Source organism: Dyella sp. C9 (assembly GCF_003332825.1).
In the GTDB taxonomy this organism is placed as follows: Bacteria; Pseudomonadota; Gammaproteobacteria; order Xanthomonadales; family Rhodanobacteraceae; genus Dyella.
On sequence record NZ_QIRF01000017.1, the window covers coordinates 1 to 93,430 of the forward strand.

At 66.1% G+C, this 93,430-nt stretch carries 96 protein-coding genes and 1 tRNA gene; 59 read left to right on the forward strand and 38 right to left on the reverse strand.

All coding sequences use genetic code 11. From position 1 onward, the window contains the following. Positions 1-6: 6 nt before the first annotated feature. On the forward strand, positions 7-1,335 hold the full coding sequence (locus DVU99_RS16245) for an aspartyl/asparaginyl beta-hydroxylase domain-containing protein (protein ID WP_114241279.1): 1,329 nt from the start codon (positions 7-9) through the stop codon (positions 1,333-1,335). Positions 1,336-1,349: 14 nt separating this feature from the next. On the opposite strand, the gene DVU99_RS16250 is transcribed toward DVU99_RS16245, so the two are convergent. After that, entirely contained in the window at positions 1,350-2,270 is a 921-nt protein-coding gene (locus DVU99_RS16250) for a sulfotransferase (RefSeq protein WP_114241280.1), read from the reverse strand. 197 nt (positions 2,271-2,467) lie between these two features. Between DVU99_RS16250 and DVU99_RS16255 the strand changes: the two genes are divergently transcribed. Further along, the gene (locus DVU99_RS16255) at positions 2,468-3,430 is read left to right on the forward strand and encodes a quinone oxidoreductase (RefSeq protein ID WP_114241281.1); all 963 of its coding nucleotides are present in this window, start codon (positions 2,468-2,470) and stop codon (positions 3,428-3,430) included. A 21-nt stretch (positions 3,431-3,451) separates the two neighbouring features. Here the strand turns inward: DVU99_RS16255 and DVU99_RS16260 are convergent, their stop codons facing one another. From DVU99_RS16260 to DVU99_RS16270, 3 genes are read right to left on the reverse strand one after another with little or no spacing between them, the layout of a single operon-like run. Further along, a complete protein-coding gene (locus tag DVU99_RS16260; protein WP_114241282.1) occupies positions 3,452-4,366 on the reverse strand; it encodes an ion channel in 915 nt (304 codons plus the stop codon). Between the two features lie 56 nt (positions 4,367-4,422). Further along, positions 4,423-4,929, reverse strand: coding sequence for a YgjP-like metallopeptidase domain-containing protein (locus DVU99_RS16265; RefSeq protein WP_114241283.1), 507 nt, complete (start codon positions 4,927-4,929; stop codon positions 4,423-4,425). Continuing rightward, complete coding sequence (locus tag DVU99_RS16270) at positions 4,926-5,198, reverse strand: hypothetical protein (protein ID WP_114241284.1); 273 nt, start codon at positions 5,196-5,198, stop codon at positions 4,926-4,928. The genes DVU99_RS16265 and DVU99_RS16270 overlap by 4 nt, the downstream gene beginning before the upstream one ends. 75 nt (positions 5,199-5,273) lie before the next feature. Between DVU99_RS16270 and DVU99_RS16275 the strand changes: the two genes are divergently transcribed. The 3 genes from DVU99_RS16275 to DVU99_RS16285 all read left to right on the forward strand — a co-directional run bounded on the left by DVU99_RS16275 (position 5,274) and on the right by DVU99_RS16285 (position 6,434). Beyond that, positions 5,274-5,723 carry a PIN domain-containing protein gene (locus DVU99_RS16275; protein ID WP_343126334.1) on the forward strand — a complete coding sequence of 150 codons (450 nt, stop codon included), beginning with the start codon at positions 5,274-5,276 and terminating at the stop codon, positions 5,721-5,723. 74 nt (positions 5,724-5,797) lie between these two features. Further along, positions 5,798-6,217 (forward strand): hypothetical protein, encoded by a 420-nt coding sequence (locus tag DVU99_RS16280; protein WP_114241286.1) that lies wholly within the window; start codon positions 5,798-5,800, stop codon positions 6,215-6,217. 28 nt (positions 6,218-6,245) lie between these two features. Then, positions 6,246-6,434, forward strand: coding sequence for a CPXCG motif-containing cysteine-rich protein (locus DVU99_RS16285; protein ID WP_114241287.1), 189 nt, complete (start codon positions 6,246-6,248; stop codon positions 6,432-6,434). Positions 6,435-6,445: 11 nt separating this feature from the next. Here the strand turns inward: DVU99_RS16285 and pncA are convergent, their stop codons facing one another. After that, on the reverse strand, positions 6,446-7,141 hold the full coding sequence (gene pncA, locus DVU99_RS16290; RefSeq protein ID WP_114241288.1) for a bifunctional nicotinamidase/pyrazinamidase: 696 nt from the start codon (positions 7,139-7,141) through the stop codon (positions 6,446-6,448). A gap of 205 nt (positions 7,142-7,346) precedes the next feature. Between pncA and DVU99_RS16295 the strand changes: the two genes are divergently transcribed. Together DVU99_RS16295 and DVU99_RS16300 are read left to right on the forward strand one after the other, a co-directional pair. After that, positions 7,347-7,718, forward strand: coding sequence for a hypothetical protein (locus DVU99_RS16295; RefSeq protein WP_114241289.1), 372 nt, complete (start codon positions 7,347-7,349; stop codon positions 7,716-7,718). Positions 7,719-7,791: 73 nt separating this feature from the next. Further along, entirely contained in the window at positions 7,792-8,991 is a 1,200-nt protein-coding gene (locus DVU99_RS16300) for an MFS transporter (protein ID WP_114241290.1), read from the forward strand. 86 nt (positions 8,992-9,077) lie between these two features. On the opposite strand, the gene cls is transcribed toward DVU99_RS16300, so the two are convergent. Further along, positions 9,078-10,481, reverse strand: coding sequence for a cardiolipin synthase (gene cls / locus DVU99_RS16305; protein ID WP_114241291.1), 1,404 nt, complete (start codon positions 10,479-10,481; stop codon positions 9,078-9,080). 73 nt (positions 10,482-10,554) lie between these two features. After that, entirely contained in the window at positions 10,555-11,484 is a 930-nt protein-coding gene (locus tag DVU99_RS16310; RefSeq protein ID WP_114241292.1) for a LysR family transcriptional regulator, read from the reverse strand. Between the two features lie 97 nt (positions 11,485-11,581). Here DVU99_RS16310 and DVU99_RS16315 point away from each other — a divergent pair, with 97 nt between their 5' ends. Next, positions 11,582-12,802, forward strand: a complete 1,221-nt coding sequence (locus DVU99_RS16315) for an MFS transporter (protein ID WP_114241293.1) — start codon at positions 11,582-11,584, stop codon at positions 12,800-12,802. Positions 12,803-12,925: 123 nt separating this feature from the next. Then, positions 12,926-13,939 carry a zinc-binding alcohol dehydrogenase family protein gene (locus DVU99_RS16320; RefSeq protein WP_114241294.1) on the forward strand — a complete coding sequence of 338 codons (1,014 nt, stop codon included), beginning with the start codon at positions 12,926-12,928 and terminating at the stop codon, positions 13,937-13,939. Positions 13,940-14,065: 126 nt separating this feature from the next. Here DVU99_RS16320 and DVU99_RS16325 read toward each other — a convergent pair whose 3' ends face one another. Continuing rightward, positions 14,066-15,433 (reverse strand): FAD/NAD(P)-binding protein, encoded by a 1,368-nt coding sequence (locus DVU99_RS16325; RefSeq protein WP_114241295.1) that lies wholly within the window; start codon positions 15,431-15,433, stop codon positions 14,066-14,068. Positions 15,434-15,470: 37 nt separating this feature from the next. Next, on the reverse strand, positions 15,471-16,049 hold the full coding sequence (locus tag DVU99_RS16330) for a cysteine dioxygenase family protein (protein ID WP_114241296.1): 579 nt from the start codon (positions 16,047-16,049) through the stop codon (positions 15,471-15,473). A gap of 217 nt (positions 16,050-16,266) precedes the next feature. Here DVU99_RS16330 and DVU99_RS16335 point away from each other — a divergent pair, with 217 nt between their 5' ends. After that, a complete protein-coding gene (locus DVU99_RS16335) occupies positions 16,267-16,557 on the forward strand; it encodes a hypothetical protein (RefSeq protein WP_114241297.1) in 291 nt (96 codons plus the stop codon). A gap of 71 nt (positions 16,558-16,628) precedes the next feature. On the opposite strand, the gene DVU99_RS16340 is transcribed toward DVU99_RS16335, so the two are convergent. Then, a complete protein-coding gene (locus DVU99_RS16340) occupies positions 16,629-17,294 on the reverse strand; it encodes an energy transducer TonB (RefSeq protein ID WP_114241298.1) in 666 nt (221 codons plus the stop codon). A gap of 174 nt (positions 17,295-17,468) precedes the next feature. Further along, entirely contained in the window at positions 17,469-18,296 is an 828-nt protein-coding gene (locus DVU99_RS16345) for a universal stress protein (protein ID WP_114241299.1), read from the reverse strand. A gap of 320 nt (positions 18,297-18,616) precedes the next feature. Between DVU99_RS16345 and DVU99_RS16350 the strand changes: the two genes are divergently transcribed. Both DVU99_RS16350 and DVU99_RS16355 read left to right on the forward strand, forming a co-directional pair. Further along, a complete protein-coding gene (locus tag DVU99_RS16350) occupies positions 18,617-19,033 on the forward strand; it encodes a hypothetical protein (protein ID WP_114241367.1) in 417 nt (138 codons plus the stop codon). A 112-nt stretch (positions 19,034-19,145) separates the two neighbouring features. Further along, positions 19,146-19,814: a hemolysin III family protein gene (locus DVU99_RS16355; protein WP_114241300.1), complete on the forward strand. Its 669-nt coding sequence runs from the start codon at positions 19,146-19,148 to the stop codon at positions 19,812-19,814. Positions 19,815-19,886: 72 nt separating this feature from the next. Here DVU99_RS16355 and DVU99_RS16360 read toward each other — a convergent pair whose 3' ends face one another. Both DVU99_RS16360 and DVU99_RS16365 read right to left on the reverse strand, forming a co-directional pair. After that, complete coding sequence (locus tag DVU99_RS16360) at positions 19,887-21,653, reverse strand: DUF885 domain-containing protein (RefSeq protein ID WP_114241301.1); 1,767 nt, start codon at positions 21,651-21,653, stop codon at positions 19,887-19,889. 79 nt (positions 21,654-21,732) lie between these two features. Continuing rightward, positions 21,733-22,215 carry a DUF456 domain-containing protein gene (locus tag DVU99_RS16365; RefSeq protein WP_114241302.1) on the reverse strand — a complete coding sequence of 161 codons (483 nt, stop codon included), beginning with the start codon at positions 22,213-22,215 and terminating at the stop codon, positions 21,733-21,735. Positions 22,216-22,382: 167 nt separating this feature from the next. Here DVU99_RS16365 and DVU99_RS16370 point away from each other — a divergent pair, with 167 nt between their 5' ends. Beyond that, the gene (locus DVU99_RS16370) at positions 22,383-22,982 is read left to right on the forward strand and encodes an RIO1 family regulatory kinase/ATPase (protein WP_114241368.1); all 600 of its coding nucleotides are present in this window, start codon (positions 22,383-22,385) and stop codon (positions 22,980-22,982) included. A 90-nt stretch (positions 22,983-23,072) separates the two neighbouring features. Here DVU99_RS16370 and DVU99_RS16375 read toward each other — a convergent pair whose 3' ends face one another. After that, positions 23,073-23,987, reverse strand: coding sequence for a LysR family transcriptional regulator (locus tag DVU99_RS16375; RefSeq protein WP_343126335.1), 915 nt, complete (start codon positions 23,985-23,987; stop codon positions 23,073-23,075). Between the two features lie 114 nt (positions 23,988-24,101). Between DVU99_RS16375 and DVU99_RS16380 the strand changes: the two genes are divergently transcribed. Continuing rightward, positions 24,102-24,704, forward strand: a complete 603-nt coding sequence (locus DVU99_RS16380) for a short chain dehydrogenase (RefSeq protein WP_114241303.1) — start codon at positions 24,102-24,104, stop codon at positions 24,702-24,704. A gap of 102 nt (positions 24,705-24,806) precedes the next feature. Here the strand turns inward: DVU99_RS16380 and DVU99_RS16385 are convergent, their stop codons facing one another. Beyond that, the gene (locus DVU99_RS16385; protein ID WP_114241304.1) at positions 24,807-25,583 is read right to left on the reverse strand and encodes a ferredoxin--NADP reductase; all 777 of its coding nucleotides are present in this window, start codon (positions 25,581-25,583) and stop codon (positions 24,807-24,809) included. Between the two features lie 262 nt (positions 25,584-25,845). Between DVU99_RS16385 and DVU99_RS16390 the strand changes: the two genes are divergently transcribed. The 5 genes from DVU99_RS16390 (at position 25,846) to DVU99_RS16410 (ending at position 29,993) form a co-directional block, all read left to right on the forward strand. Then, on the forward strand, positions 25,846-26,478 hold the full coding sequence (locus tag DVU99_RS16390) for a TMEM175 family protein (RefSeq protein WP_198670357.1): 633 nt from the start codon (positions 25,846-25,848) through the stop codon (positions 26,476-26,478). 21 nt (positions 26,479-26,499) lie between these two features. Beyond that, complete coding sequence (gene dusA, locus DVU99_RS16395; RefSeq protein WP_114241306.1) at positions 26,500-27,504, forward strand: tRNA dihydrouridine(20/20a) synthase DusA; 1,005 nt, start codon at positions 26,500-26,502, stop codon at positions 27,502-27,504. Between the two features lie 95 nt (positions 27,505-27,599). Next, positions 27,600-27,917: a PepSY domain-containing protein gene (locus tag DVU99_RS16400; protein ID WP_114241307.1), complete on the forward strand. Its 318-nt coding sequence runs from the start codon at positions 27,600-27,602 to the stop codon at positions 27,915-27,917. Next, a complete protein-coding gene (locus DVU99_RS16405) occupies positions 27,917-28,609 on the forward strand; it encodes a response regulator transcription factor (protein WP_114241308.1) in 693 nt (230 codons plus the stop codon). Before DVU99_RS16400 ends, DVU99_RS16405 begins: the two co-directional genes overlap by 1 nt. Further along, on the forward strand, positions 28,575-29,993 hold the full coding sequence (locus DVU99_RS16410; RefSeq protein ID WP_114241370.1) for an ATP-binding protein: 1,419 nt from the start codon (positions 28,575-28,577) through the stop codon (positions 29,991-29,993). Before DVU99_RS16405 ends, DVU99_RS16410 begins: the two co-directional genes overlap by 35 nt. 201 nt (positions 29,994-30,194) lie before the next feature. Here DVU99_RS16410 and DVU99_RS16415 read toward each other — a convergent pair whose 3' ends face one another. Both DVU99_RS16415 and DVU99_RS16420 read right to left on the reverse strand, forming a co-directional pair. After that, on the reverse strand, positions 30,195-30,962 hold the full coding sequence (locus tag DVU99_RS16415) for a zinc-dependent peptidase (protein ID WP_114241309.1): 768 nt from the start codon (positions 30,960-30,962) through the stop codon (positions 30,195-30,197). Between the two features lie 11 nt (positions 30,963-30,973). After that, a complete protein-coding gene (locus tag DVU99_RS16420; protein WP_157971465.1) occupies positions 30,974-31,276 on the reverse strand; it encodes a hypothetical protein in 303 nt (100 codons plus the stop codon). Positions 31,277-31,540: 264 nt separating this feature from the next. Here DVU99_RS16420 and DVU99_RS16425 point away from each other — a divergent pair, with 264 nt between their 5' ends. From DVU99_RS16425 to DVU99_RS16440, 4 genes are all read left to right on the forward strand, one after another. Beyond that, positions 31,541-32,512, forward strand: a complete 972-nt coding sequence (locus DVU99_RS16425) for a biotin--[acetyl-CoA-carboxylase] ligase (protein ID WP_114241311.1) — start codon at positions 31,541-31,543, stop codon at positions 32,510-32,512. Then, positions 32,509-33,267, forward strand: a complete 759-nt coding sequence (locus DVU99_RS16430) for a type III pantothenate kinase (RefSeq protein WP_114241312.1) — start codon at positions 32,509-32,511, stop codon at positions 33,265-33,267. The genes DVU99_RS16425 and DVU99_RS16430 overlap by 4 nt, the downstream gene beginning before the upstream one ends. A 36-nt stretch (positions 33,268-33,303) precedes the next feature. Beyond that, positions 33,304-34,053: an SPOR domain-containing protein gene (locus DVU99_RS16435; protein WP_114241313.1), complete on the forward strand. Its 750-nt coding sequence runs from the start codon at positions 33,304-33,306 to the stop codon at positions 34,051-34,053. Positions 34,054-34,105: 52 nt separating this feature from the next. After that, a tRNA-Thr gene (locus DVU99_RS16440) sits at positions 34,106-34,181 on the forward strand. A 134-nt stretch (positions 34,182-34,315) separates the two neighbouring features. Here DVU99_RS16440 and DVU99_RS16445 read toward each other — a convergent pair. Beyond that, positions 34,316-34,804, reverse strand: coding sequence for a hypothetical protein (locus DVU99_RS16445; RefSeq protein WP_114241314.1), 489 nt, complete (start codon positions 34,802-34,804; stop codon positions 34,316-34,318). A 445-nt stretch (positions 34,805-35,249) separates the two neighbouring features. On the opposite strand from DVU99_RS16445, the gene DVU99_RS16450 reads away from it, so the two are divergent. The 5 genes from DVU99_RS16450 to DVU99_RS16470 are packed head-to-tail and all read left to right on the forward strand — an operon-like array spanning position 35,250 to position 38,996. Next, positions 35,250-35,660, forward strand: a complete 411-nt coding sequence (locus DVU99_RS16450; protein WP_114241315.1) for a rhodanese-like domain-containing protein — start codon at positions 35,250-35,252, stop codon at positions 35,658-35,660. 9 nt (positions 35,661-35,669) lie between these two features. Beyond that, on the forward strand, positions 35,670-36,584 hold the full coding sequence (gene rocF, locus DVU99_RS16455) for an arginase (RefSeq protein WP_114241316.1): 915 nt from the start codon (positions 35,670-35,672) through the stop codon (positions 36,582-36,584). A gap of 36 nt (positions 36,585-36,620) precedes the next feature. Further along, positions 36,621-37,985 carry a tryptophan--tRNA ligase gene (locus DVU99_RS16460; RefSeq protein WP_114241317.1) on the forward strand — a complete coding sequence of 455 codons (1,365 nt, stop codon included), beginning with the start codon at positions 36,621-36,623 and terminating at the stop codon, positions 37,983-37,985. Between the two features lie 28 nt (positions 37,986-38,013). Continuing rightward, positions 38,014-38,340 carry a hypothetical protein gene (locus DVU99_RS16465; RefSeq protein ID WP_114241318.1) on the forward strand — a complete coding sequence of 109 codons (327 nt, stop codon included), beginning with the start codon at positions 38,014-38,016 and terminating at the stop codon, positions 38,338-38,340. Between the two features lie 14 nt (positions 38,341-38,354). Next, positions 38,355-38,996 (forward strand): DUF6348 family protein, encoded by a 642-nt coding sequence (locus DVU99_RS16470; protein ID WP_114241319.1) that lies wholly within the window; start codon positions 38,355-38,357, stop codon positions 38,994-38,996. Here the strand turns inward: DVU99_RS16470 and DVU99_RS16475 are convergent. Together DVU99_RS16475 and DVU99_RS16480 are read right to left on the reverse strand one after the other, a co-directional pair. Next, a complete protein-coding gene (locus DVU99_RS16475; protein ID WP_114241320.1) occupies positions 38,990-40,714 on the reverse strand; it encodes a SulP family inorganic anion transporter in 1,725 nt (574 codons plus the stop codon). The genes DVU99_RS16470 and DVU99_RS16475 overlap by 7 nt on opposite strands. A 45-nt stretch (positions 40,715-40,759) precedes the next feature. After that, the gene (locus DVU99_RS16480) at positions 40,760-41,143 is read right to left on the reverse strand and encodes a VOC family protein (RefSeq protein WP_114241321.1); all 384 of its coding nucleotides are present in this window, start codon (positions 41,141-41,143) and stop codon (positions 40,760-40,762) included. Positions 41,144-41,323: 180 nt separating this feature from the next. Between DVU99_RS16480 and DVU99_RS16485 the strand changes: the two genes are divergently transcribed. Then, positions 41,324-41,728, forward strand: coding sequence for a globin (locus DVU99_RS16485; protein ID WP_114241322.1), 405 nt, complete (start codon positions 41,324-41,326; stop codon positions 41,726-41,728). Positions 41,729-41,791: 63 nt separating this feature from the next. Here the strand turns inward: DVU99_RS16485 and DVU99_RS16490 are convergent, their stop codons facing one another. The 3 genes from DVU99_RS16490 to pdhA form a co-directional block, all read right to left on the reverse strand. Further along, on the reverse strand, positions 41,792-43,174 hold the full coding sequence (locus tag DVU99_RS16490; RefSeq protein WP_114241323.1) for a dihydrolipoamide acetyltransferase family protein: 1,383 nt from the start codon (positions 43,172-43,174) through the stop codon (positions 41,792-41,794). 119 nt (positions 43,175-43,293) lie between these two features. Then, positions 43,294-44,274: an alpha-ketoacid dehydrogenase subunit beta gene (locus tag DVU99_RS16495; protein ID WP_114241324.1), complete on the reverse strand. Its 981-nt coding sequence runs from the start codon at positions 44,272-44,274 to the stop codon at positions 43,294-43,296. A gap of 3 nt (positions 44,275-44,277) precedes the next feature. After that, the gene (pdhA, locus tag DVU99_RS16500) at positions 44,278-45,363 is read right to left on the reverse strand and encodes a pyruvate dehydrogenase (acetyl-transferring) E1 component subunit alpha (RefSeq protein WP_114241325.1); all 1,086 of its coding nucleotides are present in this window, start codon (positions 45,361-45,363) and stop codon (positions 44,278-44,280) included. A gap of 207 nt (positions 45,364-45,570) precedes the next feature. Between pdhA and DVU99_RS16505 the strand changes: the two genes are divergently transcribed. The 3 genes from DVU99_RS16505 to DVU99_RS16515 all read left to right on the forward strand — a co-directional run bounded on the left by DVU99_RS16505 (position 45,571) and on the right by DVU99_RS16515 (position 49,864). Continuing rightward, positions 45,571-46,425, forward strand: a complete 855-nt coding sequence (locus DVU99_RS16505; protein WP_198670360.1) for a tryptophan 2,3-dioxygenase — start codon at positions 45,571-45,573, stop codon at positions 46,423-46,425. Positions 46,426-46,629: 204 nt separating this feature from the next. Further along, positions 46,630-48,138 (forward strand): peptide MFS transporter, encoded by a 1,509-nt coding sequence (locus DVU99_RS16510; protein WP_114241327.1) that lies wholly within the window; start codon positions 46,630-46,632, stop codon positions 48,136-48,138. 217 nt (positions 48,139-48,355) lie between these two features. Next, a complete protein-coding gene (locus tag DVU99_RS16515) occupies positions 48,356-49,864 on the forward strand; it encodes a peptide MFS transporter (protein WP_114241328.1) in 1,509 nt (502 codons plus the stop codon). A gap of 99 nt (positions 49,865-49,963) precedes the next feature. Here DVU99_RS16515 and DVU99_RS16520 read toward each other — a convergent pair whose 3' ends face one another. After that, positions 49,964-50,422 carry a MarR family winged helix-turn-helix transcriptional regulator gene (locus DVU99_RS16520; protein WP_232823634.1) on the reverse strand — a complete coding sequence of 153 codons (459 nt, stop codon included), beginning with the start codon at positions 50,420-50,422 and terminating at the stop codon, positions 49,964-49,966. A gap of 112 nt (positions 50,423-50,534) precedes the next feature. Here DVU99_RS16520 and hppD point away from each other — a divergent pair, with 112 nt between their 5' ends. From hppD to DVU99_RS16540, 4 genes are all read left to right on the forward strand, one after another. After that, positions 50,535-51,632: a 4-hydroxyphenylpyruvate dioxygenase gene (gene hppD, locus DVU99_RS16525; RefSeq protein ID WP_114241330.1), complete on the forward strand. Its 1,098-nt coding sequence runs from the start codon at positions 50,535-50,537 to the stop codon at positions 51,630-51,632. A 58-nt stretch (positions 51,633-51,690) separates the two neighbouring features. After that, positions 51,691-52,101: an endonuclease domain-containing protein gene (locus tag DVU99_RS16530; protein WP_114241331.1), complete on the forward strand. Its 411-nt coding sequence runs from the start codon at positions 51,691-51,693 to the stop codon at positions 52,099-52,101. Next, on the forward strand, positions 52,098-53,399 hold the full coding sequence (gene hmgA, locus DVU99_RS16535) for a homogentisate 1,2-dioxygenase (protein ID WP_114241332.1): 1,302 nt from the start codon (positions 52,098-52,100) through the stop codon (positions 53,397-53,399). Before DVU99_RS16530 ends, hmgA begins: the two co-directional genes overlap by 4 nt. Before the next feature lie 66 nt (positions 53,400-53,465). After that, entirely contained in the window at positions 53,466-54,452 is a 987-nt protein-coding gene (locus DVU99_RS16540; protein ID WP_114241333.1) for a fumarylacetoacetate hydrolase family protein, read from the forward strand. Here the strand turns inward: DVU99_RS16540 and DVU99_RS20250 are convergent. Next, a complete protein-coding gene (locus tag DVU99_RS20250; protein WP_255412921.1) occupies positions 54,442-54,576 on the reverse strand; it encodes a hypothetical protein in 135 nt (44 codons plus the stop codon). The two genes, DVU99_RS16540 and DVU99_RS20250, sit on opposite strands and share 11 nt — an antisense overlap. Between DVU99_RS20250 and hemN the strand changes: the two genes are divergently transcribed. The 4 genes from hemN to DVU99_RS16560 all read left to right on the forward strand — a co-directional run bounded on the left by hemN (position 54,575) and on the right by DVU99_RS16560 (position 58,639). Beyond that, entirely contained in the window at positions 54,575-55,975 is a 1,401-nt protein-coding gene (hemN, locus tag DVU99_RS16545; protein WP_114241334.1) for an oxygen-independent coproporphyrinogen III oxidase, read from the forward strand. The two genes, DVU99_RS20250 and hemN, sit on opposite strands and share 2 nt — an antisense overlap. 475 nt (positions 55,976-56,450) lie before the next feature. Further along, positions 56,451-56,966 (forward strand): 3-hydroxyacyl-[acyl-carrier-protein] dehydratase FabA, encoded by a 516-nt coding sequence (gene fabA / locus DVU99_RS16550; protein WP_114241335.1) that lies wholly within the window; start codon positions 56,451-56,453, stop codon positions 56,964-56,966. After that, complete coding sequence (gene fabB, locus DVU99_RS16555; protein ID WP_114241336.1) at positions 56,966-58,174, forward strand: beta-ketoacyl-ACP synthase I; 1,209 nt, start codon at positions 56,966-56,968, stop codon at positions 58,172-58,174. The genes fabA and fabB overlap by 1 nt, the downstream gene beginning before the upstream one ends. A gap of 156 nt (positions 58,175-58,330) precedes the next feature. Next, positions 58,331-58,639, forward strand: coding sequence for a hypothetical protein (locus tag DVU99_RS16560; RefSeq protein WP_114241337.1), 309 nt, complete (start codon positions 58,331-58,333; stop codon positions 58,637-58,639). Between the two features lie 37 nt (positions 58,640-58,676). On the opposite strand, the gene DVU99_RS16565 is transcribed toward DVU99_RS16560, so the two are convergent. After that, on the reverse strand, positions 58,677-59,441 hold the full coding sequence (locus DVU99_RS16565) for a prephenate dehydrogenase (RefSeq protein ID WP_114241338.1): 765 nt from the start codon (positions 59,439-59,441) through the stop codon (positions 58,677-58,679). Between the two features lie 32 nt (positions 59,442-59,473). Continuing rightward, on the reverse strand, positions 59,474-61,432 hold the full coding sequence (locus tag DVU99_RS16570; RefSeq protein WP_114241339.1) for a pyridoxal-dependent decarboxylase: 1,959 nt from the start codon (positions 61,430-61,432) through the stop codon (positions 59,474-59,476). 147 nt (positions 61,433-61,579) lie between these two features. On the opposite strand from DVU99_RS16570, the gene tpx reads away from it, so the two are divergent. Further along, positions 61,580-62,080 (forward strand): thiol peroxidase, encoded by a 501-nt coding sequence (gene tpx, locus DVU99_RS16575; RefSeq protein WP_114241340.1) that lies wholly within the window; start codon positions 61,580-61,582, stop codon positions 62,078-62,080. Between the two features lie 178 nt (positions 62,081-62,258). On the opposite strand, the gene azu is transcribed toward tpx, so the two are convergent. Both azu and gap read right to left on the reverse strand, forming a co-directional pair. Beyond that, complete coding sequence (gene azu, locus DVU99_RS16580) at positions 62,259-62,705, reverse strand: azurin (protein ID WP_114241371.1); 447 nt, start codon at positions 62,703-62,705, stop codon at positions 62,259-62,261. A gap of 164 nt (positions 62,706-62,869) precedes the next feature. Beyond that, positions 62,870-63,883, reverse strand: a complete 1,014-nt coding sequence (gene gap / locus DVU99_RS16585) for a type I glyceraldehyde-3-phosphate dehydrogenase (RefSeq protein ID WP_114241341.1) — start codon at positions 63,881-63,883, stop codon at positions 62,870-62,872. 191 nt (positions 63,884-64,074) lie between these two features. Here gap and DVU99_RS16590 point away from each other — a divergent pair, with 191 nt between their 5' ends. The 5 genes from DVU99_RS16590 to DVU99_RS16610 all read left to right on the forward strand — a co-directional run bounded on the left by DVU99_RS16590 (position 64,075) and on the right by DVU99_RS16610 (position 69,068). Next, the gene (locus DVU99_RS16590) at positions 64,075-64,545 is read left to right on the forward strand and encodes an OsmC family protein (RefSeq protein ID WP_114241342.1); all 471 of its coding nucleotides are present in this window, start codon (positions 64,075-64,077) and stop codon (positions 64,543-64,545) included. A gap of 62 nt (positions 64,546-64,607) precedes the next feature. Beyond that, positions 64,608-65,417 carry a S1/P1 nuclease gene (locus DVU99_RS16595; RefSeq protein ID WP_114241343.1) on the forward strand — a complete coding sequence of 270 codons (810 nt, stop codon included), beginning with the start codon at positions 64,608-64,610 and terminating at the stop codon, positions 65,415-65,417. Positions 65,418-65,890: 473 nt separating this feature from the next. Further along, positions 65,891-67,363 (forward strand): pyruvate kinase, encoded by a 1,473-nt coding sequence (pyk, locus tag DVU99_RS16600; RefSeq protein ID WP_114241344.1) that lies wholly within the window; start codon positions 65,891-65,893, stop codon positions 67,361-67,363. Between the two features lie 82 nt (positions 67,364-67,445). Beyond that, entirely contained in the window at positions 67,446-67,895 is a 450-nt protein-coding gene (locus DVU99_RS16605; protein ID WP_114241345.1) for an energy transducer TonB, read from the forward strand. A gap of 165 nt (positions 67,896-68,060) precedes the next feature. Next, positions 68,061-69,068 carry a class I fructose-bisphosphate aldolase gene (locus tag DVU99_RS16610; protein WP_114241346.1) on the forward strand — a complete coding sequence of 336 codons (1,008 nt, stop codon included), beginning with the start codon at positions 68,061-68,063 and terminating at the stop codon, positions 69,066-69,068. A 78-nt stretch (positions 69,069-69,146) separates the two neighbouring features. Here DVU99_RS16610 and DVU99_RS16615 read toward each other — a convergent pair whose 3' ends face one another. After that, positions 69,147-69,761, reverse strand: coding sequence for an outer membrane beta-barrel protein (locus DVU99_RS16615; protein WP_114241347.1), 615 nt, complete (start codon positions 69,759-69,761; stop codon positions 69,147-69,149). A 262-nt stretch (positions 69,762-70,023) separates the two neighbouring features. Here DVU99_RS16615 and tkt point away from each other — a divergent pair, with 262 nt between their 5' ends. Beyond that, positions 70,024-72,027: a transketolase gene (gene tkt / locus DVU99_RS16620; RefSeq protein WP_114241348.1), complete on the forward strand. Its 2,004-nt coding sequence runs from the start codon at positions 70,024-70,026 to the stop codon at positions 72,025-72,027. 200 nt (positions 72,028-72,227) lie between these two features. On the opposite strand, the gene DVU99_RS16625 is transcribed toward tkt, so the two are convergent. Together DVU99_RS16625 and DVU99_RS16630 are read right to left on the reverse strand one after the other, a co-directional pair. Next, positions 72,228-72,860: an HAD hydrolase-like protein gene (locus DVU99_RS16625; RefSeq protein WP_114241349.1), complete on the reverse strand. Its 633-nt coding sequence runs from the start codon at positions 72,858-72,860 to the stop codon at positions 72,228-72,230. Next, positions 72,861-74,039: a phosphoglycerate kinase gene (locus tag DVU99_RS16630; RefSeq protein WP_114241350.1), complete on the reverse strand. Its 1,179-nt coding sequence runs from the start codon at positions 74,037-74,039 to the stop codon at positions 72,861-72,863. A gap of 135 nt (positions 74,040-74,174) precedes the next feature. Here DVU99_RS16630 and maiA point away from each other — a divergent pair, with 135 nt between their 5' ends. Together maiA and DVU99_RS16640 are read left to right on the forward strand one after the other, a co-directional pair. After that, on the forward strand, positions 74,175-74,840 hold the full coding sequence (gene maiA, locus DVU99_RS16635) for a maleylacetoacetate isomerase (RefSeq protein WP_114241351.1): 666 nt from the start codon (positions 74,175-74,177) through the stop codon (positions 74,838-74,840). Then, on the forward strand, positions 74,840-75,229 hold the full coding sequence (locus DVU99_RS16640; RefSeq protein ID WP_114241352.1) for a 2OG-Fe(II) oxygenase: 390 nt from the start codon (positions 74,840-74,842) through the stop codon (positions 75,227-75,229). The genes maiA and DVU99_RS16640 overlap by 1 nt, the downstream gene beginning before the upstream one ends. 9 nt (positions 75,230-75,238) lie before the next feature. On the opposite strand, the gene DVU99_RS16645 is transcribed toward DVU99_RS16640, so the two are convergent. Continuing rightward, a complete protein-coding gene (locus DVU99_RS16645; protein WP_198670362.1) occupies positions 75,239-76,327 on the reverse strand; it encodes a PilT/PilU family type 4a pilus ATPase in 1,089 nt (362 codons plus the stop codon). Positions 76,328-76,437: 110 nt separating this feature from the next. Here DVU99_RS16645 and DVU99_RS16650 point away from each other — a divergent pair, with 110 nt between their 5' ends. From DVU99_RS16650 to glmS, 5 genes are all read left to right on the forward strand, one after another. After that, on the forward strand, positions 76,438-77,028 hold the full coding sequence (locus DVU99_RS16650) for a DUF4398 domain-containing protein (protein WP_114241354.1): 591 nt from the start codon (positions 76,438-76,440) through the stop codon (positions 77,026-77,028). After that, positions 77,025-77,654: a hypothetical protein gene (locus DVU99_RS16655; protein WP_114241355.1), complete on the forward strand. Its 630-nt coding sequence runs from the start codon at positions 77,025-77,027 to the stop codon at positions 77,652-77,654. The genes DVU99_RS16650 and DVU99_RS16655 overlap by 4 nt, the downstream gene beginning before the upstream one ends. 416 nt (positions 77,655-78,070) lie before the next feature. Further along, positions 78,071-78,298, forward strand: a complete 228-nt coding sequence (locus DVU99_RS16660; RefSeq protein WP_074548679.1) for a YdcH family protein — start codon at positions 78,071-78,073, stop codon at positions 78,296-78,298. A gap of 162 nt (positions 78,299-78,460) precedes the next feature. Then, positions 78,461-79,831: a pyridoxal-phosphate dependent enzyme gene (locus tag DVU99_RS16665; protein WP_114241356.1), complete on the forward strand. Its 1,371-nt coding sequence runs from the start codon at positions 78,461-78,463 to the stop codon at positions 79,829-79,831. A gap of 137 nt (positions 79,832-79,968) precedes the next feature. Next, entirely contained in the window at positions 79,969-81,798 is a 1,830-nt protein-coding gene (gene glmS, locus DVU99_RS16670; protein ID WP_114241357.1) for a glutamine--fructose-6-phosphate transaminase (isomerizing), read from the forward strand. A 92-nt stretch (positions 81,799-81,890) separates the two neighbouring features. Here the strand turns inward: glmS and DVU99_RS16675 are convergent, their stop codons facing one another. Genes DVU99_RS16675 through rfbB form a run of 5 tightly spaced genes read right to left on the reverse strand, consistent with a single transcriptional unit; the run spans position 81,891 to position 86,743 of the window. Next, positions 81,891-83,303, reverse strand: coding sequence for a mannose-1-phosphate guanylyltransferase/mannose-6-phosphate isomerase (locus DVU99_RS16675; protein ID WP_114241358.1), 1,413 nt, complete (start codon positions 83,301-83,303; stop codon positions 81,891-81,893). Next, entirely contained in the window at positions 83,297-84,238 is a 942-nt protein-coding gene (gene rfbD, locus DVU99_RS16680) for a dTDP-4-dehydrorhamnose reductase (RefSeq protein WP_114241359.1), read from the reverse strand. The genes DVU99_RS16675 and rfbD overlap by 7 nt, the downstream gene beginning before the upstream one ends. Further along, entirely contained in the window at positions 84,235-84,792 is a 558-nt protein-coding gene (gene rfbC / locus DVU99_RS16685; protein ID WP_114241360.1) for a dTDP-4-dehydrorhamnose 3,5-epimerase, read from the reverse strand. Before rfbC ends, rfbD begins: the two co-directional genes overlap by 4 nt. Continuing rightward, entirely contained in the window at positions 84,789-85,676 is an 888-nt protein-coding gene (rfbA, locus tag DVU99_RS16690) for a glucose-1-phosphate thymidylyltransferase RfbA (RefSeq protein ID WP_114241361.1), read from the reverse strand. Before rfbA ends, rfbC begins: the two co-directional genes overlap by 4 nt. Then, positions 85,673-86,743 carry a dTDP-glucose 4,6-dehydratase gene (rfbB, locus tag DVU99_RS16695; protein WP_114241362.1) on the reverse strand — a complete coding sequence of 357 codons (1,071 nt, stop codon included), beginning with the start codon at positions 86,741-86,743 and terminating at the stop codon, positions 85,673-85,675. The genes rfbA and rfbB overlap by 4 nt, the downstream gene beginning before the upstream one ends. Positions 86,744-86,942: 199 nt before the next feature. Here rfbB and DVU99_RS16700 point away from each other — a divergent pair, with 199 nt between their 5' ends. The 5 genes from DVU99_RS16700 to DVU99_RS16720 all read left to right on the forward strand — a co-directional run. After that, a complete protein-coding gene (locus tag DVU99_RS16700; protein WP_114241363.1) occupies positions 86,943-88,109 on the forward strand; it encodes a PLP-dependent aspartate aminotransferase family protein in 1,167 nt (388 codons plus the stop codon). A gap of 70 nt (positions 88,110-88,179) precedes the next feature. After that, a complete protein-coding gene (locus tag DVU99_RS16705) occupies positions 88,180-88,974 on the forward strand; it encodes an ABC transporter permease (RefSeq protein WP_114241364.1) in 795 nt (264 codons plus the stop codon). Then, positions 88,971-90,269, forward strand: a complete 1,299-nt coding sequence (locus DVU99_RS16710) for an ABC transporter ATP-binding protein (protein ID WP_114241365.1) — start codon at positions 88,971-88,973, stop codon at positions 90,267-90,269. The genes DVU99_RS16705 and DVU99_RS16710 overlap by 4 nt, the downstream gene beginning before the upstream one ends. Continuing rightward, positions 90,269-92,446: a methyltransferase domain-containing protein gene (locus tag DVU99_RS16715; RefSeq protein WP_114241366.1), complete on the forward strand. Its 2,178-nt coding sequence runs from the start codon at positions 90,269-90,271 to the stop codon at positions 92,444-92,446. The genes DVU99_RS16710 and DVU99_RS16715 overlap by 1 nt, the downstream gene beginning before the upstream one ends. Before the next feature lie 2 nt (positions 92,447-92,448). Continuing rightward, the coding region (locus DVU99_RS16720; protein WP_198670358.1) for a glycosyltransferase family 1 protein at positions 92,449-93,430 on the forward strand (982 nt) is incomplete at its 3' end.

Consider the following 93,430-nt stretch of genomic DNA (forward strand, 5'->3'; position numbering starts at 1 on the left):
CGTCAGATGTGTATACGAGACCGGGGGGGGGGGGAGGCAGCCGCCTTGCGCGAGCAGGCGCTGAGTGGGTTTCGCAGTGGCGACCTTGTGCTGGCAGAGCAGTCGTTTGCCCGCCTTTTGGAGCTCGATCCCGGGGACGTGGAGGCACTGCAGTTCCTGGCCAGCCGGCATATGCTGCGCGGCGACACGTTGCGGGCGGTCGCGATGCTGCTTGCGGCCGAGCAGTCGCGGCCGGGCCACCCGGATATCCTGCACCAGCTGGGCGCGGCGCAGATGGCGGCGGGTAACCTGCAAGGAGCGATGCTCAGTCTCCGGCAGGCACTTGAGCGCTCGCCGCAGATGTTCGTGGCGCGCCTGCGCCTGGGCATCGCGCTGGAACAGCTGGGAGACACCCAGGCGGCGCTGCTTGCCTATTTCGGCGCAGTCAATGCGGCCCAGTCGCAGGGGCGCTGGATGAACGATGCCACCACGGCACCCGGGCTCCGCGACGCCGTGAAGCATGCCATCCACTTTATCGATGCCGGTCGCCGTCGCACGTTCGACGCCGTACTGCAGCCCTTGCGCGAGCGCTACGGTCGCGACGGCCTGGCGCGGGTGGAGCAGTGCTTGTCGATCTACCTCGGCGAGCTGCCGGCCAATCTTCCCGATCCGCGCCAGAAGCCGAAATTCCTCTATTTCCCGGGCGTCCCCAGCCAGCCTTACTACCCGACCGAGCGCTTTCCCTGGCAGGCCGAGCTGGAAGCGGCCACTGCCGTGGTGCGCGAGGAATTGCTGTCGGTGCTGGCCGAGAACCAGCCGTTGCTGCCATTCCTGGGTGAGCAATCGGCCGATGACCTGAAGGGGCACCTGCGTTCCTCGGGCACGGAGGCGGCGGCGTGGGACGCTTATTTCTTCTACCGCCACGGTGAGCGGTTCGACGAGCATTGCACGCGCTGCCCGCGTACTTCGGCGCTGCTCGACACGCTCCCGCTGGTCCGCATCCGCGACCACGCACCGGAAACCTTGTTCTCGGTGCTGCGCCCGGGCACGCACATCCTGCCGCATCGTGGCGTGACCAATACGCGGCTGGTGACCCATCTGCCGCTGATCGTTCCGCCGGACTGTGCGATCAACGTGGGTGGAGAGATCCATGAATGGCAGGAAGGTCGTTGCGTCAGCTTTGACGACACTTTCGAGCATGAGGCGTGGAACCGCAGCGGCGACACGCGCGTGGTGATGATCCTGGATAGCTGGAACCCCGATCTCACCGAGCTGGAGCGCGCGGCCGTGACGGACCTGGTCGAGGCCATCGGCGACTTCAACCGCGCCAGCGAGGTGCCGGTTCCGACCGGCTGAGGCGCGTCAGCGCCTTAGCGGACGCCTGCCGTGCGAGCGTCGTAGGCCAGGTGCAGGCGCGGGGCGGTACGGGTCTGGTCGACCGTGGACTGTGCCCGCAGTTCTTCATACGAAGCCAGGTGGGATTGCAGCCAGCGCTGCATCTTGGGGCCGAACAGGCCGTCCACCTTGGGGTCTGCCTCACGCACCTGGCCATGGATGGCCGACAGCTTCCACGGCTCGTGGTTGAGGTTGGCGATGGTCTGCTGGCAGGCGTTGTCCATGGGCGCGTCGGCCGGCAGGTCGAGGAATGCGCACAGGCGTCCCCATTCGAGCTCAGGCTGGTGCACCAGATCCTCCAGGAACAGGAGGTGGTGGTTGGCCCGGCCCACGTGCTGGGCATGGATCGCCATCGCACGGTTCCAGCGCCGCGCCCAGTGCACCACGCCGCCGCCAAAGGCGGCGTCGTTGCCGAAGCGCAGGTAGACGTCGGTCAGCGAGGCCAGCACATCCGCCCCGCGGCGCACCACGTGGACGAAGTGGGCATTCGGTGCCAGCGCCTCGATTTCAGGGATGTAGAGCAGGTGGTTGGGGGTCTTCTCCAGCCACATGCTGCGGCCGGCAGCGGCGGCGGAACGATCCATCAGGGCGATGAAGCGCCGCGCCAGCGTACTCACCTGCAAGGGTACCCGCGCCGAGGGCGTGCGGCCGGTGAGCTGGCGATGCAGGGCGGCGAAGGTTTCGCGGGCGTGTCGGCGGCTGAAGCCCAGGCGCTGACGCCAGCGGCGCCGGGCCGGCTCGGCCAGCGCATCGCCCCAGCGCCACTCCAGATCCCCGTACAGGTGTTCGAAGATGGCTGTTTCCGGAAGGGTGTAGATAGCCGGATGCCTTGCCAGCAAGGCCTGCACGATGGTGGTGCCGGAACGGGGGCAGCCCACGATAAAGGTTCGCCGCATGGCAGGTCTCCAGAACATTGAACGTCTACGACACGTCCAGTGGAGGTCAACAACGCGTGATCGCGCCTTGGGTTGACGTGAAAGTACAGGTTCGCGCAAGGAAGGCGATGGGACTCCGTCACAATTCCGCTCTTGCACCCGCCCCCGGGCTCCCGCCTAAGCTGGCGCACTCATCGTTACCTGTCCCCCGAGGCTCCATGCACGCCCTCAGCTTTGACCACTTCGGCCCTGCCAGCGTGTTGCGCTGGACGGAGCGTCCCGACCCGGTGCCGGGGCCCGGCCAGGTGCGGGTACGCATGCACAGCGTGGGCCTGAACTTCGCCGATGTATACCGGCGCAACGGCACCTACCATCTGCGTGGCGATGCGCCCTGGGTGCTGGGCTACGAAGGCGCTGGCGTGGTGGAGACCGCGGTGCCGGGCGACCGCCTGTTCCCGGTGGGAACCCGGGTGGGGTTCGCCGACATGCCCCACGCCAACGCCGAACTGGTGGTGGTCGACCACGAGCGGCTGATCCCGCTGCCGGACGACATCGGCTTCGATACCGCGGCCGCCGTCCTGCTGCAGGGCCTCACCGCGCAGTACCTGGTCACCGACAGCTTCTCGGTGCGCCCGGACGATGTCGCGGTCGTGCATGCCGCGGCGGGCGGCGTCGGCATGCTGCTCGTGCAGATGCTCAAGGCCCTCGGGGCGGTGGTGCTGGGCGTGGCCTCCAGCGAGGGCAAGCGCGACGCGGTCATCGCCGCCGGGGCTGACGTGGCGGTCGGCTACGACGCCTGGGTCGAGGCGGCCCGCGCGCTCAGTGGCGGCCACGGCGCCGACGTGGTCTACGACTCGGTGGGGCGGACCCTGGCCGACAGCCTGGCCGCGGCGCGTATTGGCGGCACTGTGGTGTTCTACGGCATGGCGGCCGGCGACCCGGACCCGGTCGATCCGCGCCTGCTGATGGACCGCTCGCTCACCCTTACCGGAGGCGACCTGTGGAACGTGCTGACCGGCGCGGAGGTACGGCGCGAGCGCGCCGCGGCGCTGTTCGAGCAGATCCGTCGCGGCGTGCTGGCTCCGCGCATCGCCGCCAGCTATCCGCTGCGCGACGGCGCGCAGGCCCATGCTTTCCTGGAAAGCCGTGCGGCCGTGGGCAAGGTGTTGCTCACCCTGTAGGGCAGGCCGGCGCCGGCGGGCTCAGAAGCGCCCGCTCTCGTCGTCTTCGCTGATCGGCAGCACCTGGTGGAACACGCTGTAGTCGATGTGGCTGACGCCTAGTTCGTCGTCGTGCACCAGGTCCACATAGCGGTGGTTCCAGCGCCAATCGCGATAGCTCCACCGGTGGCGCGCCAGCATCGACTGGGCGGTGGTCTCGTCGATGCCCACGATGGTGAGCATCAGGGTGGCCTCGGCGGAGGCGAGCAGTTCCTCAGTCAGCCCGTACAGGGGGCTGGCCTCGTCGATCTCGTGCATCAGGCTCCAGCTCAGCGTGAACACCGGGTGGCGGTCGCGCACCAGCTTGAGGTCATGGATGCGGCGCAGGCGGAAGCCCTCGGGCGAGGATTCGCGCAGCAGCAGGTGCATCTGCGCCGAGGCTTCGGCAATCACATTCTGCCGCGCGTTCGCCGCGCGCACCATCAGGGTGGGCTTGCCGTGGATGCTGCGGATCACCGGATGGTCGGCAAAGATCATCCGGGCGCGCGGACGCGAGAAGCGGGCGAACACCAGGCCGGTCACCAGGGCGATGCTCAGCATGCCGGTGAAGATCTCCACCGTGGCCACGACATGCCCGTACACCGTCTGCGGATGCATGTCGCCGTAGCCGACGGTGGCCAGTGTCTCCACGCTGAAGAAGAAGGCGCCGCCGAAGTTGGCGGGGTACTGGTTGGCGATGGGGTGGTCGCCCAGCTGGTAGAGCAGGCCGAACGCGGTGTTCAGCAGCACGAAGATGGCGGCGGCCAGTGCGAAGAACGAAGGCCAGCGGATGGTCAGCGCGAAGTGGTAGATGTCCTCCCACATGCGCTGGGTGAGGCCTTCACTGATGAAAGGCCGGCCGCCGATGAAGACCGTGCGGGGGCGCTGGCGGAACAGCTGCTTCAGCTTGGGAGGCATCGTGCAGGGGATGTTGGCGTGAGAGGCTGGGCCATTCTATCGCGCCAGCCACGGCCTCAGCCGTTGCGGGCGGCCAGCACGTCGCGCCAGGTGAGGTGCAGGCGCAGGTCGAACTCCTGCTGGTGGTAATCCGGCTGCATGTATTCGCACAACTGGTAGAAGCTCTTGTTGTGCTCGGTTTCCTTCAGGTGGGCCAGCTCGTGCACCACGATCATGCGCAGGAACTCCGGCGCGGTCTCGCGGAACAGCGCGGCGATGCGGATCTCCTTGCGCGCCTTGAGCCGGCTGCCGTGCACATGGGAGATCGCGCTGTGCAGGCCCAGCGCACGGCCGATCACGTCCAGCTTGCTGTCGTACCACACGCGATCGATGCCGGGTGCATTGCGCAGGTGCTCCTGGCGCAGGGCGTTGGTGTACGCATACAGCGCCTTGTCGCTCTGGACCTCATGGCGGCCTGGGTGGCGTTGCTGCAGATAGTCGCCCAGCTCGTCGCGTTCGATCATCCGCTGCACCTTGTCCAGCAGTGCCGGTGGATAACCTCCGAGGTACTTCAGTGCCGTCATGCGGCGGGCGGTTCGTCGTCGAAACCGGTGTAGTCGTCGGGGAACACCGGTGTGCCGTCGCCTTCCAGGCTGAGGATGGCCGCCAGCGCCTTGTCGGCGGCCTGCTCGGCCTGCTCCTGCTCGCGGAAGCTGCGGTTCTCGGCCACCGCGTAGTACACCGGGTAGCCGTTGTGGTCGCGAGGGGTCACCACGATGCAGGCCGTGTAGCGCGAACCTTCGGCCACCGCGGTGGAGCGGGCGGCGTAATCGTCGAAGAGGCGTTCGGTCATGGCATAGGTCCGCAAGGCTGGGACCGACATTCTAGCCGCGGGCCGTCGCGCCGCGGCTGTGCCACCATGCGCGCCATGCCTGACCGACTGCCGCGCCTCGTCCTCGATACCAATGTTGCACTCGACCTCTTCGTATTCCGCGACCCCGCCGTCGAACCACTGCGCCTCGCGCTGCAGCAGGGCCTGGTGGAGGCGATAGTGGATGATGCCTGCCGCAACGAATGGCTTGCCGTTCTGGGCTATCCGGAGCTGGGCCTGGACGAAGCGGGTCGCGCCGGGGCGGCGCTGGCGTTCGACCGGGACATCCATCACCTCGACGCCACGCAGCTGACCCTGCCGCCAGGCGTGAAGCTGCCACGCTGCGCCGATCCGGACGACCAGAAATTCCTCGAGCTGGCCTTGGCCTCGGGCGCCGACTGGCTGCTCAGCAAGGACAAGGCCGTGCTGCAGCTGGCGCGGCGCACGGCGCGTGAAGGCTGGTTCCAGATCCTGGCGCCGCTGGCCTGGTCGCCGCCGTCTTCGTGAAGCCGCGCTTCACGCCGGATTGATCGGCCACTGGCGATGCTCAACGGGTGATTTCCCCGGCACGGAGTGCAGCGATGAAGGTGAACTGTTACGCCACGGGGATCATCGTGCTGGCTGGTCTGGCCCTCGCTGGTTGCGGCGTCGAAGGCAACCACGACACGGTGATCCGGGACGCGGTCTCCAACCGCGTGTTCCTTTACCAGAAGCCCGGGCAGGGTGACGCCACCGTGCAGGTGGTGCGCGCCAATGGCTACTTTGGCGGGGGCTGCTCCAGCCAGATCATGATCGACGACAAGTTCGCCGCGCAGCTGGAGACTGGCGAGCAGGTGTCGTTCAACCTGCCCAGCGGTAGCCACGTGCTGTCCCTGCAGAACTCCGGCGCCTGCCACAAGCCCGATGAGAACGCCCGCGTGGACGCCTCGCTGTCCCCCGGCCAGACCATGCTGGTGGAAGTGGACAAGTGGGGCGCGTCGATCTCGGCGCCCAAGCGCTGACCCGCGCAGGCCACGCCGTACCGCCGTCATGCTGGAGCCCGTGCTGATCCATTGCCCGTATTGCGGCGAGCCGATCGAGATCCTGGTCGACGGTTCGGTGGACAGCCAGCGCTATATCGAAGATTGCCAGGTGTGTTGCCGGCCCATGAATGTCGCCGTCTCAGTGGAGGAGGACGGCGCAGTGCACGTCACCGTCAGCTCCGAGAACGAAGGCTGACGGCGCGGCATTCAGAGGCGCTGGTGCAGGGCATGGTTTGCGGGCGCCGCCCACGGGGCCGGGCCGAGTTCGCTGGAGTCGAGCACCTCGACGCCGAGCTGGTCGTAGCGGATGCGCGTGGGGATATCGCTTTCGGGCGTGACCGGGCGGGTGAGATCCCACAGCACATGCGTGCGATAGCCCAGATCCACGGCGTCCTGCGCCGTCCACAGCACGCAGACGTCCCGCGCCAAGCCGGCCAGGTAGACCTCGCCCACGCCGCGCTCGCGCAGCCATTCGGCCAGGCCGGTCCCGGGGCGACGGCCATGCGGGCCATGGTTCTCGCGAAAGCCGCTGTAGGAGTCCACCAGCGGGTCGTCGCCCTTGCGGATGATCTTGTCGACCAGGGACCAGTCGATGTCCGGATGCAGGGCCGCACCCGCCGTGCCCTGCACGCAATGTGCCGGCCACAGGGTCTGCGCATGGCCGTACAGCGGAATGCGCTCGAACGGCTGGCGGCCAGGGTGCGACCGGGCAAAGGAGACATGGTCCGCCGGATGCCAGTCCTGCGTGGCGACCACGTGCTGGAACTGTTGCTGCGCCAGCAGCCTGCGGATGCCCGGGATGATGGCATCGCCTTCGTGGCAGGCGAGCGCGCCGCCCGGCATGAAGTCCGGCTGTACATCGACAAGAATGAGGGCGGCGCGTCGGCTGATCGGGTGGCTCATGGCGCGTCTGGACTCGTAAAAGGTTGCGTCCCGGAAGTCTAGTCGGCTCGCTGCTGACGGCGGAGTGATGAGTTCGACGGGTGCCGTGTCCGTGACGTGCATGGTTCAGGCTGGGTTATTTCCTGCGCAAAGCTTGCAGCCATGCCCGTAACCGGCCCTTCCGTAGGCATAATGCACCCAAACACCAACAACGGTGGACAGGGGCATGCCTTACGACCAGTCGTGGATGGGTTTTGGCCTGGTGGGTGCGCTGGAGGCCGGCGTCATCTCGCTCGTGGTGGGCCTGGTGGTGTTCATCGTGCTGCACCTGTGGGGGCGCACCCAGGGCTGGAGCCTTGGCCTGGAGGTGAGCTGGGCCGCGATCGTGTCGCTGCTGCTGGCCGGCGGCAACGACCTGTGGAACCTGTTCTACTTCAACTACGGCCGCCTGCAGTCGCTGCAGCTGCTGCGCGCGCGGTTGGCCGAGGTGCACGACCCCGACAGCATCGGCTTGCGCGTGCTGTTCGACTTCGTCGGCGTCGGCATTGGCATCTACCTGGGCTGGCTGCTGTTCGCGCGGCGGCGCCGTTCCCCATGAAGCGTGCGCGCCGATGGCCTGGCCCGGCGGCGCGCATTGCGGCAGTACGCTTTCCCTCTCCCCAGAAGTCCCCATGAATACCCAAGTTGAAACAGGTGCCAGCGGGATCTCGCTGACCCTGCGCATCGTCCAGGTGGTGTGCTTCACCTTCCTGGCCTATCTGGTGATCGGCATGCAGCTGGCGGTGTTGCCGCCTTTCGTGCATGACGATCTGGGTTTTGGCGCAGTGCTGGCCGGCCTGGTGATCAGCACGCAGTACGTGGCTACGCTGCTCAGCCGTGGCTTTGCCGGTCGCACCTCCGACACCGCCGGTCCCAAGCGCTCGGCGGTGATCGGCATGCTGGCCTGCGGCGCCAGTGGCTTGCTGAGGGTGGTCGCGGCCCTGCTGCGCGAATGGCCGCTGGGCTCGCTCGGCGTGATGCTGCTGGCCCGCCTGGCGCTGGGCGTGGGTGAAAGCTGCGTGGCCACCGGCTGCATCATGTGGGGCATCGGCCGGGTCGGCAGCGATCACACCGCCAAGGTGATCTCCTGGAACGGCATCGCCACCTATGGCGCGCTGGCGGTGGGGGCGCCGATGGGCGTGCTGCTGGTGTCGGCGGGTGGCTTCGTGACGATCGGTGTGGCCGGCATGGCCCTGATGGTGCTGGCGCTGCTGCTGGCCTGGAAGCGTTCAGCGGTGCGCGGGGAGGCTGGCGAGCGCATGCCCATGCACCACGTGTTCGGCCGCGTGGCGCCGTACGGCATGGGCCTGGCGCTGGGCTCGGTGGGTTTCGGCGTGATCGCCACCTTCATCACCCTGTACTACGCCAGCCAGGGCTGGGCCGGTGCCGCGCCCACGCTGAGCGTGTTCGGCGTGTGCTTCGTGGGCATACGCCTGGTGCTGGGCTGGACCATCGCCTCGTTTGGCGGCTATCGCGTGGCACTGGCCTCGCTGCTGGTGGAGTGCGCGGGCCTGCTGGTGCTGGCCAACGCGGGGCACGCCGGTATGGCGATGCTGGGCGCGGCGCTGAGCGGCGTGGGTTTCTCGCTGATCTTCCCCGCGCTGGGCGTGGTGGCGGTAGAGCGGGTCAGCGCTGCCAACCGCGGCGCGGCCCTGGCCGCCTATTCGGTGTTCATCGATGTCGCGCTGGGCGTCACCGGCCCACTGGGCGGCTGGATCGCCTCGGGCGGCCGTTATGGCCCGATGTTCGTGGTGGCCTCGGCGATGTCCCTGGCTGCTGCATTGCTGACGGGTGGGCTCTATATCGTCTACGGCCGCTCGCGCGGGTTGTAGGAGCGCACCCTGTGCGCGAAAGGCCCGCGTGGCGGTACGTACAGGCTCCGGGGTCGCGCACAGGGTGCGCTCCCGCCGGGTGGAGGCTACAGCACCGGATCGAACAGGCGCGCCACGTGCATGGCCAGGCGCCTCAGATACGGCGCCCTCAGGTATTCCGCCTCGGTGACCTCGTGCGCGTGCGCGAAGTCCTCGTGCAGCATCGTTTCCACCTGCGCGGCGAAAAGTCGATCGACGGTGAGCGCGCCGATCTCGAAATTGAGGCGGAACGAACGGTTGTCCAGGTTCATGCTGCCCACCGAGGCGGTGTCCTCGTCCACCAGCATCACCTTCTGGTGCAGGAAGCCGGGCTGGTAGCGGAATACGCGAATGCCGGCACGCACGGCGTCATGCGCATACAGGCCGGAGGCGAGGAACACCGCGTGATGGTCCGGGCGTGAAGGAATCAGCACGCGTACGTCCACGCCGCGGAACACTGCCAGGCGCAAGGCCGACATCACCGCCTGGTCGGGCACGAAGTAGGGCGTGGTGATCCACAGGCGATGGCGTGCAGCGTGGATGGCTGCCACGAAGAACAGCGAGCAGGTCTCCTGGCGATCCGCCGGCCCGGTGGCCGCGATCAGCGTGTGCGCCGTGCCAACCCCGGGGCCCGGCGGCAGCAGCGGCGGCAGCGCGCCGGTGACCCAGTGCCAGTCCTCGGCGAAACTGCGCTGCAGGTCGGCCACGGCGGGTCCCTCGATCTCCAGGTGCGTATCGCGCCATGGCGACAGCGGCGGCTTCATGCCGAGGTACTCGTCGCCCACGTTGAGCCCGCCGACGAAGCCGTGCTTGCCGTCCACCACGACGATCTTGCGGTGGTTGCGGAAATTGAGCTGGAAGCGGTTGCTGCGGCGCTGGGTGGCGAACGGGTGGATGTGCACGCCACCCTCGCGCAGCGCTTCCACGTAATGGTGCGGCAGCGCGTGGCTGCCGATGCCGTCGTAGAGCACGCACACCTCGACGCCGGCTCGCGCGCGTTCGAGCAGCGCCTGCTGCACGCGCCGGCCCAGCACGTCGTCGTGGATGATGAAGAACTGCAGCAGCACGCACTGCCTGGCTTCGCCGATCGCATGGAGGATGGCGTTGAAGGTGGCCTCGCCGTTGATCAGCAGGTGCAGGCGCTGGCCGTCGCGGAACGGTGCACCCAGCATGTGCGCGATCTCGCCATAGCGATCGCTGGATTCGGCTGACGGCGGTCCAGCGGCCAGTTGCACATCGGCCAGCGCCTGCATCTGCTCGCGGCGCAGGCGGTGCAGGTCGACGTAACCATGAAAGCGGCTGCGCCCCAGGTACAGGTAGGGCACCAGGGTGATGTAGGGCAGCAGCACCAGGCCAAGCGCCCAGGCGAAGGCACCCTGTGGCGTGCGCGTATGCATCACCGCATGCATCGCCGCCATCACGCCGGCGATGTGCAGCAGCAGCAATACCACGCCGACGATGGTGGTCAGCATGCCGGGTGCTCGCTCTTGGGGTACGCGGTCAGGTGGCCGTGCATCGACGTGATCGTCCTCGGTTGGCGGGCACTCAGGTCATCGCGTTGCGCACGGTGTCCAGCACGTTGCGCTCGCGCAGCTGCAGCTCCTGCTGCAGATGATCCACGAACAGGCGGATGCGTGCAGGCAGGTAGCAGCGGCTGGGATAGATCGCATAGATGTGGGCGTCGGGCAGGATCACGTCGCCCAGCAGCGGTACCAGCCGGCCGGCGCGCACGTCCTCGGCGATATCCCAGGCCGACTTGAAGGCCAGGCCATGGCCGGCCACCGCCAGGGCGCGCATCAGGTCGCCGTTGTCACAGGTGATGGCCGGCTGCACGCGCAGGGCGCGCGGGCCGTCCGGCGTCTGCGCGATCCACGGCAGGATGCCGTGCCCCGGGCGGTGCAGCATCAGGCAGCGATGCTGCTGCAGGTCCTCGGTGCTGCGGGGATGGCCATGCCGGGCCAGGTAGGCTGGCGAGGCGCACAGCACGCGGAAGCTGTTGGTGAGCAGCCGCGAGACCAGTCGCGAGTCGGCCATTTGGCCGCCGCGAACCGCTACGTCCACGCCGTGCTCGAACAGGTCCAGCATGGCGTCGGAATTGGTCAGCCGCAGCGTGAGCTCGGGATGGCGGCCGGCGAAGTCGGCGGCGATCGGGCCGATGTACTGCCGGCCCATGTCCACCGAGGCCGACACGTGCAGCTGGCCGCGCACTTCCAGCTGGCGCAGGCCGACCGCCGAGTTGGCATCGTCGACGTCGGCGATGATGGCCTGGCAGCGCTCGAAATAGATGGTGCCTTCCTCGGTGAGCGACAGGCGCCTGGAACTGCGTTGCAGCAGCCGCACACCCAGGGCCTGCTCCAGCCGGTTCAGGCGCTTGCTGGCGGCGGCCGGCGACAGGCCGAGCTCCCGCCCGGCGGCCGATAGGCTGCCCTCGGTGACCGCACGGACGAACAGCCGCATGTCTTCGAAATCGACCATCTTCAACTTTTTGGAAAAGATGCCTGTCTAGTTTGCTCAATTCACGTGGGGTGCGACAAGGCGCAAAGTGTCGGCCGTTTCTTCACGGACCCCACCGATGAACTCCTCCGACTCCTCCTCCAAGCCCGGCGCCGCCTCCTCGCGGCTGGCGCTGCTGGCGCTCTCCGTGGCGGCCTTCGCCATTGGTACCACTGAATTCGTGATCATGGGCCTGCTGCCCGAAGTGGCCACTGACCTGCACGTGAGCATCCCTGCTGCCGGCATGCTGGTGTCCGGTTACGCGCTGGGTGTGGCCGCCGGAGCGCCCGTACTGGCCGCGCTGACCGCCCGCATGGAGCGCCGTAATGCCTTGTTGTTGCTGTTGGGACTGTTCATCCTCGGCAACGCGCTGTGCGCGATCGCCCCCAACTATGGGGTGCTGATGGTGGCACGCGTGGTGGCGGCGTTCTGCCATGGCTCGTTCTTCGGCATCGGCGCCGTGGTGGCCTCGCACGTGGTGCCGCGCGGGCAGGGCGCCCGTGCCATCGCCCTGATGTTCACCGGCCTGACCCTGGCCAACGTGCTGGGCGTGCCGTTCGGTACCTTCCTGGGCCAGTGGGCCGGCTGGCGCTCCACCTTCGCCGCGGTGACCGGGCTGGGCGTGCTGGCCGCCGTGGCGGTCTGGCGCCTGGTGCCGGCCCTGCCGGACCTGCCGTCGCCGCACATGCGCCGCGAGCTGGGCGTGCTGCGTCAGCCGCAGGTGCTGCTGGCACTGCTGATGACCGTACTGGGCTTCGGTGGCGTGTTCACCGTGTTCACCTACATCGCGCCGATCCTGCAGCAGGTGTCCGGGGTGAGCGTGGGCGCCACGGGCTGGGTGCTGATCCTGTTCGGCGTGGGCACCACCATCGGCAACATGCTGGGTGGCCGCTTGGCCGACTGGCGCCTGATGCCGTCGCTGGCCGGCGTGCTGGCGGTGCTCACCGTAGTGATGTTGGCCTTTGCCTGGACCATGCACAGCGCCATGGCCGCGATCGTCACCGTGTTCGTGTGGGGCGTGTTCGCCTTCGCCACCGTGCCGCCGCTGCAGATGCGCGTGGTGCAGCAGGCCACCGAAGGTCCGCATCTCGCCTCGACCCTCAACATCGCCGCGTTCAACCTGGGCAATGCGATGGGCGCCTTCATCGGCGGTTCGATGATCGGCATGGGCCTGGGCCTGCCGTCGGTAAGCATCGCCGGCGCCGCCGTCACGCTGCTCGGCCTGCTGGTGACCCTGGCCAGCGTGGCGCTGGAGCGCCGCCGCAGCGGTACGCCCGCGGCATGCGCGGTGAGTGCCTGAGCCCTGAGCTGTTTCGATGTCATGGCAAGTCGCGCGGGATGAGGCTCGCCTGCGCGACTTTTCGATGACTTCCGCCGGCGCAGAATTCGTTTTCCGTATCTTGCCTTCCCCCTGGAGACTTTCATGAAAGCCATCGCCTATCGCCGCAGCCTGCCCATCGCCGACACACAAAGCCTGATCGACGTGGAACTGGCCGAACCGGTACCGCAGGGACGCGACCTGCTGGTGAGGGTCGAGGCGATCTCGGTCAATCCGGTGGATACCAAGATCCGCCAGCGCGTCGACCCCCAGGGCAGCGACAAGGTGCTGGGGTGGGATGCGGCCGGTACGGTGGTGGCGGTCGGTGCGGACGTCAGCTTGTTCAAGCCGGGCGACGCCGTGTACTACGCCGGCGCCATCGACCGTTCGGGCAGCAACGCGCAGCTGCAGCTGGTGGACGAGCGCATCGTGGGACGCAAGCCGTCCACGCTGGATTTCGCGCAGGCGGCGGCCATGCCGCTGACCAGCATCACCGCGTGGGAGTTGCTGTTCGATCGTCTCGGCGTGCCGCGCGGCACCGGCGGACGCAGCGGCGTGGTGCTGGTCGTGGGCGGTGCCGGCGGCGTGGGCTCGATGGCGATCCAGCTGGCGCGCCATCTCACCAACTACACCGTGGTGGCCACCGCATCGCGCGGTGAAAGCCGCGACTGGGCCTTGGCCATGGGCGCGCACCACGTGGTGGATCACCGTGGCGATCTGGTCGCGGCGGTGAAGGCGGTCGCGCCGCAAGGCGTGGATGCGGTGCTCAGCCTCACCCATACCGAGCAGCACTACCCCGCGCTGGTGGAGCTGCTCAAGCCGCAGGGCAAGCTGGGCCTGATCGACGATCCGGCCACGCCGCTGGACATCACGTTGATGAAGTCCAAGAGCCTGTCGCTGCACTGGGAGTTCATGTACACGCGTTCGCTGCACCACACGGAGGACATGCAGGCGCAGCACCGGTTGCTCGACGAAGTGGCGGACCTGGTGGATGCCGGCGTGTTGCGCACCACCTTGCGCGAGAACCTCGGCGCGATCAACGCCGCCAACCTGCGTCGCGCGCATGCGCAGCTGGAGAGCGCGAGCACGATCGGCAAGCTGGTGCTCAGCGGCTTCTGATGACGAAACGCCCGGCGCCAGTGTCGCCGGGCGGCTTTCATGCGCGATGCGTAACCGGGACCGCTGCGCCGCAGGGAGACCGAGGCCGGTCCAATCGTGCGGCGACAGTCGCCTGGCTGGTGGCGCTTACTCTTCCAGCAACCGGTCGGCCAGCTGCCGCGCCTGCTGGCGGATCTCCGGCATCGCCGTCGATTCCCACAGCACGCCGCGCAGCAAGGTGCCGATGGCGTAGAAGTGCGGCCAGGTGGCGTCGCCGCGCTGCAGGCGGCCTTCCGTCGTGGCGGTGAAGCCCAGTCCCAGCGGATCGGGAGCCAGGTGACCGTTGGTGGTGAGTTGGCGCACCAACGGGTGACGGGTGCGACGCACGTCGGTGTTGAGGCCGACGGTCTGGATCACCAGGTCGGCATCCATCGTTTCGATGCTGCCATCGTCGGTGGAGCGCACCTGCAGGTGCAGTCCATGATCGGTGACGTCCACCGCTTGCAGGCGGCCGCGACGACGATGCAGCTTGCCTCCGGCTTCCAGTGCCTGCATCGCCGTCATCACCTGGGGCGGCATGCGGTGACGCACGCGCTCCCACGCCCAGCGTGCATGGCGCAGGAAGCGCGAGCGCTCTTCCTGCGGCAGCGCAGCCCACAGCGAAGGCGTATGCGGGCGCAAGCTGTCGACCACCGTGCGCCAGTCGTTGCTCTGCGCAATGGCCTCGCGCAGCAGGCGGATCCAGCGACGGATCTCCGGTGCCTCGCGCATGGCCTCGATCAGGTCGCTGCTGTCGTCGGCGGGTGCGGAGGCCGCTTCCAGGTGCGCCTCGGGCAGCAGGCCGTGGCGTGAGAGCGCTTCGAAGCGGGCGTTCGGCCACAGCATCGAAAGCTCCAGCAGCACGTCCACCGCGGTGAGGCCCAGCCCGATCAGCACGACCTTGAGCGGGCGCTCATCGGGCTTGGCCGCGGCCAGGAAGCTCCACGGCTCGGTGACATAGCGTCCGCTTTCCAGCGCGGCATCGCTGACGCCGCCCAGCGGCTGTGGCGGCAACGAACCGATCGCCAGCACGGCGGCATCGACGCGGCTGCTTTCCTCGCCGTGGATCACCGTGACGCCGTCGTTCTCGGGCACCAGCGCATCTACCAGCAGCGGACGAACGCGCACGTCGTGGCCGGCCTCGCGTGCCCGTTCGAGCGCGCGCTCCACTTCCGATTCCAGATAGTCGCCGTAGAGGCGACGCGGCAGGAAATCGGTGCCGGCAATCGTGTGGTCGCCCCGCTGGGCGAAATCGAGAAAGCCGCGGGGCTTGCCCGCGAACATGCTCATGGAGGCGGCGCGTACGTTGAGCAGATGCCGGTCAGAGCGCGTGCCATAGGCGACACCGCGTGCCGGCGTGTCACCACCGGTATACCAGTCAAGATGCAACGGCTGCGGCAGCTGCCGTTCCAGCAGCTCGCTCAGCAGCGCTGCTGCAGCAGCGCCACCACCGATGATGGCGACCCGTCGATACATGCCACTCCCTTAAACAAAACCAATGGTAAGGCGTGGCTCAGGCGTACAAGCGGCCGGCGAAGGCACTGCGTTGTGGCCTGGCGAGCCACTGGCCGGCGGTTCCGGCTTCTTCATATGTGAAGTACTGTGCCAGATCGCCACCATAGACGTGAAGCGTCAGTGCCGTCTCGTGCCGCGAAAGATTGCGGCAGCGGTGGGCGTAACGGTCATCGGCGTCGAACCAGCTGGTATCCCCGGGGCCCAGCCAGTCGCGTCCGGTGCGGCGCAGGATATTGCCCTCTGCGTCGCGATCCCAGGATTCGACCTCCAGTGCACCGTGCAGCGACATTTCCAAGCCCCACAGGCCGGAGTGGTCGTGGACGGGGGTCATGTAGTTGGCCGGCCAGGCGAGCACCAGCACGCTGATGGCCGGCCGTCCACGCTGCGCGACGAGCCAGCGCTCGAAGCCGCGGTTGCGGGTGCGCAGGTCGGCGAGATCCTCGCTCAGCGCCTGCCGATGCTGGTGCACCCTGCAGCTGAGCTCCCGGGCCATCACCGCCAGATCCGGATGCTCGCCCACGCCGAAGTCAAACGCGATGTCGCGCAGTGCCTTCAGGTGCTGCATGTGTTTGGCCATGCGACGTTACTCGACAGGAACCGGGGGCGCAGTGGACCACGCGTCTCGTTAAAGTCCCGTAACCCGCTTGCGCGGGTGCAGCATGACTTTCGAAACATGTGCGGGCGCAGGCAAAAGCGCACGATGTTTTCACGGGCGGCCTTGAAATACGTGCCGGCCGCCTGCATGAGGACCGTGCGCAACGGTCGCTGGCGGTAAAGCCAGAAGGAGGAACGTCATGATCGCAATGAGCGTGCTCTTGATGTTGGTGATGGGGCTTTGGCTTGCCGCAGCCACCATAGGCCTGGTGTTCAAGCTCGCCTTCGCGCTGGTCGGCGGGCTGTTCAGTGTGGTCGGCGCCGTGTTGGGCTTCGTCTTCAGCGGACTGGCGCTGATGATCATCGCGCCGATCGTGGCGCTGGCCCTGTTGCCACTGTGCCTGCCAGTGATCCTGCTGGTGGCGGTGGTGTGGGCGATCACGCGCTCCGCTCGCCGCAACGCGCCGCCTGCAGCGGCGACCGCCCGCTGAGTTTCCTTTTGCCGTGGAACGGCCCGGCCTGACACTGGATGCAGGCCGGGCCTTCCCTCTTCAGCGCTGGCTCACAGCTGGTTCAAGTTGAAACTCACCGGCACGCGTGCCCATGCGCGCACCGGCTTGCCGCTGACGGTCGCAGGCTGGAATTTCCAGCCGTGCAGCACCTGCTCGCGGGCACTGCGGTCGAGCACGGCGTAGCCGCTACTCTGTTCGACAGTGACATCCTGTGGCGTGCCTTGTTCGTCGACGAGGACACGCAGGACCACCGTTCCTTCCATGCGTGCGTGCAAGGCCTGCACCGGGTATTTCAGCGGAACGGCGCGGTAGGCAAGCGTGGCCTCCACCGGCGCGGTCGGCGTGGCGACGTCCGGCGCAGGTGTCGCCTGCGTGGGTGCCGCGGGTGGTGCCGCCATACGGCCTTCGTCGGTGGGCGTGGCCACCGGTGGCGCCACCGGCTGCGGCTGCACATGTGGATGCGGCGCCGCCTTGGGTTGCACCAGTGGCTTGAGTTCGATCGCGGGTGGTGCGGGTGCTTCCTCCTGGGGCGTTAGCCAGCGGACCTGGGTCTGGACGATGTGCTGCGCCTGCTCGATCCATTGCGGCGCCATCGGACGCATCACGGCCACGAGGGCGATCAGGTTGATGGCAATGGCACCGCTGAGGGCGGCGATGCGCGCCGCATCGGGGTGGGCGTGGGCATGACGGGGTACGGCCAGGCTTGCGGACGACATGGGCGACCTCCTGACGTATCGATGTTGGGTTGTCGCACCGCACGCCGCATGGGGATGCGTTGGGAATCGTGCCGGTGCGACTTCAGCCTAGGTCCATCGAAAACGCTTGCACAAGTAGCCGTATGGAAGGCTATGCTGCGCGGAGTGCCACCCGCATCCGCGGAACGGTTATTTTCAGTGCGCCACCAGCATCGGCACATCGCCATGCATGAACAGGTGGCGGGTGGTGCCACCGAGCACCATCTGTGCAAGGCGTGAGCGACTCCAGGCCCCCATGACCAGCAGGTCGGCACCCAGGCGGTGGGCTGCATCGAGTACGGCCGGACCGGCCGCGTGGCTGGGGCCGGTATCGAGGGTTTGCACGCTGGCCTCGATGCCGTGGCGCTGCAGCCATTCGGTGAGCCCTGGCGGCGGCAGTACCGGCAGCAGGTCGGCATTCATTTCGCTGCCGTCGAGCACGTGCACCTGATCGGCTTTCCGCAGCAGGGGGGCGGCAGCGGCCAGCGCCAGCGCCGACTCGCGGCTGCCGTTCCAGGCCACGAGCACGCGGCTGCCAAGGCTGGCGACCGGGGCCACATCGGGTACCACCAGCACCGGGCGGCCGCTGGCGAACACGCAGCGTGATACCGAGCCAAAGCCTACGGGTGCATCGCTGCGCGATTGGCTGCGTTCCATCACCAGCATGTCGTAGCCCGAGGCGGCCAGGCTGACCGTCTGCACGGTGTCGCCCTGGCTGACCCGCCACGTGCCCTGCAGACCGTGGTGGGCGAGGGACTCGCGCCAGATGCCCTCGTGCGCCTGCGCCTCGGCCACGCGCCGTTGGGTTTCCTCCAGTTGTACCGGCACGGCCTCGGGCAGGCTGAAGGCGGTGGCGGGGAGATCGGCCACATAGAGGGCATCGAGCCTTGCCCCTAGTCGTTGCGCCAGCGCAAAGGCGGCTCGTGGTGCGGCGTCGTCGAGTTCGAGGTGGTCCAGATGCAACAGCAGGTCGATGGTTGACATCGTGCGGCTCTCCCGGGTCCTGGTCCACGCCCAGCTTAGAGCCTGCCGGCGATGGAGGTGTAGCCCGCGATGTCGCACGGCGTGGTGGCCACGGGACAAAAAAAGCCCCGCACAGGGTGGCGGGGCGGCAAGGCCGGGCGTCGGGGGAGAGAGAGGGGACGCCCGGTTGTGACATTCTCCGCGGAAGGGGCTTGCTCGGGCGTACAGCGCGGGTGAAGGGTGTATTCACGCCTCAGATGGCGCTGGCTTGCCAGAATCGCGGGTCCGCCCCAGGGTGGCAGGTTCAACAGGAGAAGGACTGCATGGCAGTGAGCAAGAGCATGGTGGCGTTCGCGCTGGTGCTGGCCGGATGGACGGCCGCGACGCCGTCGCGTGCGGCCGACCTCGAATGCAAGATGACGTTCCGCCTGGCCGGCTGGTCGGTGTTCTACCAGACCGCCACCGGCAGTGGCACCGTCCGTTGCAGCAACGGGCAGAGCATGAATGTGCACCTGCGCGTGAAGGGTGGCGGGATCACCTTCGGCAAGAGCCAGATCGACGACGGCGTGGGCAAGTTCTCCGGCGTGTCCAGCATCAGCGAGATCAAGGGCCATTACGCCGATGGTGGCGTGCACGCGGGTGCGTCGAAGTCCGCGGGCGCGCGCGTGATGACCAAGGGCAACGTATCCCTGGCGCTCAGTGGCACTGGCAAGGGCTGGGACCTGGGCGTGGCGTTCGGGGCTTTCATCATCGAATAAGTGCACGCGCTCGGGCGTTTCATACGCCCGGCGAGCTTGCAATCGATGGCAGGCCGGCTAAGGTGGCGGGGCCCGTACGCTTCGGTACGTTTGTTTCGTCGAGGAAGTCCCCATGTCTGCCACCTCTGCCGCGGCCTTGCCCCGCTATGCCTTTGGCGATGAACTCGCCGCCTGCGTGATCCATGGCATCGGCATCCTGCTCAGCATTGCCGGCCTGGCCACGCTGGTGAGTTACGCCTCGCTGCATGGCGATACGCGGGCCGTCGTGGCCAGTGCCGTGTTCGGCAGCACGCTGATCCTGTGCTACACCGCATCGACCCTGTATCACTCGATTCCCGGCGCAGCGGCCAAGCGCGTGCTGCGCACGTTCGACCATATCGCGATCTTCCTGCTGATTGCCGGTACCTATACGCCATTCACCCTGGTCGCGTTGTCCGGTGCGTGGGGCTGGGGCCTGTTCGGCACCATCTGGACGCTCGCCATCATGGGCAGCGCGCTGGAGCTCGGCTTGTTGAAGAGGTACCGCAAGCTTGCCGTGCTGATGTACGTGGGCATGGGCTGGGTGGGCGTGGTCGCATTCAAGCCGCTGAGCGAGCACCTGCAGGCCGGTGGCATGACGCTGCTGCTGGCCGGCGGCGCGGCCTATACGCTGGGCGTGCCGTTCTACCTGTGGCGCAAGCTGCCGTATCACCATGCGGTGTGGCACTTCTTTGTGCTGGGGGGCAGTGTGCTGCACTTCCTGGCCGTGCTGCTCTACGTGCTGCCCGACGGCCCGGGCTGATCCGCATCGGCGCCATGAAAAAAGGCCACGCCCCAGGGCGTGGCCTTTTTTTTCGTGCGCGTGTCGCGCGGTTTATTTCTTCTGCTGCGAGGGAACGAACTGCGTGCGCACTGCTTCGGCCAGCTGCTCCGGCGGGAGCAGGCCCTGGCCGATCACGAAGTCGTTGAAGGCCTGGCGGTTGAAGTCCTTGCCCAGTGCCAGCTCGGCGTTCAGGCGCGTCTGCTGCAGGCGCATGTAGCCGTAGAAATACGCGGTGGCCTGGCCCGGGCTGTTGAAGGTGTAGCGATCCAGTTCCTGCTGCGTCATTGCCTCGGACAGGCCGACGTCGTAGCGCAGCACATCGTGCGCACGCTCCTTGCTGATCAGTCCCAGGTTGAGCATCGGATCGAGATAGGCACGGGCTGCGCGCATCAGGCGAGCCTGCAGCGCGGCGAACTGGCCGGCCGGCGGTTCGTACGGCAGCATTTCCGATTCGGCGTACAAGGCCCAGCCTTCCACATTGACACTGTTGAAGGCGAACAGGCTGCGCGCCAGCGACACGCCGCGTTCCACCATCGCCGCGAACTGCAACTCGTGGCCCGGGCGGCCCTCGTGCGCGGTCAGCGTCCAGGCGGCGGCCTTATAGGTGAAGTCATCGTACGAGTCGGACTTGCTGCCCGTGGGGTTGCCCATGGTCAGCACGAAGGTGCCCTGTTCGCCGTGGTTGTTGATGAACGGCGGGGGATCCATGTGCGGTGCAGGCACGGCGGCGGTCTCGGCTTCCGAGGCCAGGCGCATCTGCATCTTGCGCTGGGGCAGGGTGATGATGTGCTCGCGGCGGATGATGTCTTCGATCTTGCCGATGATTTCGTGGTACCAGGGCACCACGTCGTCCTTGCCGAGCTGCTGTTGCTTCAGCGACTTCAGCACGTCGCGGTAATCGGTGGAGGAGAAGCCCTCCTCCTTGGCCACCACCGGCGCGATCATCTGCATCATCGAGCGCAATTCGACGAACTCCAGCTGCGCCTCCTTGATCAGCTGCTCGGGTGGAATGTCGATGCCCACCTGCTTGAGGTTGTACGCGTACAACGGTTCGGGCAGGCGGAAGTCATCGCGCTGGCGCGGCACGATGGTGCTGCGCACCCAGCCGTCGTAATCCTTGAGCTGGGCATCCAGCGCATCGAGCGCGGCCTTGCCTTCGGCGTCGTCGAGCTTGTACTTGGCAAACAGCTGGCGGATGCCCTGGGCATAGCGCTGCGTGTTGGAGAGCTTCTGCTCGACCTCGTTCTTGTACGGGCCGATCAGGTTCTTGTCACCGATCCTGGCCTGCGTCTGTGCCTTGGCCAGGTCGATGATCGGCGTACATCCCGGGGCCTTGCCGACATAGCACTCCAGGCGCTTGAGCGCGGACGGCCGACGCTTGGGATCCACGTCATCCTTCAAGAGCACGAACTCGCCCTGGAAGATGATCTGCCCCACGTCCTGATACGGCAGCATGTACTTGTCGTTGAGGTCGATGCCTTCGACCTGCTGGTCGATGGCCTTGATCATGATCTGCAGGTCCTCGCGGACGTTGATGTCCTTCTCCGCGGCCAGCAGCTTCTCCAGCTTGCCCTTGGCCTCGACCAGGGCGGCGCGCTGGCGCACGTCGACATCAGGCTTGAGGTCGACCACCTTGTCGTCATAGCCCGGCACGCCGATCTGCGAGGCAAACTCGGGATTGAAACGGGCCAGCACGTCGAGCAGAACCTTGGCGTCGGTATTGCTGCGATCCACCCAGCTGGCGGGCTTGGTGTCGGCCTGGGCGGATCCGGCGGCCACCAGCGAGACCGCCAGGGCGAGGGCGAGGCGTTTGATCATGTCGGTTTCCCGGAGATGAGGTCGCACGAGCCTAGGGCCGGCCGGGTCGGGGGCGCCATGTGCCGAAGGTCGCGGGGGGCTAGCCGACCAGCCAGGCAAAGGCGAACAGCCCGATCATCATGAAGGACAGCACCAGTTTCACCAGCGTGCCCACCAGCAAGCCCACCCAGGTGGCCGCGCCTACATGGGCCGAGCGCAACACGCTGGTGCCCGAGGCCAGCTCGCCCAGCAGCGCGCCGACGAAGGGCCCGAGCAACAGGCCCGGGATGCCGAGGAACATGCCGACCAGGGTGCCGAGTGCGGCGCCGGTCAGTGCCAGCGGGCTGGCACCCACGCGCTTTGCACCCAGTGTGCCCGCCACGAAATCCACCAGGATGCCGACCGTGCCCAGCGCGCCGATCACCACCAGCCACCACACGCCGAGGTGGCGGTACTGATCCACCGCGGCAGCCAGCCAGATGCCGCCGAAGATCATCGGTATGCCCGGCAGTGCCGGCAGGATGTTGCCGACGAGGCCGGCCACGATCAGCACGGCGGCGAGCAGGTACAGCGCGATATCCATCACAGGTATCCGGGTGGGCTCGCCAGGGGCGCAGGAAGGCGGAGGATCGGCCACAATAGGGCGCCTTGTGGCACGCCGGCGAGTGTACGCCGGCCCCGCCAGCCGGAAGCCCCGTGAACCCGACCCGCGACATCCTGCTCAAGGCCGATGAACTCGGCCGCATCGAAATGACCGAACGCCAGGGCGTGCGTGTGATCCGCCGCGACATCGGTGCGGCCCGCTGGTGGGCCCGCGCGTTCGCGCGTCGTGCCGCGGCACGCGAGGCGCGCGCGCTGGCCCGCCTCGACGGCCTCGATGGCGTTCCGGCGCTGCTGGGTTGGGATGGCCGGGAGTTGTTGCGCGGTTACATCGCCGGCGCGCCGATGCAACAGGCGCAACCACGCGACCCTGCCTATTACCGCGATGCGCTGCGTTTGCTGGCCGCGCTGCACCGGCGTGGCATCGTGCACAACGACCTGGCCAAGGAACCGAATTGGCTGGTGCGCACCGACGGCCGTCCCGCCCTGGTGGATTTCCAGATCGCCTGGACGCGTGGCCGACGCGGTGCGCTGTTCCGCCTGCTTGCGCGCGAAGACCTGCGCCACCTGCTCAAGCACAAGCGCACCTATTGCCCGCAGGCACTCAGTGCCCGCCAGCGCGCCATCCTGGATACGCCCGCAGCGCATTCGCGGTTGTGGCGTGCCACCGGCAAGCGGCTGTACAAGCTCATCGCGCGCCGCGTGTTCGGCTATTGGGACAACGAAGGCCAGGGCCGCATCCGCGACTGAAGCTGCGGCTTCCCGCAGGAGCGCACCCTGTGCGCGATTGCTCGACGTCGCTGAAACGCATGGCAGGGCGGTCGCGCGCAGGGTGCGCTCCTACAGGGCTTCGTCCTGGCTGGCATCCGCGCCGAAGCGTTCCAGCAGGAACTCGATCATGCTGCGCAGCTTCGCGGTGGGCCTGCGGTCCGGCGCGTAGAGCAGGTGCATCGGCGTAGCAGGCGGCGTCCATTCGGGCAGCACCTGCAGCAGGCGTCCCGCGGCCAGGTCATCGGCCAGCAACACCTCCGGCTGCAACACGATGCCGGCGTCATGCAGCGCTGCCACGCGCAATGCGTCGCCGTGATCGACCGACAGGCGCCCATGTACCGGCACGTCGCACACCTCGCCGGTGGGTCCGGTGAGCCGCCACTGGTCGCGGCGGCGCCAGTTCGACAGCCCCAGGCAGACATGCCCCGACAGTTGGTCGGGATGCGTGGGTGTGCCATGGCGGGCCAGGTAGGCGGGCGAGGCGGCCAGCAGCATGCGGTAGGGCAGCAGGGGGCGGGCGACCAGTTGCGGGTCGTCGATGGCGCCGATGCGGATGGCCAGCTCGTAGCCTTCGCCCACCAGGTCGATCACGCGGTTGTCCAGGGTCAGCTCCACGCTTACCTCGGGATAGCGCGCCAGGTAGTCGGTGAGTGCCGGGGTGAGCCGCCGGCTGCCGAAGCTCATGGGCGCGGTGAGGCGCAGTTGCCCGCGCGGCGTGGCCTGCAGCTCCGATGCACTGGCTTCGGCCAATTCCACATCGGCCAACACCTGCTTGCAGCGCTCGTAGTACAGCCGCCCCACCTCGGTGAGCTGCTGGCGCCGGGTGGTGCGATGGAGCAGGCGCGCGCCCAGCCGCTGCTCGATCGCCCGGATGTGCTTGCCGGCCATGGTGGGCGACACCCCGCTGGCTTCGGCCGCGGCGCTGAAGCTGCCGCTCTCCACCACGCGCACGAACATCGCCATGCTGGCCAGGGTGTCCATCATTAACAACCTGCGGTTTGCAATGGGTCAAATCATTGCATGTTTATTGCCTTGTGGGTCACGAGCACACTGGTCCGCGCAGGGCTCATCCCGGGCCGGACCGACGAGGAAACCATCATGCGATTGCTGTTAGTAGGTGCGAGCGGGACGGTGGGGCAGGCCGTGGCGAACGCGCTGGCGCCACACCACGAACTCATTCGCGCCGGCCGCCACTCAGGCGACCTTCGGGTGGACCTGACCGACTACGCCAGTGTGGAGCGCATGTATGACGAGGCGGGGCCGCTGGACGGCGTGATCACCACCACCGGCAGCGTGCATTTCGGCGAACTGGCGCAGACCACGCCGGCCCAGTTCAACCTGGGCCTGCAGGACAAGCTGATGGGGCAGGTGAACGTGGTGCTGGCGGGCATCGCGCGCCTGCGCGACGGTGGCTCGTTCACGCTGACCAGCGGCATCACGGCGGCGGAGCCGATCCGGCTGGGCGTGAACGCCACCACGGTCAATGCCGCGATCGAGGGCTTCGTGCGTTCCGCCGCGACGGAATTGCCGCGTGGCCTGCGCATCAATGCCATCAGTGCGACCTTGCTCACCGAGGCGCTGGACGCCTACGGACCGTATTTCCCGGGCTTCGAGGCGGTGCCGGGATCGCGCGTGGGCCTGGCCTACCGCCGCAGCGTGGAAGGCGTGGGCACGGGGCGCGTGTACACCGTGTGGCAATAACACCTTCTGCAGGAGCGCACTCTGTGCGCGACCAGCGCGCCCGGCACTTCAACAATATGGGGCGTTCGCGCGCAGGGTGCGTTCCTGCAAGGTAGAAGCCGCTTATTTCTCGACGAAGGCCCGCTCGATCACGTAGTCGCCCGGTTCGCGCGTGCGCGGCGAGACCTGGAAGCCACGCTCGTCGAGCAGGGTGCAGGTGTCGTCGAGCATGTGCGGGCTGCCGCACAGCATGACGCGGTCGGCGGCCGGATCCAGTGGCGGCAAGCCGAGCGTGCGGCACATCGAGCCGTCGACGATGGCATCGGTGAGGCGGCCCTGGTTGCGGAACGGCTCACGCGTCACCGTCGGGTAGTAGAGCAGCTTCTCGCGTACCAGCTCGCCCAGGTATTCGTGCTGCGGCAGCTCGTTCTCGAGGTACTCGCGGTAGGCCAGGTCGTTGACGTTGCGCACGCCGTGGGCGATCACGATCTTCTCGTAGCGCTCGTAGGTTTCCGGGTCGCGCACCAGGCTCATGAAGGGCGCCAGGCCCGTGCCGGTGCCCAGCAGGTACAGGTGCTTGCCAGGCTTGAGGTCGTTGAGCACCAGCGTGCCGGTGGGCTTGCGGCTGACGATCAGCGGGTCACCGGGCTTGAGGTGTTGCAGGCGCGAGGTCAGCGGGCCGTCCGGCACCTTGATGCTGAAGAACTCCAGGTGTTCCTCGTAGTTGGCACTGGCGATCGAATAGGCACGCATCAACGGGCGGCCATCCACCTCCAGGCCGATCATCACGAACTGGCCGCTGTCGAAGCGGAAGCCAGGATCACGCGTGGTGCGGAAGCTGAAAAGACTCTCGTTCCAGTGGTGCACGTCGATCACGTGCTCCGTCGCCAATGCCACCATTGCCGGTTACCGTCGCTCAAAGGGATGAAGCTGCAGGCAGGGCGCCAGCGCGGGGCCGGTGCCGGACTCGTGTGGGGAAGGCGATCAGTCGCTGCGCCTGACGAGTGCTGCCCTGGGGTGCAGCGAAGTGGGCATTATGCCATGGCCACCCTCCCTCGAAGGCGGCAGGGCTACGCAGGACGCAAATTGTTGCGGCATCATGCCGCACGCAGCCGGGGCGCGGGGGCGCCGGTCGGTGCGTACTCAACGGAGGGGAACACGCATGACGCAGGACGTGGAGCGGCCACTGACCGAGGCGCAGCAGGGGCATCGGCACCTGGAGCGGCTGGTGATGCTGTCCGATGGCGTCTTCGCCATCGCCATCACCCTTTCGGCCATCGAGATAAAGCCGGAGACAGGCGGGGAGGGTTCGCTGTGGCAAGCCTGGTCGCTGCCGCTGCTGGTGTACTTCCTCAGTTTCTTCCTGATCGGCCTGATCTGGCTGGTGCACCGGCGCATCATGGCCTGGCTCAGCCACATCGATGGCCCCGGTACCCTCATCAACATGGTGCTGCTGAGCCTGGTGGCGCTGGTGCCGGTGGTGGTGCGCTTTGCGCTCACCTATCCGCAGCGCGAGGGCGCCTTCCTGGTCTATGCGCTGGGGTTCTCCGTGCTGTACCTGGGGCTGGCCGTGCTGTGGGGCTACCTGGCCTTCGTGGCCAGGCTGGCCGTGCACGCCTCGCGCAGTGCCGCGCTGCAGCTGCTGGCCAAGCTGTGCTTTGCCGTGGCGGTGTTCCTGGGCGTGGCCATGTTCCAGCTGGGCTGGATGGTCGGCGCTGTGCTCTGCGTACTCCTGGCGCTGCCCCTGCGCTGGCTGGCCTGGCGTCACGGGCGCGAGGCGGCCACGGGATCCTGAGCCAGCCGTTACAATAGGCGCATGTCAGCCCCCGCCGTACCCTCTCGCCAGCCGATCGACAAGAACGACTGGCGCCTCACCGTCGCGCCCATGATGGACTGGACGGACCGCCACTGCCGGTATTTCCACCGGCTGTTGTCGCCGCATGCCCGCCTGTACACCGAGATGGTGACCAGCGCGGCGCTGGTGCGCGGCAAGCAGCTGCGCCTGCTCGAGCACAGCCAGCAGGAGCATCCGGTGGCCTTGCAGCTGGGCGGCAGCGAGCCGAACGAGCTGGCCATTGCTGCGCGCTACGGCGCCGAGGCCGGCTACGACGAGATCAACCTCAACGTGGGTTGTCCCTCCGACCGCGTTCAGTCGGGGCGCTTCGGCGCGTGCCTGATGCGCGAGCCAGCCCTGGTCGGCGATTGCGTGAAGGCCATGCGCGACGCGGTGGACGTGCCGGTGACCGTGAAGTGCCGCATCGGCGTGGACGACCAGGACGACTATGCCGATCTGCAGCACTTCACCGAAACCATGATCGCCGCCGGCGTCGAGGTGCTGGTGGTGCATGCGCGCAAGGCCTGGCTGCAGGGCCTCAGCCCCAAGGAAAACCGCGAAATACCGCCGCTGGACTACGAGCGCGTGTACCGCCTCAAGCGCGAGTTCCCCCAGCTGGTGGTGGTCATCAATGGCGGCATCACCACGGTGGACGAGGTGCAGGCGCACCTGGCCCAGGTGGACGGCGTGATGCTGGGACGCGCGGCTTACCACGACCCCTATGTGCTGGCCCAGCTCGAAGCCGCGCTGTACGGTGAGCCGATGCCCACCCGCGAGGACGTCCTGCAGCGCATGCGCCCCTACATCGAGGCCGAGCTGGCGCGGGGCACGGCGCTCAAGCACATCAGCCGCCACCTGCTTGGGCTTTACCAGGGCGAGCCGGGTGCGCGCGGCTTCCGCCGACGCCTCAGCGAGGGCGCCCATTTGCCCGGGGCCGGCTGGACACTGCTTGAACAGGCCATCGCCCAGCCGCGTGTCGCCGCGTGACGGCGCCCGTTTATCCGGTCAATATTCAGCCCCGATTCCATAGTCTGAACGGCACTAGGTTCCGTTCCCGCGGGTATCGGGTTTTGCTTAACGAAATGAAAACAATCCTGCGCTCCACTGCACTGCTGATTTTGCTGCTGGCCGGTCCGGCTGCCTTGGCGGCACAGTCCGCCGAGCCCGCGGTGTCGCTGGAGCAGGCGGTAACCCAGGTGCAGAAGGAGACTGGTGGCAAGGTGTTGTCGGCCAGTACCGTGCGGCGTGGCCGCAGCTCCTTCGAGCACCGCGTGAAGGTGCTGACGCCTACCGGACACGTCCGCGTGGTGACCGTGACCACGGAGGCCGGCAAGCCGGCTTCCTACGATTCGACCAAGAACCCGTCCAGTGACGGCGAGATCAACAAGGAGAAACACTGATGCGCATCCTTTTGGTTGAGGACGAGGCGCCGCTGCGCGAGACGCTGGCCGCCCGCCTGAAGCGCGATGGTTTTGCCGTCGATGCGGCGCAGGATGGCGAGGAAGGCATCTACCTGGGACGCGAGGTGCCGTTCGATCTGGCCATCATCGACCTGGGCCTGCCCAAGATGTCCGGTATGGACCTGATCAAGGCCCTGCGTGAAGCCGGCCAGCGCTACCCGATCCTGATCCTCACCGCCCGTGGCGGCTGGCAGGACAAGGTCGAGGGCCTCAAGCACGGCGCCGACGACTACCTGGTCAAGCCCTTCCACGTCGAAGAGCTGCTGGCGCGCATCAACGCGCTGGTGCGCCGTGCCAGCGGCTGGTCGAAGCCGGTGCTGGCCTGCGGCCCGATCAAGCTGGACACCACCGCGCAGACGGTAACCGTGGAAGGCAAGCCGGTCGACCTGACCAGCTACGAATACAAGGTGCTCGAATACCTGATGCTGCACGCGGGTGAGCTGGTCTCCAAGGCCGACCTCACCGAGCACATCTACCAGCAGGATTTCGATCGCGACTCCAACGTGCTGGAGGTCTTCATCGGCCGTCTGCGCAGGAAGCTGGACCCGGAAGGCAACCTCAAGCCCATCGAGACGGTACGTGGACGCGGATACCGCTTTGCCATCCCTCGCAGCGAAGCCGACGACGAGTGATTCGCCGCCCCCGCGCCGCCCGTTCTCACTGGCGGCGCGCGCGGCGCTCGCCACGGGTTTCGTGCTGGCGGCCTTCCTGGGCGTGGTGGGACTCACGCTCACGCGCACGGCCGCCGACAGCACGCTGAAGGGGCTGCAGGATCGCCTGCAGAATTTCGTCGTGGCCTATCTTGCCGGCACCGAAGTCGGTCGCTCCGGCAAGGTGCTGCTGCCCGACACGCCGCCCGACCCGAGCTTCTCGCGCCCGGGTTCGGGCCTGTACGCCGTAGCCATCGGCGACAACGGCTTCAAGTGGGAATCGCCCTCGGCGATCGGTCGCGATTTCAGTTTCCTGCATCCGCTGGCACCGGGCGAAGGCGAGTTCATCGGCCCCGTGGATACGCGCATGGGCCGCCTGTACTACTACAGCTACGGCGTGGCGCTGGACACGGCCGAAAAGAAATCGGTGCATCTCACCTTCATGGTGGCGCAGACCGAGGACCAGCTCGAAGGGCGCAACGCGGTGTTCCGGCGCAGCCTGATCTTATGGCTGTCCTCGCTGGGCGTGATGCTGATCCTGCTGCAGCTGTTGCTGCTGCGCTGGAGCCTCACGCCGCTGCGCAAGGTGGCCAACGAGATGTCGCGCGTGGAAGGCGGCGAGCGCGAGCACCTGGGTGACCAGTATCCCGCCGAGCTGACCGGCCTGACCGAGCGCATCAACGCCTTCATCGACAGCGAGCGCGAGCAGCGCGTGCGCACGCGCAACACGCTGGCCGACCTTGCGCACAGCCTGAAGACGCCGCTGGCGGTGATCCGTTCCGGCCTGGAAAGCGTGAGCCGCGAATCGGACTTGCGTGACCAGGTGCTGGAGCAGGTGCGCAAGATGGACGAACTGGTGGCCTACCAGCTGGCGCGTGCCGCCACCTCCGGACGGCAGACCTTCGCTGCCACCGCGGTGCCGATTGCAGGCCATGCCGAAGACCTGGTGCAGAGCCTGGAGAAGGTCTACGCCGCCAAGAACGTGTTGTGCGAATTCGACATCGACGACAACGCTGCGTTCTACGGCGAGCAGGGCGACCTGCTCGAGCTGATGGGCAACCTGCTGGAAAACGCCTTCAAGTGGGCACGCCATCGCGTGCTGCTGGTGGTGAAGATGCGTCCCGTTGCCGGGCGCCAGCGCCCCGGCCTGTGGCTGAGCGTGGAGGACGACGGCCCCGGCATCGACGAGGACAAGATCGAGACCGTGCTGCAGCGTGGCGTGCGTGGCGACGAGCGCGTGCAGGGCCATGGCATCGGCCTGTCGATCGTGCAGGACATCGTCCGCGCCTACGGCGGCGAGTTGCAGGTCGACCGCTCGCCGGAATTCAACGGCGCCCGCTTCAGCGTGAAACTGCCCCCGAGCTGAGGGTGCGCTTCCCACGTAGGAGCGCACCCTGTGCGCGACCGGATCGGAGCGGGGGCGAGGGATGAGTAGCGGGGAGTGCCAGTCCGCTCACCTGGAGCCAGCGTGCAGGCCGCGGCGGAGGCGTGGGTTTGCGCCTTTGCTGCGCGTCCCTCGCTCCGCTTCGTAGGTTTTCGCACACAAGGTGCGCCCTGCAGGGGAGGCTCAGGCCGGCGCGGGCGATGGCCCGTAATAGGCCTGCAGCAGGTCGGCTACCGCGGCGTCTGCGCGGCGCAGCACCGATGGCTGCGACCAGTGCAGCTCGCTGACCACTGCAAAGAATTCGTCGGCGCTTTCCGCCGCATAAGGATCGATCAGCGTGGTGCGCCCGCGCGCCACGTCGTTGGAGAGATGATCGAACGCCCGCTGGAACGCGACGATCCACTGGCGCCGCGAAATATGCGCCGGCAGCGGCGGCACGCCGTCGGGCGGGCCATTGAGCATGTCCAGCTTGTGCGCGATCTCGTGCACGACCACGTTGAAGCCATCCCACGGCTGCTCCAGGTCGAGCTGCACATCGGCCAGGGACAGCACCAGCGGGCCGTGCTCCCAGGCTTCGCCGATCAGGACATCCTCGCCCTCGCTCACCACGCCGCTGCGCTCGTCGTGATGGCTGCGGCGCACCTTGAACTCACCCGGATACACCAGCACGTCGCGCCAGCCGTGCAACGCCTTGGGGCCTTGCTGCAACACCGGCAGGCAGGCCTGCAGCGCAATCTGCGCGCGCAGCGTGTCGGTGAGTTCGGCGCCGGCCAGGGCGTGGATGCGCTTGCGCGCCATGAACACGCCGGCCAGCCGCCGCAGCTCCTGTTGCCGCGGAATATCCAGCCGCTTCGCCAGCACGCAGCCAGCCAGGGCGCTACGCCACAGGGCTTCGTCCAACGGAGGAGGAGTGAGGTAGGCGCGGGCGCGCCGCCACCAGGACGTCGGCACGGCCGAAGCGGTTACTGGATCGAGCCTGGCAGCAACGATTGCCAACCGAGGTTGGGATGGCGGTTGCGCTGCGGCGTAACCGGATTCGTGCCGGGGCAGTTGTCACTGCTGGACGATGCGGCAGGACCGGATGGGCTGGTGTTCTCGCGGGAGATGCCCAGGGCGTCGCCGCCGCTGCTGGCACCGCCGCCTGAGCTGTCGCGACTGCCGGAGCTGCCGTCGAAGGCATGCTGCAGGCTGCCCAGATCCTGGCCGTCCGCGTCCATGGCCGACGCAGCACCGACGCTGCCGACCCACAGAACACAGCCAATCAAGACCTTCCCGACATGCATGGCGGCTCAACCCCTTGATCCGCAACCGAAGGGCTCGATGCTGGCAGAAACCGGCGATCCGCACCAGTGCCCCGTGAAAGCTTGCGTAGCGCCGCGAGTCCCAGAAGTCATGGGACACCGGGAGCCCCGCGGACTGCGGGAGGTTGTCGCGGCAGGCTAGAATCGCCGGATGTCGCCCGCCCTTTCCCCTACAGCGTCCCTGCTTGCCCGCCCGCAAGGCGTTCCGGTTGGATCGGGCGCGTGCTGATGCAGGCGCAAGAACTGCTCACCGTACTGGCGCCGGGCGAGGTGGTTTCCGGCGCCTCGCTCGCCGAGCGCGCGGGTGTGACCCGGGCCGCCATCTGGAAGCAAGTGCAGTCGCTGCGCGCCCGCGGCGTGCCGGTGGAGTCGCGCGGCACCGCCGGTTATCGCCTGCCGTGGCCGATCCAGCTGCTGCAGCTGCCCGCCTTGCGCGCGGCGCTGCCGGCCGCCACGCGCAAGCGCCTGGGAGCGCTCGAGCTGCACTGGGAGCTGGATTCCACCTCCAGCGAGATCCAGCGGCGCTGCGTTGATCTGCCCGACCTCAGCATGATCCTGGCCGAGACCCAGACCGCCGGTCGTGGCCGCCGTGGGCGCAACTGGCTGTCGCCCCCAGGCCTCAACGTCTACCTGTCCTGTCTCAAGCGCTTTGAACACGGTTTTGCCGCGCTGTCCGGGTTGTCGCTGGCGGTGGGCGTGATGGTGATGCGTGCGGTGGAGACGCTGGGCCTGCAGGGCGCCGGGCTGAAGTGGCCCAACGACGTGCTCAGTGAGGGCGGCAAGCTGGCGGGTATCCTGGTCGAGCTCAATGGCGAGTACCAGGGCCCGTGCGCTGCGATCATCGGCGTGGGCATCAATGTGCGGCTCACTCCGGCCTTGCACGAACAGGCCGGGCAGCCGATCAACGACCTGGCCAGCCTGGCGGGAGGCGACGCTCCGGAGCGCAACCGCGTGGCCGCTGCGCTGATTACGGCGCTGGCCGAGGGCCTGGTGGAGTTCGAACAGCACGGCTTTGCCTCGTTTCTCAGCGAATACGCCCATTACGACCTGTTGCGGGACCGGGCGCTGCGTATACAGGGTGCACTGGGCGAAATGGACGGTGTGGGTGCGGGTGTGGATGCACGCGGCGCGCTGCTGCTGCACACCCACGATGGCCTGCGCGTGCTCGACAGTGCCGATGTCACGGTGCGCCCCGCATGAGACTGCTGCTGGACCTGGGTAATACGCGCCTGAAATGGGCGCTGCGCGATGGCGATCGCTGGTACGCGCAGGGCGCGGTGAGCTGGCAGGACGACGTGGCGCTGGCGCTTCACCAGGCCTGGCGTGATGTGCCCGTGCCGCACGATGCCTTTGGGGCCTCGGTGGTGAATGGCGATCGCGAGGCGCTGATCGCCGCCGTGGTGGTGGCCAGCTTTGCCCGCGAGCCGCACTGGCTGCGCACGCCTGCGGAAGCCTGTGGCGTGCGCAACGCCTATGGTGAACCTGGACGGCTCGGCGTGGATCGCTTCCTGGCCATGGTGGCCGCGCACGCCGAAGGCCTGGCACCCTGCGTGCTGGCAGGTGCAGGCACCGCGCTGACGCTGGATGCACTGGATGCCGACGGCCAGCATCTGGGCGGCTTGATCGCCCCCGGCCCGCAGCTGATGCAGCAGGCCCTGCTGGGCGCCACCACGCGCGTGCAGGTCGAGCGCCCCGGTGTGGTGCTCGATGCCGCCGACAACACGCCCGATGCCGTGGCGTCGGGTTGCTGGCAGGCGGCGGCGGCATTGATCGAGCGGTTCGTCGCGCGCATGGCACCCTCGCTGGGCGGTGCGCCCACGCTGGTGCTGGGTGGCGGCGATGCCGAAGCCCTGCTTCCCCTGTTGGCCATGCCGGCCCGGCTCAGCGCGGACAGCGTGCTGCGCGGCCTTGCCGTGTGGTCGGATGCACATTTCCCCCTCGCGCCGGCTCTCTAGAATGCCGGTTCCTGTCGTTTGCTTGACGGATCGACGATGTTCCTGCGCCTGCTCTTCGTACTGCTGATCGCCCTCAATATCGCGGTAGGCGCCTGGCTGCTGCTGGGACAGGACGACGTGCACGGCCGCAGCGCGGCCGATCCTGGCGTGCCCGAACTGCACCTGCTGAGCGAACGCCCGGCGCCGCCTGCGCCTGCGGCCAGTGCACCGGCACCGGTGGCGCCGTCATCCACGCCCGCCACGGCCCCGGCTGTTTCGGCGCCGTCGCCGAGCGCGCCGGCCACCGTGGCACAGGTACCTGCATCGCCACCGCCGCCCTCGCCGCCGCGCCAGGTCACCTATACCTGCATGGCGCTGGGCCCGTTCGCCACCCAGGCCGACATGCGCAGCATGCGCAGTGCGCTGGGCAGCCAGGCCGCGCGCATGCGTCAGCGCCAGGAGCAGACCACCCAGACCTCGGGCTGGTGGGTCTACCTCCCCGGTGGCGGCAGCCGTGACAAGGCGCTGGAATTGGGCCGCCGCCTCACCGCCGCGAACGTGGGCGAATACTTCATCGTCAGCTCCGGCGACAACTCCAACACCATCTCGCTGGGCCTGTTCAAGGACCCGGCCAATGCGCGCCGCCGCCGCGACCAGGTGGTGGCCGCCGGCTTCCCCGCGCAGATGACCGAGCGCACCGAGAGCGTGCCCGAGTACTGGCTGGACGTGGTGATGGCCGACAACGGCCGCAACGACTGGCGCAACCGCCTGCACGGGGTGGGCTCGCACAGCACCGGCTGCTTCTGAACCCCGCGCTTTGGCGCGGGCGGGGCAGGGCCTGTTAGACTCCGTCTCCTTCGCCGGTATAGCTCAGTTGGTAGAGCAACTGATTTGTAATCAGTAGGTCGCGGGTTCGACTCCTGCTGCCGGCACCAGATCGACGAAAAGGCTCGCGTGGCACGCATCCACGCGAGCCTTTTTGCTTGGGGCGTTCGCGGGCGGGATCCCGCCCCCCACGTGCTGCGTGTCGTTGCAACCGGGTCTTCGCGCGAAGTTTCCTGCCGATGCCTCAGGCCACCGCCCGCACGCGAAACGCCCTGGTCGTGCGAATGGCGATGACGACGAAGACGGCCAGCACGATCAGCTGCACTGCTCCAAAGGCGGGTTTTTGTATGTCCTGCGACAGCGATGCGAGTGCAGGCAGTTTGGCGAAGACCTGCGCGACCAGCACGAACACCAGGAAGTATTCGCTGATCACCATGCCCAGCGGGTATTGGGCGGTCCAGAAGCCGGAGCGTCCGATGGATCGCCGCGCGGCCAGCGTCCATGCGAGCACGATGAGCGCGATGGTGCCCACGGCGATGGCGGGCGTGGGGCCGTGGAAGGGGAACAGGAAGCCGGTGGCGCTGGTCAGGATGGCGGTGACGAGGAAGGTGGTTATCGCGACCGAGCGGGTGCGTCCAGACATCAGGTCGCGAATGACCACCAGTCCCGCGACGATGGCGATGAGGCTGAGCAGGGTATGGAAGGCCGTGAACCAACCAAGTGCGGTGTGCATGGCTGTGCTCCGATGGGGCTTTCACTGGAATGGGCGCCGGTGTCCCGCAATGCCTCCCTTCATGAGCCGGGTGGCGAGCTTGGAGCCTTGCCGACGCTGGCCACTATGCGACCGTCATCGACGTCCCAACAAGCCTCGAACGGGTACATCCCGATCCTCCTGAAAATCGTTGCCAGGGCCGCTAACACATCGCCGCCGCCTTCGTGGCCCGTCCGGCGAAAGTCGGTTCGTGGCGCAGGCCTCCGTAAGCATCGTTGTCGGGCTGACTAAGCTTCTCCGCCGGGTAGAATGGGCAGCCCCAGTGCTGAACCTGCCGTGCAAGCAGGTGCCGGCTGAAGGTGACCTTTGCCGGCGATCACGCGTTGATCGATGATAAATTTCAAATTTTTCATGGTGTTGCGGCTTGCCTTGCACTCCTGCCGTGGCGCCATCGAGGACTTCCCGCATGCGCAATGGGGTGCTGGCCGCCGTACTTCTGTTGGTGGGGGCCAATGCGGCAATCGCCGGCGACGCGCCGCTGGCCGCGACGCAGCTGGTGCAGGAGCAACAGGCCGGCCATGCGCCGCTGCTGCTCGACGTGCGCCACGCCGACGAATTCCGCGATGGCCACATCGCGGGCGCGCTCAATATTCCGGTCGAGCAGCTGGCCAGCCGCGCCGGCGTGCTGGGCGTGCCGCGTGACCGGGAAATCGTGGTGTACTGCGTGTCGGGCCGTCGCGCCACGCGCGCGCAGGACATCCTGCAGGCGCTGGGCTACGGCCATGTGCGCCAGCTCGAAGGCAGCCTCAACGCCTGGCGAGACCAGCAGCTGCCGCTGGTGCGCGAGGCCGCTGCCGTAACAAGCCCACTTCACTGACGGGTCTCCATGGTCAACAAGTCACTTTCCCTGATTGGCGTTCCCACCGATATCGGCGCGGGCCATCGCGGCGCCTCGATGGGGCCGGAAGCACTGCGCGTGGCCAACCTGGCCGCCAGGCTGGCCCGGCGCGGTCTGGACGTGGTCGATCGCGGCAACCTGCAAGGTCCGCTCAACCCCTGGCAGCCGCCGCAGGATGGCTATCGTCACCTGCCCGAAGTGGTGGCGTGGAACGAGGCCGTGCACGCGGCCGTGTACGCGGAGCTGGCCGACGGCCGCCTGCCGATCATGCTGGGTGGCGACCACTGCCTGGCAATCGGCTCGATCAGCGCGGTGGCGCGCCACTGCCGCGAGCAGGGCAAGCAGCTGCGCGTGCTGTGGCTCGACGCACACGCCGACTTCAACACCGCGCAGGTGACGCCGTCGGGCAACATCCATGGCATGCCGGTGGCCTGCCTGTGCGGCAACGGACCGAAGGCGCTGGTGGAGCTGGGTGGCCACGTGCCCGCGACCACGCCCGACGTGTTCAGGCAGATCGGCATCCGCTCGGTCGATGAAGACGAGAAGCGCCTCGTGCGCGAAGCCAGGGTCAGCATCTTCGACATGCGCCACATCGACGAAGTGGGCATGAAGCGCACCATGGAAGAAGCGCTGGCCGGCGTGGATGACAACACCCACCTGCACGTCAGTTTCGATGTGGATTTCCTCGACCCGACCATTGCGCCGGGCGTGGGCACCACCGTGCGCGGCGGCCCGAACTATCGCGAGGCGCAGCTGTGCATGGAGATGATTGCCGACACCGGCCGCGTCGGTTCGCTCGACATCGTCGAACTGAATCCCGCTTTCGACAAGAAGAACCAGACCGCGCGTCTGGCCGTGGATCTGGTCGAATCGCTGTTCGGCAAGTCCACCCTGATCCGCTGAAAAACCCACCTTCAACAACACCAAGAACGAGAGACCATGAAGACCCGCGTACTCACCGGCATCACCACCACTGGCACCCCGCACCTGGGTAACTACGTCGGCGCGATCCGTCCGGCGGTGGCGGCGAGCTGGCGTGATGATGTCGACGCGTTCTACTTCATGGCCGACTACCACGCGCTGATCAAGAGTGACGACCCGGCGCGCATCGAGCGCTCGCGTCTGGAGATCGCTGCCACCTGGCTGGCCGCGGGGCTGGATCCGCAGAAGGTCACCTTCTATCGCCAGTCGGATATCCCCGAGATCCCCGAGCTCACCTGGTTCCTCACCTGCGTCACCGCCAAGGGCCTGCTCAACCGCGCGCACGCCTACAAGGCGTCGGTGGACAAGAACGTGGAGGCGGGTGAAGACGCGGATGCCGGCGTCACCGCCGGCCTGTACATGTATCCGGTGCTGATGGCGGCGGACATCCTCGCGTTCAACGCGAACAAGGTGCCGGTGGGCCGCGACCAGATCCAGCACATCGAGATGGCGCGCGACATCGCGCAGCGTTTCAACCACATCTACGGCCACGAGTTCTTCGTGTTGCCGGAGGTGGCGATCGAGGAGCAGGTGGCGACGCTGCCGGGCCTGGATGGTCGCAAGATGTCCAAGAGCTACGACAACACCATTCCCCTGTTCGCCGGTGGCCAGAAACACCTGCGCGAATCGATCATGCGTATCGTCACCGACTCGCGCCTGCCCGGGGAGGCGAAGGATCCGGACAGCTCCTCCCTGTTCACCATCTTCCGTGCGTTCGCCAGCGAGGCGGAGTCCACCGCGTTCCGCCAGGCGCTGGTCGACGGCCTGGGCTGGGGCGAGGCAAAGCAGATCCTGTTCGAGCGCATCGAGGTCGACGTGGCGCCGATGCGCGAGAGCTACGACGCGCTGATCGCCCGCCCGGCGGTGATCGAGGAGATCCTCCACGAGGGCGCCAAGAAGGCGCGCGCGATCGCCGCTCCCAAGGTCGCCCAGTTGCGCGATGCGATTGGCCTGCGTTCGGGTGTCTCCGCCGCGCCGCAGGCCGGTGCAGCCAAACCGGCGGCAAAGTCCTCGGGCAAGTCGCCGCGCTTCGCCAGCTTCCGCGACGGCGACGGCAGCTTCCGCTTCCGCCTGTTCTCGGCCGAAGGCGAGGAGCTGCTGCTGTCCAAGTCGTTCGCCGATCCCAAGGCGGCCGGTTCGCTGCAGAAGCGCATCAAGGAACTGGGCACGGCGGCGGTGCTGCAGGTGCAGCCGCAGTCGCTGGTGCTCGAACTGGATGGCGAGCACGTGGCTTCCACGCCCACCTACGCGGGCGAGCAGGCACGTGACGAGGCGCTGGCAAGGCTGCGTGGCGCGCTCGACCAGCTCGCCGCCCAGGAATGAAAACCGTATCGGCCCGGAGTGAGGGAACATGCGTTACCTGGCCATTTTGATGCTCGCGCCGTGGCTGCTGATCCTGGGCTGGGCCTACTGGGCCTATCCCAAGAGCCTGCCGCGCACAGGTTCGCGCCGCGCCTTCGATGCGGCAGCCCTGCTGCTGGCGGCGTTCGCAGCCGTGCAATGCGCGAGTGCCGCCTTTGACACCGCCAGCGTACCGGCGGTGGGACAGTATGGGCCGGCCAGCGGCGCCATCTGGCAGCAGGTGCTGCCGGCGCTCTACGGCTATGGCGCCTGCGTGCTGGTACTGGCGCTGGCCTTGATCGTGCGCCACCTCGTGTGGCGCCCCCACGCGCGCTGACAGGAACAAGAACCATGCAAGACGCCGCGTTGCAGAATTATCTCCTGCGCCTGTTCGAGCGCCATGATGTCGAGCTCGAACCCGATGAAGACTGGTTGATGACCGACGGCGATTTCCCCGCCGTGAGGGCCAGCTGGTACGAGGGCACCGGTGGCGAACCGGGCCGTCTCGACGTCGATATCGTGCTTAGCGAAGAGCGCCATATCGAGGAGAGCTTCGCCGGCACGGGCACCGGCGAGGCGGCCTGCCGCAACGCGCTGGAGGCCTTCGAGCGCAGCGTGTTCCACGTGCTGCTGGCGGCCTGCTGGTACGTCACCGACGATCGCCGCATGCGCCTGGAGAGCTGGGACCTGGGTGTGCGCACCTGGGACGTGTTCGTCGGCCCCACCGTGGCCACGCGCGAGGGCGTGGACGCGCCGGCCGAGCTGCTATCCACCTTGCGTGACACGCTGCAGGCACAGTCGCTCAGCGCCGAACTGCACTGGGTACGGCTGTTCTATCGCCGCGACGACGAGGGCCAGGTCAGCGCCGAGGTACTGCTCGACAACGCGCCGTGGGAAGCGGGCGATCGCATGCTGGCCTCGCTGCCGTGGCCGGCGTCGGACGGTGCCTATGGCGTGCGCGGCTTCGTGGCACTGGACATCCGCGACTACTGAGGTGCGGCCGCCGGACGCGCCGCCTGCTGGCGCGGCTCGTCGCCATATTGCTGCCGGTAGGCCCTGAGCGCCGCCTGGCGCGAGACGAAATACAGGATGCCGGTGCGCTCCGGTGGCAGGCCCGCGCGCGTCATGCGCTTGACCATCTGCGCCGTGCGGCCCGCGATTGCCAGCTGGATGCCGCGGGCTTGCAGCTCGCGGCGCAATTCGTCGATGGCAAGGAAGCCGGTGATGTCGTTCTTGGTCATCGAGATGGCATCGATCACCACCCAGTGCGGATGCTGCAGGCGAACCAGGCGCAGGATGCGGCGGCGGAAATAGTCGGCGTTGAAAAACGTGAGCGGCGACTCGAAGCGATAGATCAGCATGCCGGGAATGGCATGCGCCTCGGGGTAGTGCGCCAGCTCGTAGAAACCCTCCTGGCCGTCGATCAGGCCGAACTCCTGCTCGGCCGGGCGCGCCACCTGGGACAGGAAATACAGCAGCGCCATGGTCACGGCGAGCAGGATGCCCGACATCACGCCGAACAGGACCACGCCAGTCACGGTGGTCCACGCGATGGCATGTTCGCTTCGACTGAAGCGGCGCAGCTCGCGCAGGCCGCCGAGGTCGATCAGGCTGATCGCCGCCGCCACCAGGATGGCGCTCAACGCGGCGATCGGCAGCAGGGCCAGCACCGGGCCGAAGAACATCATCACGAGCAGGATCGCCAGCGCCGCGACGATGGACACCAGGCGGGTCTTGCCGCCGGCGTCGTCATTGACGGCGGTGCGGGAACTGGAGCCGCTCACCGCGAAGCCCTGGCACGCGGCGCTGGCCAGGTGCGACACGCCCAGGGCGAAGAACTCCTGGTTGCCGTTGACGTGGTAATTGTTCTTCGCGGCGAAGCTGCGGCTGGTGAGCATGCCGCTGCTGAAGGTGATCAGCGCCAATGCGGCGGAGGCGGGCACCAGCGTGCCCAGCAATTCGTGGGGAAGCGCCGGCATCACCCAGGTGGGAAGCCCGGTGGGCAGGGCGCCGACCACGGCCACGCCACGTGTCGTCAACCGCAGCAGCCAGGTGGCGAGGATGGCGCCGCCCAAGGCCACCAGTGACGCCGGCAGGCGCGGCCATAACGCCTTGATCAGGAAGAACGCCAAGAACGTGCCCGCAGAGAGCAGGGCCGTTGGCACGTGGGTGTGGGGCGCCTGGTGGATCAGCGAGCGCACCTGGCTGATGGTGTCGCTGCCATCCAGGGTAACGCCCAGCACCTTGCCCGACTGGCTGACCAGAATGGTCACCGCCACGCCGTTGAGCAGCCCGACCAGGATCGGGCGCGACAGGAAGTCGGCGAGGAAGCCGAGGCGAAAGCGGCTCGCGGCAATGCAAAGCACGCCGGTAAGCAGGGTGAGCGTCATCGCATAGGCCTGGTACTCGTCGCTGCCGGGCAAGGCCAGCGGCATCAGCGTGGCGCCGAGCATGGCGCAGGTCGCCGCGTCGGGTCCGACGATGAGTTGCCGCGAAGAGCCGAACAACGCGTACACGATCATCGGCAGCACCGTGCTGTACAGGCCGATGATGGGGCTGAAGCCGGCCAGCTGCGCATAGGCAATGCTGATCGGTAGCGCCACCGCCGCCACCGACAGGCCGGCCTGCACATCGGTGCGCAGCCATTCGCGCCGGTAGTGCAGCAGTTCGGCCGCACCGGGCATTACGCGCTGCAGCAGCGGACGGGACATGGAGTCAGCGCAGCGGCAGCGAAGGGGGCGTGTGCGTGCGCATCGTCACTCCCAACGATTGAGGTGAGGACCGAATTTCTCGCGTTGCGGGCGAATCACGCAGAAGCGATGTCCACTCGGCGCCTGCATCACCCACCAGCGATCGCGGACATGGGCCACGCGGGTGGCACCCAGTTTCTCCAGCCGCTCGACTTCGGCCTCGAGGTTGTCCGTTTCGATATCCAGGTGCACGCGGCTGTCGTGATCCACACGCTGCAGCAGGATGATGGGCTCGTCGTCCTCGGTAGCCAGTTCGGCATAGCGTCCATCGCCATCCTGGTCGAGCGTGACGATCGACTTGCCTAGCGCGTGGCTCCAGAACATGGCCGCCTCGGCGAGGTTCGCGGCGCGGCAGTCGATGACGATGGTGCAAAGGCGGCTGTGATGCATGATGGCTTCCTGGCGAGTCCATGGAAGCGGGTATAGCGGCGCCCCGGTCGAGGAGCCGTCAAGGCTGGTGCACGGGCCTGCCCGATCTTGTTGCGACCATGTGCCTCTGCGGGCGCCGCCGGTACGCATGCTAGTTTCGCAGTGACTCATGGGCAGCGTTCGTCCATGCAGGGAGTACGTATGGGCGACACGTTTGACGATCTGCAGACCAGCTACGGCCGCTGTCTGCGGCAGGGCAGCTTCATTGCCCGCTTCTATGAAATCTTCATGGCCAGCCATCCCGACATACCCGGCATGTTCCGCCACACTGATTTCAGCACCCAGTTTCTCGCGTTGCGTCGTGGCATCAGCGTGGCGATCGCCCATGCAAGCGGCAGCACGCTGACACGACGCACGATGCTGGAGATGGCCAAGGTGCATGGACGGCACGGCCGAGCGCCAGTCTCGCCCGAGCTCTACCCGTACTGGTGCGACAGCTTGCTGAGAGCCATCGCCGAACACGATCCGGAGTACAACTTCGCGCTGGAGCAGCGATGGCGCAAGGCCTTGGACCGCACCACGAACTATTTCATCGAGCACTACTGACGCAGAAACAGGGCAAAAAAAAGCCCCGGCATGACCGGGGCTTTTTCATGGCAACGCCGCAGCTCAGTTCGGCAGCGACAGGTCATCCAGCAGCGCCTTGAGGAAGCGCGCGGCTTCGCCGCCGGTGGCGGCGCGATGGTCGAAGGTCAGCGAGATCGGCATGCGGCGATGCACTTCGATGCCGCCCATGACTGCCACCACGTCGTGGCTCAGCTTGCCCGCGCCGATGATGGCGACGCATGGCGGTACGACGACCGGCGTGGCGTAGCGACCGGCGAACATGCCGAAGTTCGACAGGCTGATGGTGTAGCCCGAGAGCTCCGAAGCGGGAATCGAGCGATCTTCCACCGAGGTACGCAGGCGCTTGATCGCGGCGCGGATGCCGGCGCCATCGAGCACGTCGGCGTTGCGCAGGGCCGGCACGAACAGGCCTTCCTCGGTGTCCACGGCAATGCCGATGTCCACGTGCGGATGCAGGGTGCGGGTGAGGTTCTTGCCGTCGAACCAGGCGTTGAGCGCCGGGACCGCCTTGCAGGCCGCGACGATGGCGCGGATCAGGCGGGCGGTGATGTCCTGCTTGCCGATCCAGGCGTGCAGGTCGGCGTCATCGACCAGGGTGGTCGGCACGACGTTGGCGTGGGCCTCGGCCATCACGCGGGCCATGTTGCGGCGAACGCCCTTGAGCTGTTCCGGCTGGCCGCTGGCCTGCACGCTCGGCGGTGCGGTGCGCACGGCCTTGCCGGCCAGCGACACGGGCGTGCGGCCCGGTGCCGGACCGGGTTCCGGCAGTTCCGGTGCCAGGTGGCGACCGGCCGCGGCCGGCACGCTGCGGGCCGGGGCGGCACCCAGCGCGGCGGTGCCGTTGGCGGCAGCATTCTTCACGTCGGCCAGGGTGACCACGCCGTCGGCGCCGGTGGGCTTCACGCGGGTGAGGTCGACCTTGAGCTTCTTGGCGAGCGCGCGCACCGCCGGCACGGCCTTCACGCCGCCGACGCTGCTGGCCTGCTCCACGTGCACGGTGTTGCCGCTGATCATGGCGCCGACCACAGTGCCTTCGTCTTCGCGATCGGAGGTGCCGTTGTCGATCTCGCCACCTTCATCGGAGGCCACGACCTTGTGGTCCGGGGCCGGGCTGCCGGCGCCCTTCTTGGGGCCGTGGTGATGGCCGGTGGATTCGGCCTCGGCGCGCTGCTTGGCGTTCGGATCGGGCTCGAACTCAGCCAGGGCTGCGCCGGTCTCGATGATGTCGCCGGCGGCGCCATGCAGCTTGGTGACCTTGCCGGTGTACGGCGAGGGCACGTCGACCACGGCCTTGGCGGTTTCCATCGACACCAGCGGGGCGTCGAGCTTGATGGTGTCGCCTTCCTTCACGTGCCACTCGACGATGGTCGCGTCGGGCAGGCCCTCGCCGAGGTCGGGCAGGTAGAACGTCTTGATGTCAGCCATGAGTTTTATTCCGTGGTCAGGCGGAGAATTTCATTTTCGTCATCCCTGCGAAGGCAGGGATCCAGTGCCTTTGAAAGTCGCTGGGTCCCTGCCTTCGCAGGGACGACGATCAAAAGAGTTTAGCTGTTCGCCAGCGTGCGCTTGGCGGCTTCCACCACGCGCTCGGTGCTCGGCAGGTACTTCATTTCCAGGCGGAACAGCGGGATGTGCGTGTCGTAGCCGGTGACGCGCTCGACCGGCGCCAGCAGGTCGTACATGCATTCCTCGGCCAGGCGTGCGGCGATTTCGGCACCGAAGCCGGCGGTCTTGGGCGCCTCGTGCACGATCACGCAGCGGCCGGTCTTCTGCACCGACTCGGCGATGGTGTCGAAGTCCAGCGGGGTCAGCGTGGCCACGTCGATCACTTCGGCGCTGATGCCTTCGGCAGCCAGCTCATCGGCGGCTTCCAGCGCTTCCTTCACCTGGGCGCCCCAGGTGACGATGGTGACGTCGGTGCCGTCGCGCAGCACGAAGCACACGTCCAGCGGCAGCGCCTCGCCGTCATCGGGCACTTCTTCCTTGTACTGGCGGTAGATGCGCTTGGGCTCGAAGAACATCACCGGATCCGGATCGCGGATGGCGGCGAGCAGCAGGCCGTAGGCGCGCGCCGGCGACGACGGCATCACCACGCGCAGGCCCGGGATGTTGGTGAACAGGTGCTCGTTCGCTTCCGAGTGGTGCTCCGGCGCGCGGATGCCGCCGCCCCACGGGGCGCGCCACACGGCCGGCACGGTGATGCGGCCGCGGGTACGGTTGCGCAGGCGGGCGGCGTGGCAGGCAATCTGCTCCATCATCGGGTAGATGAAGCCTTCGAACTGCGCCTCGGCCACCGGCTTCATGCCCTGGGCGGCAAGGCCCACGGTGACGCCGGCAATGGTGGTTTCGTCCAGCGGCGTGTCGAGCACGCGCAGCTCGCCGAACTTTTCCTGCAGGCCCTGGGTGGCGCGGAACACGCCGCCGTTGACGCCGACGTCCTCGCCCAGCACCACGACGCTTTCGTCGTGGGCCATTTCATAGGCGAGCGCCTGGGTGACGGCTTCGATGAGAGTGATCTGTGCCATGGCTTAGTGGGCCTTCTTGTCGAGCGAAATGGCGAGATCGCGCTGCTTGGCGAGATCGGCAGGGACTTCGGCGAAGGTGTAGTCGAACATCGCCGTGACCGGCTGGGTCTTGGTCTCGAGGTAGGCATTCACCTCGTTATCCATCCACTCGTCACACTCGTTCTTCCAGGCTTCTTCCTTGGCGTCGTCCCACACGCCCTTGGCCACCAGCCAGTTGCGCAGGCGCTTCATCGGCTCCTTCGCCCAGGCGTCCTTCACTTCCTGCTCGCCGCGGTAGCGACGCGCATCGTCGGCGGTGGTGTGGTCGGAGAGGCGATAGGTCACCGCCTCGATCACCGAGCCGCCCTGGCCGTTGCGCGCACGTTCCAGCGCGTCCTCCATGGCCTTGCGCACGGCGATGATGTCGTTGCCGTCCACCTGAATGGAGAACAGGCCCGCGGCGATGCCCTTCTGGGCCAGCGTCGGCGCGCCGGACTGGATCTTGCGCGGCACCGAAATAGCCCACTGGTTGTTGACGATCACCGCCACCATCGGCAGGTTCTGCGCGCCGGTGATGTTGATGGCGCCGTAGAAGTCGCCCTTGGACGAACCACCGTCACCGATGGTGCACACGGCCACGCGCTTCTCGTTGCGGATCTTGAACGCCAGCGCGGAACCGGCCGCATGCAGGCACTGCGTGGCGATCGGCACCGACCAGGCGAAGTCGTGGCGCGCCGGCTCCTTCTGGTAGTCGTTGCCGCGCTCGTCGCCGCCCCAGTACATGTACACCTCGCGCGGCTGCACGCCGCGATAGAGCTGTGCACCGTATTCGCGGTAGCTGGGCGCCAGCACGTCTTCCGGCTTCATGGCGCTGCCGATGCCCACGTGCGCGGCCTCGTGACCCAGGCAGCTGGCGTAGGTGCCCAGCTTGCCGGTGCGCTGCAAGGCGACCGACTTGGCGTCGAACACGCGGGTCGACATCATCAGCTTGTACAACTCGACCATGTGGTCGAGATCCTTGGCGAATTCAGGCAGGTCGTCTCGAACCTGGTTGCCTTCGGCATCGAGATACTGCAGGTATTCGATTTCAAACTTGGCGGCGATGGACACAACTCGCTCCCGGAGTGAGTTAATGGGGATCTGGGGTGCCTGGGTGTCGGCGGCCCATCCAGTGGGGCCAGCGGCGGACGTAAAGCCCTGAGCAAGACCGAAATTGTTACAGGGGCCCATGTTGCGCCGCAAGGCACGGTGCAGCATGCGCGTCGGTACGGCACGTTCTTCGCAAGCGGTTAACATGCGCATTCCACCGCTAGCAGGCTGCCCATGACCAAGAACCAGCGCGACCTTGAGGCCGGTATCGAACTCGACCTGAACGGGCGACTGACCTATGGCGGCTACCTGCGGCTGGACCAGCTGCTGAGCGCGCAGCAGCCGCTGAGCGACCCTCCGCACCACGACGAGATGCTGTTCATCGTGCAGCACCAGGTCTCGGAGCTGTGGATGAAGCTGATCATCCACGAGCTGAAGGCGGCCATTGCCCACCTGCAGCGGGACGAGCTGGACCCTTGCCTGAAGATCCTGGCGCGGGTGAAGCAGGTGCAGCGCCAGCTGTTCGAGCAGTGGGCGGTGCTGGAGACGCTGACGCCCTCGGAATACCTGGAATTCCGCGGCGTGCTGGGTTCCTCCTCGGGTTTCCAGTCGCTGCAGTACCGGCTGATCGAATTCCTGCTGGGCAACAAGAATGCCCAGATGCTGCAGGTGTTTGCGCACGATCCGCAGGCGCAGGCGCAGCTGCGCGCCGTACTGGAGGCGCCCGGGCTTTACGACGAGTTCCTGCGCTACCTGGCCCGCCGCGGCCATGCGGTGCCGGCGGCGCTGACCGAGCGCGACTGGTCCCAGCCCTATCAGCGCCACGAGGGTTTGCTGCCGGTGTTCAAGCGCATCTACGAAGACCGCATGGCGTTCTGGCCCGAATACCACATGTGCGAACAGCTGGTGGACGTGGAGGGCAGTTTCCAGTTGTGGCGTTTCCGCCATATGAAAACCGTGGAGCGGATCATCGGACATCGCCGCGGCACCGGTGGTTCCTCCGGCGTGGCCTTCCTCAAGAAGGCGCTGGAGCTGGAGTTCTTCCCGGAGCTGCTGGACGTGCGCACGGAGCTGGGCTCCTGAGCCGGCGCCTTCGACCCGGCCGTCATCCCTTCGAAAGCAGGGATCCGGCGACTTCCCGTCCAGGCCCACCGGCGCTGGATTCCCGCTTTCGCGGGAATGCCGTTGAAGTGGAAAAGGCCGTGAGGCCAGCTCCGGGGTTATGAACCGATTCCTACGATATTCCGGCGGCGCACCTCGCGCCGCTTTGTTTGCAAAGGGGCATGCATGAGCCACACCGCCGAGACCGCACCTGCAGGGGTGCCCGACTTCCCGACCACGATGGGGCACCCGCGCCCGTTGTGGATGCTGTTCATGACCGAGTTCTGGGAGCGCTTCGCGTTCTACAGCGTGAGCTGGGCGCTGGCGCTGTACATCGTGGCGCACTTCTTCCACGGCGACCCGGCGGGCGAGGCCTGGGCCAGCAAGATCTATGGCGCGTATACCGCGCTGATCTACGCCACCAGCATTTTCGGCGGTTTCGTGGCCGACAAGGTGATCGGCTACCAGCGCTCGATCCTGATCGGCGCGCTGGTGATGGCGCTGGGCCTGTTCGTGGTGATGCTGCCCAGCCGGGAGCTGTTCCTGCTGGGCCTGGCCATGGTCGTGGTGGGCAATGGCCTGTTCAAGCCGAATATCTCCTCGATGGTGGGCCAGCTCTACGGGCCGAAGGACGAGCGGCGCGACCGCGGTTTCACCCTGTTCTACATGGGCATCAACGGTGGCGCGCTGATCGCGCCGCTGCTGACCGGCTGGCTCGCCGGCTATTTCACCGACACGCCCACGCAGGAGAACTACCGCATCGTGTTTGGCGCGGCCGGCGTGGGCATGGCGCTCAGCCTGCTGTGGTTCTGGTTCGGCCGTCGCCAGCTCAAGGGCGTGGGCCGCCCCGCGCCGGACGCGGCCAGCCGCATGCGGGTGGTGTGGGTGCTGCTGGGCGTGGTCGTCGCCGTACCGCTGGTCTACCTGCTGCTGGCCTTCATCGGTGCCAGCGGCCTGCAGTGGCTGCTGAGCCTGTTGTTCGTGGGCGTGGCGGCGATGCTGGTGGTGGAAGCCGTGCGCCACGACCGCGTGCAGCTCGACCGGGTGATCGCGATGCTGATCATCTTCGCCTTCAACATCCTGTTCTGGATGATGTATTTCCAGCTCGGCACCTCGTTCAATTTCCTCGCGGAGAAGATGGTCGACCGCGAGATGTTCGGTGGCTGGATGTTCCCGGTGGGCTGGTTCCAGTCGGTGAGCCCGGTGGCGATCATCGTGCTGGCGCCGCTGGTGACCCAGGTGTGGGCCTTTCTGGCCAAGCGTCACCAGGAGCCGTCGATCCCGCGCAAGTTCGGCCTTGGCCTGGTGTTCAACGGCCTGGGCTTCACCGTGCTGATGTATGCGCTGGCCCATTCGGTCGACAGCCGCGGGCTGATCCCGTTCTGGCCGCTCAACGCCTGCTACGTGCTGCAGACCATCGGCGAGCTGTGCCTGTCGCCGATCGGCCTGTCGATGGTGACCAAGCTGGCGCCGCCGCGCCTGGTGGGCGTGGCCATGGGCGGCTGGTTCCTGTCGATGGCGGTGGGCGGCAACCTGTCCGGACTGCTGGCCGGCCGCATCAGCGGCGACACGGGCATGACCGCGGCATCCGCCCTGGCCGGTTTTACCTTCAGCTTCTGGCTGCTGGGGGGCGCGGGCGTGTTGCTGCTGCTCATTTCGCCGTTGATCAATCGGTTGATGCATGGAGTGAAGTGACGGGCCGGGGGTGAATGGCGGGGGCGCAAGACCGCGCGCGTGGCGCACGCCGCAAGCTCGCCTCTGGTATTCGGTGTTGGAGCCCACGCTACCCGCCCCCCACCCCCCTTTCTGCTGCAGTGCATTTGACGGGCAGGGTGGCGGGCGGTTACATGTCGGATCTCCCAAGAAATTTCGACTGGCGCACAGGCGCCGCCGCTGCCTCCCTGGAATCTGCATGACCGACACCTCCACTGCCGCCGCCCCGACGGTGCCCGACTACCCGCAGACCCTGGGACATCCGCGCCCGTTGTGGATGCTCTTCATGACGGAGTTCTGGGAGCGCTTTGCGTTCTATGGCATCCGTTGGGCGCTGACGCTGTACATCGTGGCCGCGTTCTTCAACGGCGACGCCTCCGGACAGGCGTTCGCCAGCCGCACCTATGGCGCCTACCTGGCCCTGGTCTACGCCACGGCGGTGTTTGGCGGCTACGTGGCCGACAAGATCATTGGCTACCAGCGCTCCATCCTGCTGGGCGCCAGCGTGATGGCGGTAGGCCTGTTCATGATCATGCTGCCGAACGAGCAGGTCTTCCTGCTCGGGCTGGCCACCATCATCGTGGGCAATGGCCTGTTCAAGCCGAATATTTCCTCGATGGTCGGGCAGCTCTACGCACAAGGTGATGCGCGCCGCGATCGCGGGTTCACCCTGTTCTACATGGGCATCAACGGCGGTGCGCTGATTGCGCCGCTGATCACTGGCTGGCTGGCCAGCACCTTCACTGATACGCCCATGCACCAGAACTACAAGCTGGTGTTCGGCGCGTCCGGCGTGGGCATGCTGATCAGCCTGCTGTGGTTCTGGATCGGGCGCCGCCAGCTCAACGGGGTGGGCCGTCCCGCGCCGGAGCAGGCCAACCGGATGCGCGTGGTCTACGTGCTGCTGGGCATGCTGGTCGCCATCCCGGTGTTCTATTTCCTGATGGCGAAGGCAGGCGCCGTGGTGCTGCAGTGGCTGCTCACGGCGCTGTTCATCGCGGTGGGCGTGATGCTGGTGATCGAGGCGGTGCGCAACGGTCGCGTGCAGATCGACCGGGTGATTGCCATGCTGATCATCTTCGCCTTCAACGTACTGTTCTGGATGTTCTTCGAGCAGGCGGGCAGTTCATTCAACTTCCTCGCCCAGAACATCGTGGACCGCGAGATGTTCGGCGGGTGGGAGTTTCCGGTGGGCTGGTTCCAGTCGGTGAACCCGGTGGCCATCGTGCTGCTGGCGCCACTGGTCTCGCTGGCCTGGGGTTTCCTCGACAAGCGCCGTCTGGAGCCGTCCATTCCTCGCAAGTTCGGCCTGGGCCTGATCGGCAACGCACTGGGCTTCGTCGTGCTGATCTACGCCCTGGACAACCTGGTGAGCGGCGACGGCCTGATCCCGTTCTGGCCACTGGCCCTGTGCTACGTGCTGCAGACGGCCGGTGAGTTGTGTCTCTCGCCCATCGGCCTGTCGATGGTGACCAAGCTGGCACCCTCGCGACTGGTCGGCCTGGCCATGGGCGGCTGGTTCCTTTCCACCGCCATCGGCAACAACCTGTCCGGCCTGTTCGCCGGCCACATCAGCGGCGAAAGCGGCATGACCGTCGCGTCGGCACTCAGCGGCTTCACCTTCAGCTTCTGGCTGCTGGCCGGTGCCGGCGTGGCGCTCTTCCTGATCGCGCCGCTGATCAACCGGCTGATGCACGGGGTGAAGTAAAGCCGTGGCGGGGGATGGGTAGCGGGGGGGCCAGAACCGGCTGTCGGCTCGAGCCTGCCGGCTGCAGCAGGCACGGGCTGGCGCCCCCCATCCCCGCGCTTACTTCGGCTCGATCGCCTGCAGCTTGTCCAGGATGCGCAGCAGCCAGGTGCGCTCTTCCTCATCCAGCCTGGACAGCAGGTTGCGCTCATGCTCGCGGGCCATGGGCGCCACGATTTCATGCACGGCCCAGCCCGCCTCGCTGAGGCCCAGCACCGAGCGGCGCTTGTCGCCATCGTGGGTGGCCCGGGTCACCCAGCCGGCCTCCACGAGCTTGGCCAGCGCCCGGCTCACCGCCACCTTGTCCATCAGCGTGCGCTCGGCCACCTCACGGGCCGACAGGCCGTCGAAGCGGGCCAGCACGGCCATTACGCGCCACTCCGTCATGCTCAGGTCGAATCGGCGCTGGTAGTCGTCGGCAATGGCCTGGCTGACGGCATTGGACAGGATGGAGAGCCGGTAGGGCAGGAAATGCTCCAGTTCCAGCGGTGCGTGGTCGGGATGGCGTTCTTCGGGCACTGCTGCGGCGCTCCTTGCAATTGGTTTCATATGTAACTATAACGCGAGGATTATGAGGATGGTCGCACGCTTGGCGTAGGCCATTGAGCATCGAATCGATCAGGAGCTTCCCATGAGCGCGCAGCCCAATCTTGGCATGCAGGTCACCACCTTCGAAAACCCCATGGGCATCAACGGATTCGAGTTCGTTGAATTCGCCGCCCCGGCCGATCGCGGCCAGGAGCTGCACGCCCTGTTCAAGAGCATGGGCTTCAGTGCCGTGCTCAAGCACAAGACCCGTGCGATCACGGTCTATCGCCAGGGCGACGTGAACCTGTTGGTCAACGAGGATCCGGATTCCTACGCCGCCGAATTCGCCAAGGCCCATGGCCCCTGCGCCGCGGGTTTCGCCATCCGCTTCCAGAAGCCGGCCGATGAAGTGCGCAAGGTCGTGCTCGGCAATGGCGGCGAGGCGGTGAGCGAACTGGCCGAGCGCAGCAAGGCGATCAACGCGCCGGCAGTGAAGGGCATCGGCGACTGCACGCTGTACCTGGTTGACCGCTACGGCGACAACGGCAGCATCTATGGCGACGACTACGCGCCGGTGCCGGGCGTCGAGCAGCACCCGAAGGGTTTCGGCCTCACCTTCATCGACCATCTCACGCACAACCTCTACTTCGGCAACATGCAGAAGTGGTCCGACTACTACGAGCGCCTGTTCAACTTCCGCGAGATCCGCTACTTCGACATCAAGGGCGCCAAGACCGGCCTGGTGTCCAAGGCGATGACCGCGCCCGACGGCATCGTGCGCATCCCGCTCAATGAATCGAGCGACCCGAAGTCGCAGATCAACGAATACCTCGACGCCTACCATGGCGAAGGCATCCAGCACGTCGCGCTGTTCACCGACAACATCTACGAAACGGTGGAAGCGATGCGCGAGCAGGGCGTGGAGTTCCTCGACACGCCGGACACCTACTTCGACGTGATCGACCTGCGCATCCCGGACAACGGCGAAGACGTGCCGCGCCTGGCCAGGAACAAGATCCTGATCGACGCCGACCCGGAGACCAAGCAGCGCAAGCTGCTGCAGATCTTCACCCAGAACAACATCGGCCCGATCTTCTTCGAGATCATCCAGCGCAAGGGCAACGAGGGCTTCGGCGAAGGCAACTTCCAGGCCTTGTTCGAGTCGATCGAACGCGACCAGATGAAGCGCGGGTTCCTGTAAAGATTGAGCTCTAAAGCCCCTCTCCCCGTGGGAGAGGGGTTGGGGAGAGGGTCCGGTGATGCAGGAGCGCATCAAACCATCGCTGCCGACAAGAGCGCGCCAACAAGCGCGTGATTTGCGTGGTGGCACGGGTGCCGAGCACAGGCTTTGGCAACACCTGCGAGCCGGGCGATTGAATGAAATGAAGTTCCGTCGCCAGCCCCCGATTCCGCCCTATGTCGTTGACTTCTACTGCGAGGCAAAAAGGCTGGTAGTGGAACTGGATGGATCTCAACACAGCGATGTGAGCGACCATGAGCGCACTCGGTTCCTGGAGTCGCAGGGAATGAAGGTCGTGCGCTTCTGGAACAACGAAGTTTTGCAAGAAACAGAAGCGGTGCTCGAAGCGATCCTCGGCGCCGCCAGCAACCGAACCCTCACCCCAACCCCTCTCCCGGCGGGAGAGTGGCTTCAAGGCGAAGAGCAATGAGCACGATGCAGGTTCACGGTTACCAATCCGGTTTCGCCAACGAATTCGCCACCGAGGCCATGCCCGGCGTGCTGCCTGAAGGGCAGAACTCGCCGCAGCAGGTGGCCCATGGCCTGTATGCCGAGCAGCTGTCCGGCACCGCGTTCACGGCGCCGCGCCACAGCAACCGCCGCAGCTGGCTGTACCGCATTCGCCCGGCGGCCATGCACCACCCGTTCGAGGCGATGGCGCCCGGCCGGTTCCATAACCGCTTCGACGAAGTGCCGGCCAATCCGAACCAGCTGCGCTGGAACCCGTTCCCGCTGCCCTCCGAGCCAACCGACTTCATCGACGGCATCGTCACCATGGGCGGCAATGGCGGCCCGGCGGAACAGTCCGGCGTCGGCATCCACCTGTATGCGGCCAATCGTTCGATGGAGGGCCGCTTCTTCTACAACGCCGACGGCGAGTTGCTGATCGTGCCGCAGCTGGGGCGCCTGCGCCTGGCCACCGAGTTCGGCGTCATCGAGCTGGAGCCGCTGGAAGTGGCGGTGATCCCGCGTGGCGTGCGCTTCCGTGTGGAGTTGCTCGACGAGGCCGCGCGTGGCTACATCGCGGAGAACTTCGGTGCGCTGTTGCGCCTGCCCGACCTGGGCCCGATCGGCAGCAATGGCCTGGCCAATCCGCGCGACTTCCTCACGCCGGTGGCGGCGTACGAGGACGTCGAGGGCAAGTTCGAGCTGGTCACCAAGTTCCAGGGCAACCTGTGGCGTGCCGCCATCGACCACTCGCCGCTGGACGTGGTCGGCTGGCACGGCAACTACGCGCCGTACAAGTACGACCTGCGCCGCTTCAACACCATCGGCTCGATCAGCTATGACCACCCGGATCCGAGCATCTTCCTGGTGCTGCATTCGCCCAGCGACAGCCCGGGCGTGAGCAACATGGACTTCGTGATCTTCCCGCCGCGCTGGCTGGTGGCGCAGCACACCTTCCGCCCGCCGTGGTTCCACCGCAACATCGCCAGCGAATTCATGGGCCTGATCACCGGTGCCTACGATGCCAAGGCCGAGGGCTTCGTGCCGGGCGGCGCCTCGTTGCACAATTGCATGAGCGGCCACGGGCCGGATGCGGCCACCTACGAGAAGGCCTCGACCCGTGACCTGTCGCAGCCGGATGTGATCACCGGCACCATGGCCTTCATGTTCGAGACGCGCCGGGTGATCCATCCGACCCGCCAGGCACTGGAGTCGAAGGAGTTGCAGGGCAACTACTACGAGTGCTGGCAGGGCATCCAGAAGCATTTCACCGGCAAGTAAGCGCCGGATCACCGCATCAACCAAGAATCACATGGCCGCGTCACGGCGCGGCTACTGGAGCAAAACATGAAACTGGGTTCCCTGAAGGAAGGCGGTCGCGACGGTACGCTGATCGTGGTCAGCCGCGACTTGAGCAAGGCGGTCAAGGCCACCGGCATCGCCGCCACCATGCAGGCCGCGCTGGACGATTGGTCCAATGTCGCGCCGCGCCTCAATGCACTGTCCGAAGAACTCAACGGCGGCACGGCGTCGGGCGCATTCGCACTGGACATGGCCGCACTGGCTTCGCCGCTGCCGCGTGCCTATGAATTCGTCGACGGCAGCGCCTACCTGCCGCACGTGGAGCGCGTGCGTCGCGCCCGCGGTGCCGAGGTGCCCGAGTCGTTCTACTCCGACCCGCTGATGTACCAGGCCACCAGCGCCGGCTTCCTTGGCCCGCGCGACCCGGTGGTGGTGCCCAGCGAAGACTACGGCATTGACCTCGAGGCCGAGGTGGTGGTAGTGACCGATGACGTGCCGATGGCGGTGACGCCCGCGCAGGCGGCCGAGCACATCCAGCTGGTCGGCTTGGTCAATGACGTCTCCCTGCGCGGCCTGATTCCGGCGGAGCTGGCCAAGGGTTTCGGCTTCCTGCAGTCCAAGCCGCGCTCGGCCCTGTCGCCCGTGCTGGTGACGCCGGATGAACTGCAGGACGCCTGGCAGGACGACAAGCTGCACCTGCCGATGCGCACCTGGCTCAACGGCAAGTGGTTCGGCGAGGCCGAATGCGGCGTGGACATGCAGTTCAACTTCGCCCAGCTGGTGGCACATGCAGCCAAGACCCGGCCGCTGACCGCCGGCACCATCGTGGGCTCCGGCACCATCGCCAACGAAGACACCAGCAAGGGCGCTTCCTGCCTGGCTGAGCAGCGCACGGTGGAAACCCTGCGTGATGGCAAGCCGAGCACGCCGTTCCTGAAGTTCGGCGACACCCTGCGCATCGATGTCACCGACAAGACAGGTGCCTCGATCTTCGGCGCCATCGAGCAGGTCATCGCGCCGCTCAAAGCCTGAGCATCCCGAGCTCAAAACGCGGCAAGCCAGCACCGGTGGGCTTGTCGCGGGTGATGCGAATTGTCGCATCCAGCTGATGGTCATCAACGGGGTGTGGGCGGCGGCCGACGATACTGCCGTCCATGCCCAGCGACACCATCGTCCCCGAGTTCGATCCGGAACTCATCGCCCGTTACGACACGGCGGGCCCGCGCTACACCAGCTATCCCACCGCACCGCAGTTCCATGAAGGGTTTGGCGAAGCGCAACTGAGGGCGGCGGCACGAGCCTCCAACGAAGAGCCCACATCCCGGCCGCTGTCGGTCTACGTGCATGTGCCGTTCTGCTTCAGTCCCTGCTTCTACTGTGGTTGCACGCGCATCATCACGCGTGACGTGAGCCGCGCCGACCGTTATCTGGGCCGTCTGCAGCAAGAGATCGCGCGCGTCGCGCCGTTGTTCGACCGCAACCGGCCGCTGTTGCAGCTGCACTTCGGCGGAGGTACTCCGAACTTTCTCGATGTGCCGCGCATGGCGACGGTGGTGGAGTCGTTGGCGCGTCACTTCAGCTACCGGCACGATGGCCCGCACGAGTACGGCATCGAAATCGATCCGCGCTATGCCGATGGGCGCTACGTCAGCGACCTGGCCACGCTGGGCTTCAATCGCATGTCGGTGGGCATCCAGGATTTCGACCCGGCGGTGCAGGCCGCGGTCAATCGCATCCAGGGCGTGGAGCGGACCCGGGAAGTCATCGACGCAGCGCGTTCCTCGGGCTACGGCTCGGTGAGCGTCGATCTCATCTATGGCCTGCCACGGCAAACCCTTGGTGGCTTTGATCGCACGCTCGATCAGGTGATTGAGCTGGCACCCGATCGCATCGCCGTGTATGGCTACGCGCACCTGCCCCGGCTGTTCAAGGCGCAACAACAGATCGACGCCGGCGACCTGCCGGAGCCAGCCATGCGACTTGCCCTGTTCGGCAGGGCATTCCAGCGGCTGTGCGATGCCGGTTACGTCTACGTAGGCATGGATCATTTCGCTCGCGCCGACGACGAGCTGGCGACCGCGCAGCGACGAGGTACCTTGCAGCGCAATTTCCAGGGTTATTCCACCCATGGCGATTGCGACATCATCGGGCTGGGCGTGAGCGCCATCAGTCGCATCGGTGACAGTTACAGCCAGAACGCGCGCGACCTGCCCGGTTATGAGGCGGCCTTGGAACAGGGCCGTTTACCGGTCGTGCGCGGCATCCTGCTGGGGCGTGACGACATCATTCGTCGTGCCGTGATCAGCGAGCTCATGTGCCACGGCGAGCTCGACATGCCCGGCTTCAGTGAACGTCATCGGCTGGATTTCGCCGACGTGTTCGCTTCCGAGCTGGCACGCCTGCGCGAGCACGCGACCGATGGCCTGGTCACGGTGGACGAGCAGACCATCCGCGTGACTTCGCGAGGCAGGCTGCTGCTGCGCAACGTCGCTATGTGCTTCGACGCTTACCTCAACCAGCCGAATGAATCGGCCCGTTACTCGCGCACGATCTGACCAGGGACTGGATGCACGGGGTGAGGCGACTTTTTGGGTGATGCCGTCGAGCGGAGGCATGGTCGACATGAACCGATCGCCGACGATATGCGCCCCCGGGCTTCCGACGGCTTCGCCCGCCGCCGTCGGCACGGACATGTGCAGGACTCACCAGGGTTGGACCTGGCGAGCTGGGCCTTGGTGTGCGGCCTGGCTGCGCGTGAGTGCCGTGTTGAGCCTTGCCAGGCCGGGCTACTAGCGGCCGGTCCAGCATCGCTGGCAGGCCTTGGTGCCTGTCCGTGAAAGCGGTGGTGCGCCCGGGCCTTTTTCGGCAACGGACGACCATCGCCGCTGCGCTGGGTCGGGTCAGCCAACGAGACTGCCGCGCTGCCTGGTGTAGCTCGCCGCATTTGCCTCAGGCTCTTGATCCGCATCAGGGCCGTGGCTGGGGAGGAACTCCAGACTTCCGTTTCCTCATCATGTCCTTCGGAACCCCATGACTCGCGCCACCTCGTTCGACCGCGAGCAGCTACTCGCTTGTGCCCGCGGCGAGCTGTTTGGTCCAGGCAATGCGCGCCTGCCATCGCCGCCCATGCTGATGTTCGATCGCATCACACACGTTGCGGCGGGTGATGGTGCGTTCGGCAAGGGATCATTGCGCGCAGAGCTGGATATTAGTCCGGGGCTCTGGTTCTTCGTCTGCCATTTCGACAGCGATCCGGTCATGCCCGGCTGTCTCGGATTGGATGCCCTGTGGCAGCTGAGCGGGTTCTTCCTGCCATGGCTCGGCTTGTCGGGGCGTGGCCGGGCACTGGGCGTCGGACAGGTCAAATTCTCGGGCCAGGTGCTGCCGACGGCCAAGCTGGTCAGCTATGAGGTCGATATCCGGCGCGTAATGCGCGGGCGCATGGCGCTAGTGGTGGCGGACGGCAAGGTCCTCGTCGATGGACGGCTGATCTACGTCGCCACCGACATGCGTGTCGGCCTGTTCCAGTCGACGGACGGTTTCTGATGCGTCGCGTGGTGGTCACGGGCGTTGGCCTGGTCTCATGCCTCGGACACGCGGCCGATACGGTGGCCCAGGCGTTGCGCGATCTGCGCAGTGGCATACGCGCCATTCCCGACTATGCCGCCCGTGGCTTGCGTAGCCAGGTGGCCGGTGTGCCGCAGATCGACCTGGAGGCCCTGATCGATCGCAAGCTCCGTCGCTTCATGGGTGACGCTGCAGCCTACGCATATCTGGCCATGCGATCGGCCATGACCGACGCCGGGCTGCTGATGGAGCAGGTGAGCCATCCACGTACCGGCGTTATCGCCGGCTCCGGTGGCGGTTCGGCCCAGTGGCAGATCGAGACGGCGGACTTGCTGCGCGAGAAAGGGGTGCGCCGCGTCGGCGCTTTCATGGTGCCGCGGACCATGTGCTCCACCGTTTCAGCGACGCTGGCGACGGCCTTCGGTATCCTGGGCCTCAGCTATTCGATTGCTGCGGCCTGTGCCACTTCAGCCCATTGCATCGGCGCGGCAGCCGACCTCATTCGTCACGGGGCGCAGGATGTGATGTTCGCCGGTGGTGGCGAGGAAGTGCATTGGGGCATGACGGCCCAGTTTGATGGCATGGGCGCGCTCTCGGCGCGAGACAATGACACCCCGGAGCGCGCGTCCCGCCCTTATGACGCCAACCGCGATGGCTTCGTGATAGGTGGCGGTGCGGGGATGCTGGTGCTGGAGGACTATGAGCACGCGCGCAAGCGCGGTGCCCACATTCATGCCGAATTGGTGGGTTATGGCGTGTCCTCGGATGGGGCGGACATGGTGGCTCCGTCCGGCGAGGGCGCCGTGCGATGCATGCGCATGGCGTTGGCAAACGTCGGGGCGCCGATCGACTACCTCAACACCCATGGCACCGCCACGCCGCTGGGCGATATCGTCGAACTGGCGGCGGTGCGCGAGGTGTTTGGGCGGGAAGTGCCCCCCTTGTCCTCGACCAAGGCCTTGACCGGACACTCCCTGGGCGCGGCCAGCGTGCACGAGGCCATCTATAGCTTGCTGATGCTCCGCGATGGATTCATGGCCGGCTCTGCGCACATCGAACAATTGGACCCGAGAGCCGAGGGTTTCCCCATTCTGCGCGATACACGCGAAGCGCGCCTGCGCACGGTGATGTCCAACAGTTTCGGTTTTGGCGGCACCAATGCCAGCCTGGTCTTTGCCAGAGCCTAGGTCATCATGACTCCACCGGCGGCAACTGCACGATGTCGATTGCCCGAGGAGCGTCGCGTGGACGTGTTGCACACAGCTTCGACATCCGGGCGAGTAACACAGAGCGGCGATCGTTCCCGGCGCAGGTGGCCGAAGTCATAAGGAGGATTCGGACCCATGGTCGACTATATCCAGGCCTGGCAATGCATCGGTTGCGGCAAGATCGAGGCGCCGCAGCCGTGTATTGGCGTATGCAGCGAGCGCAAGGTCCTCATGGTGGGCAAGGGCGATTACGAGCACGCCCAGGATCAGATCGCCGCCCTGCATGCCCGGCTTGCCAAGGCCTGCAGCATGCTGCAGCGTTTCGCCCTGGCCAAGCCACATGAGGGGCAGTGGGAGCGCTCATGGCTCGCGCTGCAGGCACAGGTGCGGGAAGTGCTGGCTACGCTGGATACCGCCGCGACGGACGGCCGATCGTCACCCTGATGCGGAGCGCCATGGGTAGGCAACCTCGCCGGTGTGTTCAGCCGGGGAAGCCAGGAATCGACAATGTCCGGCCCTCATCGATCGAAAGACGATGGTGAATTAGGGCAAGCTGGTCCAGCAGGGCGGCGCGAGCTTCGGCAGCATGGGGGTTCTCGCGTTGGATTGCAGCAAACAGGTGGCCGGCATCGCCACGGACCGCGGCGAGCATGTTGGCCAGTCCGAGAAACGACGGTGGCGCCATCGACAGGTCTTCGCCGATACCAAGGTCAACCAGGGCCTTGGCAATGAAGAAGGCCAGCGCGTGGGTGTACGCCATGGCACGATCATGACTGGGCGCATCGCATTCGATCACTTCGCAATGTATCGACTGGAGCAGCGAACGCGCCTGCTCAGCCGCAAGGGGATGTCGAGAACTGGCGCAAAGCACGACGCGCAACGGTTGTTCGTTACGTTCAAGGCTGAGTGGGCCGAACAGCGGATGCGTGCCGACGTGGGCAATCTCCGCGCCAAGCAGTTCGTCCATGAGTCGGCAGGGTTCCTCTTTGACGCTGCCCACATCGATGACGGTTTGTCCTGCGCGCAGGCAGGGACGTAGTTCTTGCAGCGCGGATGCCAGGCGTGGCACGGGCATGGCGAGAACGATCCAGTCGGCGCCGTCCACCACCTTGGTCATGGTCGTGCGTGCCCAGGCCGGGGGAACCTCGGCCTTCGGGTCGAACACGGCGATGTCATGGCCGGCCGCATGCAGAAGCTGGGCAAACGCCTTGCCGAAGCGGCCGTAGCCGAGCAGGGCGATGGGCATGTCAACTCCTCGAAGCGCAGTAAGGGATGAGCCTAGGCTGCATCGACGGAAGGAAGCTTGGCTCTCAGCGCGAGGACCTGTTCCTTCAGGAACTGGAAATAGCGATCGATGTAACTGACGTCATTTTCGCTGTCCAGCAGGTACGGATTCATCAGCGTATGACGAAGGATAAGCAACCGGTCGGCGGGGGCATTTTCACCCAGCGAGGCCATGCACAGGCCAAGGGACGAGAGTACGCGTTGTGTTTCCGCGGCGCCTAGCAAGGCTGGTTGCAGGCTGGTCTTGGAGCCGAAGAAATCCCGCGTCTGAAGTGGTCTCGACAGATCGCAACGCTGCATGTCATGCAGAGCGCGCACGAACCAGTTCGCCTGGCTGACCTCGGTATTCCCCCATGGATTAAGCGCCAGTCCGACGAGATTGCTGTCCGGCTCGAACGGGACCGCAACGCGGGCCAGGCCTTCCATGTCGATGGCGAATCGACGGGCCGCGTTGCGGAAGGCCTCCGCGGCATGGATCGTCGTGCTGACCAGGCGTCCGAAATGTTGGTGTTCCAGTGGCAGCACCCGATGGGCCACATAGGCCGCCGCGGCGTTGGCCCCTGGTTTGGAACCTTCCGGCGTGAACTGGCCGAGATCGCGATAACGCGCCATATAGCCTTCCGCATCTTGCTCGTCGAAGACGTAGTCGGCTGGCTCTGCCAGCAGGGGCATGGCGCGATGATCCCGGCAGACGAAGGCCCCGATGCCGTAGGGAAGGTAGCCGAGCTTGTGCGGATCGACGGTGATGGAATCGGTTTCACCCAGTGCCGCGAAAGCGGCATACACCTCGGGTGAAGGGAAGTGCTCGAACTCGGCGGCGATCTCGGAATGCGTGCGCAGGCTACCGTCTGCGTTGCGGAACAGTGCAGCCAGATAGCCACCCCAGGCGGCATCCACGTGCACACTGAAATCAAGGCCTTCCGTACGCGCCTGCAAGCGTGCGGCCACTACCTCGTGCACGGGATCGATGGTGCCGTACTCCGTGCTGCCCAGTACGGCGACGCACATCAGGACAGGGCGATGTTGCTCCGCACATCGCGCGAGCACTTCATGCAGCGCGTCACCATCGAGGCGCATGCCGCGCACAGGAAGCAATCGAAGTTGATCCCGGCCCAGGCCCAGCAGCTTCAGTCCCTTGCTCCACGAGTAATGCGCCGTGATCGGAGCGAGCACCAGCGGAGCCCGAAGCGCGCCGTGGGCGGAAAAGAAGGCGGCCAGTCCGCGTCGCTCGACGCGTTCCGCTTCGACCCGTAGGCGCCAGTCCTCGGCGATGCCCGGCGCTTGGTCGTCCAGCCAGCATTGCCAGCGCTCCCGCAAGGCGATGACCTGCTGGGCTGGGAGATTGAATGCCTGCCAGTCATCTTCCGGCAGGTCGAGTTCGGGGACGCGTGCCGCCCGCAGGGCCACCGGGAATGACTTGAGCGCCAATGCCAGCCGTAGCGCCTGATAGTTGGCCAGGGTACCGCCCGACGTAAGATGCCCGAAGGCGCAGTCGGGCCGGCCAGGGTCATCGGGATAGCCGAGCATGCGGGCCAGCTGCAGGCCGACCTTCAGCTCCAGCTCGACGGTGACTGGCGCCGCCTCTTCACAGACGTTGTTGGGGTTGTAGGGCAGGGCCAGCATCTGTGCAGCCAGACCCGGCAGCAGCAGGTCGGATGCCATGTGGCCCACGTAGCGCGGACTGTGGAAAGGCACTGACTTCTTCAGCGCTGCGGAAAGCTGGTGAAGCTCGCGCCTCGTGCGCGCCTCGAACGCCCGGTAGTCCGGGTGATGCGTCGCCGCGGTACTGATGGCCGGCGGATCCTCGGGGTGGAAATTGCGCCGCCAGTAAACGTGGTCACGCAGAAATTCGACCAGGAACTTTTCGAGCAGCGTGTCGTTTTCCCCGTAGGGTCCAAGAAAACAGGCATCCAGGAAGTGATCGCGTGGTGCTGACATGGGCAGGCGGGCCATGGAGGGTGCGGACCTGCGGATGATGGGCAACGGCGTTGGCCATGGCGGTGATATAGGTCAGCGCGGCACATCGCCTGAGGATGTGGGCATCGTCTTTCTTGCTGGCGCCATGTTCTACTTATAGGCCCCATCCTAAAGAGGTGTCCCATGTCCCAGGTTACGCTCAAGGGCAATCCAGTCCAGGTCGACGGTCATTTCCCCGCTACGGGCGAGCAGGCGCCGGCGTTCTCGCTGGTCGGCAAGGATCTCGCCGATGTGTCGCTGGCCAGCTTTGCCGGCAAGCGCAAGGTGCTCAACATCTTCCCGAGCGTGGACACGCCGACTTGCGCCACTTCGGTGCGCCGCTTCAACGAGAAGGCCAGCCAGCTGAAGGATTCGGTGGTGCTGTGCATTTCCGCGGACCTGCCGTTCGCGCAGGCGCGCTTCTGCGGTGCGGAGGGGCTGGACAACGTGGTGACCCTGTCTACCCTGCGTGGCCACGAATTCCTGAAGAATTACGGCGTGGCCATCGCCTCGGGTCCGCTGGCGGGCCTGTCCGCGCGTGGCGTGGTCGTGCTGGGTGAAGACGACAAGGTGGTTTACAGCGAGCTGGTGGGCGAGATCGCCCACGAGCCGAACTACGACGCGGCGCTGGCTGCACTCGCCTGATGGCCTGACGGTCTGGCAAACGGCCGGGATACCCGGCCGTTTGCCCGGGGCTTGGGCGATGCGGCGCTGCTGGCGGGAAGGCCCGCGAGGGCGGCGACGTGCGCTTGCGCATTCCCCAAAAGAAAAGCGGCCAGCCTGAGCTGACCGCCTTCCTCCCCACAAGCGTGTCTTGCCGGCGCTATTTGGCGAGTGCCAACGTGCCCTTCATGAGCGCGGCATGGCCAGGAAAGGTGCAGAAGTAGGCATAGTTTTCGCCCGCCTTGAGCTTGGCCACCGCGATGGTGACGCTGTCGGACTCGCCGCCACCGATCAGCTTGGTATGGGCGATCACGCGGGTGTCGTCTGGCTTGACGTAGTTCTCCGCGGCAGCGGCCTTCATGCCATCGGCAATGATGCCCGGCTCGTCCGCCGCGCTACCCAGCACCCAGTTGTGGCCCATGGAGGCCTTGGGCAGCTTGCCGGTGTGCTTGAGGGTGACGGTGAACTGCTTGCAGGTCTTGGGCACCTCGATGCTCTTTTGGTTGTACTGCATCGCATCGTTGGCCTCGATGGTGGTGGAGCAGTCGGCCGCCCACAGGGGTAGGGCGAACAGGCCGAGCAGGGCGAGGGCCAGGGTTTGGCGGATCATCAGGCGAACTCCAGCGCGGAGGTGGGAAAACCCGACAATGCCGATGGCGAATCCGCTGAGCGCTGATCTGGATCAGCCGGAACTGCTGCAAGCTGCCGCAGCCGAAAAAAACAAAAGCCGGGCGAGGCCCGGCTTTTGCTGAACTGCATGAGGCAGGACGCTTACTTGGCCGCCATCAGTGCGATGGTCATGTCCAGCATGCGGTTGGAGAAGCCCCACTCGTTGTCGTACCACGACAGCACCTTCACCAGCGTGCCTTCCATGACGCGCGTCTGGGTGGCGTCGTAGGTGGAGGAGGCAGGGTTGTGGTTGAAGTCGATCGACACCAGCGGCTGCGTGTTCACCGCCAGGATGCCCTTCAGCGCGCCATTGGCGGCTTCGTTGATGGCAGCGTCGAATTCTTCCTTGGTGGTCGGACGGGCGGCGTCAAAGGTCAGGTCGACCACCGACACGTTGATGGTCGGCACGCGCATGGCGAAGCCGTCCAGCTTGCCGTTGAGCTCCGGCAGCACCAGGCCCACCGCGGCGGCGGCGCCGGTCTTGGTCGGGATCTGCGAGTGCGTGGCCGAGCGGGCGCGACGCAGGTCGGAGTGGTAGACGTCCGTCAGCACCTGGTCGTTGGTGTAGGCGTGGATGGTCGTCATCAGGCCACGCTGGATGCCGATCTTCTCATGCAGCACCTTGGCCAGCGGAGCGAGGCAGTTGGTGGTGCACGAGGCGTTGGAGATCACTTCCAGCTTGGAGGTCAGCTTGTCGTCGTTCACGCCGATGACGAAGGTGCCGTCCACGTCCTTGTCGCCCGGGGCGGAGATGATCACCTTCTTGGCGCCGGCGGCGATGTGCGCGCTGGCCTTGGCCTTGGAGGTGAACAGGCCGGTGCACTCCAGCACCACGTCCACGCCCAGCTGGCCCCAGGGCAGCTTGGACGGGTCGCGCTCTGCGCACACCTTGATGCGGTCGCCGTTGACGATCAGATCGCCGCCGTCCACCGACACGGTGCCCGGGAACTTGCCGTGGGCGGTGTCGTACTGGGTCAGGTGCGCGTTGGTCTCGGCATTGCCGAGGTCGTTGATCGCAACGATCTGGATCTCGTTGGTACGACCGGCTTCGTACAGTGCGCGCAGAATGTTGCGGCCGATGCGACCGTAACCGTTGATGGCGACCTTGATGGCCATGGGACAGCGTCCTCCAGAGTGAGGTGACGAAAATGGCGGCTGTGGGACCGCCGTAAAACCACTATTTTAACCTGAACCGGGCAGGGGCCTCATCCCGCAGGATAGGCGAGCGGCCCGGGCTGTTCAGGAACGCGCCGAAGCGCTTGAATGGCAATTTTGGGGCACGAGGCCCCTGGACCAAGGAGAACGCCATGAGCGAGGCAGAGCAGACCATCGGAATCACCCTGGAACAGGTGGCCGACTACGAGTTCCGGGTGCGTTTCGATGAGACGTCGATCCCCGACCTGACCACCGACGAAGGCGCGCCGCTGGGTCGCGGCGCCGGCCCCAACCCCTCGCGGTTGCTGGCCGCCGCCGTGGCCAACTGCCTGAGTGCCAGCCTGCTGTTTGCCCTGCGCAAGTACAAGAACACGCCCGGCCCGCTGGCGGCCACCGCCAAGGCCACCCTGGCCCGCAACGAACAGGGGCGCTGGCGCGTCAGCCATATCGGCGTGGACCTGCAGCTGGCCGACAAGGCCGAGTTGCTGGAACACCTCGACCGCGTGCTGGCCCAGTTCGAGGACTTCTGCATCGTGACCCAGAGCGTGCGCCAGGGCATCAAGGTAGACGTCAACGTGCGCGATGGTGACGGCCAGTTGTTGCCGGTGCCGGGCGCAGGCTGAGCCGAAGCTGTCATCAGGCTGTGGCAGACTTGCCCGTTCCTTCCAGCGGAATACTCATCACCATGTCCTTGTTGCGTCGATCGGCTGCTGCCGCGCTCATCTGTCTGGCCATCGCTCCTGCCGTCCAGGCATGGGGGCCGCTTGGCCACAGCATCGTCGCCGACCTGGCGCAACGACACCTCAGCCCCGCGGCCGAGGCCGAGGTGGAGCGCCTGCTGGCGCCGGAGCACACCAAGTCGCTGGCCGACATTGCCAGCTGGCCCGACGAAATCCGCAACGATCCCACCAAGGACGCCTTGTGGAAGCAGACCCGCGGGCTGCACTACGTCGACTTCACCTCGGGTGACTGCAACTACACGCCGCCGCGCGACTGCAAGGATGGCGTGTGCGTGGTCGAGGGCATCGACCACTACGTGAAGATCCTGGCCGACAAGAGCCAGTCCGATGCGGCCCGCCTGGAAGCCCTGAAGTTCGTCGTCCACTTCATTGGCGACGAACACCAACCGTTGCACGGCGGCTCGCGTGACGACAAGGGTGGCAACACCTATCAGGTGCAGTTCGATGGCAAGGGCACCAACCTGCACAGCGTGTGGGATTCGGGTCTGCTCAAGACCCATGGACTGGAATGGAAGGCCTACGCGGATGAACTCGATGCGCGCGGCCCGGTGACCCTGCCGCCGCCGATCCCGCCGGCCGACAACGTCTATGCGCAGTGGGCCGAAGAGTCCTGCCAGATCTCGCGCGACATCTATCCGCCCAGCCACAAGATCGACAACGCCTACGTGCAGAAGGAACTGCCGGTGGCCGAGCTGCGCCTGCGGCAGGCGGGGCGTCGCCTGGCCGACGTGCTCAACCTCGCCTTGTCCAACTGATGCATTGAACCCGGCCCTGCGCGGGCTGGGTGATGCGGGGCCGGCGCAATGCCGGCCCTCGCTGTTTACCGGGGAGCGAAGCGTCCACTGGTTGGATACATGGTTCCGGAATGCGGGGCCCGACGGTCCCGCCCTCGTTCCGTTTGGATGGCTATTTGCTGCACTGCAAAATGAAGCCGTGCCCTCGGCGAAAGGCTTTCCCGCTGCCTTGCCGGCCTTCTTCGGCGGGTGATCCACGTGGCGTTGGAGTGGCGTGTCTTTCGTGCCGCGATGACACCACTTTCGGGTTGCTGTTCGTGGCAGATAGCAGACCACTTCAGGCGGCTCACGCCATTCTTGCTCGTCAGTGCGCAATACCAGTGGTCGGTGGTGGTCCGCATGCCACAAGCAGTCCACTTGCACGCCTGCGGACGATGCGTTTGGGCACGCAAAAACCCTCTGGCAGATCGATCCAAATCTGCTAGCGTGGATGCATGACTACTGAAAATCCGCTGCGACGCACAAAGATTGTTGCCACCCTGGGACCGGCTACCGACGCCCCGGGCATGCTGGAAAAAATCATCGCCGAAGGCGTGGACGTGGTTCGCCTGAACCTCTCCCACGGCCAGCCCGACGACCACCGCGCGCGTGCTGTCGCCGTGCGTGATGCGGCGGCCAAGCGTGGCCGCGAGGTCGGTGTGCTGGCGGATCTGCAGGGTCCGAAGATCCGCGTCGAGCGGTTCGCGCAGGGTCCGGTCGAGCTTCGTGTGGGCGATAGCTTCGTGCTGGACTGCAGTCCCGGTGCCCCGCTGGGCGATGCCACCCGCGTCGGTGTGAGCTACTATGGCTTGCCCAGCGATGTGGCCGCGGGCGACGTGCTGTTGCTCGACGATGGCCTGGTCGCGTTGACGGTGGAAGCCGTGGTCGGCGCCGAAGTGCGTTGCCGTGTGCTGATTGGCGGCCGCCTCTCCGACCGCAAGGGACTCAACCGCCAGGGTGGCGGCCTGTCGGTCAACGCCCTGTCCGACAAGGATCGGGCCGACATCAAGCTGGCCGCCGAGATCGGCGCCGACTTCCTCGCCGTGTCCTTCGTGCGCTCCGCCGCCGACATGAACGAGGCGCGCCGCCTGATGGAAGAGGCCGGCGGCAAGGCTTCGCTGGTGGCCAAGATCGAGCGTGCCGATGCCATTCCGGTGCTGGGCGAGATCATCGATGCCTCCGACGTGGTGATGGTGGCACGCGGCGACCTGGGCGTGGAGATCGGTGACGCCGAGCTGCCGGGCCTGCAGAAGAAAATCATCCGCGAGTCGGTGCAGCGCAACCGCGCCGTGATCACGGCGACACAGATGCTGCAGTCCATGGTGCGTTCGCCCATTCCGACCCGCGCGGAAGTGATGGACGTGGCCAACGCCGTCATCGACGGCACGGACGCGGTGATGTTGTCGGAGGAATCGGCGGCGGGTGCGCACCCCGACAAGGCCGTGGCGGCATTGCGTCGCATCTGCCTGGGTGCCGAGCGCCAGTTCGAGCCCAAGGAAGACCCGGCCACGCAGGGCCATTTGCTCGATCGCACCGACCAGGCCATTGCGCTGGCGGCGATGCTGCTGGCCAGCCAGCTGGGCGTGCGCGCCATCGTTGCGCTGACCGAATCGGGTGCCACCGCGCAGTGGTTGTCGCGCTACCGCAGCGCTGTGCCGATCTACGCACTGTCGCCGTTCGACGACGCGCGTCGCCGCATGTCCGTGTTCCGCGACGTGCAGGCCGTGAAGTTCACCCACGCCTCGCAGACGCCGGCAGGTTCGGCCCGCGACGCGGTGCGCCAGCTGTTCGCCCAGGGCAAGCTGTCCGAAGGCGACCGCGTGGTGCTGACCCATGGCGACCACATCGGTCGCGGTGGCGGCACCAACACGCTCAAGCTGCTGTCGGTGGGCGTCGAGGGCGTGGTGGAGTGCCTGCGCGATCTGTAAGCATGGCCTAGACATCGGCCGTGGTCCGATAGGACTAGAATCGCGGCCGATGTTTCATCCAACCATGCGCAGGAGGTTTTTCATGAACACGATGTCACGCCGTTGCGGCCAGGCCTTGGTGCTGGCACTGGCCTTGGTCGGTGCGGCGCCCCTGATGGCGCAGTCGCAGGCGCGCATGGTGGGGCCGGAGCAGATCCAGTCGTACTGGATCATGCTCAACACCAAGGTGGATGCGGATGTTCCCAACAGCGGCCGGAACATGGACAAGCCGGGCTGCGTGGCGGTGAGCTACCTGATCGGCTCCGACGGCGTTCCGCAGAACGTGACGGTGCGCAAGGTGGTGCCGCAGAGCGACCTGGATGCGGTGGCCAAGAGCGTGGTCTCCAACTTCCGCTATGGGCCGGCCCTGCACAACGGCACCCATGAGCCGATCAATACCTACTTCATCGTGCCGTTCAACTTGCCGGCCGATCCGGCGCAGAAGCAGTCGATCGTCAACGCCTGCAAGCTGCCGGGCTTCGACCAGGCCTGATCCACGCTTGATCCAGGCCGGCCTGCGGGCCGGCTTCCGGGCCGTTCAGGGGTGCTCCGGACCCCTGGATGGCTTATGGCCTATAATCGCGGCCTTTCAGCCTGGCTGCCCCTTGGGGCGGCACCACCTTGTGCGGCCCACACCGCCTAAGTATCCGGAGTTGTCATGAGCATCGAAGATCTCGAAAGCGTCGCCCTGGCGATGGTCGCGCCCGGCAAGGGCATCATCGCCATCGACGAGTCGACCAACACCATCAAGAAGCGTTTCGAGGCCGTTGGCATCGAGAACACCGAGGAGAACCGCCGCGCCTACCGTGAGCTGCTGCTCACCGCGCCCGGCCTCAACGAGCACATCTCCGGCGCGATCCTGTACGACGAAACCATTCGTCAGTCGACCAAGGACGGCGTGCCGTTCACCCAGGTGATGAAGAAGAACGGCATCATCCCGGGCATCAAGGTGGACAAGGGTCCGGTGCCGCTGGCCGGCTTCCCCGGCGACGTGGTGACCGAGGGCCTCGACGGCCTGCGCGAGCGCCTGCAGGAATACGTGAAGCTGGGCGCCCAGTTCGCCAAGTGGCGCGCCGTGATCAACATCTCCGAGGACAACCCGTCCTCCACCGCCATCGAGGCCAACTGCCACGCGCTGGCCCGCTACGCCGCGCTGTGCCAGGAAGCCGGCCTGGTGCCGATGGTCGAGCCGGAAGTCATCATGGACGGCGACCACAGCATCGAAGTCAGCTACGAAGTGCACGAAGCCGTGCTGCGCAGCCTGTTCAACGCGCTGTACGAGCAGAACGTCTTGCTGGAAGGCACCATCCTGAAGGTCAGCATGGTCATCCCGGGCAAGGAAGCGGACGAGCAGGCCGAGGTCGAGGAAGTCGCCGAAGCCACCGTGCGCGTGCTCAAGACCACCGTGCCGGCGACCCTGCCGGGCATCGTGTTCCTCTCCGGCGGCCAGACCGACGAGCAGTCCACCGCTCATCTCAATGCGATGAACCGCATGGGTCCGCACCCGTGGCCGCTGAGCTTCTCCTACGGCCGCGCCATGCAGCAGGCCGCCCTCAAGCTGTGGGCGAAGGACATGAAGGCCAACTACGTCGAAGCACAGAAGACCGTGCTGGCGCGTGCCAAGGACAATGGCCTGGCTGCGCTGGGCCAGTGGAACGCCAAGTAAGGCTTTCCGCTAACAATCGGCCAAAAGAAACGGGCGCCTCGCGGCGCCCGTTTTGTTTCCCTGTTCCGGAGACCCGTATCAGAAGCGGTATTCTGCGCTGACGCTGTACAGGTTGGTCGGCAGGTGGATGTTCTTGTCGCTCTGGCTGCCGTCGTAGTAGTCCCAGTTCAGGCCCACGCTCCACTTCGGGGTGATGTTGTAGCCAGCGCCCACGCCAGCGTAGTAGCGGGTGCTGTTGAAGTTGACGTTCTGCGGGTTGGTCTTGTCGTTGGTCAGGCCCGAACCCTTGGCGAAGAATGCACCGCCACGGACTTCACCGTACCAGCTGGGGCTGAAGTTGTAGCGCAGGTTCAAGCCGGCCGTCGCACCCTGCAGCTTGGATTCGCCATTGCTGCCGGTGTAGTTGGCATAGTTCTGGGTGTACAGGCCACGGGCGCTGGAGCGACCCAGGTACACATAACCCACCTCCATACCCAGCGAAGTCTCAGGGTTGATGGCGAAACGGTAGCCGCCCTTCACGCCACCGGCGAAGTCGCCGTTGTCATAGGGGCCCTTGTTTACCTGGCCGTAACCAGCGTTGGCGCCAACGTACCAGCCCTGCTGGGCGGTCTGACCCGCGTCCTGGGCAAAAGCGGCCGGTACGGCCATAACGCCAGCGGTCGCGAGAGCAAGAGCAAGAATGGTGTTCTTCATGGGGTAGTCCTCTTCGTCTTATGGGTCCAGACCGGGGGCCGGGGGTTCGGAAAACCACGGTCTGTGCACCTGCTTGTAACGGTGCTGATCCTTAGATGGGGAGCTGGCCAAAGAGTTTCAATACTTGTTAGTACAGGATTAAGGGTCGGTTAATTCATCGCAAGGGCCAGCCGGCGAACGCCGCACGGATTGGGCGACACGGGGCGTAAGGATCGGCGACAATAGGCGTTTTACTGCCGCCAGCCCCCGGAGACCCCTCGCAATGACAACCCGCCGCGAACTCGCCAACGCCGTGCGCGCCCTCGCCATGGACGCCGTGGAGAAGGCCAACAGTGGCCACCCGGGCATGCCCATGGGCATGGCGGATATCGCCGAGGTGCTGTGGAACGATTTCCTCCAGCACAACCCGAGCAACCCCAAGTGGTTCAATCGCGACCGGTTCGTGCTCTCCAATGGCCACGGCTCAATGCTGCAGTACGCGCTGCTGCACCTGACCGGCTATGACCTGCCGATGGACCAGCTCAAGCAATTCCGCCAGCTGCACTCCAAGACCGCCGGCCATCCGGAAGCCAGCGAAACCCCAGGCGTGGAAACCACCACCGGCCCGCTGGGCCAGGGTCTGGCCAACGCCGTCGGTTTCGCGCTGGCCGAGAAGGTGCTGGCCGACCACTTCAACCGTCCGGGCCATGAGATCGTCAACCATCACACCTATGTGTTCCTGGGCGATGGCTGCCTGATGGAAGGCATCTCGCACGAAGTCGCCTCGCTGGCGGGTACCTGGAAGCTGGGCAAGCTGGTCGCGATCTACGACGACAACGGCATCTCGATCGACGGCGAAGTGCACGGCTGGTTCACCGACAACACCCCGGAGCGTTTCGAGGCCTACGGCTGGAACGTGATCCGCGGCGTCGACGGTCATGACGCCGAGGCCATCAAGAAGGCCATCACCGAGGCCACCAGCCAGTCGGAGAAGCCCACGCTGATCTGCGCGCGCACCATCATCGGCTTCGGCGCGCCGCACAAGCAGGGCAAGGAAGAGAGCCACGGCGCCGCGCTGGGCAAGGACGAAGTCGCCGGTGCGCGCGACGAACTGGACTGGCGCCACGAGCCGTTCGTGATTCCGGCCGAGATCTATGCCGGCTGGGATCACAAGAAGGCGGGCGCCGAACGCGAGCAGAAGTGGCACGACGCCGTGGCGAAGTACTCCGCCGCGTTCCCGGAACTGGCGGCCGAGTTCAATCGCCGCGTCTCCGGCGAGCTGCCGTCCGACTGGGCCGCCAAGTCGCAGGCCTATGTCGAGAAGCTCCAGGCGGAGGGCCCGGAAGTGGCCTCGCGCAAGGCCTCGCAGATGACCCTGGACGCCTACGGCCCGCTGCTGCCGGAGCTGATCGGCGGTTCGGCGGACCTGGCCGGTTCCAACCTCACCAAGTGGAAGGGCAGCGTCGACGCCGGCAACGGCCATGACCCGAAGGGCAACTACGTCTATTACGGCGTGCGCGAGTTCGGCATGAGCGCCATCGCCAACGGCCTGGCCCTGCATGGCGGCTTCGTTCCGTATGACGCCACCTTCCTGGTGTTCTCCGATTACGCCCGCAATGCGGTGCGCATGAGCGCGCTGATTCCTGCGCATGCCATCCACGTCTACACCCACGATTCGATCGGCCTGGGCGAGGACGGTCCGACCCACCAGCCGGTGGAGCACCTTGCCTCGCTGCGCTACATCCCGAACAACCAGGTGTGGCGCCCATGCGACGCGGTGGAAACCGCCGTGTCGTGGAAGGTCGCCATCGAGCGCAAGGGCAACCCGGCGTGCCTGGTGTTCTCGCGCCAGAACCTCAGGCACCAGCAGCGCAGTGCGCAGCAGGTGGCCGACATCACCCGTGGCGGCTACGTGCTGTCCGATCCGCAGGACACCAAGTTCAAGGCCATCCTGATCGCCACCGGCTCGGAAGTGGAGCTGGCCATGGAAGCGGCCCGCACGCTCGCACAGCAGGGCGTGCCGGTGCGCGTGGTGTCGATGCCGTGCACGGAAGTGTTCGACGCGCAGCCGCTGGAATACCGCGAAGCCATCCTGCCGGGCTGGTGCCGCGCACGCGTGGCGGTGGAAGCGGCGACGGCCGACTTCTGGCGCAAGTACGTGGGCCTGGACGGCGAGGTGATCGGCATGAACAGCTTCGGTGCCTCGGCGCCGGCGCCGAAGCTGTTCGACTACTTCGGCTTTACCGTGCCGCACGTGGTCGACGCCGTGAAGCGTGTGATCGGCTGAACGCCCTGATCCCTCTCCCTGCGGGGAGGGGGCGAGAGCGCAAGCTGTTCGCCCTGGAACCAAAAAAACGCCGCGATCGTCGCGGCGTTTTTTTGCTCTTGTCTTTGCCAGAAGCGCAGCCTGCGCGCGAAAAGCCCAGGTAGCGAGAAGGCCGTGATGCCACGGTCGTGCGCAGGGCGTACCCCTGCGACGGGATGGCATCACGCCACCAGCAACTCCGTCAGATGATCCGGATCACGGGCGATGGCGTGTGCGCCGGCCTTTTCGAGTTCGGCCCGGCTGCCAAAGCCCCACAGCACGCCGACGCCGCGTACGCGGTTCGCCAGCGCGCCGTCGATGTCGAAGTGGCGATCGCCGATCATCGCCGTGTCTTCCGGACGGGCGCCGAAATCCTGCAGCGCGGCGGCGATCATCGAGGCTTTTTCGCTGTGCGGACTCGATGGATCCGGGCCGTACAGGCGGGTAAACGCGTTGCCAAACGGCAGGTGCTCGATGATCGGGCGGGCATGGCGCTCGGGCTTGCTCGTGACCACGGCCAGCGTGTGGCCGGCCGCCTGCAGCCGGTCGATCATCGGCTCGATGCCCGGATAGATCGTGTGCTCGCGCCAACCGATGGTATGGAAGCGCTGGTGGTAGTACTCCACCGCCTGTTCGATGCGGTCGTGGTCATGATCCAGCAGCGGCGCGAAGCTGTGGCGCAGCGGCGGGCCGATCCAGTGGCGCATCTCGGCCGGGTGCGCCACGCCCAGCTGCGTCAGCGCATGACGGACGCAGCCGAGGATGCCCAGCTCGGAATCGATCAGGGTGCCGTCGAGGTCGAACAGGCAGAGCATTCAGTGACCTGCGCGCGCCTTGAGGGCCGCCACGGCCGGAAGCTCCTTGCCCTCGAGGAATTCGAGGAAGGCGCCGCCGCCGGTGGAGATGTAGGACACGTCATCGGCGATACCGTACTTGTCCACCGCCGCCAGGGTGTCGCCGCCGCCGGCGATGGAGAACGCCGGGGAGGCCGCGATGGCGCGCGCCAGCGTCTCGGTGCCATGGCCGAAGGCGTCGAACTCGAACACGCCGACCGGGCCGTTCCATACCACGGTGCCGGCCTTGGCGATCAGCTCGGCGTAGCGGCGGGCGGTCTCGGGGCCGATGTCCAGGATCATCTCGCCGTCCTTCACCTCGTCGACCGCCTTCACGGTGGCCGGGGCGTGCGCGGAGAACTCCGGCGCCACCACCACGTCGACCGGCAGCGGCACGTCGGCATGGCGGCGCTTGGCGTCGGCGCTGACCTTCTTGGCGGCCGGGATGAGGTCCGGCTCGTACAGCGAGTTGCCGACGGGGTAGCCCATGGCGGCAATGAAGGTGTTGGCGATGCCGCCACCGACGATCAGCTGGTCGACCTTGCCGATCAGGTTTTCCAGCAGGGTGAGCTTGGTGGAGACCTTGGAGCCGGCGACGATGGCCAGCAGCGGGTGCGCCGGCTGCTCCAGCGCCTTGCCGAGCGCGTCCAGTTCGGCGGACAGCAGCGGGCCGGCGGCGGCGATCGGGGCGTACTTGATCACGCCATGGGTGGAGGCCTGGGCACGGTGCGCGGTGCCGAAGGCGTCCATCACGAAGATGTCGCACAGGGCGGCGTACTTCTTCGACAGCGCCTCGTCGTCCTTGCCTTCGCCCACGTTCATGCGGCAGTTCTCCAGCACCACCACTTCGCCGTCCGCCACCTCGACGCCGTCGAGGTAGTCGGCGACCAGGCGCACCGGCTGGCCGAGCTTGTCGCCCAGCCACTTGGCCACCGGGGCCAACGAGGATTCGGCGTCGAACTGGCCCTCCTTGGGGCGGCCCAGGTGCGACAGCACCATCACCTTGGCGCCGGCGTCGCGGGCGGCCTTGATGGTCGGCAGGGAGGCGTCCAGGCGCTGGGTGGAGGTGATGTGGCCGTTCTCGATCGGCACGTTCAGGTCTTCGCGGATCAGCACGCGCTTGCCGCGCAGATCAAGATCGCTCATGCGGGTAACGGACACGGCGGAACTCCCTTGCTTGGATTCGGTGAATGGGTGCCGGTGGCACGAACCGCCTATTGTCCCGCCCGGTCCGCAGCGATGCAAACCGCATGGCAGGTATCCTAGGTGCCCGGTATTTCCGCGCGAGGACACCCCATGGAGCAGCAGGATCTGGTGCTGTACGGCTATTGGCGCTCCAGCGCCGCCTATCGGGTGCGCATCGCGCTGAACCTGAAGGGGCTGGCCTACGAATCGCGGCCGGTGCACCTGGTCAACAACGGCGGCGAGCAGCATGCGCCGGATTTCCAGGCCCTCAACCCGCAGGAGCTGGTGCCCTGCCTGGTGGACCAGGGGCGGGTGTTCACCCAGTCGATGGCGATCCTGGAGTACCTGGACGAGACACGGCCGCAGGTGCCGCTGCTGCCGCCCGATGCGGCGGGGCGGGCCCGGGTGCGGGCGCTGTCGCAGGTGGTGGCCTGCGACATCCATCCGCTGGGCAACCTGCGCGTGCTGCAGCACCTAGTCAGCCAGTTCGGCGCAGACGCCGCCGCCAAGGGGGTGTGGTCGCGGCACTGGATCAGCCTGGGCCTGCACGCGCTGGAAACCATGCTGGCCGGCCACGTGGCCACTGGCCGCTTCTGCCATGGTGACACGCCAGGCATGGCTGATGCCTGCCTGGTACCGCAGGTCTACAACGCGTTGCGCTGGAAGCTGCCGATGGAGGAGTACCCCACCATCCTCCGCATCCATGAGGCCTGCCAGGCGCTGGAAGCGTTCCAGCGCGCGGCACCGGAGGCGCAGGCCGACGCGCCGGTGGCCTGATGGCCTCGACGGGCCTTTGGGAGCGGTTGTGGCGTTGGCAGCGGGGGCGCCAGGGCAGTGGCTACGACAAGCTGCTGCTCGGCGGAACCTATTGGCCGCTGCCTTGCGACTGCTATCTGTTGCGTTTCCCCACCGGCACCTCGGTGCCTGCGCATACCGACAAGGTGGAGCGCGGGCGGCATTACCGCCTCAACCTCATCCTGTGGCCTGCGCGCCGGGGCGGCGAGTTCGTCTGTGCGCGCCCCATGCATGCCAGCCGGCGCATCAAGCTGTTCCGCCCGGACCTGGAAGAACACAGCGTCACGACGATCGAGGAAGGCACCCGCTGGGTGTTGAGCTTTGGCTGGGTGCGTGGCGCACGGAGCGCCGGAACGCGCCCCGCCGCCTGAGGGGCCGGGTCAGAAGCCCAGCCCGTACGGATCGTTGCCTGCCAGTTCCACGCTTTCCGCATTGCCGCCCTCGGACAGGCGCACCTTGAGCGCCAGGCCGTCGCGCGAGTCCGCCTTGTTGAGCGCCTCGTCCAGCTCGATGCGGCCTTCCTTGTAGAGGCGGTACAGCGACTGGTCGAACGTCTGCATGCCTTCCTGCAGGCTGCGGTCCATCGCTTCCTTGATGTCGTGCACTTGGCCGCGGCGGATCATGTCGCGGATCAGCGGTGTGTTCAGCAGCACCTCGGTCGCCGGCAGGCGGCGGCCATCCTTGCCCACCACCAGGCGCTGGCTGATCACCGCGCGCAGGTTGAGCGCGAGATTCATCAGCACGTTCTTGTGCGCCGATTCGGGGAAGAAGTTGAGGATGCGCTCCAGCGTCTGGTCGGCATTGTTGGAGTGCAGGGTGGCCAGGCACAGGTGGCCGGTTTCGGAGAAGGCGATGGCCGCCTCCATGGTGTCGGTGTCGCGGATCTCGCCGATCATGATCACGTCGGGCGCCTCGCGCATCGCGTTGCGCAGGGCCTCGTGGTAGCTGTGCGTGTCCAGGCCGACCTCGCGCTGGTTCACGATCGACTTCTTGTGGCGGTGCAGGTACTCGATCGGGTCCTCGATGGTGAGGATGTGGCCCGAGGAGTTCTGGTTGCGGTGGTCGATCATTGCCGCCAGGGTGGTCGACTTGCCCGAGCCGGTGGCGCCGACCACCAGGATCAGCCCGCGCGGCTCCATGATCAGCTCGCGGAAGATGCTGGGCAGCTGCAGCTGGTCGATGCTCGGGATCTCGCTCTTGATGGCGCGGATCACCATGCCCACTTCGCCGCGCTGCTTGAACACGTTGATGCGGAAGCGGCCGGCTTCCTTCACCGCCAGCGCCATGTTCAGCTCCAGGTCGCGCTCGAACTGCGGTACCTGGCCCTCGTCCATCAGCGAATAGGCGATTTTCTTGACCATGCCGCTCGGCAGGCCGGTGTTGCCCAGCGGATAAAGCTTGCCCTCGACCTTGATGTTCACAGGGGCGCCCGTCGTCAGGAACATATCCGACGCGCCCTTGTCAACCATTAGCTTGAGGAAATAACCAATGTCCACTCGAATCCCCTAATTTCGCGCGCATTGCTAAAGTCGATTATGCCCGCCCACAATACGCTGCGACACTCCGAGAGGACTGAGTGATGGTGCACATCTTTTCCCCGCTGTCGGGCCGCCGCAGGGCCGGCCGTACGGCGGTTTCCACCCTGACGCTGGCGTTCACGCTGGCGCTGTCCGGCTGCGCCACCACGCCGCCGCCGGACAATGCCATGAACCAGGCCCAGGTCCAGCTCCAGGCCGCCCGTGACGCGGGTGCCGCCGACTACGACCCGGTTGACCTGGGCTTTGCCCAGAGCAAGTTCCAGCAGGCCCAGAACGCCATGGCCAGCCGCAAGTACGACGATGCGGCCGTGCTGGCAGACGAGGCCCGTGCCGATGCCGAGCTGGCCCGTGCCAAGGCCCGCCTGGCCGCCGCCCGGGCCCAGCTCCAGAGCAAGACGGCCGCCCACCAGCAGTTGCGCGACCAGATCGACCAGTCGCTGGCCGAGCAGCAACAGCAGGACCAGTCGCAAAACGCCGGCCTGCCAAACCAGCAGCAGACCACCGACATGCCGGCACCCTCCAGCTCTTCGCTGGGCGCGCCGATCCCGCAGGGGCAGGGCTTCCAGACCATTCCCCAGAACACTGACCAGACCGTTCCCCAGTCGAACACCGACCAGGGAGGCCACCCATGAAATCTCTGACTCTTCGACTTTCGGCGCTGTTCCTGGCCGTCGCGGCCGCAGGTGCGGCCCATGCCGCCAAGGAAGACATGGACGTAGCGCGGCTGAACAACAGCCTGGACCAGCTCGCCGGTGACCCGGTGCTGGGCGGCTATGCCCAGGCCGAACAGGCGCGTGCCCGTGATGCCGTGAACCAGCTGTCCCAGGCCCGCTCGCGTGACCGCGCCCACGCCCTGTACATGGCCGAGCGCCGGGTCGACCTGGCCCGCGCCACCGCACAGCTGCAGGACGCCCAGCTGCAGGTGAACAAGCTGGACCGCGAACACGACCAGATCCAGCTCGACGGCAGCCGCCGCGAGGCGGACCTGGCCCGCCAGGAACTGGAGCGCCAGCGCCTGCAGTACCAGATGGCGCAGGAGGAGGCCGCACGCCAGGCCGCGGCCGGCGCCGAGGCCACGGCCCAGGCGCAGGCCGAGGCAGCCCAGGCCAAGAAACTGGCGGCGGCCCAGGCGAAGGTGGCCAACGCCGCCAAGAAGCAGGCTGAGCTGGCGGCGCAGGCCGCCAAGCTGATGCGTTCGCAGATGCAGCAGGGCGACAGCGGCGCCGCGAGCGACGCGTCCAAGGACACCGGCAAGTAATCCCGCTTCCGGTTGTCTCAGGCCATGCACCGAAGGCCGGCAGGGCACACCTGCCGGCCTTCGTCATTGCGGGCGCGACCACGGTGGCGACGCGGGCTGGCGGCGCATTCGTTCACGTTGCGAAAAGCCGTTGTTGCCATCGTGCAAAAGACTGCTGGGGCAGCTTGTTCAGCGTGATCGACGAGGTGCGTCCCAGGCCTTTTGTGACGCTTGCATGACCCTCGGTCGGGGAGTAGCGTCGGTTCTCCAGGGGGCATCTCCGCCGCCTGGACCACCGACCTGAATCATGCATTCATCCTTCCCCTTCAAACGCGCTCCATGACCGGTCATCCGGCGTGGGCCGTGGGTGTGTGCGTGTTCAACGTCAGCGGGTACCCCTCCCAGGTCCCGCCGTTCTCTCCAGAGGAGGTTCGAACATGTTTGAAAACCAGCAGCGTGATGATGTCGAAGCCTTGATGAAAGCCGACGCGGAGTTTCGTCGGCTGTACCAGCACCATCAGGAGCTCGACAGCAAGGTGCACGACGCCGAGATTGGTGTACTTCCCATCGACGACATGACGTTGTCGGGCATGAAGAAGGAGAAACTCCATGCCAAGGAGCGTCTCCAGCGCATGTGGGACACCCGAGCGCACCGCATCAACTGAACCTGCGAGGTTTCGCATGAACGCGGCCCCGGTACCTCCCGCCCAGGGAGGGTTTCCGGGGCCGCTGTCGTTTGGGGAGGGGGAGGCGTCAGGGTCGTCGGGTTATGATCGGCGTCCCTTCCGGCTGCAGCGATGCAGCCGGGCCTATTGCAAGGAGTCCCCATGTCGGTCCACCAGAGTGTCCTCGAACTGATCGGACGTACCCCGATGGTACGCGCGCAGCGACTGGACGTCGGACCGTGTGAGTTGTTCCTCAAGCTGGAAAGCGCCAATCCGGGCGGCTCGATCAAGGACCGCATCGGCCTGTCGATGATCGAAGGCGCCGAGAAGGCCGGCAAGATCCGCCCGGGCGACACCCTGGTGGAGGGCACCGCCGGCAATACCGGCCTGGGCCTGGCCCTGGTGGCGCAGCAGAAGGGCTATCGCCTGATCCTGGTGGTGCCCGACAAGATGAGCCGCGAGAAAATCTTCAACCTCAAGGCCATGGGCGCAGAAGTCGTGCTGACCCGTTCGGACGTGGCCAAGGGCCACCCGGAGTACTACCAGGACATGGCCGAGCGCATCGCGCGCGAAACGCCCAATGCCTACTTCATCAACCAGTTCGGCAACCCGGACAACCCGGCTGCGCACATCGCCACCACCGGCCCCGAGATCCTCGAGCAGCTGGATGGCAAGGTCGACGCCATCGTGGTCGGCTGCGGCTCGTCGGGCACGCTGAGCGGACTGTCCAAGTTCTTTGCCGAGCACTCGCCGCAGACCGAATTCGTGCTGGCCGATCCGGTCGGTTCGATCCTCGCGCAGTACATCAACGAGGGCACGCTCTCGGCCAAGTCCGGCAGTTGGATGGTGGAAGGCATCGGTGAGGACTTCCTGCCCAGCATCAGCGACTTCACGCGCGTGAAGAAGGCCTACGCGATCCCCGACAAGGAGAGCTTCCTGGCGGCACGCGAGCTGCTGGCCAAGGAGGGCATCCTCGGTGGATCCTCCACCGGTACGCTGTTGGCCGCCGCGCTGCGCTACTGCCGCGAGCAGACGACGCCCAAGCGCGTGGTGAGCCTGGTGTGCGACACCGGCAACAAGTACCTCTCGAAGATGTACAACGACTACTGGATGCTCGACAACGGCTTCATTGAGCGCGAGCGGCACGGCGACCTGCGCGACCTGCTGCTGCGCCCGTTCGCCCAGCGCGACACGGTGGTGGTGGGACCGGGCGAGTTGCTGATGACGGCATACACGCGCATGAAGCTCTACGACGTCTCCCAGCTGCCGGTGATGGATGGCAGTCGCCTGGTCGGCATCCTCGACGAATCCGACGTGTTGATGCACGTGCATGCCGATGAGTCGAAGTTCCGTGATGCGGTGTCCACCGCCATGATCACCAACCTGCAGATGCTCGACGTGCGCTCGCCGATCGAGTCGCTGTTGCCGGTGTTCGAGCGGGGGCACGTGGCCATCGTGGTCGATGGGGAACAATTCCTCGGCCTGATCACCCGCATCGACCTGCTGAACTATCTACGCCGCAAGGTGCATTGAATCCGGTGGATGGAGCGGTCCAGGATGGGCCATCGGACCGCCCTCCGCCCACCACGAAAGTTTGTTGAAATCAGGTATCGACACAGTCGCACTCCGCGACCGGATGGATCGCACCTGTTTCGAAGGAGTAACAGCTCATGTGTGGAATCGTTGCCGCTGCCGCCCAGCGTGATGTCGCGCCCCTGCTGATTGCCGGCCTCAAGGCGCTCGAATACCGCGGCTACGACTCGGCTGGCCTTGCGGTGCTCGACCAGGGTGTCATCCAGCGCGTGCGGGCCAAGGGCAAGGTGCGCGAGATGGAGGGGCTGTACCTGTCCCATCCGTTCCCCGGTGGCACCGGGATTGCCCATACGCGTTGGGCTACCCATGGCGTGCCCAACGAGGCAAACGCACACCCGCACATGGCCGGCAGCGTCGCCCTGGTGCACAACGGCATCATCGAGAACTACGCCAGCCTGCGCGCGGACCTGCAGGCGCGCGGCCACGAGTTCACCTCCGAAACTGACACCGAGGTGATGGCGGCGCTGATCAACGAACACGTGGAGTCGGGCATGGGCCTGCGCGAAGCGGTGCTGGCCACCGTGCGCGAGCTGGAAGGTGCCTATGCGATCGCCGTGATCAGCAGCAAGGAACCGGGACGGGTGATCGGTGCCCGTCACGGTGCGCCGCTGCTGGTGGGCGTGGGCATTGGCGAGCATTTCCTGGGTTCGGATGCGCAGGCGCTGATCCAGGTCACCAACAAGATCATTTATCTCGACGAGGACGATGTCGCCGAGATCACCCGCGACGGCGTGGAGATCTTCAATCTCGACGGCGAGCGCGTGCAGCGCGCCATGCATGAGAGCGAGCTTTCCGCCGACGCGGTGGAGCGCGGCGAATTCCGCCACTACATGCAGAAGGAAATCTTCGAGCAGCCCAATGCGGTGGCGGCGACGCTTGAGGCACGCATCGGCCCGCACGGCGTGTTGCCGAACATCTTCGGGGTGGATGGCGACGACCTGCTGGCGCGTACGCGTGGGCTGCACATCATCGCCTGCGGCACCAGCTATCACGCCGGCATGGTGGCCAAGTACTGGATCGAGGAACACGCCCGCCTGCCGGTGAGCGTGGAGGTGGCCAGCGAGTACCGCTATCGTGAAGCGGTGGTGCCGGAAGGCACGCTGTTCGTGGCGATCTCGCAGTCCGGCGAAACCGCCGACACGCTGGCGGCGATGCGCGAATCGCGTCGCCGTGGCTACCTCGGCACGCTGGCCATCTGCAACGTGCCCGAGTCGTCGGTGGTGCGCGAGGCCGATCTCAAGCTGATGACGCGTGCCGGCCCGGAAATTGGCGTGGCCTCCACCAAGGCGTTCACCACCCAGCTCACCGCGCTGGCCCTGCTGACCCTGCATCTGGCCCAGCAGCGCGGGTTGGACAAGGTCCGCTACGAGGACCTGTGCAGCCAGCTGCTGCACCTGCCGCGTGCGATCGAGGACGCGCTGAAGCTCGAGCCACAGGTGATCGAACTGGCCGCGCACCTGATCCATCGCCAGCATGCGCTGTTCCTGGGTCGCGGCGCGCAGTATCCGGTGGCGCTGGAAGGTTCGCTCAAGCTCAAGGAAATCTCCTATATCCACGCCGAGGCCTACCCGGCCGGCGAGCTCAAGCACGGCCCGCTGGCGCTGGTGGACGAGGACATGCCGGTGATCGCGGTGGCGCCGAGCGGCCCTCTGCTCGACAAGCTCAAGTCCAACCTGCAGGAAGTGCGCGCGCGCGGCGGTGAGCTGCTGGTGTTCGCCGACGGCGAGGCTTGCCTTGAAGGCAACAGTGCGCGTGGGGCCACGCTGCGCATCAATGGCGGCGGCGATTTCATCGCACCCGCGGTGTTCACCGTTCCCTTGCAACTGCTCGCCTACCACGTGGCCGTGCTGCGCGGCACCGACGTGGACCAGCCGCGCAACCTGGCGAAATCGGTGACGGTGGAGTAAGAGGGCCATCGATACCGCAGCCCCTTCGGGGCGCGTATCCAACAAAAAAGCCGCGCTTTCGCGCGGCTTTTTTGTTGTGCGGCACCTTGGTGTCACGAGCGGCCGTAAACATCCTCCAGGCGGACGATGTCGTCTTCGCCCAGGTAGCTGCCCGATTGAACTTCGATCAGCTCGAGCGCGACCTTGCCCGGGTTGCGCAGGCGATGCACGCTCCCCAGTGGGATGAAGGTGCTCTGGTTTTCGGTGAGCAGGAACACGCGGTCGTCACAGGTCACTTCCGCCGTACCCGACACCACGATCCAGTGCTCCGCGCGATGGTGGTGCTTCTGCAGACTCAGCGCGGCGCCCGGCTTCACCACGATGCGCTTGACCTGGAAGCGATCGCCTGCCTCGATGGAGTCATAGCTGCCCCAGGGGCGGCGCACGGCGCGGTGCAGCGAGTGTTCGCTGCGTCCGGAGGCCTTGAGTTCGTCCACCACGCGCTTGACGTCCTGGGCGGCATCGCGGTGGGCTACCAAGGTGGCGTCCGGAGTGGTGACCACGATGACGTCGTCCAGGCCCACGGTAGCCACCAGGTGGCGATCGTGCGAGCGCACCAGCGTATTGCGCGTGTTGACGGTGATGGTATCGCCTTCGCGCAGGTTGCCACTTTCGTCCCTGTTGCCGGCCAGCCACAGCGCCGCCCACGAGCCGATGTCGCTCCATTCGCAGCTCACCGGCACCACGGCGGCACGCTTGGTCTTTTCCATCACCGCATAGTCGATGGAGTCGTCAGGCACCTTGGCAAATGCTTCAGCGTCGAAGCGAACGAAATCCAGGTCACCCTTGGCGGTGGCGAAAACAGCCTTGACCGCATCGAACATGGCCGGTGCGTGTGCCTGCAGTTCCTCCAGGTAACGCGCAGCCTTGAACAGGAACATGCCGGAGTTCCAGTCGTAGCCGCCGTCGTCGACATAGCTCTGCGCCGTTTCGAGGTTCGGCTTCTCGACGAAGCGCTCGACGCGGAAGGCCGTGCCGTTGATGGCTTCGGCGCGACGAATGTAGCCAAAGCCCGTTTCCGGGCGACTGGGGCGGATGCCGAAGGTCACCAGCCAGCCCTCGTGCGCTGCAGGCAGGGCCTGCTCCACCGCGGAAACGAAGCTCTCGGTGTCGCCGATGAGGTGATCGGCCGGCAGTACCAGCAGGATGGCGTCCGGGTCCTTGGCCACTGCCTGCAGCGCGCCCAGCGCAATGGCGGGGGCCGTATTCCGGGCCATCGGTTCGAGGATGATGGTGGCACCGTCCACCAATGATTCCAGCAACTGGTCGGCCACCAGGAAGCGATGGTCGTCGCTGGCCACCACGATGGGGGCAGCCACGTCCGGCAGGCGCTCCGTACGGGCCACGGTCTGTTGGAACAGCGTGCCTTCGCCACTCAGTGGCAAGAACTGCTTGGGCAGATTCTTGCGGGAAATAGGCCACAGGCGGGTGCCGCTACCGCCGCTGAGGATCAGGGGAATCAGCATGATCTGTTTGCCTCTGCGTAAAGCTTGTTGATGGTTTCTTCCAATCCGTCGCGCCAATCGGGCATGGCAAAGTCAAAGCGCTGACAGAAGGTTGTGTTGTCCAGTACCGACCAGGCAGGCCGCCTGGCTGCGGCGGGGTAGTCCCCTGTTCCAATCGGTATAACCGTGGGCACGGTTTTCAGCAATCCGGTGGCCCGTGCCTTCTGGAAAATCAAGGTGGCGAAATCATGCCATGTCGTGATGCCGCTGGAGACGACATGATACGTCCCTTCCAGCTCGCCGCGCCCCGGTACGGGGGTGCGGCGCCACCGGTCGATGGCGGCCAGGGTGGCTTCCACCAGCAGCGAGGTGCAGGTAGGGGAGCCGAACTGGTCGTTGACGATGCGCAGTTCGGTCCGCTCCTCGGCCAGTCGCAGCATGCTGCGCAGGAAGTTGTTGCCCTGGGCGGCATACACCCAGGCAGTTCGGAAGATGAAGTGCGGGGCGCCCGTGGCGGCCAGGGCGCGTTCGCCGGCCAGCTTGCTGCGACCGTACGCGCTGATCGGGTTGGGCGCGTCGTCGACGCGATAAGGCCTGGTCAGGGCGCCGTCAAACACATAGTCGGTGGAGAAATGCACGACCAGCGCGTCGTGTCGCGCTGCCCAGTCGCCGATGATGCCGGGGGCTTCCCCGTTGATGCGGGCGGCGAGCGACTCCTCGCTCTCCGCGCGATCGACGGCGGTATAGGCCGCCGCATTGATGATCAGCGACGGCGAGACGCGATCGAGCACGGCGCGCAGCGAGGCGCCGTCGGCCATGTCTACCGTTTCCACGCGACGGCCGTCCAGTTGACCGTCACGAGTGGCTGCAACGACGTGGTCCAGGGCCGCCAATGACGAATGCGCCAGGAAGGAGCGACCGAGCTGCCCCCCAGCGCCAAGTACGAGCATGGTCATGGCGTGTACGGCGGCAGGCGGTCGGGCTCGATCTCGGCCAGTTCCGGCGCTCGCTCGTCCTTGGCAGAGAGCAGTGGGGCAGTGACCGGCCAGTCGATGGCAAGCGCCGCATCATTCCAGCGCGCGCAGGCATCGGCGGCGGGATCGTAGAGCTCGGTGCACTGGTAGCTCAGCGTGGCCGCGTCGGAAACCACGCAGAAACCGTGGGCATAGCCTTCAGGCACCCACAGGTGGCGATGGTTCTGTGCGCTGAGCACCACGGCGGTCCACTGGCCGAACGTCGGCGAGCCGCGACGGACATCCACGGCCACGTCGTAAACCTCGCCCTCGAGCACGCTGACGAGCTTGCCCTGCGGGTGGGGCCACTGGTAGTGCAGCCCGCGCAGCACGCCTCGTGATGAACGTGACACATTGGTCTGCACGAAGAGGGAACGAATGCCTGCTTCCTCGAATCGGGCGGCGTGGTAACTCTCGTAGAAGCACCCGCGCGCGTCATCGAATACGCGGGGTTCGATCACGAGTACGCCGGGAAGCGAGGTCTCGGTTACCTTCATGGCTGGCTATCCTGCGCTATCAGGGCCGCGAGATAACGGCCGTAGCCGGTCTTGGCCAGGGCCTGCGCCTGCTGGCGAACCTGCTCGGCACTGATCCAGCCGTTTTGATAGGCGATTTCTTCGGGACAGCACACTTTGAGCCCCTGGCGGTTCTCTATGGTCTGGATGTAATTGCTCGCCTCGATCAGTGAGTCGTGCGTGCCCGTGTCCAGCCACGCAAAGCCCCGGCCCAGCTGCTCCAGCCGCAGATTGCCCTGTTCCAGGTAGAGGCGATTGAGGTCGGTGATCTCCAGCTCGCCGCGCGCGGAGGGTGACAGTGTTTCGGCCAGCTCGGGTGCGCGCCCGTCGTAGAAGTACAGGCCGGTGATGGCGTAGTTGGACCTGGGTTTGGCGGGTTTTTCCTCGATGCCTACCACGTGGCCGTTGGCATCGAATTCGGCCACGCCATAGCGCTCGGGATCCTTCACCCAGTAGCCGAACACCGTGGCGCCGTCCTGTTGTGACGAGGCACGCCGCAACCGCTCGGTGAGCCCTACGCCATAGAAAATGTTGTCGCCCAGCACCAGGCAACTGGGCGAGCCGGCGAGGAAGTCCTTGCCGATCAGGAATGCCTGCGCCAAGCCATCGGGCGAAGGCTGGATGGCGTACTGGATGCGCACACCCCACTGCGAGCCGTCCTTCAGCAACTGCTGGAACAAGACCTGCTCGTGCGGCGTATTGATCATCAGGATGTCGCGGATGCCGGCCAGCATCAGCGTAGCCAGCGGGTAATACACCATCGGCTTGTCGTAGACGGGCAACAACTGCTTGCTCACGGCCTGGGTAATCGGGTGCAGCCGGGTGCCCGCGCCGCCGGCGAGGATGATGCCTTTGCGGTTGCTCATGCGCCGATCCTTTCCAGCCGGTAGCTGCCGTCCAATACCCGGCTCACCCATGGTTGGTTGGATAGGTACCAGTCCACCGTTGTGGCGATGCCGCTTTCGAATGTCTCCGAAGGACTCCAGCCCAGTTCGCCGTGCAGCTTGCTGGCGTCGATGGCATAACGCCAGTCGTGGCCAGGACGATCTTTGACGAAGGTGATCAGCGATTCGCGCGAGGCGCCGCCGGGCAGCGGGCTGCGCTGGTCCAGCAGCGTGCAGATGCTGCGTACCACGTCGATGTTGCGGCGCTCGGCGTTACCGCCGACATTATAGGTTTCACCCACCCGGCCGGCAGCAAGAACGCGATAGATAGCCTTGCAGTGATCGCCCACGAAGAGCCAGTCGCGCACGTTCAGACCTTCCCCATACACGGGCACCGCATCTCCCGACAGTGCCTTCTGGATGACCAGCGGAATCAGCTTTTCGGGGAACTGGAAGGGGCCGTAGTTGTTCGAGCAGTTGGTCGTGAGCGTCGGTAAGCCATAGGTGTGATGGAATGCACGGACCAGGTGATCGGAGGCGGCCTTGGACGCCGCGTACGGTGAATTGGGTGCGTATGGCGTGCGTTCGGTAAACGCGCCTTGGTCGCTCAATGAACCGTAGACCTCATCCGTGGACACGTGCAGGAACCGGAAACCGGCGCGGGCTTCCCCTTCCAGGGAGCGCCAGTAATCGCGGGCGCACTCCAGCAGGCCCAGCGTGCCGGTGACGTTCGTCTGCACGAATGCGGCAGGCCCCTCGATGGAGCGGTCCACGTGGGACTCGGCTGCGAAATTGATGATGGCATCGGGGCGGAATTCGCGCAGCAGCGCTTGCACCGCGGCCCTGTCGCCAATGTCACCTTGCACGAAGCTGTGCTGCGGGTGGTTCCTGAGTGCGGCGAGCGTTTCGAGGTTGCCGGCGTAGGTGAGCTTGTCCAGGTTCACCACGCGCAGGCCATCGGACACCGCCGACAGGACGAAATTGCCTCCGATGAAACCAGCGCCGCCCGTCACGAGTAGGGTCTTGGGGGGCGAAGAACGCTGATCCATGATTTCCCTGTCGTGTTAAGTGATGGTCTGCAAGCCCTTATAATGCCTGTTGCCGGCTGAACGACCAAGCAGATCGGGCGGGCAATGTCCGGTTTCGTGAACGATCCCGGACGCGGCCAATCCGAAATCCGCCGGGCAGAGGTTAAGATGGGGGATCCTCCAAACCTTCGAGGCCCCTGCGGGGCCGTGAGCACACTGAATGAAGACGACTGGGAAGCGGGAAAAGCTGGGCCTGGGCACCTTGGCCATACATGCCGGGCAGCAGCCTGACCCCACCACCGGCGCCATCATGACGCCGATTTACGCGACCTCGACCTACGTTCAGAGCAGCCCGGGCAAGCACAAGGGCTATGAGTACTCGCGCACGCAAAACCCCACCCGCATGGCCTATGAAGCCTGCGTCGCCGCGCTCGAGGGTGGCGTGGCCGGATTCGCCTTTGGCTCGGGCCTGGCGGCGGCAGCGACCGTGCTGGACCTGCTCGACTCGGGTAGCCATGTCATCGCCATGGACGACCTGTACGGTGGCACCTACCGCCTTTTCGAGCGGGTACGCCGCCGTTCGGCCGGGCTGGATTTCAGCTTCGTCGACCTGAACGACATGCAGGCCCTGAAGGCCGCATTGAAGCCCAATACCCGCATGATCTGGGCCGAGACCCCCACCAATCCGATGCTCAAGCTGGTGGACCTGGCCAAGGTGGCCGCGTTCGCCAAGAAGCATGGTCTGATCCTGGTGGTGGACAACACGTTCTGCTCGCCCATGCTCCAGCGTCCGCTGGAATATGGGGCGGACCTCGTGCTCCATTCGGCCACCAAGTACCTCAATGGCCATTCGGACATGGTGGGGGGCGTGGTGGTGGCGGGCAACAAGGAACTGGCCGAGCAGATGGCCTTCCTGCAAAACTCCGTCGGCGCCGTCTCCGGTCCTTTCGATGCCTTCCTGGCCATGCGAGGCCTCAAGACCCTGCACCTGCGCATGCGGGCGCATTGCGAAAGCGCGCTGGAACTCGCCCGTTGGCTCGAGCAGCATCCCGCCATCGAGCGGGTCATTTACCCTGGCCTGAAGAGCCATCCTCAGCATGCGCTGGCGCGACGCCAGATGGATGGCTTCGGTGGCATTATCAGTGCGGAGCTCAAGGGTGGCCTGAAAAAGGCACGCCGGGCGCTCGAGCGTTGCGAGCTGTTCGCGCTCGCCGAATCGTTGGGTGGCGTCGAAAGCCTGATCGAGCACCCCGCCATCATGACTCATGCCTCCGTGCCACCGGCGAACCGCAAGCGGCTGGGGATCAGCGATGGTCTGATCCGGCTGTCGGTGGGTGTCGAGGATGTGCAGGATCTGCAGAGAGAGCTTGTTGCCGCGCTGGGGTGATTGCTCAATTCATGAATGAGCCAACTGCACCTTAGGTGTTTGCAGAAAGTTTCGTCAGGGTAGGGCATTAATGAAGAGCATGTGGCTGGCGATCTGGACCTATCGCCATTTCATTCTTTCATCCATACGCGTGGAATTTCGCGCGCGTTTTGCGCGTAGCCGGCTGGGCGCCTTGTGGATGATCATTCATCCGCTGGCCCAGGCTGCCATCTACGCGCTGATTCTTTCCGATGTGATGTCGGCCCGGCTTCCCGGCGTCGACGACAAGCTCGCCTATTCGATCTATCTGCTCGGCGGTACGCTGGGATGGTCGCTTTTCAGCGAGCTGCTTGTTCGCTGCACCTCCATCTTCATCGACAACGCCAACACGATGAAAAAGGTGCGCTTCCCAAAGATCTGCCTGCCGTTGATCACTTCGGGCGTGGCACTGGTGAACTGCGCGCTGCTGTTCGTGGCCACTCTGCTGATCATGGGCATCTTTGGCCGTTATCCGGGCATCAACGTGCTGTGGGTGGTCCCGCTCGTGGCGGTTACGCTGGTGCTCGGCCTTGGCGTCGGGTTGATTCTTGGCACGCTCAACGTCTTCGTGCGTGATATCGGCCAGGTCGTGCCGATTCTTCTGCAGATCATGTTCTGGTTTACCCCGATCGTGTATTCGCCCGAGATCCTGCCGGCCAGCATTCGTCCGCTGATCTACCTGAACCCGATGTCAGGCATCGTGCGCGGCTTCCAGAATGCCCTGCTGTTCAACACCGTGCCGCCCTGGGGGCACATCCTGCAGGTGGCAGCGGCCGCCTGCGTCCTGCTTGGATTTGCCCTGGTCCTGTTCCGTCGCGCCAGTCGCGAAATGGCGGATGTCCTATGAGTGGGTCCATCGTCAATCTCGAAGGCCTGGGCAAGAGTTACCGCTCCTACCGCTCGCAGTGGAATCGTTTTGCCGGTTGGTTCGGCAAGAAGGGTGGCTTTGCCGATCACTGGATCCTGCGCAACGTCAACCTCACGGTGCGCGCGGGCGAGTCGATCGGAATCCTCGGTCGCAACGGTGCCGGCAAAAGCACCTTGCTGAAGATGATTGCCGGCACGCTGGAGCCAAGCTGCGGAACGCTGCAGGTCAACGGGCGTGTCACGGCCATCCTTGAGCTGGGTATGGGCTTCAACCTGGAATTCACCGCACGCGAGAACGTGATGCACGCATGCGGCCTCATGGGCTATGCCCGCGAGGACATTCTCGCCGCGATGCCCGGCATCGAGGAATTCGCCGGCATCGACGAATACTTTGACCAGCCGATGCGTGCGTATTCCAGTGGCATGCAGATGCGCGTGGCTTTTGCCGCCGCGACGGCGTTTCGGCCGGACCTGCTGATCATTGACGAAGCCATGTCAGTGGGCGACCTGTCCTTCCAGGCGAAATGCTTCAAGCGCATCGGAGAGCTGAAGGAAACCGGTACCACGCTGCTCTACGTGTCGCATGCCGTGACCGACGTGACCAAGCATTGCCAGCGCTGCATCTACATCCGGGACCACACCATTTACATGGATGGTCCCTCGCGCGACGTGGGCAACGCGTATCTGGATGACCTGTTCGGAAGCAGCAGCGACAAGGCGGCCAAAGTCGATGGCGCGAGCACGGCAGCCGCTGGCGAGTTCGATCCGGACGTGGAGGAGCGTTTCCACACGCGGCCGTTCTATCGTGCGGAGGAATATCGCTGGGGTGACAGCGGTGCCCGCATCATCGACTACCGGCTGGTCAGCGACGGCCAGGAATTTCCGCCGCTGCTGCAGTCGGGGCAGACCTGCAGGCTGAGCTACCGCGTGCTGTTCGAGCGCGAGGTCGCACGGCCTGTCTTCGGCTTGCTGATCAAGTCGCATGACGGCGTGTTCCTCTACGGCACCAACTCGCACCTGAGCGAGTCCGACGAGGCCAAGGGCGTGTATCCGGCGGGTTCGTCGGTGGTGGCCAACTTCGAGTTCCCTTGGCATTTCAACGCCGGTGCCTATCTGATTTCCGTGGGCGTGTCCGAAGAGCGTGGCGAGGGAGATCTGCTTCCGCTGGATCGCCGCTACGATGCCATCATGGTGACCACTGATAATCCACGGAGGGGTTCGGGCATCATCGATCTGGGTGCACGCTTCTCGTCGTCCGGCCAGGGAGGCGCCTGATGAATGCATTGAACGACAAGGTGGCCGCGCTGCCGGAGATTTACCAGCCGATCTACGGCCACCCGGAGCTGGCGCAGCATGTGTCGCGTGGCTGTGAGGATCGCCTGCACTATCTCAACGCGCTGCATGACGCGCTGTGCGCACAGTTGCAGCGGCCCGTGCGCGTGCTTGATCTCGGTTGCGCGCAAGGTTACATCAGCCTCTCGCTGGCTGCGCGGGGTGCGACAGTGGTCGGGGTGGACTTCCTCGCAGCCAACGTCGAGGTGTGCTCTGCGCTGGCGGCGGAGCATCCCGGATGGTCGGTTCGTTTCGAGCACGCCCGGCTTGAGGATTTCATCGGCCAGCTGGAGGAAGATAGTTTCGACCTGGTATTCGGGTTGAGCGTGTTCCATCACGTAGTGCACGAACATGGATTGCCGCGCGTCCAGCAGTGGTTGGATCGGCTCGCGGCCTGCGCGACGCTGGGCGTCTTCGAGCTGGCGCAGTCGGGTGAGCCGTTGTATTGGGCGCCTTCGCAGCCGAAGGACTCGCGGGACCTGCTGCGGGGCTTCTCCTTCGTGCACGAGATTGCACGCTTCCCGACGCACCTGTCGGATATCCAGCGGCCGCTGTACGTGGCCAGCAACCACTACTGGTACTTGGGCGGCAACCTCCAGGCCTTCGGTCGCTGCGATGCGGATCCCCACGCCCTGGCACGCGGCACGCACCAGCTCACCCGCCGATATTTCTTCGGCGGCGGCAAAATGGCGAAGTTGCTTCGCTTCGATGGCCCGCGCGGCGACTACAACCGCACGGAATGGCAGAGAGAGATCGATGCGCTCGGTGACCCGCCGCCGGAGCTCGCCGGCATCTGGCCGTCGCTGGAATCGGTGGGCGAGAGCGGCGACGAGGGCTGGTTGGTACGCGGTACCGTCGAAGGCGACCTCCTGCTGGATGTCATCACCCAGCGCGGCGAATACGATGCGCACCGTGTTGTCGGCGATGTCCTGGCGCAATTGGCTGCGCTGGAGCGCCATGGCTGCCAACACCACGACGTGCGCGTCTGGAACACCTTGCTGCTGGCCGACGGTTCGGCGCAATTGATCGATTATGGTGCGATCAGTCGCGAGCCGACGCTGGACAATTGGCCGGACGACCTTTTCCTCACGTTCTTTATTTTCGTCCACGAGGTGGTCTCGCATAGGGTGACTGCGACGGCACCGTACGTCGTGCCGCTGTTCATCAGTCCGTTCAACCTGCCCGAGCCCTACGCCAGCTGGCTGGGAGCTTTGTGGGCCAGCCCCCGCAGCGAGTGGTCGTTTCGCGCGCTGTCCGACAGCTACGCCCAGCTGAGTGTGGCCGCGGAGGCGGGCGCCAACACGTTCACCGCCCATGAATTGTGGATGGGTGCAATTGAGAGGCACGTCAGTGCCCTGGGCCAGCAGGTCCGCGACCAACAGTTTCATGTCAGCCAATGGCGACAGGAGTGGCCACAGCTGACCGACAAGCTGGCACTTCTGGACGCGAACCTGGGTGGCTTGGTCAGTCGCCACGAAGCGCTGGATGGTGCTGTGGCATCGTTGAACAAGAGCGCCGACGTGGCGCTGAATTCGCTGCGCACTGACCTGGCCCATCTCACCGGGCGGCACGACGTGCTGGATTCCACGGTGGCCTGGTTGAATAGCCGGTGGAACACCGATTTCGGCGCCACTCGCCGGAAGGCGGATGCCGAACTGGAACGACTGTCGGGCGAAGTGCTCGGGTTGCGCCACAGTCTGGAACAAGCCACCGCTGAGTTTGGCAGGCAGCAGGAGCGCTGGTTGGTGCACGAGCAGGAACGCCTGCGCGCGCTCCAGGAGCTGGAGGTGCTGCGCAACAGCCTGTCTTTCCGTATCACCAAACCGTTGAGGTATATGGCAAACATTCTACGAAAGGGGCGCTCTGCATTAGCGAAGGTAGTGCGGCCGGTTTGGCACAAGATGGTTTTGCATGCCTGGGGGCGCCGTATCGCTGCGGTTATCTGTGCTCCCTTCCCCACGTTGAAAGCGCGCCTGCATGAATCCATTACCGCGCACGCCCGCTCGAGCGGGGATGTGCCGGCTCCGGTCCAGAACAAGGAATTGTCTGCGGGCTCGCAATGGATTCACGACCAACTTCAGCATGGCCTGAAGGGGCGGAAGTCGGACAAGGGAGACTGACGTTGCGCTTGGTCATCGATCTTCAGGCGTACCAGTCCCCGGAAAGCAGGCACAGGGGCATAGGTCGCTTTTCGCTCGCACTGAGTCGCGCCATGGTGCGCACGTCAGGTCAGCACGAGTGCGTGCTCGCACTCAACAGCGCCTTGCCCGACTCGATCGGGCCGGTACGCTCGGCCTTTGACGGGCTGCTGCCCCCGGAACGCATTCGCTGCTGGGCCTCTACGTCACCGGTTGCTGAGGATCCGTGTGGCGGCCCGCAACGCAGTCTGCTGGCCGGCGAGCTGCTGCGCCAGGCGATGCGCGAATATCGTCCTGATTTCGTGCACATCGGTTCGTTGTTTGAGGGTCTTGGCAGTGACGTGGTGGGCGTGGTCGGTACGCGAAGCGAAGGCTTGCCTACGGCGGTGACCCTGCACGACCTGATCCCGCTGGTGCATGCGGACGCCTACCTCACCAAGCCGGAGGTTCGCGAGTGGTACATGCGCAAGATTGCGCAGATCAAGCGGGCCGAGTTGCTGTTCGCGAATTCCGCCTTTACCAGGATGGAAGGCATAGAGCTTCTCGATTTTGCACCGGACCGCATCATCAACATCCGTGCGGCATGTGATTCAAATTTCCGTCCGCTGCGGATGGACGAATTGGAGCGCCGGCGGTTGCATCACCGCTTTGGCATCGATCGCCCCTATGTCATGTACGCGGGCGGGTTTGATCCGCGCAAGAACATTACCCACCTCATTCGCGCCTATGCGGCGCTGCCCACCGAGTTGCTGGCGACACACCAGTTGCTGATCGTAGGCGCGCTGCCGCCGCCGGAACAGCGCGAGCAGTTCGAAGCGTTGCGCAAGGAGGTTGGGCTGAGCGAGAGCCAGTGCTTCTTCAGCGGCTACGTATCGGATGAGGACCTGGTCGCGCTCTACAGCGATTGCCGTCTCTACGCCTTCCCGTCGCTGCAGGAGGGCTTTGGTCTGCCTGCGCTGGAAGCGA

Coding starts and splice junctions, on each gene's coding strand:
- DVU99_RS16245 (WP_114241279.1), top strand. CDS start 7: ATGTGTATACGAGACCGGGGGGGGGGGGAGGCAGCCGCCTTGCGCGAG.
- DVU99_RS16250 (WP_114241280.1), bottom strand. CDS start 2,270: ATGCGGCGAACCTTTATCGTGGGCTGCCCCCGTTCCGGCACCACCATC.
- DVU99_RS16255 (WP_114241281.1), top strand. CDS start 2,468: ATGCACGCCCTCAGCTTTGACCACTTCGGCCCTGCCAGCGTGTTGCGC.
- DVU99_RS16260 (WP_114241282.1), bottom strand. CDS start 4,366: ATGCCTCCCAAGCTGAAGCAGCTGTTCCGCCAGCGCCCCCGCACGGTC.
- DVU99_RS16265 (WP_114241283.1), bottom strand. CDS start 4,929: ATGACGGCACTGAAGTACCTCGGAGGTTATCCACCGGCACTGCTGGAC.
- DVU99_RS16270 (WP_114241284.1), bottom strand. CDS start 5,198: ATGACCGAACGCCTCTTCGACGATTACGCCGCCCGCTCCACCGCGGTG.
- DVU99_RS16275 (WP_343126334.1), top strand. CDS start 5,274: ATGCCTGACCGACTGCCGCGCCTCGTCCTCGATACCAATGTTGCACTC.
- DVU99_RS16280 (WP_114241286.1), top strand. CDS start 5,798: ATGAAGGTGAACTGTTACGCCACGGGGATCATCGTGCTGGCTGGTCTG.
- DVU99_RS16285 (WP_114241287.1), top strand. CDS start 6,246: ATGCTGGAGCCCGTGCTGATCCATTGCCCGTATTGCGGCGAGCCGATC.
- pncA (WP_114241288.1), bottom strand. CDS start 7,141: ATGAGCCACCCGATCAGCCGACGCGCCGCCCTCATTCTTGTCGATGTA.
- DVU99_RS16295 (WP_114241289.1), top strand. CDS start 7,347: ATGCCTTACGACCAGTCGTGGATGGGTTTTGGCCTGGTGGGTGCGCTG.
- DVU99_RS16300 (WP_114241290.1), top strand. CDS start 7,792: ATGAATACCCAAGTTGAAACAGGTGCCAGCGGGATCTCGCTGACCCTG.
- cls (WP_114241291.1), bottom strand. CDS start 10,481: ATGCTGACCACCATCGTCGGCGTGGTATTGCTGCTGCTGCACATCGCC.
- DVU99_RS16310 (WP_114241292.1), bottom strand. CDS start 11,484: ATGGTCGATTTCGAAGACATGCGGCTGTTCGTCCGTGCGGTCACCGAG.
- DVU99_RS16315 (WP_114241293.1), top strand. CDS start 11,582: ATGAACTCCTCCGACTCCTCCTCCAAGCCCGGCGCCGCCTCCTCGCGG.
- DVU99_RS16320 (WP_114241294.1), top strand. CDS start 12,926: ATGAAAGCCATCGCCTATCGCCGCAGCCTGCCCATCGCCGACACACAA.
- DVU99_RS16325 (WP_114241295.1), bottom strand. CDS start 15,433: ATGTATCGACGGGTCGCCATCATCGGTGGTGGCGCTGCTGCAGCAGCG.
- DVU99_RS16330 (WP_114241296.1), bottom strand. CDS start 16,049: ATGGCCAAACACATGCAGCACCTGAAGGCACTGCGCGACATCGCGTTT.
- DVU99_RS16335 (WP_114241297.1), top strand. CDS start 16,267: ATGATCGCAATGAGCGTGCTCTTGATGTTGGTGATGGGGCTTTGGCTT.
- DVU99_RS16340 (WP_114241298.1), bottom strand. CDS start 17,294: ATGTCGTCCGCAAGCCTGGCCGTACCCCGTCATGCCCACGCCCACCCC.
- DVU99_RS16345 (WP_114241299.1), bottom strand. CDS start 18,296: ATGTCAACCATCGACCTGCTGTTGCATCTGGACCACCTCGAACTCGAC.
- DVU99_RS16350 (WP_114241367.1), top strand. CDS start 18,617: ATGGTGGCGTTCGCGCTGGTGCTGGCCGGATGGACGGCCGCGACGCCG.
- DVU99_RS16355 (WP_114241300.1), top strand. CDS start 19,146: ATGTCTGCCACCTCTGCCGCGGCCTTGCCCCGCTATGCCTTTGGCGAT.
- DVU99_RS16360 (WP_114241301.1), bottom strand. CDS start 21,653: ATGATCAAACGCCTCGCCCTCGCCCTGGCGGTCTCGCTGGTGGCCGCC.
- DVU99_RS16365 (WP_114241302.1), bottom strand. CDS start 22,215: ATGGATATCGCGCTGTACCTGCTCGCCGCCGTGCTGATCGTGGCCGGC.
- DVU99_RS16370 (WP_114241368.1), top strand. CDS start 22,383: ATGACCGAACGCCAGGGCGTGCGTGTGATCCGCCGCGACATCGGTGCG.
- DVU99_RS16375 (WP_343126335.1), bottom strand. CDS start 23,987: ATGATGGACACCCTGGCCAGCATGGCGATGTTCGTGCGCGTGGTGGAG.
- DVU99_RS16380 (WP_114241303.1), top strand. CDS start 24,102: ATGCGATTGCTGTTAGTAGGTGCGAGCGGGACGGTGGGGCAGGCCGTG.
- DVU99_RS16385 (WP_114241304.1), bottom strand. CDS start 25,583: ATGGTGGCATTGGCGACGGAGCACGTGATCGACGTGCACCACTGGAAC.
- DVU99_RS16390 (WP_198670357.1), top strand. CDS start 25,846: ATGACGCAGGACGTGGAGCGGCCACTGACCGAGGCGCAGCAGGGGCAT.
- dusA (WP_114241306.1), top strand. CDS start 26,500: ATGTCAGCCCCCGCCGTACCCTCTCGCCAGCCGATCGACAAGAACGAC.
- DVU99_RS16400 (WP_114241307.1), top strand. CDS start 27,600: ATGAAAACAATCCTGCGCTCCACTGCACTGCTGATTTTGCTGCTGGCC.
- DVU99_RS16405 (WP_114241308.1), top strand. CDS start 27,917: ATGCGCATCCTTTTGGTTGAGGACGAGGCGCCGCTGCGCGAGACGCTG.
- DVU99_RS16425 (WP_114241311.1), top strand. CDS start 31,541: ATGCAGGCGCAAGAACTGCTCACCGTACTGGCGCCGGGCGAGGTGGTT.
- DVU99_RS16430 (WP_114241312.1), top strand. CDS start 32,509: ATGAGACTGCTGCTGGACCTGGGTAATACGCGCCTGAAATGGGCGCTG.
- DVU99_RS16435 (WP_114241313.1), top strand. CDS start 33,304: ATGTTCCTGCGCCTGCTCTTCGTACTGCTGATCGCCCTCAATATCGCG.
- DVU99_RS16445 (WP_114241314.1), bottom strand. CDS start 34,804: ATGCACACCGCACTTGGTTGGTTCACGGCCTTCCATACCCTGCTCAGC.
- DVU99_RS16450 (WP_114241315.1), top strand. CDS start 35,250: ATGCGCAATGGGGTGCTGGCCGCCGTACTTCTGTTGGTGGGGGCCAAT.
- rocF (WP_114241316.1), top strand. CDS start 35,670: ATGGTCAACAAGTCACTTTCCCTGATTGGCGTTCCCACCGATATCGGC.
- DVU99_RS16460 (WP_114241317.1), top strand. CDS start 36,621: ATGAAGACCCGCGTACTCACCGGCATCACCACCACTGGCACCCCGCAC.
- DVU99_RS16465 (WP_114241318.1), top strand. CDS start 38,014: ATGCGTTACCTGGCCATTTTGATGCTCGCGCCGTGGCTGCTGATCCTG.
- DVU99_RS16470 (WP_114241319.1), top strand. CDS start 38,355: ATGCAAGACGCCGCGTTGCAGAATTATCTCCTGCGCCTGTTCGAGCGC.
- DVU99_RS16475 (WP_114241320.1), bottom strand. CDS start 40,714: ATGTCCCGTCCGCTGCTGCAGCGCGTAATGCCCGGTGCGGCCGAACTG.
- DVU99_RS16480 (WP_114241321.1), bottom strand. CDS start 41,143: ATGCATCACAGCCGCCTTTGCACCATCGTCATCGACTGCCGCGCCGCG.
- DVU99_RS16485 (WP_114241322.1), top strand. CDS start 41,324: ATGGGCGACACGTTTGACGATCTGCAGACCAGCTACGGCCGCTGTCTG.
- DVU99_RS16490 (WP_114241323.1), bottom strand. CDS start 43,174: ATGGCTGACATCAAGACGTTCTACCTGCCCGACCTCGGCGAGGGCCTG.
- DVU99_RS16495 (WP_114241324.1), bottom strand. CDS start 44,274: ATGGCACAGATCACTCTCATCGAAGCCGTCACCCAGGCGCTCGCCTAT.
- DVU99_RS16510 (WP_114241327.1), top strand. CDS start 46,630: ATGAGCCACACCGCCGAGACCGCACCTGCAGGGGTGCCCGACTTCCCG.
- DVU99_RS16515 (WP_114241328.1), top strand. CDS start 48,356: ATGACCGACACCTCCACTGCCGCCGCCCCGACGGTGCCCGACTACCCG.
- hppD (WP_114241330.1), top strand. CDS start 50,535: ATGAGCGCGCAGCCCAATCTTGGCATGCAGGTCACCACCTTCGAAAAC.
- DVU99_RS16530 (WP_114241331.1), top strand. CDS start 51,691: ATGCAGGAGCGCATCAAACCATCGCTGCCGACAAGAGCGCGCCAACAA.
- hmgA (WP_114241332.1), top strand. CDS start 52,098: ATGAGCACGATGCAGGTTCACGGTTACCAATCCGGTTTCGCCAACGAA.
- DVU99_RS16540 (WP_114241333.1), top strand. CDS start 53,466: ATGAAACTGGGTTCCCTGAAGGAAGGCGGTCGCGACGGTACGCTGATC.
- hemN (WP_114241334.1), top strand. CDS start 54,575: ATGCCCAGCGACACCATCGTCCCCGAGTTCGATCCGGAACTCATCGCC.
- DVU99_RS20250 (WP_255412921.1), bottom strand. CDS start 54,576: ATGGACGGCAGTATCGTCGGCCGCCGCCCACACCCCGTTGATGACCAT.
- fabA (WP_114241335.1), top strand. CDS start 56,451: ATGACTCGCGCCACCTCGTTCGACCGCGAGCAGCTACTCGCTTGTGCC.
- fabB (WP_114241336.1), top strand. CDS start 56,966: ATGCGTCGCGTGGTGGTCACGGGCGTTGGCCTGGTCTCATGCCTCGGA.
- DVU99_RS16560 (WP_114241337.1), top strand. CDS start 58,331: ATGGTCGACTATATCCAGGCCTGGCAATGCATCGGTTGCGGCAAGATC.
- DVU99_RS16565 (WP_114241338.1), bottom strand. CDS start 59,441: ATGCCCATCGCCCTGCTCGGCTACGGCCGCTTCGGCAAGGCGTTTGCC.
- DVU99_RS16570 (WP_114241339.1), bottom strand. CDS start 61,432: ATGGCCCGCCTGCCCATGTCAGCACCACGCGATCACTTCCTGGATGCC.
- tpx (WP_114241340.1), top strand. CDS start 61,580: ATGTCCCAGGTTACGCTCAAGGGCAATCCAGTCCAGGTCGACGGTCAT.
- gap (WP_114241341.1), bottom strand. CDS start 63,883: ATGGCCATCAAGGTCGCCATCAACGGTTACGGTCGCATCGGCCGCAAC.
- DVU99_RS16590 (WP_114241342.1), top strand. CDS start 64,075: ATGAGCGAGGCAGAGCAGACCATCGGAATCACCCTGGAACAGGTGGCC.
- DVU99_RS16595 (WP_114241343.1), top strand. CDS start 64,608: ATGTCCTTGTTGCGTCGATCGGCTGCTGCCGCGCTCATCTGTCTGGCC.
- pyk (WP_114241344.1), top strand. CDS start 65,891: ATGACTACTGAAAATCCGCTGCGACGCACAAAGATTGTTGCCACCCTG.
- DVU99_RS16605 (WP_114241345.1), top strand. CDS start 67,446: ATGAACACGATGTCACGCCGTTGCGGCCAGGCCTTGGTGCTGGCACTG.
- DVU99_RS16610 (WP_114241346.1), top strand. CDS start 68,061: ATGAGCATCGAAGATCTCGAAAGCGTCGCCCTGGCGATGGTCGCGCCC.
- DVU99_RS16615 (WP_114241347.1), bottom strand. CDS start 69,761: ATGAAGAACACCATTCTTGCTCTTGCTCTCGCGACCGCTGGCGTTATG.
- tkt (WP_114241348.1), top strand. CDS start 70,024: ATGACAACCCGCCGCGAACTCGCCAACGCCGTGCGCGCCCTCGCCATG.
- DVU99_RS16625 (WP_114241349.1), bottom strand. CDS start 72,860: ATGCTCTGCCTGTTCGACCTCGACGGCACCCTGATCGATTCCGAGCTG.
- maiA (WP_114241351.1), top strand. CDS start 74,175: ATGGAGCAGCAGGATCTGGTGCTGTACGGCTATTGGCGCTCCAGCGCC.
- DVU99_RS16640 (WP_114241352.1), top strand. CDS start 74,840: ATGGCCTCGACGGGCCTTTGGGAGCGGTTGTGGCGTTGGCAGCGGGGG.
- DVU99_RS16645 (WP_198670362.1), bottom strand. CDS start 76,327: ATGGTTGACAAGGGCGCGTCGGATATGTTCCTGACGACGGGCGCCCCT.
- DVU99_RS16650 (WP_114241354.1), top strand. CDS start 76,438: ATGGTGCACATCTTTTCCCCGCTGTCGGGCCGCCGCAGGGCCGGCCGT.
- DVU99_RS16655 (WP_114241355.1), top strand. CDS start 77,025: ATGAAATCTCTGACTCTTCGACTTTCGGCGCTGTTCCTGGCCGTCGCG.
- DVU99_RS16660 (WP_074548679.1), top strand. CDS start 78,071: ATGTTTGAAAACCAGCAGCGTGATGATGTCGAAGCCTTGATGAAAGCC.
- DVU99_RS16665 (WP_114241356.1), top strand. CDS start 78,461: ATGTCGGTCCACCAGAGTGTCCTCGAACTGATCGGACGTACCCCGATG.
- glmS (WP_114241357.1), top strand. CDS start 79,969: ATGTGTGGAATCGTTGCCGCTGCCGCCCAGCGTGATGTCGCGCCCCTG.
- DVU99_RS16675 (WP_114241358.1), bottom strand. CDS start 83,303: ATGCTGATTCCCCTGATCCTCAGCGGCGGTAGCGGCACCCGCCTGTGG.
- rfbD (WP_114241359.1), bottom strand. CDS start 84,238: ATGACCATGCTCGTACTTGGCGCTGGGGGGCAGCTCGGTCGCTCCTTC.
- rfbC (WP_114241360.1), bottom strand. CDS start 84,792: ATGAAGGTAACCGAGACCTCGCTTCCCGGCGTACTCGTGATCGAACCC.
- rfbA (WP_114241361.1), bottom strand. CDS start 85,676: ATGAGCAACCGCAAAGGCATCATCCTCGCCGGCGGCGCGGGCACCCGG.
- rfbB (WP_114241362.1), bottom strand. CDS start 86,743: ATGGATCAGCGTTCTTCGCCCCCCAAGACCCTACTCGTGACGGGCGGC.
- DVU99_RS16700 (WP_114241363.1), top strand. CDS start 86,943: ATGAAGACGACTGGGAAGCGGGAAAAGCTGGGCCTGGGCACCTTGGCC.
- DVU99_RS16705 (WP_114241364.1), top strand. CDS start 88,180: ATGAAGAGCATGTGGCTGGCGATCTGGACCTATCGCCATTTCATTCTT.
- DVU99_RS16710 (WP_114241365.1), top strand. CDS start 88,971: ATGAGTGGGTCCATCGTCAATCTCGAAGGCCTGGGCAAGAGTTACCGC.
- DVU99_RS16715 (WP_114241366.1), top strand. CDS start 90,269: ATGAATGCATTGAACGACAAGGTGGCCGCGCTGCCGGAGATTTACCAG.